The 113,499-nt window shown below is 71.3% G+C and carries 104 protein-coding genes (2 of these 104 running past the window's edge); 64 read left to right on the forward strand and 40 right to left on the reverse strand.

The genetic code is table 11. The features are described from left to right. The 4 genes from uvrA to PSH03_RS02835 form a co-directional block, all read left to right on the forward strand. Window positions 1-2,694, forward strand: the 3' portion of a protein-coding gene (gene uvrA, locus PSH03_RS02820; RefSeq protein ID WP_238688158.1) for an excinuclease ABC subunit UvrA. Its footprint begins 249 nt before the window's first position; the window shows 2,694 of its 2,943 coding nt (coding positions 250-2,943); its start codon lies off the left edge, out of view; it ends in the stop codon at window positions 2,692-2,694. 161 nt (window positions 2,695-2,855) lie between these two features. Next, window positions 2,856-3,347: a Rieske (2Fe-2S) protein gene (locus PSH03_RS02825; RefSeq protein WP_238688159.1), complete on the forward strand. Its 492-nt coding sequence runs from the start codon at window positions 2,856-2,858 to the stop codon at window positions 3,345-3,347. Between the two features lie 184 nt (window positions 3,348-3,531). Then, complete coding sequence (uvrC, locus tag PSH03_RS02830; protein ID WP_238688160.1) at window positions 3,532-5,520, forward strand: excinuclease ABC subunit UvrC; 1,989 nt, start codon at window positions 3,532-3,534, stop codon at window positions 5,518-5,520. An 864-nt stretch (window positions 5,521-6,384) separates the two neighbouring features. Next, window positions 6,385-7,044, forward strand: a complete 660-nt coding sequence (locus PSH03_RS02835; RefSeq protein WP_238688161.1) for a C39 family peptidase — start codon at window positions 6,385-6,387, stop codon at window positions 7,042-7,044. Between the two features lie 58 nt (window positions 7,045-7,102). Here the strand turns inward: PSH03_RS02835 and recQ are convergent, their stop codons facing one another. Together recQ and PSH03_RS02845 are read right to left on the reverse strand one after the other, a co-directional pair. Beyond that, the gene (gene recQ / locus PSH03_RS02840) at window positions 7,103-8,947 is read right to left on the reverse strand and encodes a DNA helicase RecQ (protein ID WP_238688162.1); all 1,845 of its coding nucleotides are present in this window, start codon (window positions 8,945-8,947) and stop codon (window positions 7,103-7,105) included. A gap of 76 nt (window positions 8,948-9,023) precedes the next feature. Continuing rightward, window positions 9,024-9,368 (reverse strand): hypothetical protein, encoded by a 345-nt coding sequence (locus PSH03_RS02845; RefSeq protein WP_210785007.1) that lies wholly within the window; start codon window positions 9,366-9,368, stop codon window positions 9,024-9,026. A gap of 282 nt (window positions 9,369-9,650) precedes the next feature. On the opposite strand from PSH03_RS02845, the gene rapZ reads away from it, so the two are divergent. The 8 genes from rapZ to PSH03_RS02885 all read left to right on the forward strand — a co-directional run bounded on the left by rapZ (window position 9,651) and on the right by PSH03_RS02885 (window position 16,754). Next, complete coding sequence (rapZ, locus tag PSH03_RS02850) at window positions 9,651-10,523, forward strand: RNase adapter RapZ (protein ID WP_210785016.1); 873 nt, start codon at window positions 9,651-9,653, stop codon at window positions 10,521-10,523. Next, window positions 10,520-11,620: a gluconeogenesis factor YvcK family protein gene (locus tag PSH03_RS02855; protein WP_238688163.1), complete on the forward strand. Its 1,101-nt coding sequence runs from the start codon at window positions 10,520-10,522 to the stop codon at window positions 11,618-11,620. The genes rapZ and PSH03_RS02855 overlap by 4 nt, the downstream gene beginning before the upstream one ends. Before the next feature lie 54 nt (window positions 11,621-11,674). Then, complete coding sequence (gene whiA, locus PSH03_RS02860; RefSeq protein ID WP_210785006.1) at window positions 11,675-12,655, forward strand: DNA-binding protein WhiA; 981 nt, start codon at window positions 11,675-11,677, stop codon at window positions 12,653-12,655. 267 nt (window positions 12,656-12,922) lie between these two features. After that, on the forward strand, window positions 12,923-13,927 hold the full coding sequence (gap, locus tag PSH03_RS02865) for a type I glyceraldehyde-3-phosphate dehydrogenase (RefSeq protein ID WP_124853956.1): 1,005 nt from the start codon (window positions 12,923-12,925) through the stop codon (window positions 13,925-13,927). Then, entirely contained in the window at window positions 13,924-15,123 is a 1,200-nt protein-coding gene (locus PSH03_RS02870) for a phosphoglycerate kinase (protein ID WP_238688164.1), read from the forward strand. Before gap ends, PSH03_RS02870 begins: the two co-directional genes overlap by 4 nt. Beyond that, window positions 15,124-15,915: a triose-phosphate isomerase gene (gene tpiA / locus PSH03_RS02875; RefSeq protein WP_210785004.1), complete on the forward strand. Its 792-nt coding sequence runs from the start codon at window positions 15,124-15,126 to the stop codon at window positions 15,913-15,915. It abuts the gene before it with no gap. A 96-nt stretch (window positions 15,916-16,011) separates the two neighbouring features. Continuing rightward, window positions 16,012-16,272, forward strand: coding sequence for a preprotein translocase subunit SecG (gene secG, locus PSH03_RS02880; RefSeq protein WP_030337344.1), 261 nt, complete (start codon window positions 16,012-16,014; stop codon window positions 16,270-16,272). A 140-nt stretch (window positions 16,273-16,412) separates the two neighbouring features. After that, window positions 16,413-16,754 (forward strand): RNA polymerase-binding protein RbpA, encoded by a 342-nt coding sequence (locus PSH03_RS02885; RefSeq protein WP_210785003.1) that lies wholly within the window; start codon window positions 16,413-16,415, stop codon window positions 16,752-16,754. A gap of 17 nt (window positions 16,755-16,771) precedes the next feature. Here the strand turns inward: PSH03_RS02885 and pgl are convergent, their stop codons facing one another. From pgl to tkt, 6 genes are all read right to left on the reverse strand, one after another. Next, window positions 16,772-17,542, reverse strand: a complete 771-nt coding sequence (gene pgl / locus PSH03_RS02890; protein WP_210785002.1) for a 6-phosphogluconolactonase — start codon at window positions 17,540-17,542, stop codon at window positions 16,772-16,774. 144 nt (window positions 17,543-17,686) lie between these two features. Next, the gene (locus tag PSH03_RS02895) at window positions 17,687-18,703 is read right to left on the reverse strand and encodes a glucose-6-phosphate dehydrogenase assembly protein OpcA (RefSeq protein ID WP_238688165.1); all 1,017 of its coding nucleotides are present in this window, start codon (window positions 18,701-18,703) and stop codon (window positions 17,687-17,689) included. After that, entirely contained in the window at window positions 18,700-20,253 is a 1,554-nt protein-coding gene (gene zwf, locus PSH03_RS02900; protein ID WP_238688166.1) for a glucose-6-phosphate dehydrogenase, read from the reverse strand. The genes PSH03_RS02895 and zwf overlap by 4 nt, the downstream gene beginning before the upstream one ends. A 2-nt stretch (window positions 20,254-20,255) precedes the next feature. After that, window positions 20,256-21,905 (reverse strand): phosphoglucose isomerase-related protein, encoded by a 1,650-nt coding sequence (locus PSH03_RS02905; RefSeq protein WP_210784999.1) that lies wholly within the window; start codon window positions 21,903-21,905, stop codon window positions 20,256-20,258. 64 nt (window positions 21,906-21,969) lie between these two features. Next, window positions 21,970-23,148: a transaldolase gene (gene tal, locus PSH03_RS02910; protein WP_210784998.1), complete on the reverse strand. Its 1,179-nt coding sequence runs from the start codon at window positions 23,146-23,148 to the stop codon at window positions 21,970-21,972. Between the two features lie 15 nt (window positions 23,149-23,163). Beyond that, the gene (tkt, locus tag PSH03_RS02915) at window positions 23,164-25,302 is read right to left on the reverse strand and encodes a transketolase (RefSeq protein WP_238688167.1); all 2,139 of its coding nucleotides are present in this window, start codon (window positions 25,300-25,302) and stop codon (window positions 23,164-23,166) included. Window positions 25,303-25,569: 267 nt separating this feature from the next. Between tkt and PSH03_RS02920 the strand changes: the two genes are divergently transcribed. From PSH03_RS02920 to PSH03_RS02930, 3 genes are all read left to right on the forward strand, one after another. After that, a complete protein-coding gene (locus PSH03_RS02920; RefSeq protein ID WP_112677042.1) occupies window positions 25,570-26,523 on the forward strand; it encodes a heme o synthase in 954 nt (317 codons plus the stop codon). A 391-nt stretch (window positions 26,524-26,914) separates the two neighbouring features. Next, on the forward strand, window positions 26,915-27,250 hold the full coding sequence (locus PSH03_RS02925) for a hypothetical protein (protein ID WP_210784996.1): 336 nt from the start codon (window positions 26,915-26,917) through the stop codon (window positions 27,248-27,250). 13 nt (window positions 27,251-27,263) lie between these two features. Further along, window positions 27,264-28,184 (forward strand): ATP-grasp domain-containing protein, encoded by a 921-nt coding sequence (locus PSH03_RS02930; protein WP_238688168.1) that lies wholly within the window; start codon window positions 27,264-27,266, stop codon window positions 28,182-28,184. A gap of 141 nt (window positions 28,185-28,325) precedes the next feature. Here the strand turns inward: PSH03_RS02930 and PSH03_RS02935 are convergent, their stop codons facing one another. Further along, on the reverse strand, window positions 28,326-29,291 hold the full coding sequence (locus PSH03_RS02935; RefSeq protein ID WP_238688169.1) for a COX15/CtaA family protein: 966 nt from the start codon (window positions 29,289-29,291) through the stop codon (window positions 28,326-28,328). Window positions 29,292-29,389: 98 nt separating this feature from the next. On the opposite strand from PSH03_RS02935, the gene PSH03_RS02940 reads away from it, so the two are divergent. The 13 genes from PSH03_RS02940 (at window position 29,390) to PSH03_RS03000 (ending at window position 39,541) form a co-directional block, all read left to right on the forward strand. Continuing rightward, entirely contained in the window at window positions 29,390-30,190 is an 801-nt protein-coding gene (locus PSH03_RS02940) for a helix-turn-helix transcriptional regulator (protein ID WP_372494700.1), read from the forward strand. Continuing rightward, window positions 30,187-31,617 (forward strand): Fe-S cluster assembly protein SufB, encoded by a 1,431-nt coding sequence (sufB, locus tag PSH03_RS02945; protein WP_238688170.1) that lies wholly within the window; start codon window positions 30,187-30,189, stop codon window positions 31,615-31,617. The genes PSH03_RS02940 and sufB overlap by 4 nt, the downstream gene beginning before the upstream one ends. Window positions 31,618-31,705: 88 nt before the next feature. After that, a complete protein-coding gene (gene sufD / locus PSH03_RS02950) occupies window positions 31,706-32,863 on the forward strand; it encodes a Fe-S cluster assembly protein SufD (RefSeq protein ID WP_238688171.1) in 1,158 nt (385 codons plus the stop codon). Beyond that, window positions 32,863-33,189, forward strand: a complete 327-nt coding sequence (locus tag PSH03_RS02955; protein WP_091403693.1) for a non-heme iron oxygenase ferredoxin subunit — start codon at window positions 32,863-32,865, stop codon at window positions 33,187-33,189. The genes sufD and PSH03_RS02955 overlap by 1 nt, the downstream gene beginning before the upstream one ends. Continuing rightward, window positions 33,189-33,962 (forward strand): Fe-S cluster assembly ATPase SufC, encoded by a 774-nt coding sequence (gene sufC, locus PSH03_RS02960; RefSeq protein ID WP_210784991.1) that lies wholly within the window; start codon window positions 33,189-33,191, stop codon window positions 33,960-33,962. The genes PSH03_RS02955 and sufC overlap by 1 nt, the downstream gene beginning before the upstream one ends. A gap of 20 nt (window positions 33,963-33,982) precedes the next feature. Then, window positions 33,983-35,287: a cysteine desulfurase gene (locus PSH03_RS02965; protein WP_238688172.1), complete on the forward strand. Its 1,305-nt coding sequence runs from the start codon at window positions 33,983-33,985 to the stop codon at window positions 35,285-35,287. After that, window positions 35,287-35,760 carry a Fe-S cluster assembly sulfur transfer protein SufU gene (gene sufU / locus PSH03_RS02970; RefSeq protein WP_091403700.1) on the forward strand — a complete coding sequence of 158 codons (474 nt, stop codon included), beginning with the start codon at window positions 35,287-35,289 and terminating at the stop codon, window positions 35,758-35,760. The genes PSH03_RS02965 and sufU overlap by 1 nt, the downstream gene beginning before the upstream one ends. A gap of 67 nt (window positions 35,761-35,827) precedes the next feature. Next, window positions 35,828-36,274 carry a metal-sulfur cluster assembly factor gene (locus tag PSH03_RS02975; protein ID WP_124821554.1) on the forward strand — a complete coding sequence of 149 codons (447 nt, stop codon included), beginning with the start codon at window positions 35,828-35,830 and terminating at the stop codon, window positions 36,272-36,274. 184 nt (window positions 36,275-36,458) lie between these two features. Next, window positions 36,459-37,049 (forward strand): TIGR03086 family metal-binding protein, encoded by a 591-nt coding sequence (locus PSH03_RS02980; protein WP_238688173.1) that lies wholly within the window; start codon window positions 36,459-36,461, stop codon window positions 37,047-37,049. 258 nt (window positions 37,050-37,307) lie between these two features. After that, window positions 37,308-37,940, forward strand: coding sequence for a LysE family transporter (locus PSH03_RS02985; protein ID WP_238688174.1), 633 nt, complete (start codon window positions 37,308-37,310; stop codon window positions 37,938-37,940). A gap of 134 nt (window positions 37,941-38,074) precedes the next feature. After that, on the forward strand, window positions 38,075-38,722 hold the full coding sequence (locus PSH03_RS02990; RefSeq protein WP_210784987.1) for an acVLRF1 family peptidyl-tRNA hydrolase: 648 nt from the start codon (window positions 38,075-38,077) through the stop codon (window positions 38,720-38,722). Window positions 38,723-38,817: 95 nt separating this feature from the next. Further along, window positions 38,818-39,117 carry a muconolactone Delta-isomerase family protein gene (locus tag PSH03_RS02995; RefSeq protein ID WP_210784986.1) on the forward strand — a complete coding sequence of 100 codons (300 nt, stop codon included), beginning with the start codon at window positions 38,818-38,820 and terminating at the stop codon, window positions 39,115-39,117. Between the two features lie 64 nt (window positions 39,118-39,181). Next, window positions 39,182-39,541, forward strand: a complete 360-nt coding sequence (locus tag PSH03_RS03000; RefSeq protein ID WP_210784985.1) for a YybH family protein — start codon at window positions 39,182-39,184, stop codon at window positions 39,539-39,541. A gap of 67 nt (window positions 39,542-39,608) precedes the next feature. Here the strand turns inward: PSH03_RS03000 and ypfJ are convergent, their stop codons facing one another. Beyond that, window positions 39,609-40,532: a KPN_02809 family neutral zinc metallopeptidase gene (gene ypfJ, locus PSH03_RS03005; RefSeq protein WP_238688175.1), complete on the reverse strand. Its 924-nt coding sequence runs from the start codon at window positions 40,530-40,532 to the stop codon at window positions 39,609-39,611. Window positions 40,533-40,795: 263 nt separating this feature from the next. Here ypfJ and PSH03_RS03010 point away from each other — a divergent pair, with 263 nt between their 5' ends. Further along, a complete protein-coding gene (locus PSH03_RS03010) occupies window positions 40,796-42,400 on the forward strand; it encodes an ABC-F family ATP-binding cassette domain-containing protein (RefSeq protein ID WP_210784983.1) in 1,605 nt (534 codons plus the stop codon). Window positions 42,401-42,528: 128 nt separating this feature from the next. Here PSH03_RS03010 and PSH03_RS03015 read toward each other — a convergent pair whose 3' ends face one another. Further along, the gene (locus PSH03_RS03015) at window positions 42,529-43,056 is read right to left on the reverse strand and encodes a cadmium resistance transporter (RefSeq protein ID WP_238688176.1); all 528 of its coding nucleotides are present in this window, start codon (window positions 43,054-43,056) and stop codon (window positions 42,529-42,531) included. Between the two features lie 216 nt (window positions 43,057-43,272). Here PSH03_RS03015 and PSH03_RS03020 point away from each other — a divergent pair, with 216 nt between their 5' ends. From PSH03_RS03020 to PSH03_RS03030, 3 genes are all read left to right on the forward strand, one after another. Then, window positions 43,273-43,500, forward strand: a complete 228-nt coding sequence (locus PSH03_RS03020) for a helix-turn-helix domain-containing protein (protein WP_007462679.1) — start codon at window positions 43,273-43,275, stop codon at window positions 43,498-43,500. Between the two features lie 46 nt (window positions 43,501-43,546). After that, on the forward strand, window positions 43,547-44,314 hold the full coding sequence (locus PSH03_RS03025) for an enoyl-CoA hydratase/isomerase family protein (protein WP_210784981.1): 768 nt from the start codon (window positions 43,547-43,549) through the stop codon (window positions 44,312-44,314). Window positions 44,315-44,428: 114 nt separating this feature from the next. Beyond that, a complete protein-coding gene (locus PSH03_RS03030) occupies window positions 44,429-46,405 on the forward strand; it encodes an ABC transporter ATP-binding protein (RefSeq protein ID WP_238688433.1) in 1,977 nt (658 codons plus the stop codon). Between the two features lie 12 nt (window positions 46,406-46,417). On the opposite strand, the gene mug is transcribed toward PSH03_RS03030, so the two are convergent. From mug to PSH03_RS03060, 6 genes are all read right to left on the reverse strand, one after another. Continuing rightward, window positions 46,418-47,020: a G/U mismatch-specific DNA glycosylase gene (gene mug, locus PSH03_RS03035; protein WP_372494701.1), complete on the reverse strand. Its 603-nt coding sequence runs from the start codon at window positions 47,018-47,020 to the stop codon at window positions 46,418-46,420. Further along, window positions 47,017-47,778 (reverse strand): SDR family oxidoreductase, encoded by a 762-nt coding sequence (locus PSH03_RS03040; protein ID WP_238688177.1) that lies wholly within the window; start codon window positions 47,776-47,778, stop codon window positions 47,017-47,019. The genes mug and PSH03_RS03040 overlap by 4 nt, the downstream gene beginning before the upstream one ends. Then, on the reverse strand, window positions 47,763-48,308 hold the full coding sequence (locus tag PSH03_RS03045) for an SCO6045 C-terminal-like domain-containing protein (RefSeq protein ID WP_238688178.1): 546 nt from the start codon (window positions 48,306-48,308) through the stop codon (window positions 47,763-47,765). The genes PSH03_RS03040 and PSH03_RS03045 overlap by 16 nt, the downstream gene beginning before the upstream one ends. Further along, on the reverse strand, window positions 48,305-49,123 hold the full coding sequence (locus PSH03_RS03050) for an MbnB/TglH/ChrH family RiPP precursor modification enzyme (RefSeq protein WP_210784978.1): 819 nt from the start codon (window positions 49,121-49,123) through the stop codon (window positions 48,305-48,307). Before PSH03_RS03050 ends, PSH03_RS03045 begins: the two co-directional genes overlap by 4 nt. Further along, a complete protein-coding gene (locus tag PSH03_RS03055; protein ID WP_238688179.1) occupies window positions 49,120-50,040 on the reverse strand; it encodes a TIGR04222 domain-containing membrane protein in 921 nt (306 codons plus the stop codon). Before PSH03_RS03055 ends, PSH03_RS03050 begins: the two co-directional genes overlap by 4 nt. 80 nt (window positions 50,041-50,120) lie before the next feature. Continuing rightward, window positions 50,121-50,693, reverse strand: coding sequence for a TetR/AcrR family transcriptional regulator (locus PSH03_RS03060; RefSeq protein ID WP_091403732.1), 573 nt, complete (start codon window positions 50,691-50,693; stop codon window positions 50,121-50,123). Window positions 50,694-50,770: 77 nt separating this feature from the next. On the opposite strand from PSH03_RS03060, the gene PSH03_RS03065 reads away from it, so the two are divergent. From PSH03_RS03065 to PSH03_RS03075, 3 genes are all read left to right on the forward strand, one after another. Further along, window positions 50,771-51,631 carry a carbon-nitrogen hydrolase family protein gene (locus tag PSH03_RS03065; RefSeq protein WP_238688180.1) on the forward strand — a complete coding sequence of 287 codons (861 nt, stop codon included), beginning with the start codon at window positions 50,771-50,773 and terminating at the stop codon, window positions 51,629-51,631. Window positions 51,632-51,696: 65 nt separating this feature from the next. After that, a complete protein-coding gene (locus PSH03_RS03070; protein WP_091403736.1) occupies window positions 51,697-52,341 on the forward strand; it encodes an HAD family hydrolase in 645 nt (214 codons plus the stop codon). Window positions 52,342-52,551: 210 nt separating this feature from the next. Continuing rightward, window positions 52,552-53,481 (forward strand): serine protein kinase RIO, encoded by a 930-nt coding sequence (locus PSH03_RS03075; RefSeq protein ID WP_238688181.1) that lies wholly within the window; start codon window positions 52,552-52,554, stop codon window positions 53,479-53,481. A gap of 44 nt (window positions 53,482-53,525) precedes the next feature. Here PSH03_RS03075 and PSH03_RS03080 read toward each other — a convergent pair whose 3' ends face one another. Next, the gene (locus PSH03_RS03080) at window positions 53,526-53,774 is read right to left on the reverse strand and encodes a DUF2630 family protein (protein ID WP_238688182.1); all 249 of its coding nucleotides are present in this window, start codon (window positions 53,772-53,774) and stop codon (window positions 53,526-53,528) included. A gap of 445 nt (window positions 53,775-54,219) precedes the next feature. On the opposite strand from PSH03_RS03080, the gene PSH03_RS03085 reads away from it, so the two are divergent. The 9 genes from PSH03_RS03085 (at window position 54,220) to PSH03_RS03125 (ending at window position 63,928) form a co-directional block, all read left to right on the forward strand. Then, the gene (locus PSH03_RS03085) at window positions 54,220-55,557 is read left to right on the forward strand and encodes a cytochrome P450 (RefSeq protein WP_238688434.1); all 1,338 of its coding nucleotides are present in this window, start codon (window positions 54,220-54,222) and stop codon (window positions 55,555-55,557) included. After that, window positions 55,554-56,471: a terpene synthase family protein gene (locus tag PSH03_RS03090; protein ID WP_238688183.1), complete on the forward strand. Its 918-nt coding sequence runs from the start codon at window positions 55,554-55,556 to the stop codon at window positions 56,469-56,471. The genes PSH03_RS03085 and PSH03_RS03090 overlap by 4 nt, the downstream gene beginning before the upstream one ends. After that, window positions 56,464-58,065, forward strand: coding sequence for a prenyltransferase/squalene oxidase repeat-containing protein (locus PSH03_RS03095; RefSeq protein WP_238688184.1), 1,602 nt, complete (start codon window positions 56,464-56,466; stop codon window positions 58,063-58,065). Before PSH03_RS03090 ends, PSH03_RS03095 begins: the two co-directional genes overlap by 8 nt. A gap of 123 nt (window positions 58,066-58,188) precedes the next feature. Next, window positions 58,189-60,747 carry a sensor histidine kinase gene (locus tag PSH03_RS03100; RefSeq protein ID WP_238688185.1) on the forward strand — a complete coding sequence of 853 codons (2,559 nt, stop codon included), beginning with the start codon at window positions 58,189-58,191 and terminating at the stop codon, window positions 60,745-60,747. Window positions 60,748-60,838: 91 nt separating this feature from the next. After that, on the forward strand, window positions 60,839-61,261 hold the full coding sequence (locus PSH03_RS03105) for a roadblock/LC7 domain-containing protein (protein WP_091403761.1): 423 nt from the start codon (window positions 60,839-60,841) through the stop codon (window positions 61,259-61,261). Between the two features lie 5 nt (window positions 61,262-61,266). After that, the gene (locus tag PSH03_RS03110) at window positions 61,267-61,653 is read left to right on the forward strand and encodes a DUF742 domain-containing protein (protein WP_203125011.1); all 387 of its coding nucleotides are present in this window, start codon (window positions 61,267-61,269) and stop codon (window positions 61,651-61,653) included. After that, a complete protein-coding gene (locus PSH03_RS03115) occupies window positions 61,634-62,245 on the forward strand; it encodes a GTP-binding protein (protein ID WP_112588672.1) in 612 nt (203 codons plus the stop codon). Before PSH03_RS03110 ends, PSH03_RS03115 begins: the two co-directional genes overlap by 20 nt. A gap of 85 nt (window positions 62,246-62,330) precedes the next feature. Then, window positions 62,331-62,666 carry a YciI family protein gene (locus tag PSH03_RS03120; protein WP_238688186.1) on the forward strand — a complete coding sequence of 112 codons (336 nt, stop codon included), beginning with the start codon at window positions 62,331-62,333 and terminating at the stop codon, window positions 62,664-62,666. Between the two features lie 5 nt (window positions 62,667-62,671). Continuing rightward, complete coding sequence (locus tag PSH03_RS03125; protein WP_255749992.1) at window positions 62,672-63,928, forward strand: RNA polymerase sigma factor; 1,257 nt, start codon at window positions 62,672-62,674, stop codon at window positions 63,926-63,928. 11 nt (window positions 63,929-63,939) lie between these two features. Here PSH03_RS03125 and PSH03_RS03130 read toward each other — a convergent pair whose 3' ends face one another. Beyond that, entirely contained in the window at window positions 63,940-64,128 is a 189-nt protein-coding gene (locus PSH03_RS03130) for a DUF397 domain-containing protein (protein ID WP_238688187.1), read from the reverse strand. Next, window positions 64,119-64,886, reverse strand: coding sequence for a DUF5753 domain-containing protein (locus PSH03_RS03135; RefSeq protein ID WP_238688188.1), 768 nt, complete (start codon window positions 64,884-64,886; stop codon window positions 64,119-64,121). The genes PSH03_RS03130 and PSH03_RS03135 overlap by 10 nt, the downstream gene beginning before the upstream one ends. A gap of 80 nt (window positions 64,887-64,966) precedes the next feature. Here PSH03_RS03135 and PSH03_RS03140 point away from each other — a divergent pair, with 80 nt between their 5' ends. After that, on the forward strand, window positions 64,967-65,164 hold the full coding sequence (locus PSH03_RS03140; RefSeq protein WP_238688189.1) for a hypothetical protein: 198 nt from the start codon (window positions 64,967-64,969) through the stop codon (window positions 65,162-65,164). A gap of 312 nt (window positions 65,165-65,476) precedes the next feature. On the opposite strand, the gene PSH03_RS03145 is transcribed toward PSH03_RS03140, so the two are convergent. Further along, on the reverse strand, window positions 65,477-68,329 hold the full coding sequence (locus tag PSH03_RS03145; RefSeq protein ID WP_238688190.1) for an aconitate hydratase: 2,853 nt from the start codon (window positions 68,327-68,329) through the stop codon (window positions 65,477-65,479). Between the two features lie 213 nt (window positions 68,330-68,542). On the opposite strand from PSH03_RS03145, the gene PSH03_RS03150 reads away from it, so the two are divergent. Beyond that, window positions 68,543-69,280, forward strand: a complete 738-nt coding sequence (locus PSH03_RS03150) for a DedA family protein (RefSeq protein WP_238688191.1) — start codon at window positions 68,543-68,545, stop codon at window positions 69,278-69,280. Between the two features lie 70 nt (window positions 69,281-69,350). Here the strand turns inward: PSH03_RS03150 and PSH03_RS03155 are convergent, their stop codons facing one another. After that, window positions 69,351-70,013, reverse strand: coding sequence for a C39 family peptidase (locus PSH03_RS03155; protein ID WP_238688192.1), 663 nt, complete (start codon window positions 70,011-70,013; stop codon window positions 69,351-69,353). A 584-nt stretch (window positions 70,014-70,597) separates the two neighbouring features. Between PSH03_RS03155 and PSH03_RS03160 the strand changes: the two genes are divergently transcribed. The 3 genes from PSH03_RS03160 to PSH03_RS03170 are packed head-to-tail and all read left to right on the forward strand — an operon-like array spanning window position 70,598 to window position 73,248. Beyond that, window positions 70,598-71,818: a macrolide family glycosyltransferase gene (locus PSH03_RS03160; RefSeq protein WP_238688193.1), complete on the forward strand. Its 1,221-nt coding sequence runs from the start codon at window positions 70,598-70,600 to the stop codon at window positions 71,816-71,818. A gap of 3 nt (window positions 71,819-71,821) precedes the next feature. Next, a complete protein-coding gene (locus PSH03_RS03165; RefSeq protein WP_238688194.1) occupies window positions 71,822-72,307 on the forward strand; it encodes a hypothetical protein in 486 nt (161 codons plus the stop codon). Then, window positions 72,304-73,248 (forward strand): hypothetical protein, encoded by a 945-nt coding sequence (locus PSH03_RS03170; protein WP_238688195.1) that lies wholly within the window; start codon window positions 72,304-72,306, stop codon window positions 73,246-73,248. The genes PSH03_RS03165 and PSH03_RS03170 overlap by 4 nt, the downstream gene beginning before the upstream one ends. Window positions 73,249-73,252: 4 nt before the next feature. Here the strand turns inward: PSH03_RS03170 and PSH03_RS03175 are convergent, their stop codons facing one another. The 3 genes from PSH03_RS03175 to PSH03_RS03185 all read right to left on the reverse strand — a co-directional run bounded on the left by PSH03_RS03175 (window position 73,253) and on the right by PSH03_RS03185 (window position 75,486). Further along, entirely contained in the window at window positions 73,253-74,368 is a 1,116-nt protein-coding gene (locus tag PSH03_RS03175; RefSeq protein ID WP_238688196.1) for an FUSC family protein, read from the reverse strand. 141 nt (window positions 74,369-74,509) lie between these two features. Then, the gene (locus tag PSH03_RS03180) at window positions 74,510-75,232 is read right to left on the reverse strand and encodes an alpha/beta hydrolase (protein ID WP_238688197.1); all 723 of its coding nucleotides are present in this window, start codon (window positions 75,230-75,232) and stop codon (window positions 74,510-74,512) included. A gap of 65 nt (window positions 75,233-75,297) precedes the next feature. Continuing rightward, on the reverse strand, window positions 75,298-75,486 hold the full coding sequence (locus tag PSH03_RS03185) for a hypothetical protein (RefSeq protein WP_210786436.1): 189 nt from the start codon (window positions 75,484-75,486) through the stop codon (window positions 75,298-75,300). A 19-nt stretch (window positions 75,487-75,505) separates the two neighbouring features. Here PSH03_RS03185 and PSH03_RS03190 point away from each other — a divergent pair, with 19 nt between their 5' ends. The 5 genes from PSH03_RS03190 to pulA all read left to right on the forward strand — a co-directional run bounded on the left by PSH03_RS03190 (window position 75,506) and on the right by pulA (window position 84,081). Further along, window positions 75,506-76,366 (forward strand): hypothetical protein, encoded by an 861-nt coding sequence (locus tag PSH03_RS03190; protein WP_238688198.1) that lies wholly within the window; start codon window positions 75,506-75,508, stop codon window positions 76,364-76,366. Window positions 76,367-76,403: 37 nt separating this feature from the next. Continuing rightward, window positions 76,404-76,793: a DUF6841 family protein gene (locus PSH03_RS03195; protein WP_210786428.1), complete on the forward strand. Its 390-nt coding sequence runs from the start codon at window positions 76,404-76,406 to the stop codon at window positions 76,791-76,793. Between the two features lie 97 nt (window positions 76,794-76,890). Then, window positions 76,891-77,565 (forward strand): cellulose binding domain-containing protein, encoded by a 675-nt coding sequence (locus tag PSH03_RS03200; protein WP_210786427.1) that lies wholly within the window; start codon window positions 76,891-76,893, stop codon window positions 77,563-77,565. A 226-nt stretch (window positions 77,566-77,791) separates the two neighbouring features. Continuing rightward, entirely contained in the window at window positions 77,792-78,475 is a 684-nt protein-coding gene (locus PSH03_RS03205) for a cellulose binding domain-containing protein (RefSeq protein ID WP_238688199.1), read from the forward strand. A gap of 110 nt (window positions 78,476-78,585) precedes the next feature. Continuing rightward, window positions 78,586-84,081 (forward strand): pullulanase-type alpha-1,6-glucosidase, encoded by a 5,496-nt coding sequence (gene pulA, locus PSH03_RS03210; RefSeq protein ID WP_238688200.1) that lies wholly within the window; start codon window positions 78,586-78,588, stop codon window positions 84,079-84,081. Window positions 84,082-84,149: 68 nt separating this feature from the next. On the opposite strand, the gene PSH03_RS03215 is transcribed toward pulA, so the two are convergent. The 3 genes from PSH03_RS03215 to PSH03_RS03225 form a co-directional block, all read right to left on the reverse strand. Continuing rightward, window positions 84,150-85,781: a hypothetical protein gene (locus PSH03_RS03215; RefSeq protein ID WP_238688201.1), complete on the reverse strand. Its 1,632-nt coding sequence runs from the start codon at window positions 85,779-85,781 to the stop codon at window positions 84,150-84,152. 294 nt (window positions 85,782-86,075) lie between these two features. Beyond that, window positions 86,076-87,944, reverse strand: a complete 1,869-nt coding sequence (locus PSH03_RS03220) for a right-handed parallel beta-helix repeat-containing protein (RefSeq protein ID WP_238688202.1) — start codon at window positions 87,942-87,944, stop codon at window positions 86,076-86,078. Between the two features lie 344 nt (window positions 87,945-88,288). Continuing rightward, window positions 88,289-89,770, reverse strand: a complete 1,482-nt coding sequence (locus tag PSH03_RS03225) for an aminopeptidase P family protein (RefSeq protein ID WP_210786422.1) — start codon at window positions 89,768-89,770, stop codon at window positions 88,289-88,291. A gap of 132 nt (window positions 89,771-89,902) precedes the next feature. On the opposite strand from PSH03_RS03225, the gene asnB reads away from it, so the two are divergent. After that, window positions 89,903-91,864 carry an asparagine synthase (glutamine-hydrolyzing) gene (asnB, locus tag PSH03_RS03230; RefSeq protein ID WP_091405235.1) on the forward strand — a complete coding sequence of 654 codons (1,962 nt, stop codon included), beginning with the start codon at window positions 89,903-89,905 and terminating at the stop codon, window positions 91,862-91,864. A 118-nt stretch (window positions 91,865-91,982) separates the two neighbouring features. On the opposite strand, the gene PSH03_RS03235 is transcribed toward asnB, so the two are convergent. After that, window positions 91,983-93,071, reverse strand: a complete 1,089-nt coding sequence (locus PSH03_RS03235; protein ID WP_210786435.1) for a lytic polysaccharide monooxygenase — start codon at window positions 93,069-93,071, stop codon at window positions 91,983-91,985. A 370-nt stretch (window positions 93,072-93,441) separates the two neighbouring features. Between PSH03_RS03235 and PSH03_RS03240 the strand changes: the two genes are divergently transcribed. The 3 genes from PSH03_RS03240 to PSH03_RS03250 all read left to right on the forward strand — a co-directional run bounded on the left by PSH03_RS03240 (window position 93,442) and on the right by PSH03_RS03250 (window position 97,704). Next, the gene (locus tag PSH03_RS03240; RefSeq protein ID WP_238688203.1) at window positions 93,442-94,593 is read left to right on the forward strand and encodes an XdhC family protein; all 1,152 of its coding nucleotides are present in this window, start codon (window positions 93,442-93,444) and stop codon (window positions 94,591-94,593) included. Between the two features lie 114 nt (window positions 94,594-94,707). Continuing rightward, a complete protein-coding gene (locus tag PSH03_RS03245) occupies window positions 94,708-95,643 on the forward strand; it encodes a carbohydrate kinase family protein (RefSeq protein ID WP_238688204.1) in 936 nt (311 codons plus the stop codon). Window positions 95,644-95,877: 234 nt separating this feature from the next. Beyond that, window positions 95,878-97,704 carry an alpha-galactosidase gene (locus PSH03_RS03250; RefSeq protein WP_238688205.1) on the forward strand — a complete coding sequence of 609 codons (1,827 nt, stop codon included), beginning with the start codon at window positions 95,878-95,880 and terminating at the stop codon, window positions 97,702-97,704. Between the two features lie 14 nt (window positions 97,705-97,718). Here PSH03_RS03250 and PSH03_RS03255 read toward each other — a convergent pair whose 3' ends face one another. Continuing rightward, window positions 97,719-98,549 (reverse strand): MBL fold metallo-hydrolase, encoded by an 831-nt coding sequence (locus PSH03_RS03255; protein ID WP_210786377.1) that lies wholly within the window; start codon window positions 98,547-98,549, stop codon window positions 97,719-97,721. Further along, entirely contained in the window at window positions 98,546-98,950 is a 405-nt protein-coding gene (locus PSH03_RS03260; RefSeq protein ID WP_210786378.1) for a thioesterase family protein, read from the reverse strand. Before PSH03_RS03260 ends, PSH03_RS03255 begins: the two co-directional genes overlap by 4 nt. 127 nt (window positions 98,951-99,077) lie before the next feature. On the opposite strand from PSH03_RS03260, the gene PSH03_RS03265 reads away from it, so the two are divergent. Continuing rightward, the gene (locus PSH03_RS03265) at window positions 99,078-100,172 is read left to right on the forward strand and encodes a phosphatase PAP2 family protein (protein WP_282102933.1); all 1,095 of its coding nucleotides are present in this window, start codon (window positions 99,078-99,080) and stop codon (window positions 100,170-100,172) included. 47 nt (window positions 100,173-100,219) lie between these two features. Here the strand turns inward: PSH03_RS03265 and PSH03_RS03270 are convergent, their stop codons facing one another. The 3 genes from PSH03_RS03270 to PSH03_RS03280 form a co-directional block, all read right to left on the reverse strand. Further along, window positions 100,220-101,716 carry a PH domain-containing protein gene (locus PSH03_RS03270; protein WP_238688206.1) on the reverse strand — a complete coding sequence of 499 codons (1,497 nt, stop codon included), beginning with the start codon at window positions 101,714-101,716 and terminating at the stop codon, window positions 100,220-100,222. A 43-nt stretch (window positions 101,717-101,759) separates the two neighbouring features. Continuing rightward, window positions 101,760-102,293, reverse strand: coding sequence for a PH domain-containing protein (locus PSH03_RS03275; RefSeq protein WP_210786396.1), 534 nt, complete (start codon window positions 102,291-102,293; stop codon window positions 101,760-101,762). A 242-nt stretch (window positions 102,294-102,535) separates the two neighbouring features. Further along, window positions 102,536-102,766 carry a hypothetical protein gene (locus tag PSH03_RS03280; RefSeq protein ID WP_210786379.1) on the reverse strand — a complete coding sequence of 77 codons (231 nt, stop codon included), beginning with the start codon at window positions 102,764-102,766 and terminating at the stop codon, window positions 102,536-102,538. A 241-nt stretch (window positions 102,767-103,007) separates the two neighbouring features. Between PSH03_RS03280 and PSH03_RS03285 the strand changes: the two genes are divergently transcribed. The 3 genes from PSH03_RS03285 to PSH03_RS03295 are packed head-to-tail and all read left to right on the forward strand — an operon-like array spanning window position 103,008 to window position 106,032. Then, window positions 103,008-104,105 (forward strand): AAA family ATPase, encoded by a 1,098-nt coding sequence (locus PSH03_RS03285; RefSeq protein ID WP_210786380.1) that lies wholly within the window; start codon window positions 103,008-103,010, stop codon window positions 104,103-104,105. After that, on the forward strand, window positions 104,084-105,085 hold the full coding sequence (locus PSH03_RS03290) for a DUF58 domain-containing protein (protein WP_210786397.1): 1,002 nt from the start codon (window positions 104,084-104,086) through the stop codon (window positions 105,083-105,085). Before PSH03_RS03285 ends, PSH03_RS03290 begins: the two co-directional genes overlap by 22 nt. Continuing rightward, window positions 105,082-106,032, forward strand: coding sequence for a VWA domain-containing protein (locus tag PSH03_RS03295; protein WP_112619645.1), 951 nt, complete (start codon window positions 105,082-105,084; stop codon window positions 106,030-106,032). Before PSH03_RS03290 ends, PSH03_RS03295 begins: the two co-directional genes overlap by 4 nt. Before the next feature lie 7 nt (window positions 106,033-106,039). Here the strand turns inward: PSH03_RS03295 and PSH03_RS03300 are convergent, their stop codons facing one another. Then, window positions 106,040-106,912, reverse strand: a complete 873-nt coding sequence (locus PSH03_RS03300) for a LysR family transcriptional regulator (RefSeq protein WP_210786381.1) — start codon at window positions 106,910-106,912, stop codon at window positions 106,040-106,042. Between the two features lie 73 nt (window positions 106,913-106,985). On the opposite strand from PSH03_RS03300, the gene PSH03_RS03305 reads away from it, so the two are divergent. Further along, window positions 106,986-108,257 carry an MFS transporter gene (locus tag PSH03_RS03305; protein ID WP_238688207.1) on the forward strand — a complete coding sequence of 424 codons (1,272 nt, stop codon included), beginning with the start codon at window positions 106,986-106,988 and terminating at the stop codon, window positions 108,255-108,257. A gap of 110 nt (window positions 108,258-108,367) precedes the next feature. Here PSH03_RS03305 and PSH03_RS03310 read toward each other — a convergent pair whose 3' ends face one another. From PSH03_RS03310 to PSH03_RS03330, 5 genes are all read right to left on the reverse strand, one after another. Further along, window positions 108,368-108,583 carry a hypothetical protein gene (locus PSH03_RS03310; protein ID WP_196925116.1) on the reverse strand — a complete coding sequence of 72 codons (216 nt, stop codon included), beginning with the start codon at window positions 108,581-108,583 and terminating at the stop codon, window positions 108,368-108,370. A 62-nt stretch (window positions 108,584-108,645) separates the two neighbouring features. Beyond that, entirely contained in the window at window positions 108,646-109,911 is a 1,266-nt protein-coding gene (locus PSH03_RS03315; RefSeq protein WP_238688208.1) for an acyltransferase family protein, read from the reverse strand. After that, window positions 109,908-110,813 (reverse strand): alpha/beta hydrolase, encoded by a 906-nt coding sequence (locus PSH03_RS03320; RefSeq protein WP_238688209.1) that lies wholly within the window; start codon window positions 110,811-110,813, stop codon window positions 109,908-109,910. The genes PSH03_RS03315 and PSH03_RS03320 overlap by 4 nt, the downstream gene beginning before the upstream one ends. 99 nt (window positions 110,814-110,912) lie before the next feature. Further along, a complete protein-coding gene (locus PSH03_RS03325) occupies window positions 110,913-111,575 on the reverse strand; it encodes a response regulator (RefSeq protein ID WP_196924346.1) in 663 nt (220 codons plus the stop codon). Continuing rightward, window positions 111,572-112,801, reverse strand: a complete 1,230-nt coding sequence (locus PSH03_RS03330) for a sensor histidine kinase (protein WP_238688210.1) — start codon at window positions 112,799-112,801, stop codon at window positions 111,572-111,574. Before PSH03_RS03330 ends, PSH03_RS03325 begins: the two co-directional genes overlap by 4 nt. A gap of 155 nt (window positions 112,802-112,956) precedes the next feature. Between PSH03_RS03330 and fabG the strand changes: the two genes are divergently transcribed. After that, window positions 112,957-113,499: the 5' portion of a 3-oxoacyl-ACP reductase FabG gene (gene fabG, locus PSH03_RS03335; protein ID WP_238688211.1), read on the forward strand. Its footprint extends 162 nt past the window's final position; the window shows 543 of its 705 coding nt (coding positions 1-543); it begins with the start codon at window positions 112,957-112,959; its stop codon lies beyond the right edge, outside the window.

Below are 113,499 nucleotides of genomic sequence, written 5' to 3' on the forward strand. Positions count from 1 at the left end.
GTCTCGATCGACCAGAAATCCACCTCGCGTAACCCGCGCTCGACGGTCGGCACCATCACCGAGGTCTACGACTACCTGCGTCTGCTCTACGCCCGCATCGGTGAGCCGCACTGCCCGGTCTGTGGTGAGCGCATCTCCCGGCAGAGCCCGCAACAGATCGTCGACCGGGTCCTCGCCATGGCCGAGGGCACCAAGTTCATGGTGCTCGCCCCGGTGATCCGTGGCCGCAAGGGCGAATATGTCGACCTCTTCGCCGAGCTGCAGGCCAAGGGCTATGCCCGGGCCCGGGTCGACGGCGTGGTTCACCCGCTGACCGAGCCGCCGAAGCTCAAGAAGCAGGAGAAGCACACCATCGAGGTGGTGATCGACCGGCTCACCGTCAAGCCGAGCGCCAAGCAGCGCCTCACCGACTCGGTCGAGGCCGCCCTGGGGCTGTCCAGCGGCCTGGTCCTGCTCGACTTCGTCGACCTTCCCGAGGACGACCCGGACCGCGAGCGCCGCTACTCCGAGCACCTGGCCTGCCCCAACGACCACCCGCTCGCCATCGAGGATCTCGAGCCTCGGGTCTTCTCCTTCAACGCGCCCTACGGCGCCTGCCCGGAGTGCACCGGCCTGGGCACCAAGAAGGAGGTCGACCCGGAGCTGCTGGTCCCCGACCCGGAGCGCAGCCTGCGTGAGGGCGCCATCCAGCCCTGGTCCACCGGGCACAACCTGGAATACTTCCTGCGCCTGCTGGAGGCGCTCGGCGAGGCCCAGCACTTCGACATCGACACGCCGTGGCGGGCGTTGCCGGCGCGGGCGCAGAAGACGATCCTGCACGGCTCCGACGACCAGGTGCACGTGCGCTACCGCAACAAGTACGGCCGTGAGCGCTCCTACTACACCGGCTTCGAGGGCGTGGTGCAGTGGATCGAGCGCCGGCACTCCGACACCGAGTCCGAGTGGTCCCGCGACAAGTACGAGGGCTACATGCGCGACGTGCCGTGTGCGGCATGCGGCGGTGCCCGGCTCAAGCCCGAGGTGCTCGCGGTCACGCTGGCCGGCAAGAGCATCGCCGAGGTCTGCAACCTGTCAGTGGGGGAGTGCGCCGACCTGCTCGCCGGCATCGAGCTGACCGACCGGCAGAAAATGATCGCCGAGCGGGTCCTCAAGGAGATCAACGCCCGGCTGCGGTTCCTGCTCGACGTCGGCCTGGACTACCTCTCCCTGGACCGCCCGGCCGGCACGCTCTCCGGCGGTGAGGCACAGCGCATCCGGCTGGCCACCCAGATCGGCTCCGGCCTGGTGGGCGTGCTCTATGTGCTCGACGAGCCGTCGATCGGGTTGCACCAGCGCGACAACCACCGGCTCATCGAGACCCTGATCCGGCTGCGCGGGCTCGGCAACACGCTGATCGTGGTGGAGCACGACGAGGACACCATCCGCACCGCCGACTGGATCGTCGACATCGGGCCCGGCGCGGGTGAGCACGGCGGCAAGATCGTGCACAGCGGCTCGGTGCCGGCGTTGCTGAAGAACAAGGAGTCGATCACCGGGGCGTACCTGTCCGGTCGGCGGTCGATCCCGACGCCGACGGGCCGCCGCCCGCAGGACCCGGCCCGCGAGCTGGTGGTGCACGGCGCGCGGGAGCACAACCTGCGCAACCTGACCGTCTCGTTCCCGCTGGGCCAGCTGATCGCGGTCACCGGGGTCAGCGGCTCGGGCAAGTCGACGCTGGTCAACGACATCCTGTACGCGGTGCTGGCCAACCAGATCAACGGCGCCCGGCTGGTGCCCGGCCGGCACACCCGGGTCTCCGGGCTGGAGCACGTGGACAAGGTCGTCGGCGTGGACCAGTCGCCGATCGGCCGCACGCCGCGCTCCAACCCGGCCACCTACACCGGCGTCTGGGATCACGTCCGCAAGCTCTTCGCCGAGACCACCGAGGCGAAGGTGCGCGGGTACGGTCCGGGCCGGTTCTCCTTCAACGTCAAGGGCGGGCGCTGCGAGGCGTGCTCGGGTGACGGCACCATCAAGATCGAGATGAACTTCCTCCCTGACGTGTACGTCCCCTGCGAGGTCTGCAAGGGCGCCCGGTACAACCGGGAAACCCTGGAGGTGCACTACAAGGGCAAGACCGTCTCGGACGTGCTGGAGATGCCGATCGAGGAGGCCGCCGAGTTCTTCTCCGCCATCCCGGCCATCCACCGGCACCTGAAGACCCTTGTCGACGTCGGCCTGGGCTACGTCCGCCTCGGCCAGCCCGCGCCGACCCTCTCCGGCGGTGAGGCGCAGCGGGTCAAGCTCGCCTCCGAGCTGCAGAAGCGCTCCACCGGGCGGACGGTCTACGTGCTCGACGAGCCGACCACCGGTCTGCACTTCGAGGACATCCGCAAGCTCCTGATGGTGCTGGAAGGGCTTGTCGACAAGGGCAACACGGTGATCACGATCGAGCACAACCTCGACGTGATCAAGACCGCGGACTGGCTGATCGACATGGGTCCCGAGGGTGGCCACCGTGGCGGCACAGTGCTCGCCACCGGCACCCCCGAGGAGGTCGCCGAGGTGGCCGACAGCCACACCGGCGAGTTCCTGCGCCAGGTGCTCAAGCTCGACGGCAAGGCCAAGGGTGCGGCTGCCGCCACCACCCGGGCCGCCAAGGCCAACGGCGTGACCAAGGCGCGGGCCAGCCGTAAGGTGCCGGCCGCGCGTTGACCAATCTGTGCGTGTTCGCGGGGGCGGGGCGGGTCGGTTGACGACCCGCCCCGCCCCATTTGCCGGGTCGGACGAGTACGCGATGAACCATCCGGCACAGTTGCCCGTGTGGAGAAGTGTGGCCGGCTTTCGACCGGCAGCGGGCTAGAGAGAGGCGAGGCATGAGTGACGATCAGGCGCTGACCGGTTCGGGTACGCAGACACGTCGTACCCTGCTCACCGGCGTCGGGGCGGTCGGCGCGGCCGTCGTGCTGGCTGCCTGCGGCAGCGACGACGGCGGCAACGGCAGCGGCAGTGACGCACCCACCAGTGGTGGCCCCGCCGTACCCAGCACCGGTGACGCCGGCGGCGGCGACCGGCAGAACGCGCAGTCGTTGGCCACCACCGCCGACATCCCGGTCGGAGGCGGCAAGGTCCTCGCCGCCGAAGGTGTGGTCATCACCCAGCCCGCGGCGGGCCAGTTCAAGGGCTTCAGCCCGATCTGTACGCACCAGAACTGCCCGGTGACGAACGTCGACGGCGGCACCATCAACTGCACCTGCCACGGCAGCAAGTTCTCGATCGAGGACGGCTCGGTGAAGGCCGGCCCGGCCACCAAGCCGCTGCCGCCCAAGAACATCAAGGTCACCGGCGATCAGATCTCGCTGGCCTGATCCGACGCGGGGCCGGCGGGCCGGCCCGGCCGCACGCTGACCGGTCGGTCGGCCCGGCGTCGCAGGGTCGACCCGCGTTTCGGGAAGCCGGGGTGTCAGCGGGGTGTCGACACCCCGGCTTTCGGGACGCCGAGTGGATCACGCCTGCGGTGGGCTGTCGGTGCTGCGGACTAGGCTTGTCGGCGTGGCTGACCCCTCGACCTACCGCCCCGCACCCGGCACCATCCCGGAGCTACCGGGGGTCTACCGCTTTCGCGACGGCACCGGCCGGGTGATCTACGTCGGCAAGGCGCGAAATCTGCGCAGCCGGCTCAACTCCTACTTCGGCGACGTCTGGAACCTGCACGAGCGCACCCGGCAGATGGTCACCACCGCCGAGTCGGTGGACTGGATCACCGTTGGCACCGAGGTCGAGGCGCTCCAGCAGGAGTTCACCTGGATCAAGCAGTACGACCCGCGGTTCAACGTCCGCTACCGCGACGACAAGTCGTACCCCTATCTCGCCGTCACCCTCGACGAGGAGTACCCCCGGCTGCAGGTGATGCGCGGCGCCAAGCGCAAGGGTGTGCGTTACTTCGGTCCCTACTCGCATGCCTGGGCCATCCGGGAGACCCTCGACCTGCTGCTGCGGGTCTTCCCCGCGCGGACGTGCTCCGCCGGGGTGTTCAAGCGGGCCGGCCAGGTCGGTCGTCCCTGCCTGCTGGGCTACATCGGCAAGTGCTCGGCGCCGTGCGTCGGCACCGTCTCCGCCGAGGAACACCGGGCCATCGTCGACGGGTTCTGCGACTTCATGGCCGGGCGCACCGACACCATGGTCCGCAAGATCGAACGCGAGATGACCGAGGCGAGCGAGCAGCTGGAGTTCGAGCGGGCCGCCCGGCTGCGCGACGACGTGGCCGCCCTGCGCCGGGCCATGGAGAAGCAGACAGTGGTGCTCGGCGACGGCACCGACGCGGACGTCGTCGCGTTCGCCGACGACCCGCTCGAGGCGGCTGTGCAGGTCTTCCACGTCCGCGACGGCCGGGTCCGCGGCCAGCGCGGTTGGGTGGTGGAGAAGACCGAGGATCTGACCACCGGGGACCTGGTGCACCACTTCTGCACCCAGGTGTACGGCGGCGAGCACGGCGAGGCCGACGTGCCTCGGGAACTGCTGGTCCCCGAGTTGCCCGCGGACGCCGACGCGCTGGCCGAGTGGCTCTCCGACCATCGGGGCAGTCGGGTGTCGCTGCGAGTGCCGCAGCGCGGCGACAAACGCTCACTGATGGAGACGGTGGAACGCAACGCCAAGGACGCGCTGGCCCGGCACAAGCTCAAGCGCTCCGGTGACCTGACCACCCGGGGCAAGGCACTGGACGAGATCAGCGAGGCGCTGGGCATGAGCACGTCGCCGCTGCGCATCGAGTGTTTCGACATCTCCCAGATCCAGGGCACCGACGTGGTCGCCAGCATGGTGGTCTTCGAGGACGGGTTGCCGCGCAAGAGCGAGTACCGGCGGTTCATCGTCCGCGGCGCCACCGACGACCTCTCCGCGATGTCCGAGGTGCTGCGTCGGCGCTTCGCCCGCTACCTGGACGCAAGGGCCGAGACGGGCGAGGTGGGCGTGGAGTCGGCCGACGACTCGGCCGCCCCCCAGGACGCGCTCGAGTCCCAGGTCGGCGTCCTGATCGATCCGACCACCGGCCGGCCCCGAAAATTCGCGTACCCGCCGCAGCTGGTGGTCGTCGACGGCGGCGCCCCACAGGTCGCGGCCGCCGCGCAGGCACTCGCCGACCTGGGCATCGACGACGTGGCCCTGTGCGGACTGGCCAAGCGGCTGGAGGAGGTGTGGCTCCCGGACGACGAGTTCCCGGTCATCCTCCCGCGCACCTCCGAGGGGCTCTACCTGCTGCAACGGGTGCGTGACGAGGCGCACCGGTTCGCCATCACCTTCCATCGGCAGCGCCGCTCCAAGCGGATGACCGAGTCGGCACTTGACCACGTGCCCGGCCTGGGCGAGGTGCGTCGCAAGGCGCTGCTGCGGCACTTCGGCTCGCTCAAGCGACTCTCGGCCGCGACGGCTGAAGAGATCACCGAGGTGCCTGGGGTGGGGCGGCGTACCGCCGAGGCGATCCTGGTCGCCCTGGACAAGGACACGAAGGCCGGCGACGGCGCCGAGGTGAAGCCCAGCACCTGAGCACTGTCGTCGCTCGCCCGGCCGGAGGCGCAGCCGACCCGCCCACGCTGACTGTTTTCGCCCGCCCCTTCGTCGGCGGTCGCGCCCCCATGATCGTGCTCGATCCTGGATGTAGTGGCCTCGTGGCGCAGGGAGGGGACTGTTTCCTGGATCGAGCACATCTAGCGGCGGTCCGCGCCGGGCTCTGCCCCCGCCTCCGACCGGGTCCGGGGCGGACGAACGGCGCAGACCGGCATGATCCACTCGGCTTTTATGAAGTCGGTGCATCCCCGCCGCCGGGACACCGCGACTTTCAGGAACCCGAGTGGATCACGCCGTCATGGCCTCCGTGTCGGGTTCGCCCCGGCCGCTGGGTGGGTGGTTTGTCGGGTTTGCCCTTGGGTGTCGGGTGGTCCGGGCCACCCCGGCGGCGGAATCGGCGGCCGGGCCGGGTCGTTATACCTGGCAGACCACCGCAACAGTCCAGGTCATGGCGGGCCGACCCCCGCCGGGAACACCCGCCAGGCCGCCCCGGTTACATCCCCCGGACGCCCGAGCAGCACAACGGCCGGGCACGGCAGCCGCCGGGAACACCGGCCGGGCAGCCCCGGTTACATCCCCGAACCGCCGAGCACCACAACGGCCAGGCAGCCGCGGGGAACACCCGCCCGGCAGCCCTGGTTACATCCCCCGCACGGCCGAGCAGCACAACGGCCGACCCCGGGTAGGCGGAATGATTCGCCACCGGCACCCGTTGCACCCTGTCCCGACGCCGACCCCCTCGTCGCGGGTCACCGGGCAGAACCCCTTCGCACTTCCCCCGCACGCACTGATTCCCCGTTGAGTGCCGTGCGGGCACCCCCGACGCCAGAGGAGCACGCCATCATGCGTACCGATCTGATCCGTAAGACCGCCCTGACCGCTGCTGGCCTCGCGTTCACCGGCGGCGCCATCGCCGGACCGGTGACCGCCGCGTACGCCGCGTCGGATGCCAAGCCGGCCACCCAGACGCAGAGCGACCGTAAGCCCGCCGGTGAGCGTCAGCTCGGTGTGCGCTACGAGGCCCAGCCGAACTTCTACTACTGCGGCCCGGCCGCCACGCGTAACGCCCTGTCCGTGCAGGGCAAGGAGATCAGCGTGGACGCCATGGCCAAGGAGATGGGCACCACCGAGGCCGGCACCAACTCCATCAACGACATCACCCCGGTGCTGAACAAGGAGACCGGTAAGAACGACGCCTACCGGTCCGTGGAAATCAGCACCCCGGATGCCGACGCCAAGCAGACCGACCGGCTGCGCGCCGACATCGTCAAGACCGTTGACGACGGCCGGGCCGTGGTCGCCAACATCGCCGGCACCAGCGTCGACACCGACGGCGGCGTGCACTCCTTCGAGGGCGGGCACTACATCAGCGTCGTGGGTTACCGCGACGGCGGGAACGTGGTGAAGATCGCCGACTCCGCCGATGCGAACACCGCCTCCTACGAGGTCACCGTCGAGCACCTCGCCGACTGGATCGCCACCCGCGGCTACGCCACCAGCTGACCCAGCACAACACCGGAGGGCCGGACCCCACCACGGGGCCCGGCCCTTCGGCATGACCTCAGTCTGTGGCGAGGACGGTCAGGATCTGCTCGCCGTACTTGGCGAGTTTGTTCTCGCCGACTCCGCTGACCCGGGACAGGTCGGCCAGCGTGCTGGGCGCGTCGCTGGCGATCTGTCGCAGCGTGGCGTCGTGGAAGATGACGTACGCCGGGACGCCCTGCTCCTTGGCGCTGGTCGCGCGCCAGGCTCGCAGCCGCTCGAACAGCGACGCGGCGGCCGGGGTCAGCTCGGCCACCACGGTGGACGCGCCGCGCGGCTTCGACGAGCGGCTCGATGCCGGCTTCTCCGGCTCGCGGCGCATGGTGACCGTACGGCGGCGGGCGAGGACGTCGGCGCTCGCCTCGGTCAGCGCCAGCGTGCCGTAGTCGCCCTCCACGGCGAGGAGCCCTTCGGCGAGCAGTTGCCGGACGACGCCCCGCCACTCGGCCTCGCTGTGCTCGGAGCCGATGCCGAAGACGGTCAGCGAGTCGTGACCGTACTGGCTGATCTTGTCGGTTTGCTTGCCGAGCAGGATGTCGATGCAGTGCCCGGCGCCGAAGCGTTGGTTGCGTTCGCGGTCGAGGCGGAAGACGGCGGAGAGCAATTTCTGGGCGGCGACGGTGCCGTCCCAGGACTCCGGTGGGGTGAGGCAGGTGTCGCAGTTGCCGCAGGCGGCCGTCGTCGTCTCGCCGAAGTATTCGAGCAGTTGGACCCGCCGGCAGCGCACCGTCTCGCAGAGGGCGAGCATCGCGTCCAGGTGCGCGGCCAGGTTGCGGCGGTGGGCGAGGTCGCCGTCGGACGTCTCGATCATCTTGCGTTGCTGGACCACGTCCTGAAGCCCGTACGCCAGCCAGGCGGTGGACGGCAGGCCGTCACGGCCGGCGCGGCCGGTCTCCTGGTAGTAACCCTCGACGGACTTGGGCAGGTCGAGGTGGGCGACGAACCGCACGTCGGGCTTGTCGATGCCCATGCCGAAGGCGATGGTGGCCACCATGACCAGGCCGTCTTCGCGCAGGAAACGCTGCTGGTTGCGAGCGCGGGTGCCCGCGTCCAGCCCCGCGTGGTAGGGCAGCGCGGCGACCCCGTTGGCGGTGAGGAACTCCGCCGTCTTGTCGACCGAGGCCCGGGACAGGCAGTAGACGATGCCGGCGTCGCCGGGGTGCTCGTCGCGCAGCAGGGTCAGCAACTGCTTGCGGGGTTCCCGCTTGGGCACGATCCGGTACTGGATGTTGGGCCGGTCGAAGCTGGCCACGAAGTGCCGGGCGTCGTCGAGGTTGAGCCGGGTCGCGATCTCGGTGCGGGTGGCGCTGGTCGCGGTGGCGGTCAGGGCGATGCGGGGCACCTGCGGCCAGCGTTCGTGCAGCATCGAGAGCGCGAGGTAGTCGGGGCGGAAGTCGTGCCCCCACTGGGAAACACAGTGCGCCTCGTCGATCGCGAACAGGGAGATGCGGCCGCGGTCGAGCAGGGCGAGGGTGGATCGGACGCCGAGCGCCTCCGGGGCCAGGTAGAGCAGGTCCAGCTCGCCGGCGACGAAGGCGGCCTCCACCCGCCGCCGGGCGTCCAGGGTCTGGGTCGAGTTGAGGAACCCGGCGCGGACGCCGACCGCGGTGAGGGCGTCGACCTGGTCCTGCATGAGCGCGATCAGTGGGGACACGACGACGGCGACGCCGTCACGGACCAGGGCCGGGATCTGGTAGCACAGGGACTTACCGCCACCGGTGGGCATCAACACCAGCGCGTCGCCGCCGGCGACCACATGGTTGATCACGTCCTGCTGGAAACCACGGAACGCGTCGTAGCCGAAGACCCGGCCCAGCACGTCCAGGGCGTCGGATGCGGTGCGCAGGTCGGTGGGAGAAGCCATCCGGGGAGTCTACGAGCCGACGCCGACAGCGCCCGCCCGGCGCACCCGGGTCGGGTGGGCCGGACGGGCGAGGCGGTCAGCCGGGCTGGCTGGGCCGGTTGGCCAGGCCGCGCGGCGGCGCCTTCATCCCGACCACGATGTCGACGATCTCGATGTAGCGGGCCTTGTTGCCCATGCGGAAGGCGGTGGCCGCCGCGTTGATCTCCTCGAGGGTGTCGGCCTCGACCATGGTGACCTGGTCGTACTTGCCGTTCACCCCGGTGCAGACGACGTGGGTGAGCTGCTTGGCGAAGCGGCCCAGGTCGCGGGCGTGCTCGGCGGAGATCTCGTGGATGCCCTCGCGGCCGAGGGCGAAGTACTCGGGGCTGATTCGCATGAACAGGAAGCCGACGTACTTGTTCTTGTCCGCCAGGTCGTGCATCGCACCCTCCAGATGTCGGTCTGACCTGCGACGATCACGTTGAGCGTATTGACAACTACTGATCGTCATCAAGCGTGTGCGCTGTCGGGAGGGCGACCCTCGAAATGGCCCGCGGCCGCCGCCCGGCCACGGGTGCCTGGCGGAGACCCGGCGGCGGGATAGAGTCGCTGATTGACCAATCGCGGCCGACGGCGGCCGCGGCGCCACGGCTTGGGGGTACGGGTGAGCGAGGCGCGCACAGCCGGTGACCGGATCGACGGCCCGGATGCCGATGACGAGCAGATGGCGGCTGAGTCGGAGACCACACTGGTGGTGGTCACCGGCCTCTCCGGGGGTGGGCGCAGCACTGTGGCCCGGGCGTTGGAGAACGTCGGCTACTACGTCGTGGACAACCTGCCGCAGGCCCTGATGCTGGACATGGCCGAGCTGGCCTTCAAGGCGGGCGGCGCGGCCCGGCGTACCGCAATGGTGCTGGACGTGCGGTCGCGGGCCTTCTCCACCGACCTGGCCGGGGCGATCCGGGAGCTCAAGGAGCGCGGCTTCTCGCCCCGGGTGGTCTTCGTCGACGCCGACGACGAGGTGCTGATCCGGCGGTTCGAGAGCGTTCGGCGCTCGCATCCGTTGCAGGGTGACGGGCGGCTTGCCGACGGCATCGCCGTGGAGCGCGGCCTGCTGGAGGAGGCCCGTGACCAGGCCGACGTGATCATCGACACCAGCCACCTGAACGTCAACCAGCTCCGGCGCCGCATCGAGGAGTTGTTCGGCGGCGAGGACGCCCGCCGGCTGCGGCTCACCGTGTTGTCGTTCGGCTTCAAGTACGGCCTGCCACCGGACGCCGATTTCGTGTTGGACGCCCGTTTCCTGCCCAACCCGTACTGGGTGCCGGAGCTGCGTGAGCACACCGGGCGGGAGGAGGCGGTCAGCGCGTACGTGCTGGGCCAGGAGGGCGCGGACGCCTTCGTCGCCTCGTACGCCGACCTGGTCAACGCCACCACGACCGGCTTCGAGCGGGAGGGCAAGCGGTACCTCACCGTCGCCGTGGGCTGCACCGGCGGCAAGCACCGCAGCGTCGCCATCGCCGAGGAGTTGGCCAGCCGACTGCGTCACTCCGGGTTGGCGGCGAACGCCCAGCACCGCGACCTGGGGCGGGAATGACGGCCCTGCGGGTGGTGGCGTTCGGCGGCGGGCACGGCCTGTCCGCCTCGTTGCGTGCGCTGCGCCACTGCGCTCCCGAACTCGACCTCGACATCACCGCGGTGGTCACGGTGGGTGACGACGGTGGTTCCAGTGGTCGGCTGCGGGCCGAGCGGGGTGGCCTGCCGCCGGGAGATCTGCGCCAGGCGCTGGTGGCGTTGGCGGGGGACCACCCGGCCACCCGGCGCAGCGCCGGGTTGTTCCAGCACCGCTTCACCGCCGTACCGGTGGGCGTACCCGGGCCCGGCGCGACGGGCCCGGGCCCGTCGGCGGGCGGCGACCCGGGCGGCGACCCGGACCGGGACGGCGCGGCTCCGCGCGGCACGGACACGACCCCGCGCGGCACCGACGGGGCGTCGGCCGGGACCGACGGTCTGACCGGGCACGCCGTGGGCAACCTGGTGCTCTGTGGCCTCATGGAGCTGCTCGGCGACCCGGTGGCAGCGCTTGAGCACGCCGGCGCGATGCTCGGCGCGGTGGGCCGGGTGTTGCCGATGTCCCGCCAACCGGTCGGCATCGAGGCGCGGGTACGCGGTGCCGACCCGGCCGCCCCGGACGAGGTGCGCACGGTCAGTGGCCAGCACCAGGTGGCCGTAACCACCGGGCGGGTCGAGTCGTTGCGCCTCACCCCGAGCGCCCCAGCGGCGTGCGCCGAGGCCATCGAGGCGATCCGGGCGGCCGATTGGTTGATCTTCGGGCCGGGCAGCTGGTACACGAGTGTGCTTCCGCACCTGCTGGTGCCGCAGTTGGCCGACGCGATCGTGTCCACCTCGGCCCGGCGGCTGGTCACGCTGAACCTCGCCGCGGAGAAGGAGACCCTCGGGCTGTCCGTCGCCGATCATCTCGCGGCGCTGCACTGGTACCTGCCCGAACTCAAGGTCGATCTTGTGCTCGCCGATGCCAAGGCGGTGGGTGACCCCGAACCGGTCGAACGTGCGGCAGAATCGCTGGGTGCCCGCCTGGTCCTCGCCCCCGTCGCCGTTGTCGACGGGACTCCCCGCCATGATCCGGCTGCCCTGGGCGCCGCGCTGGTGCCTGTCCTGGGCGCCGATCGTTAGACACGTACGTAATCTCCGGCGACACGCCGGAACAGGTCCGTGAGGGGACGCACAATGGCGATGACGGCCGCGGTCAAGGACGAGCTGAGTCGGGTCGACGTGCCCAAACCCTGCTGTCGGCGGGCGGAGATGGCCGCGCTGCTGCGCTTCGCCGGCGGGCTGCACATCGTTTCCGGCCGCGTGGTGGTGGAGGCTGAACTGGACACCGGGGCGGTGGCCCGCCGGCTGCGCCGGGAGGTCGCCGAGGTCTACGGCTACCCCAGCGAGATCCACGTGCTGGCCTCCGGTGGGCTGCGCAAGGGCAGCCACTTCATCGTTCGGGTGGTCAAGGACGGCGAGGCCCTGGCGCGGCAGACCGGCCTGCTCGACGTGCGGGGTCGCCCGGTGCGTGGGCTGCCCCCGCACGTGGTGGCGGCAAACGTCTGCTGCGCGGTCTCCGCGTGGCGTGGCGCGTTCATGGCCCACGGTTCGCTCACCGAGCCGGGCCGCTCCAGCGCGCTGGAGATCACCTGCCCGGGGCCGGAGTCGGCGTTGGCGCTGGTCGGCGCGGCCCGCCGGATCGGCATCACAGCGAAGAACCGCGAGGTACGCGGGGTGGACCGGGTGGTCGTCAAGGACGGTGACGCGATCGCCGCGCTGCTCACCCGGATCGGCGCGCACTCCAGCGTGTTGGCCTGGGAGGAGCGCCGGGTACGCCGTGAGGTGCGGGCCACCGCCAACCGGCTCGCCAACTTCGACGACGCCAACCTGCGCCGTTCGGCGCGGGCGGCGGTCGCCGCGGCCGCCCGGGTCACCCGTGCGCTGGAGATCCTCGCCGACGAGGCGCCCAACCACCTGACCGACGCCGGTCGGCTGCGCCTGGAGCACCGCCAGGCGTCGCTGGAGGAGTTGGGGGCCCTGGCCGACCCCCCGCTGACCAAGGACGCCATCGCGGGGCGGATCCGCCGGCTCCTGGCGCTGGCCGACAAGCGGGCCCGCGACCTTGGCATCCCGGATACGGAAGCTGCCGTCACGCCCGACATGCTCGTGGTCTGATAGGACGGTGGGGCCGCACGGTGCGCCCGGGAGCACGACCCGGCGCAGCGTGGTCTCGCACGCTCGGATAGGGTCGCTGCGTACGGCAAGGGGGCCGACACCGGCACTCCTCGTCGTGCCCCACCGCCTCGGGCGGTCAGGTCCTCAGACCGCGCGGCGGGGTGGCCGAGATGAACCGTCGACGGCCGGCTCCAACGGTCGGCGCACACCATTCCCGCCGGCCCGTTGTCTGAAGCCGGCGGACCAGAACGCGAGGAGATGGGACCTGTGACCATCCGGGTTGGCATCAACGGCTTTGGCCGAATCGGCCGTAACTTCTTCCGGGCAGTGCTGGCGTCTGACGCCGACATCGAGGTCGTGGCGGTGAACGACCTGACCGACAACGCCACGCTCGCCCACCTGCTCAAGTACGACAGCATCCTCGGTCGCCTGCCGTACGAGGTCAAGGCCACCGCCGACGAGATCACCGTCGGTGGCAAGACCATCAAGGCGTACGCCGAGAAGGACCCGTCGAAGCTGCCGTGGGGCGAGGTCGGCGCGGACGTCGTCATCGAGTCGACCGGCTTCTTCACCGACGCCACCAAGGCCAAGGCGCACGTCGACGGCGGGGCCAAGAAGGTCATCATCTCCGCCCCGGCGAAGAACGAGGACGTCACCGTCGTCATGGGTGTCAACCACGACACCTACGACCCGGCGAAGCACACCATCATCTCCAACGCCTCGTGCACCACCAACTGCCTCGCGCCGATGGCGAAGGTCCTGCACGACACGTTCGGCATCCAGCACGGTCTGATGACGACGATCCACGCGTACACCCAGGACCAGAACCTCCAGGACGCGCCGCACTCGGACCTGCGTCGCGCCCGGGCCGCCGCGCTGAACATCGTGCCGACCTCGACCGGCGCCGCCAAGGCGATCGGCCTGGTCCTGCCGGACCTCAAGGGCAAGCTCGACGGGTACGCCCTGCGGGTGCCGATCCCGACCGGCTCGGTCACCGACCTCACCGTCAACGTCGGTCGCGAGACCACCGTGGACGAGGTCAACGCCGCGCTGAAGGCCGCCGCGGACGGCCCGCTCAAGGGCATCCTGGTCTACAACGAGGACCCGATCGTCTCCACCGACATCGTGACCGACCCGGCGTCGTGCATCTTCGACGCGCCGCTGACCAAGGTCGTCGGCAACCAGGTCAAGGTCGTCGGCTGGTACGACAACGAGTGGGGCTACTCCAACCGGCTCGTCGACCTCGTCAAGCTGGTCGGTTCGTCGCTGTGAGCATCCGGACCCTCGACGACCTGCTCGCCGAGGGGGTGTCGGGTCGGCGCGTGCTGGTGCGCGCCGACCTGAACGTCCCGCTCGACAAGCAGACCGGTGCCATCACCGATGATGGGCGCATCCGCGCGGTGCTGCCGACTCTCGGTGCGCTGGTCGAGGCCGGCGCGAAGGTGGTCGTCTGCTCGCACCTGGGCCGCCCGAAGGGCGCTCCGGACCCGCAGTTCAGCCTGGGCCCGGTCGCCGGGCGGCTCGGTGAGCTGCTCGGCGCACCGGTGCACTTCGCCACCGACACCGTCGGTGATTCGGCCCGTTCCACCGTCGCCGGCTTGGCCGACGGCCAGGTCGCCCTTCTGGAGAACCTGCGTTTCAACGCCGGTGAGACCAGCAAGGACGCGGCCGAGCGGGGTGCCTTCGCCGACCAGCTCGCCGCGTTCGGCGACGCGTACGTGGACGACGCGTTCGGTGCCGTGCACCGCAAGCACGCCAGTGTCTTCGACGTGCCGGCCCGGTTGCCGCACGTCGCGGGCCGGCTCGTGCTGCGTGAGGTCGAGGTGCTCTCCAAGCTCACCGGTGACCCGGAGCGCCCGTACGTGGTGGTGCTCGGTGGGTCGAAGGTGTCCGACAAGCTCGCCGTGATCGAGGCTCTGCTGCCCACTGTCGACCGGCTGCTCATCGGTGGCGGGATGTGCTTCACCTTCCTCAAGGCCCAGGGCCTGGAGGTGGGCACCTCGCTGCTGGAGAAGGACATGGTCGACACCTGCCGCAACCTGCTGGAGCGATCCGGCGGCAAGATCATGCTGCCGGTCGACGTGGTGGTCGCGGACGCGTTCGCTCCGGACGCGGCGCACGACACGGTGCGGGTCGACGGCATCCCGAGTCACCGGCTCGGCCTGGATGTCGGCCCGGAGACGGTGGCGGGCTTCAGCGCCGCGCTGTCCCAGGCGAAGACGATCTTCTGGAACGGCCCGATGGGCGTGTTCGAGATGCCGGCCTTCGCGGCGGGCACCCGGGGGATCGCCGAGGCGATCACCAAGGCCGACGCGTTCAGCGTCGTCGGCGGCGGTGACTCCGCAGCGGCCGTCCGTGCCCTGGGGCTGGACGAGTCGTCCTTCGGGCACATCTCCACCGGTGGTGGCGCCTCCCTGGAATACCTCGAGGGCAAGACCCTCCCCGGCATCGCGGCCCTGGAGAACTGAATGTCGAGCACCACCCGCCGGCCACTGATGGCCGGCAACTGGAAGATGAACCTCAACCACCTCGAGGCCAACCTGCTGGTGCAGAAGCTGGCGGCCAGCCTCACCGAGAAGCAGCTCACCGCCGTCGAGACGGTCGTGCTGCCGCCCTTCACCGACCTGCGCACCGTGCAGACCGCTGTGGACGGGGACAAGCTGCTCATCGGCTACGGCGCACAGGACCTGTCCCCGCACGCGTCGGGCGCGTACACCGGGGACATCTCCGGGCCGATGCTGGCCAAGCTCGGCTGCACGTACGTGGTGGTCGGGCACTCCGAGCGGCGGGCCTACCACAACGAGGACGACGCACTGGTCAACGCCAAGGTCAAGGCGGCGCTGACGCACGGCCTGACGCCGATCCTGTGCGTGGGGGAGGGGCTGGACGTCCGTGAGCAGGGCACCCACGTGGCGCACTGCTCCGACCAGCTCGACGGGGGCCTCGCCGGGCTCACCCCCGAGCAGGTGCGGCAGGTCGTGATCGCGTACGAGCCGGTCTGGGCGATCGGCACGGGCAAGACGGCGACCCCGGACGACGCCCAGGAGGTCTGCGGGGCGGTGCGTCAGCGACTGGCGGAACGCTTCGACCAGGAGACCGCCGACCAGGTTCGGGTCCTCTACGGCGGTTCGGTCAAGGCGTCCAACATCGCCTCGATCATGGCGCAATCGGACGTGGACGGGGGCCTGGTGGGGGGCGCCAGCCTGGACGCCGAGGAATTCGCTCAGATCTGCCGGTTCCCGGAGCACCTCGCCCGCTGATCGCTCGGTATCCTTGACACCGCCCGTCCGCCGGTCGGTGCCGCCGTGCCCGATCAGACCGGGCGAGGATCGCTACGAGAGGAACTGACCCCAGCCATGCCGATCTGGTTCGCATACACGTTGATCGTGTTGCTGGTCATCACGAGCATTCTGCTCACCCTGCTGATCCTGCTGCACCGCGGCAAGGGCGGCGGTCTGTCGAGCATGTTCGGCGGTGGCGTCAGCTCCAGCCTCGCCGGCTCCTCGGTCGCGGAGAAGAACCTGGACCGCTACACCGTCCTGGTGAGCGTCGTCTGGTTCGCCGCCATCGTCGGCCTCGGGCTCTGGCTGCGCCTCCAAATGAACAGCGGTGCCTGAGCAGGCTCAGTAAGTCGTACAATCTGCGCGCGGTTCGTCACTCGACGGGCCGCGCGCAGGCTTTTCTCCGCTGCACCGCGTCGCCCGCCGCTCCACCCCCGAAGACGGCGGGTCCCCTCCGACGACAGGAGCGAGCAGCCGTGCCGAATGGCAACGTTATCCGGGGAGCCCGGGTCGGGTCCGCACCGATGCGCCCGGACGGGCGGCACCAACCCGCCCCCCGACAGGACGTCAGCTACTGGTGCCGTAACGACCACCGGGTCGACATCCGGATCGCCGCGGACGTCGAACCGCCACCCCTGTGGGACTGCCCCCGCTGTGGCCTACCCGCCGGTCGGGACGCCCAGAACCCGCCGGGTCGGGTCCGCGCCGAGCCGTACAAGAGCCACCTGGCGTACGTGAAGGAGCGGCGCACCGCCGAGGAGGGGGAGGCCCTGCTCGCCGAGGCGCTCGCCGCACTACGCCGTCGACGCGGCGAGTAGCGGGCTCCTCCCCGCGCTCAGCGCAGGCTGCGCAGTCGGACGGGTACGTCGGCTGCGGCCGCCCGGTCCAGCAGCCAGCGGGTGCGGTGCACGCCGTGCACGCCGGCCGCCGGCAACTGCACCGGGCCGGCGCCGGCCAACGCCATACCCACCGCGCGAGCCTTGTCGGCGCCGGCGGCCACCAGCCAGACCTCCTCGGCGGTGTTGATCGCCGGCAGGGTGAGGGTGGTCCGCGTCGGCGGCGGCTTGGGGCTGCCCCGCACCGCGCTCACCGGCCGGGTCTCGTAGCCCACCGGGTGCTCGGGGAAGACCGAGGCCACGTGGCCGTCCTCGCCGACGCCCAGCATCAGCACGTCGAAGTGCGGCAGGGTGGCGTGCCCGGGCCGGGCGGCGCGGGCCAGCTCCTCCGCGTACGCGGCAGCCGCCGCCTCGGGGTCGTTGCCGGCCGGGCCGTCCGAGGCCGGCATGGCGTGCACCCGGGCCGGATCCAGTGGCACCACGTCCAGCAGGGCGGCGCGGGCCTGCGTCTCGTTGCGGTCCGGATCACCGGCGGGCAGGAACCGTTCGTCGCCCCACCACACGTCGACCCGGGACCAGTCCACCGCGTCGCGGGCCGGCAGCGTCGCCACCGCCCGGTACACGGCCGCGGCGACCCGACCTCCGGTGAGCACCACCGAGGCTTCGCCCCGGTCGGCCTGGGCGTCGAGCAGCTTCACCAGCAACCGGGCCGCCACAGCCTGCGCCAGCAGGTCGGCGTCGGCGTGGACGGCGACACTCGCCTCACTCATGGTTGCGCCTTCGTTTCCCGACCGCGAGGCGGTCGCTGTCGTGCCCGGGGCGGTGTGCCCGAGGTGGTTGGGGCGAAAGCCCCGGAGATTGCGGGGCAGGGCCGGTGCGTACCAGCCCTGCCCGACGATGTGCCCCGGCTGGGCTCAGCCCTCGCCGCTCGTGCCGACGTGCGCGGTGACCCCGGCCTCGGCGCGCTGCGCGGTGGCCGGATCCTTCCAGACGTGGACCCGCTGCGGGGGGCGCTGCTCCAGCCCTCGCAGCCCGACCGTCGCGCCCAGCGCCTCCGCGTACACCTGGTCGGCGTCCAGCCGGCGCAGCTCCTCGGCCAGCTCGTCGCCGAGCGGGCGGCGCACCAGCGGCAGGGCCCGGTCGTCCTGGCCCGTCCGCCGGAACACGGCCATGCTGTCCTCGCGGGTCAGCGTCAACTGGTCGCCGTTGGCGCAGCTGAGCTGCACCTCCCGCATCCGAGGGAACTCGTCGCTGTCCACCCGGCGTGGGGTGATGCCGAGCCGGCTGGACAGCCAACCGGCCATCAGCGCCGCCGTCGGGTCGGTGGGAGGCGCGACGATGGTCGCCTCGGTGACCTGGGCGCTGGTGGTGTCGAACGCCCCGGCGACCAGGGTGCGCCACGGGGTGATCCGGGTCCACGCCAGGTCGGTGTCGCCCGGGGCGTAGTCCCGGGCACGCTGCCGCAGCGCCTCCACCGGGTCGGTGGCCTGCGCGGAGTCGGTGATCCTCCGGTCGGCGACCACCCCGAGGAAGTCGGTGGCGATCTCCGCCGGTGGCTCGCCGTGCCACCAGGTGACAACCGGTACGTCGGGAACGAGCAACGGCATCACTACCGACTCGGCGTGCAGGGACAACCGGCCGTACATCCGGGTGACCACCGCCTCGCAGGGGCCGAGCCGGCCACCGACCACGATCTCCGCGTCCAGTCGGTTGCGGTCCCGCTCGATCTCCGAGCGGACCACCACCAGGAGGCGGCACGGGTGCGCGGCGGCGGCGATCGTCGCCGCGGCCTCCGCCTCCCGGACCCGCTTCTCGTCCACGACCACGATGAGGGTGAGCGCCATGCCGCTGGCCACCCCGCCGGCGCTGCGCCGCTCGGCGGCGAGCGCCTTGACCACCTCGTTGCCGGTGGTGTCCCACAGCCCGATCATGCTCGTCTCCAGGCGCGGCCCTCGCGGGCCAGCATCTCGTCGGAGGCCCGGGGGCCCCACTCGCCGGCCCGGTACGGCTCCGGGGTGGTGCCCTCCCAGGCGTGCTCCAGGGGGTCGATCACCTGCCAGCTCTGCTCGACCTCGGCCGCGTCCGGGAACAGGGTGCGGTCACCGATCAGCACGTCCAGCACCAGACGCTCGTACGCCTCGGGGCTGGACTCGGTGAACGCCTCGCCGTACTGGAAGTCCATGGCGATGTCGCGGACCTCCATTGTCGTACCCGGCACCTTCGAGCCGAACTTGAGCACCACGCCCTCGTCCGGCTGCACCCGGATGACCAGCTGGTTGTTGCCCAGCGACTCCATGTCGGCGTCGTTGAACGGCAGGTGCGGCGCCTTCTTGAACATGATGGCGACCTCGGTGACCCGCCGGGGCAGCCGCTTGCCGGCCCGGATGTAGAACGGCACCTCCGCCCAGCGGCGGTTCTGGATGCCCAACCGCACCGCCACGTACGTCTCGGTGGTGGAGCCGCCGGGGACGTCGCGCTCATCCAGGTAACCGACAGCGCGTTCGCCGCCGACCCAGCCCGGCAGGTACTGACCGCGGACGGTGTCCCGGGCGACGTCCTTGGGCAGTGTGATGGCCTTGAGCACCTTCAGCTTCTCGGTCCGGATCTCGTCGGCGTCGAAGCTGGTCGGCTCCTCCATCGCCACCAGGGCGAGGAGTTGGAGAAGATGGTTCTGCAGCACGTCGCGGGCGGTGCCGACGGTGTCGTAGAAGCCGGCGCGGGTGCCGATGCCGACGTCCTCCGCCATGGTGATCTGCACCGAGTCGACGTACTTGGAGTTCCACAGCGGCTCGAACAGATTGTTGGCGAACCGCAGGGCGAGGATGTTCTGAACCGTCTCCTTGCCCAGGTAGTGGTCGATCCGGAAGACGTCCTGTCGGGTGAACACGTCGTCGACGAGGTCGTTGAGCGCCTTCGCCGAGGGCAGGTCGTTACCGAACGGCTTCTCCACAACGACCCGGCGCCAACCGCCGGACTTGTCGTTGTCGGCCATTCCGGTGCGGGCCAACTGCTTGAGCACGACGGGGAACGCGGCCGGTGGGATGGAGAAGTAGAACGCCGCGTTGCCGGCGATGCCGTGGGTCTGACGCAGATCGTCAAGCGTCGAGGCGAGCTGGTCGAAGGCGTCGTCGTCGTCGAACGACCCGCCGACGAACTTGATGTTGCCGGCCAGCCGCGCCCACACCTCGTCCCGCCACGGGGTGCGAGCGTGCTTGCGGGCAGCCTCGCAGGCCAACGTCTCGAAGTCGCCGTCACCCCAGTCGCGGCGCGCGAAACCGAGCACCACGAAGCCCGGCGGCAACAGCCCCCGGTTGGCCAGGTCGTAGACCGCGGGGAGCAGCTTCTTGCGGGCCAGGTCGCCGGTCACCCCGAAGATCACCAGAGCGCAGGGCTCCGGGATCCGGGGCAACCGGCGGTCCTGCGGGTCGCGCAGCGGGTTCACCGAACCGCCTCCTCGCTCCGCCTCAGTCACGTCGTCCATCCTCACGCCCGCAGATCACCGGCCGCGTCCAGTAGTTGGGCGACACCGGCGGCCCGGTCGGTCAGGTGCAACCGCAGCAGCGGGCGCTCCCGACCGGCGAGGGCCTGCCGGTCACCGGCGGCCTGCGCCGCCTGCAACTCACCGAAGCTGTACGGCTTGCCCGGCACCGCCAGGTCCTCGGCGACCCCGCCGGTCACCTGGAGGTAGCTGCCCACCTGCGGGCCGCCCTTGTGGTACTGGCCCGTCGAGTGCAGGAAGCGCGGCCCCCAGCCGAAGGTGACCGGCCGGCCGCCCGCCTGCGCCAGCAGCGACCGCAGCCGGGCCGCGTCGGCGTCGGCGAACCGGTCGAGGTACGCCATCACCGCCAGGTAACCGTCGTCGCCCAGCCCGTCGAGCAGCCAGCGCAGCACACCGGCCAGGTTTCCGGGGGCGCCCTGCGGGGCGTACACCTCGATCGCGCCCTCGGTGAACGACGGCGTCTCCGCCGGCAGGCCCGAGGCCAGGATCTTGTTGGTGTTCTCCTTGGACTCGGTGACGTTCGGCTGGTTGAACGGGTCGATGCCGAGCACCACGCCGGCCACCGCGGTGGCGTACTCCCAGGCCAGGAACTGCGCGCCCAGCGGGCCGTTGACGGCCACGTCCGGGTTGGCCCCGCCGCCCGGCATGTCACCGGGGGCCAGCGCGCCGCCGTAGCTGACGGTCAGCACGTCCGCGCCGGTGGCGCCGGGGCTCTGCGGAGACTCCACTACCACCGGGAGGATGCCCACCCCGGCCTTGCCGGTCGACTCGGCGATCAGCTGCTCGGCCCAGTCGCCGAGCCCGTCGATGCCGGTGCCGTCGGAGACCAGGGCGACCTTGTCGCGGGCCAGCGTGGCCGCGGCGCCCAGGGCGGCGCCCAGCGCCAACGCCGGGTTGTTCTGGTCCGCGCCGAGCGACGTGGCCAGCGCGTCGGCCTGGTCGAGCAGCTCCCCGACCTCGACCCCGGCCAGCGCCGAGGGCACCAGACCGAACGCGGTCAGCGCCGAGTACCGGCCGCCGACGTTCGGGTCGGCGAGCACCGTGAACGCGCCCATCTCGGCCGCGGTGGCCTCCAGCGGCGAACCCGGGTCGGTGACGATGACGAAGTGCCGGCCGGCCTCCGCCTCGGTCATCCCGGCGTCCAGGAACGCCTGCCAGTACGCGCGCCGGTGGCTGTCGGTCTCCACCGTCGACCCGGACTTGCTGGCCACCACCACGACGGTGCGCTCCAGCCGGTCACCGAGCGCCGCCCGGACCTGGCCCGGGTCGGTGGTGTCCAGCACCGTCAACGGGCGACCCAGCGTCCGGGTGATCACCTCGGGTGCGAGCGACGAGCCGCCCATGCCGGCGAGTACCACGTGATCCAGGTCGGCCAGCTCCGCGGTCAGCTCGGCCAACTGGACGAGCAGTTCGCGGCTGCGCCGGTGGGTGTCCACCCAGCCGAGCCGGATCTTCGCCTCGGCCTCGGCGTCCGGACCCCACAGGCTCGCGTCCTTGCCCGCCAGCTTGCCCGGGACGCCGGCCTTGACCAGCGCGTCCCGGGTCGAGGCGGGCGCGGCCTTGTCGACCGCGTCCGCGCCGTACACGGCGAGCCCGGCGGCTGCCTCCACCGGCCCAGCGAGAAGGTCGCTCATGCCGTCACTCCGCTTCGCTGCGTGCCGTCATGAGGCCCCTTGGCACTGAGGCTGATTCGCTCGCTCATGCGTTACCACCGGCCTGCTCGGCGGCCTTGGCGTTGCCCTTGGCCGCCTTGTTCGGGGCACCCTTGCCCTTGGCCGCCGCCTCCAGGGACTTGCGGACCCCGTCGAGCAGCTCCTGCCAGCTGGCCTCGAACTTCTCCACGCCCTCGCGCTCCAGGGTGACGATCACGTCGTCCATGTCCACCCCGACCGACTCCAGGTCGGCGAAGACCTTCCGGGCCGCGTCGTAGGCGCCGGTGATGGTGTCGCCGCGGGTCTCGCCGTGATCGGCGTACGCGTGGATGACCGACTCCGGCATGGTGTTGACAGTGCCGGGCGCGATCAGCTCCTCGACGTAGATGACGTCCCGGTAGTCCGGGTTCTTCGTCGAGGTGGACGCCCACAGCGGCCGCTGCGGGTGCGCGCCGGCCGCGGCGAGCGCCTTCCAGCGGTCGGAGGAGAAAACCTCGGTGTAGCGCTCGTACGCCAGCTGCGCGTTGGCGATGGCGGCCTTGCCCTTGAGGGCCTTCGCCTGGTCGGAGCCGACCTTCTCCAGCCTCTTGTCGACCTCGGAGTCGACCCGGGAGACGAAGAACGACGCCACCGAGCCGATCTTGGACAGGTCGTGGCCGTTCGTCTTGGCCTGCTCCAGACCGGCGAGGAACGCCTCCATGACCGCCGAGTAGCGGTCCAGACCGAAGATCAGCGTGACGTTGACGCTGATCCCCTCGGCCAGGGTGGCGGTGATCGCCGGGAGGCCGGCCTCGGTGGCCGGGATCTTGATGTAGAGGTTGGGGCGGTCCACCAGCCACCACAGGGCCTTGGCCTCGGCCACCGTCCGGTCGCTCTCGTGGGCCAGCCGGGGGTCCACCTCGATGGAGACCCGGCCGTCGACACCGTCGCTGCCGTCGTACGACGGGCGCATCACGTCGCAGGCCCACCGCACGTCGTACGTGGTGAGCATGCGCACCGACTCCTCGACCTCGACGCCACGGGTGGCGAGGTCGTGCAGCTGCCAGTTGTACTCGTCGGCGTCGCTCAGCGCCTTGGCGAAGATCGTGGGGTTGGTGGTGACACCGGCCACGTGCTTCTCGCGGCGCAGCTGGTCCAGCCCGCCGGAGCTCAAACGCACCCGGGAAAGATCGTCGAGCCAGACCGCCACGCCCGCGGCGGTGAGCTCATTCAGCTTGTCCGTCATGCCATCCACGCTCCCTCAGTTGCCGGTCGTGAAACCGGTGATGTCGCCCACCCGGGCCAGCGAGGCGTGTGCTGCCGCCACGATCCGGTCGGGGGTGAACCCGAACTGCTCGAAGAGCACGGTGTGCGGGGCGCTCGCTCCGTAGTGCTCCAGGCTCACGCTCTCGCCCAGGTCACCGACGACTCCGCGCCAGGACATCGCGATGCCCGCCTCCACGCTCACCCGTGCCTTTACCCCGCGCGGGAGCACCGACTCCCGGTACGCCTCGTCCTGCTCGTAGAACCACTCCTGGCAGGGCATCGAGACGACCCGGGTCGGGGTGCCGTCGGCCTCCAGCCGCTCCCGGGCGGTCAGGCAGAGCTGCACCTCGGAACCGGTGCCGACGATGATCACCTGAGGCTTGCCGTTGGACGCCTCGGCCAGCACGTACCCGCCCTTGGCCACGCCCTCCGCGCTGCCCAGGACGTCGCGGTCCATGGTCGGCAGCGGTTGACGGCTCAGCGCCAGGGCGGTCGGCCGGTCGGTGTGCTCCAGCGCCTGCCGCCAGGCCCAGGCGGTCTCGTTGGCGTCCGCCGGACGGACCACGTCCAGGCCCGGGATGGCGCGCAGCGCGGTCAGGTGCTCCACCGGCTGGTGGGTCGGGCCGTCCTCGCCGAGGCCGATCGAGTCGTGCGTCCAGACGTAGGTCACCGGCAGCTTCATCAGCGCGGCCAGCCGCACTGACGGACGCATGTAGTCGCTGAAGACCAGGAACGTGCCGCCGTACGGGCGGGTGCCACCGTGCAGGGCGATGCCGTTGAGGATCGCGCCCATGGCGTGCTCACGGATGCCGAAGTGCAGCGTGCGGCCGTACTCGTGGCCGGGGAAGTCCTTGGTGGCGTGCGCGGCCGGGATGAACGACGGCTCGCCCTTCATCGTGGTGTTGTTGCTCTCGGCCAGGTCGGCCGAGCCGCCCCACAGCTCCGGCAGCACCGGCGCGAGCGCCTCCAGCACCTTGCCCGAGGCGGCTCGGGTGGCCACCCCCTTGGCGTCCGCGGGGAAGACCGGCAACGCGTCGGTCCAGCCGTCGGGGAGTACGTGACCAGCCAGCCGCTCGTAGAGCGCGGTGCGCTCCGGGTTGGCCTTCTTCCAGGCGTCGAACGCGGTGGTCCACTCCTGCTGGGCGTCGGAGCCGCGGCCCATCACCGTGCGGGCGTGGCTGAGCACCTCCTCGTCGACCTGGAAGGTCTGCTCCGGGTCGAAGTCGAGGATCCGCTTGGTGGCCTTCACCTCGTCGGCGCCGAGCGCCGAGCCGTGGATCTTGCCGGTGTTCTGCTTGTTGGGCGCGGGCCAGCCGATGATGGTGCGCAGCGCGATGAACGAGGGGCGGCCGGTCTCCGCCTTGGCGGCCACCAGCGCGGCGTACAGCGCCTCGGCGTCCTCGTGGTAGTCGCCCTGGTCGGCGTCGCCGCTGCGCCAGTCGACGGTCTGCACGTGCCAGCCGTACGCCTCGTAGCGGGCGGCCACGTCCTCGCTCTTGGCGATCCGGGTGTCGTCCTCGATGGAGATCTCGTTGTCGTCGTAGATCACCGTGAGGTTGCCCAGTTGCTGGTGCCCGGCGAGGGCGCTGGCCTCGTGGCTGATGCCCTCCTCGATGTCGCCGTCGGAGACGATGCACCAGATGTCGTGGTCGAAGACGGACGCGCCGAGCTCGGCCTCGGGGTCGAACAGGCCGCGCTCGCGGCGGGCCGCCATGGCCATGCCGACCGCGTTGCCCAGACCCTGCCCGAGCGGGCCGGTGGTGGTCTCCACGCCCGGCGTGTGCCCGTGCTCGGGGTGCCCCGGCGTCTGCGAGCCCCACTGCCGCAGCGACTTGAGGTCGTCCAGGCTCAGCGGGTAACCGGAGAGGAACAGCTGGATGTAGAGCGTCAGGCTGGAGTGCCCGGCGGAGAGCACGAACCGGTCGCGGCCGGGCCAGTTCGGGTCGGCCGGGTTGTGCCGCATGACGCGGTTGAAGAGGAGGTACGCCGCGGGCGCGAGGCTCATCGCGGTGCCCGGGTGGCCGTTGCCGGATTTCTCTACGGCGTCCATGGCCAGCACGCGGACGGTATCTACGGCCCGGCGATCGAGGTCGGACCAGTTCAGTGCGGAGTGCTCGGGTCGTTTAACAGCCACGATGGTTGTGCTCCTCGGCAGATGGGCGGAACCCTCACCGATGACCTTATCGAGCGTCCCTAAACGCGCGCCCGGGGATCTGCGCATGGTGTGCGCTACGTGACCATCCGGATGCTCGGTTCAACCCTGTGGTGTGACGGCCCGCACCGTTGTCGGGTCGGCCGGGCAGCCAAAACGACGACGCGTAGTGTGTGGGGCGGTATGCGGACCCGTTGCGGTCCCGGCCGATCCGATCTCCCCGTGCCCGATGCCGGAAGGTGGCAATCCGTGAGCATGATCACCGAGCGCCCCGCGAGCAACCCGGCCGGGCCACACCCGGCGCGGGCGGCCGAGGGCCCGGTGGCCCGGCGGGACGTACGCGCGGTCCTGTCGGCGTACGTGGCGCTCACCAAGCCGCGGATCGTCGAGTTGCTGCTGGTCACCACCATCCCGGCGATGATGCTCGCCGAGGGCGGGCTGCCGTCGCTGTGGCTGATGGCCATCGTCCTGATCGGCGGCTCGCTCGCCGCCGGCGCGGCCAGCGTCCTCAACTGCTACATCGACCGCGACATCGACCAGCTGATGCGGCGGACCAAGCGTCGGCCGCTGCCGGCGCACACCGTGTCGCCGCGAAGCGCGCTGATCTTCGGTCTGGTGCTGGCGGCGGTGTCGGTGGCCCTGATGGCGGCGTTCACCAACCTGCTGGCCGCCGGGCTGACCCTCGCCGCGATCGCCTACTACGACCTCGTCTACACCCTGTGGCTCAAGCGTTCGACCCCGACGAACACCTTCTGGGGCGGCGCCTGCGGGGCGGCGCCGGTGCTGATCGGTTGGGCTGCGGTGACCGGCTCGCTGGCGCCGGCCGCCTGGGGGCTCTTCGCGGTGGTCTTCTTCTGGCAGATGCCGCACTTCTACCCGCTCGCCATGAAGTACAAGGACGACTACGCCCGGGCCGGCATCCCGATGCTGCCTGTGGTGGCCTCGATCCGCCGGGTGAACGCCGAGATTCTGATCTTCGCGTGGCTCACGGTGCTCACCTCCCTGGCCGTCTGGCCGCTGGGGCTCAGCGCGATCTACGGGGTGCCGACCCTGGTGGTGGGTGCCATCTTCGTGGTCGAGGCACACCGGCTCTGCCGGCGCGCCACGCGCGGCGAGGCGGTCAAGCCGATGCGGCTGTTCCACTGGTCGACGACGTACCTGACGATCGTCTTCGTGGCCGTCGCGCTCGACGCGCTGATCTGACCCGTCTCGCACGGCCCGGCTCTGTCCTTCACGTCCGAGGCAGTGGCCTCCGCCTGTCGGCTTCGTTGGCTGTCGGCTCCCACGCGCTCCGCGGCATCCCTGCGCGCCGCGGCTCGGCCGGTCGCCGAATGGCGCCGATGATCTCCTGACTAATCATGGACGTGGATGAGTTGTCCGGGTTTAACGTCACATCAGAGTAACTTTCAGCATGAGTCGGATCGGCTCAACCTGGGGTGGTTCGAGGGCGATTTCCCGACGTGCTTTGAGCGCAAAAGTCGGTAAATAAACGGACAGGAAACCTGTGGTCGTCCTTAAACCTGTAGGTAATTGGCATCACAAAACGTTCATGGTTCTCGCCCGACGGGGTGCGACTCTGCTTAGGCTTCGCGTCATGGCAGATGGTTCCGATACGACGCTGACGGCCGAGCAGACCGCCGACGAGCAGGCGCCCCAAGGCCTGGTCGCGGGCCTCAAGGCGTTCGCGGCCGGACACGGCGGCGCGAAGGCGGTCATCGAGTACGTCGGCAAGCGTGGCGCGCGGATCGTCCTGGTGGGTTCCGACGGCGAGTGGGGCGACCAGTTCGCCGACGACACCGTCACCGCCCGCGAGGCGTGCGCCAAGGCGGGAGTCACCGTCGAGAACGCCTGGGAGCGTGAACTCATGGACCAGATGCGTCCGAGCAACGACCTCTGGCGGTCGATGGCCCGGCGCACGATGGCCCGCTGAACAGACAGCTGAATTGACCACATATCACCAGTCGACCCGGGGGGAACCCCGGGTCGCTCTCGTCACCTGCTCCGACCTGGCCGACCTCGACCCGGACGACCGGCTGGTCCTGGCCCCGCTCGCCGCCCGTGGCGTCGCCGTCCAGACCGTCATCTGGGACGACTCCGACGTCGACTGGTCGTCCTACGACCTGGTCGTGCTCCGCTCACCCTGGGACTACGCGCTGCGCCGCGACGAGTTCGTGTCCTGGGCGGCCACCGTGCCGACGCTGGTCAACCCGGCAGACGTGGTCCGCTGGAACACCGACAAGCGCTATCTCGCCGAGCTGAGCGCCGCCGGAGTGCCGACCGTGCCGACGTCATGGATCGAGCCGGGGGAGAGCTGGCAGCTGCCCGCCGAGACCGGCGAGTACGTGCTCAAGCCCGCGGTCAGCGCCGGCAGCCAGGACACCGGCCGGTACGACCTGGCCGACCCGGAGCACCGGGACCTGGCGGCCGCACACGTTCGCCGGCTCTCCGACGCCGGCCGGGTCACCATGGTCCAGCCGTACCTGCGGGCCGTCGACACCGAGGGCGAGACGGCCCTGCTCTTCCTGGCCGGCCCCGACGGGCTCAGGTTCAGCCACGCGATCCGCAAGGGCCCGATGCTGTCCGGGCCGGACCTCGGCCCGGACGGGCTCTACAAGGCCGAGGAGATCACCGCCCGCACCGCCCGCCCCGAACAGCTGGCGGTGGCCGAGCAGACCCTCGCGACGGTGCCCGGCGGCACCCGACAGCTGCTCTACGCCCGGGTCGACCTGATCCCCGGCCTGGACGGCGAGCCGGTCCTGGTCGAGCTGGAGCTGACCGAGCCGTCGCTCTTCATCGGGTACGCGGACGGCGCCCCCGACCGCCTCGCCACCGCGATCACCACCCACCTGGCCCGCAACGCCTGACCGTGCTGCGGTGCGCCCGCGCCGCCGCCGGCAAGATCGCGCAACATCCTGGTTGTAGTGGCTTCTGGGCGGTCCGTGGCCACTACATCCTGGTTCGAGTGCGATCTTGGTGGCCGTGGGCGGCCAGACCCCGCGGGGCGGTCAGGCGGTGACTGGTACCGGGGCGGCGGCGTCGGTCGGGGTGGCCTGGGGGGCCGGCGCGACCGGGCGGCGTTCCCGGGCGGACCACTGCACCGACAGGGCGGCCAGCAGCACCAGGCAGGAGCCGAGCATGTGTGCGCCGACCAGGAGCGCCGGCACGTGGGTGAAGTACTGCACGAAGCCGATCAGACCCTGACCCAACTCCACGGCGACCAGGATGATCGCGGCGCGGGTGGCTCGCTGCGCACCGACGGCGCGGAACGCGAAGATCAGCGCCACCGAGAGGCCGATCAGCAGGAAGACCCCGTCCGCGTGCACCTGCGAGATGGTCTCCGGGTCGAGCCCGTTGCGGGCGGCGCCGTGGTCGCCGGCGTGCGGGCCGCTGCCGGTGACCCAGGTGCCGACGACCAGCACGGCGACTGTGACGCCGGTGGTGACCCGGGCCAGCGCGCGCAGCGGTGCGGGCACCACGGCCACTGTCGGGCCGTCGGGGTCGCCGATTCGTCGCCACAGGGCGTACGCGGCGGCGATCACGGCCATCGAGGCGAGGAAGTGCAGCCCGACCACCCACGGGTTGAGGTTGGTCAGCACGGTGATGCCGCCGATCACCGCCTGGGCGGGGATGCCCAGGAAGACCGCCACGGCCAGTGCGAGGAGCCCGGGTCGGCGGGGCCGGTGCAGCAGTACGGCCAGCACGGTGGCCAGCGCGATGAGACCCACCGCGAAGGTCAACATGCGGTTGCTGAACTCGATGACCCCGTACACGCCCATCTCCGGCGTGGTGACGTAGGAATCGTCGGTGCACCGGGGCCAGGTGGGGCAGCCGAGGCCCGAGGCGGTCAACCGGACGGCCCCGCCGGTGACGACGATGCCCACGTTCGCGATGATCGAGGCGAGCGCGAGGCGGCGCAGCAGGATGCCGGAGACCGGACGGACGATTCGGTTCACGGCGCAAATCCTACGCACCGTAGTGATCGAGGTTCGTCCGACTCCGTCGGCTCGGTGGTTGGGATCACCGGGGCCCGGGTTTGCGACCCTCCGGGTAATTACGTAACGTTGGCGTTGTGAAAAACGCGGCGGAGCTCTCCGGGCACCAACCGACGGCCGTACCGGCCCTCGGTGCGTCCGCCTCCGCGCCTGCCGTGACCACGTCGGCCGGCCTCGCCGGCCCGGCGGCGGCCGAGGTCTCCACCCGGGATCGGGTCACCCAGTTGCTGCTGGAGCAGGGTGCCACCACCGCCGCGCAGCTTGGCGCGGCGCTCGGGCTCAGCCCGGCGGCGATCCGCCGGCACCTCGACGCGATGCTTGCGGACGGTGACGTGTACGCCCGCGAGCAGCCCGTGCAGGGCAGTCGCGGTCGGGGGCGCCCGGCCAAGGTTTTCCTGTTGACCGAGGCCGCCCGGGTCCGCTGTGGCACACACCACTACGACAACATGGCCACCGCCGCGCTGCGCTGGATCGCCCGCAGTGGCGGTTCGGACGCGGTCGAGGCGTTCGCCACCGAGCAGGTGTCGGCTCTCGAGTCCCGTTGTCGGACGGCCATGGAGGACGCTGGCGACGAGCCTCTCGCCCGAGCCGAGGCACTCGCCGCAGCGCTCACCGGCGAGGGTTACGCTGCCAGTGCGACCACGATCGCCTCCGGCGGCCAGCTCTGTCAGCACCACTGCCCGGTGGCGCACGTGGCCGCCGAGTTTCCTCAGCTGTGCGAGGCCGAGACCGCGGTCATCTCCCGTCTGGTCGGCACCCACGTGCAGCGTCTGGCCACCATCGCGCACGGCGACGGGGTGTGCACCACGCACATCCCGACCCAGCCGGGCCGCGCTCAATCAGGTAATCCCGTAACCACTGTGAGGACAGATAGATGACCGAGCAGATCGTCCAGCCCCTGACCCAGGAAGAGCAGCTCGCCGCCCTGGGCCGGTACGAGTACGGCTGGTCCGACCCGGACGCCGCCGGGGCGGTCGCCCAGCGCGGCATCAACGAGGCGGTGGTGCGGGACATCTCGGCCAAGAAGAGCGAGCCGGCGTGGATGCTCGACCTGCGGCTGAAGGGCCTGCGGCTGTTCGGCCGTAAGCCGATGCCGGCCTGGGGCGCGGACCTCACCGGGATCGACTTCGACAACATCAAGTACTTCGTGCGGTCGACCGAGAAGCAGGCCACCAGCTGGGAGGACCTGCCCGAGGACATCAAGAACACCTACGACCGGCTGGGCATCCCGGAGGCGGAGAAGCAGCGGCTGGTCGCCGGTGTCGCGGCGCAGTACGAGTCGGAGGTCGTCTACCACAAGATCCGCGAGGACCTTGAGGAGCAGGGCGTTCTCTTCCTGGACACCGACACGGCGCTGCGCGAGCACGAGGACGTCTTCAAGGAGTACTTCGGCACGGTGATCCCGGTCGGCGACAACAAGTTCGCCGCCCTGAACACCTCGGTGTGGTCCGGTGGCTCGTTCATCTACGTGCCGAAGGGCGTGCAGGTCGAGATCCCGTTGCAGGCCTACTTCCGGATCAACACCGAGAACATGGGCCAGTTCGAGCGGACGCTGATCATCGTCGACGAGGGTGCGTACGTGCACTACGTCGAGGGCTGCACCGCGCCGCTCTACTCCTCCGACTCGCTGCACAGCGCGGTCGTGGAGATCATCGTCAAGAAGAACGCGCGCTGCCGCTACACGACCATCCAGAACTGGTCGAACAACGTCTACAACCTGGTCACCAAGCGCGCCGTCTGCCACGAGGGCGCGACCATGGAGTGGGTCGACGGCAACATCGGCTCCAAGGTGACCATGAAGTACCCGGCGGTCTACATGACCGGCGAGCACGCCAAGGGCGAGGTGCTCTCGGTGGCGATGGCCGGTGAGGGTCAGCACCAGGACGCCGGCGCCAAGATGGTGCACGCCGCGCCGCACACCTCCTCGACCATCGTGTCGAAGTCGATCGCCCGTGGCGGCGGCCGCACCTCGTACCGGGGTCTGGTGCAGGTGCTGGAGGGTTCGCACCACAGCCGGAGCACTGTCAAGTGCGACGCGCTGCTGGTCGACGCCATCTCCCGCTCGGACACCTACCCGTACGTCGACATCCGTGAGGACGACGTGTCGATGGGTCACGAGGCGACCGTCTCCAAGATCAGCGACGACCAGCTCTTCTACCTGATGAGCCGGGGCCTGAGCGAGGACGAGGCGATGGCCATGATCGTGCGCGGCTTCATCGAGCCGATCGCCAAGGAGCTCCCGATGGAGTACGCCCTGGAGCTCAACCGTCTGATCGAGCTTCAGATGGAGGGCGCGGTCGGCTGACGCCGCCGCTCCCCGTGGCGGGCCGGAACCTCGGCCCGTCACACCTGGCCCCAACTCGTCGTCACGGAACAGACAGACCAAGGAAGAAATGACTACCCAGGCTTCCGCGCCGCCGCCCAGCACCAAGTCGCAGGCGCTGCGCTCGTACGACGTCGCCGACTTCCCGGCCCTCACCGGCCTGGAGGAGGAGTGGCGTTTCACCCCGCTCAAGCGCCTCCGCGGCCTGACCAGCGAGTCGTCGGACGAGGCGCCGGCCGCGACCGGCGCGGTCCGACACGAGTACGGTGACCTGCCCGAGGGCGTCGCCATCACCCGGGTCGGCCGTGACGACGAGCGGGTCGGCAGCGTGCTGATCCCGGTCGACCGGGTCAGCGCGCTGGCCTACGGTGCCGCCGCCGACGCCCTGCTGCTGCGGGTGGGCCCCGACGTGGTGCTGGGTGAGGCGGTGCGGCTGCGGGTGGTCGGCGAGGGCGTCGAGCAGCCGGCGTTCGGTCACACCTTCGTCGAGGTGGGCCGGTTCGCCGAGGCGACAGTGGTGCTGGAGCACGTCGGGTCGGCCATTCTGGCCGACAACGTCGAGGTCGCCGTGGCCGACGGCGCGAAGCTGACGCTGGTCACGGTCGCCGACTGGGCCGACGACGCGGTCCAGGCCCAGCACCTGAAGATCAAGCTGGGCCGGGACGCCAGGGTCATCCACATCCAGGTGTCCCTGGGTGGCGACCTGGTCCGGCAGTTCACCAGCGTGGAATACACCGGGCGCGGTGGCGAGGCCGAGCTGTACGGCGTCTACTTCGCCGACTCCGGCCAGCACCTGGAGCACCGGCAGCTGGTCGACCACAGCGTCCCGGACTGCCGCAGCTACGTCGGCTACCGGGGCGCTCTGCAGGGCGAGAGCGCGCACACCGTCTGGGTGGGCGACGTGCTCATCCGGGCCGAGGCGACCGGCACCGACACGTACGAGATCAACCGGAACCTGCTGCTCACCGACGGCGCGCGGGCGGACTCCGTACCCAATCTGGAGATCGAGACCGGCGAGATCTCCGGCGCCGGCCACGCCAGCGCGACCGGCCGCTTCGATGACGAGCAGTTGTTCTACCTGATGGCCCGGGGCATTCCGGAGAGTGAGGCCCGCCGGTTGGTGGTGCGTGGTTTCTTCGCCGAGCTGATCAACAAGATCCCGGTGGAGTCGCTGCGTGAGAGCCTCGGCGACGCGATCGAGGCCCGGCTGACCAAGGCGGGCGCTTGATGATCCGCATCTGCTCCACCGAGGACGTGCCGAAGGGCACCGCGATCAGCGCGGACGTCGACGGCACGCCGATCGCCCTGGTGCACGGCGAGGACGGCGGCTTCTACGCCGCGTACGACGAGTGCTCGCACGCCTCGGTCGCGCTCTCCGAGGGTGAGGTCGATGGCTGCACGCTCGAGTGTTGGCTGCACGGCTCGCGCTTCGACCTGCGCACCGGCGAGCCGACCGGCCTGCCCGCCACCGAACCCGTCCCCGTCTACCCCGTCGAAGTCCGCGACGGCGACATCTACCTCAGCCTGACGCCGAGTAATGGAGTGACCCGATAATGAGCACCCTGGAGATCCGCGACCTGAAGGTGTCGGTCAAGCTGCCCGAGGGTGAGCTCAAGCCGATCCTGGCCGGCGTCGACCTGACCGTGAAGTCGGGCGAGACCCACGCGATCATGGGCCCGAACGGTTCCGGCAAGTCCACCCTGGCGTACTCGATCGCCGGTCACCCCAAGTACGAGATCACCGGCGGCACGGTGACCCTCGACGGCCAGGACGTGCTGGCCATGACGGTCGACGAGCGCGCCCGCGCCGGCCTCTTCCTGGCCATGCAGTACCCGGTCGAGGTGCCCGGCGTCTCGGTGGCGAACTTCCTGCGGACCGCGAAGACCGCCATCGACGGCGAGGCGCCGAAGCTCCGTACCTGGGGCGGCGAGCTGCGCGGTGCGATGGAGCGCCTCCAGATGGACCCGGCGTTCGCCCAGCGCAACGTCAACGAGGGCTTCTCCGGTGGTGAGAAGAAGCGGCACGAGATCGTCCAGCTGGAGCTGCTCAAGCCGAAGATCGCGATCCTCGACGAGACCGACTCCGGTCTCGACGTGGACGCGCTGCGCGTGGTCAGCGAGGGCGTCAACCGGGTGCGCGACAACGGTGACACCGGCGTGCTGCTGATCACCCACTACACCCGGATCCTGCGCTACATCAAGCCGGACTTCGTGCACGTATTCGTGGCCGGCCGGATCGTCGAGCAGGGCGGCTCGGAGCTGGCCGACAAGCTCGAGGCCGAGGGCTACGAGCGGTACGCCGCCGGGGCCGGCACGGCCAAGGCCTGAGCGGGAGAGGCGCTGCCGAGATGACCAGCATCGCGATCCCCTCGGGGATGCCGCAGTACGACGACGTGCCGCGTTTCGACGTGGCCCGGGTGCGCGCCGACTTCCCGATCCTCGGTCGGGACATCAACGGGCACCCGCTGGTCTACCTCGACAGCGCCAACACCTCGCACAAACCCCGCCAGGTGCTCGACGTGCTCGACGAGCACTACGCGCGGCACAACGCCAACGTGTCGCGCTCGGTGCACACCCTGGGCACCGAGGCCACCGAGGCGTACGAGGGGGCGCGGGCGAAGATCGCCGCGTTCATCAACGCGCCGAGCACCGACGAGGTGGTGTTCACGAAGAACTCCACCGAGGCGATCAACATCGTGGCGTACGCCTTCTCGAACGCCTCGCTGCGTCCGGACGCCGACAGTCGTTTCCGGCTCGGTCCGGGCGACGAGGTGGTGATCTCCGAGATGGAGCACCATTCGAACATCGTCCCGTGGCAGTTGCTCTGTGAGCGGACCGGCGCGACCCTGCGCTGGTTCCCGGTCACCGACCAGGGGCGGCTGGACGAGTCGGGCCTGGAGGATCTGGTCACCGAACGGACGAAGATCGTCTCGTTGGTGCACGTGTCCAACATCCTCGGCACTGTCAACGCCACCTCCCGGATCACCGCGCGGGTTCGCGAGGTGGGTGCGCTGCTGCTGCTGGACTGCTCGCAGTCGGTGCCGCACCTGCCCATCGACGTGGTCGACCTGGATGCCGACTACATCGTCTTCACCGGCCACAAGATGTGCGGTCCGACCGGCATCGGTGTGCTGTGGGGTCGGGGTGAGCTGCTGGCGGCCATGCCGCCGGTCTTCGGCGGCGGCTCGATGATCGAGACGGTCACCATGGCCCGCTCGACGTTCGCCGCGCCGCCGGCCCGCTTCGAGGCGGGCACCCCGCCGATCGCCGAGGCGGTCGCGCTCGGTGCGGCGGTCGACTACCTGACCGGCATCGGGATGCAGGCCATCCAGTGGCACGAGAAGGAGCTGACGGCGTACGCGCTGGACGCTCTCGGCTCGGTGCCGGACCTGCGGATCTTCGGTCCGACAGTGCCGGTGGGTCGGGGCGGCACCATCTCGTTCGCACTCGGTGACGTGCACCCGCACGACGTGGGTCAGGTGCTCGACTCGCTCGGCGTGCAGGTGCGGGTTGGTCACCACTGTGCCAAGCCGGTGTGCAGCCGGTTCGGCGTTCCGGCCATGACCCGGGCGTCGTTCTACCTCTACACCACCACCGAGGAGATCGACGCTCTGGTGGCCGGTCTGAAGCAGGTGCGGAAGGTGTTCGACTGATGCAGCTTGACCAGCTCTACCAGGAGATCATCCTGGACCACTACAAGCGCCCGCACGGGCGTGGCCTGCGCGACGCCGACGACCCGGGTGACCAGGTCGCGGAGGCGCACCACGTCAACCCCACCTGCGGTGACGAGGTCACCGTCCGGGTGGCCACCGACGGCACGGTGCTGCACGACATCTCGTACGACGGGATGGGCTGCTCGATCAGCCAGGCATCGGCGAGTGTGTTGCACGAGTTGCTGCGTGGTCGGGGCGCCGGGGAAGCATTCGAGGTGCACGAGGCGTTCGTGGAGTTGATGTCCGGACGTGGCCAGGTCACGCCGGACGAGGACGTGCTCGGTGACGGGGTTGCTTTCGCGGGTGTGGCCCGTTACCCCGCCCGGGTCAAGTGCGCGCTGCTGCCGTGGATGGCGTTCAAGGACGCCGCGGCACGCGCCGGTGTGGGTGTGAGCCCGGAGGTGAAGGCGTGAGCGAGCGTCAGCGAGCGAATGTGACAGTGGTGCCTTGTGGCATCACGCAGCGAAGCGGAGGGACGGCATGAGCGAGAACACCGCTACTGAGGCGACGCCGGAGGCCGGTGACACCACAGTGGTGCCGCAGACCGACGCCGCGACGACCGATGGCACCGGTGACGCCGCCGCTCCCGCGGGCGGCGTCAGCAAGGCCATGATCGCCGACATCGAGGAGGCGATGAAGGACGTCGTCGACCCGGAGCTCGGCATCAACGTGGTCGACCTGGGCCTCGTGTACGGCGTCCACGTCGACGACGAGAACGTCGCCACCCTGGACATGACGCTCACCTCGGCGGCCTGCCCGCTGACCGACGTCATCGAGGACCAGACCCGGCAGGCGCTGACCACTGGCCCCGGCGGCGGCCTGGTCAACGACATCCGGATCAACTGGGTGTGGCTCCCGCCGTGGGGCCCGGACAAGATCACTGACGAGGGTCGGGACCAGCTCCGCTCCCTCGGCTTCAACGTCTGACCCGATCACTTCGTCGAGCGCGGTTACCCGTCTGGGTACCGCGCTCGACGCGTTTCCAGTCCAGCCCGAAAGTAGTGGAACGGATCGTTCCGGTCTGCTAGACTGAACTCATCAAACGGAGCGGAATATTCCGCTCCGTAAGCGGGTGGGAAGCTCGCTGGAAGCCGGCAGAGAGGGCAGGACGATGAGCGAGACGGCGGCGGGGCAGTGGCGGACCGTGCTGGAAGAGGCGCACGAGGCGCTTCGGACGGCAGTCGAGGGGGTTCCGGTCGACGCCTGGGAACGGCCCACCCCGTGCGAGCGGTGGAACGTCACCCAGGTGCTCCAGCACGCGGTCGGCGACCAACTCGCCTTCGCGGCGGCGATCGACGGCGGGCCAGGGCCCGCGGAGGACCCGTTCGCGCCCTCCGGTCGGATTGACGGCGACAAGCTCGCCGGCCTGCGCGCCGCCCTCGACGCGTCCGCTCGGGCCTGGAACGGTGTCGCCGACGACGACCCGGAGGTGCCCACGCCGCTGCCCCAGGGCAAGCTGCCGGCCGAGGTCGGCGCCGTGGCGTGCGCCCTCGATGCCGCAGTGCACGCCTGGGACATCGCGGTGGCCACCGGCCAGCCGTCCCCACTCACCGCCGACCTGGCCCGACCTCTGCTGGCGGTGGCCCGGCAGATCGTCGAGCCGCTGCGGGCCTACGGCGCGTACGCCCCGGCGATCGACAGCGCTCCGGAGGCCGACGAGGTCGCCGCCCTGCTCTCCTACCTCGGTCGCGACCCCCGCTGACCCGGAGTGCGTCACTGATCTGCCCTGAACACTCCAAGATCACGCTCAATCAGGTTGTAGTGGCCTCGACGACACACCGAGGCCACTACAACCTGATTGGCGCGGGGCGCGGGGAAAATCGGTGGCGGGGCGCGGGTCCGGCGCGGAGGATGCGCGTGTGATTGAGGCGTACCCGTTGCAGGTTCCTGTCCGTGCGGCCACTGCCGTGCGTCGACAGCGCACCAGGCCCCGGCCCGCCTCGATCCCGCGCCCGCCGTCGTGAGCGGGGCGTTCCTCGCCGGTCTCGTGGCCGGCTACGGCGTCGCCATTCCCGTCGGCGCGATCGCGATCCTCATCCTGGGGCTCAGCGCCCGTACCTCGTTCCGGGTTGGTGCGGCCGCGGCGCTCGCCGTGGCGACGGCCGACGGGCTCTACGCGCTGGTGGCAGTGCTCGGCGGCGCCGGCCTGGCCGGAATCATCGCGCCGGTCGCCGGGCCACTGCGAGTGGTCGCCGCCGTGGTCCTGCTCGGTCTCGCCGGGCACGGCCTGTGGCGGACGTGGTCCGCGCACCGCTCACAGCGACAGCCGACGGCACGCGACGGTGGGGGCATGAGCACTCCGGGGCGGGCCTACGCGGCGCTGCTCGGGTTGACCCTGCTGAACCCGATGACGGTGCTCTACTTCACCGCCCTGGTGCTCGGCCGCCGGGACACTGCCGACTCGGGCACGGTCCCGGCGGCGCTCTTCGTGGCCGGGGTGTTCCTGGCGTCGGCGAGCTGGCAACTGGTCGTCGCCGGCGGTGGCACCGTGGTCGGCCGGGCGCTGACCGGGCCGCGCGGCAGACTGGTCACCGGCCTGGTCTCCAGCGCGCTGATCGCCGCGCTGGCGGTGGCCGCGCTACTGCCAGGCTGAACGGTCACGGCAACCATCCGACGGCTCAGCCACCCGACCGAGGCCCGACCGCGCCGGGTCGGCGGCGTGGCCCGGCCGGGCCCGCGAACCCGCCCGGGGGCCCGGGTGGGTCCGCTGTGCCGTACGGTCGGGCGATGACCAGTCGACCCGCAGCCGGCGGAGGCCGGTGGGTCGAGGTCGACCCGGCCCGCGTCGGCCGGTGGGTCGAGGGCTTCGCCGACCGGCACGGCCCGCCCACCACCAGCGCCCAGGAGTACGGCCTGCTGCTCGCCGCCCCGGACGGGGCAACCGCCGAGCTGTACGCCCCACCGGGTGCGCCGGCGGGCGTGGATGTGGCCGGGTTCGTGGCCTCCGCCGTGATGCCCCGCCGGATCGGCCTGCTGCTGGCCCGCAAGGGCGCCGTGGCGCTCGGGGTGGCCGAGGGCGCCGACCTCGTCGTCTCCAAGGTGGACACCCGGTACGTGCAGGGGCGCACCGCTGCGGGGGGATGGTCGCAGCACCGGTTCGCCCGCCGGCGTGACAACCAGGCGAAGGCGGCGCTGGGTGACGCGGCGGACCTGGCCGTACGGCTGCTGTTGCCGGAGGCGTCGAGGCTGGCGGCCCTCGTCTGCGGCGGTGACCGGCGGGCGGTGGACGGGGTGCTGGCCGACCGGCGGTTGGCCCCGCTGGTGCCGTTGCGGGCGGAGCGGCTGCTCGACGTGCCGGAGCCCCGGCACGCGGTGCTGGTCGCGGCGGTGGGTGCGGCCCGGGCGGTACGGATCCGGGTGCGCGACCCCGACTGACCTCGGCCTGCGCTGGCGGCGTGGGAGGGGAGACGATCGCCACCCGAAACGGGGTTCCTGGCGTGCTGCCCGGCCGGCCGCCGGAGGATGGGCGCGTGGAGTTTCTGGTTGACATGGTGACGACGGTGCCGCGGGGAACGTCGGAGGACGGGGTCGCCGACATGCGCGCGCGAGAGGCGGCGCGTTCGGCCGAGCTGACGGCCCAGGGCAGCCTTCTGCGGCTGTGGCGGCCGCCGCTGGCGCCGGGGGAGTGGCGTACGTGGGGGCTGTTCCAGGCCGCCGACGCCGACGAGCTGGAGGCCGTGCTCGCGTCGATGCCGCTGCGCGCCTGGCGGCGCGAGACCGTCACGCCGTTGACGCCGCACCCGAACGACCCGGGTCAGCCGCCTCGATGAGCCCGCGAGGGCATGCCGGCTCGACAGCACGCCATGGGACACGTCCGTCAGCAGGGAGATCAACATGTCCGAGGCGCAGATTCTGCGTACCGTCCTCGACCGGTGGAAGTCGGCTGTCGACGCCCACGAGCCCGATCGGGTCGCTGCGTGCTTCACCGACGACGCGATCTTTCAGGGGTTGCAGCCGTACACGGTCGGTCGGGCCGGCGTCGCCGCGTACTACGCCGGACAGCCGCTCGGCCTGACCGCCGCGTACGACATCCGGGAGATCCGCCGTCTCGCCGACGACGTGGTCCTCGGCTACCTGGACGTGGAGTTCGGCTTCACCGACCGGCCGGCCCTGACCGTCAACCTCGGCGTGCTCCTGCGGCGGGTCGACGACGACTGGCTCATCGGCCACTACCAGGTCTCGCGGCTCACCTGACCCGCGAGCGTCGGCAGGAATGACGCGTGGCAGGGCCCGAGGGACCTGCCACGTCACGGAGCGGATGTCAGAGCTGGTCGGTGCCGAAGGTGTCGCAGGTCTTCGGGTCGCCGCGGTCGTAGCCCTGGGTGAACCAGCGCTTGCGCTGCTCGGACGTGCCGTGGGTGAACTGGTCGGGGTTGACCTGCCCGCCGGAGCGCTCCTGGATGCTGTCGTCGCCGATCGCCTCGGCGGCCTGCACGGCCTCGCTGATGTCGGTCTGGGTGATGGACGTGAACAGCGGTTCCTGGCCGGTCTTGTCCTTGCTCTCGGTGGCGTGCCTGGCCCAGGCGCCGGCGTAGCAGTCGGCCTGCAACTCCAGCCGTACGGAGGCGGAGCGGGGGCCGCTCTGGTCGCCCTGGCCGGCCTTCGCGTTGGTGCCGAGCAGGTTCTGGACGTGGTGGCCGTACTCGTGGGCGAGCACGTACGGCTGGGCGAACTCGCCCTTGGCGCCGAACCGGGAGGCCAACTCGTCGTAGAAGCTCAGGTCGATGTACACCTGCTTGTCCGCGGGGCAGTAGAACGGGCCGACGCCCGAGTCGGCCTGCCCGCAACCGGTGTTAACGGCGGCCTGGAAGAAGTTGGTGTCGGTCGCCTCGTACTTTTCGTTGCCCAACTCCGGGTACGCCTTCTGCCAGTAGGCCTGGATGCTGTTGACGTAGAGCGCGTTACGGCAGCGCGCGTCGTCGAGCCGGTCGGGGTTGTCGCGGGAGCACAGCTGTTCCAGGTCGGTGCCGCCGGCCTGACCGCCGCCCTCGTCGCCGTTGGTCATGGCGTTGAGGCCGAAGCCGCCGCCGAGCAGCGCGATGAGCACGGCCACCACGATGCCGATGATGCCGCCTCGACCGCCGCCTCCGGGGATCGGGATGCCGAAGCCGCCGCCGGATCCGCCACCGCGGCCCACGTCGTTGACCTGGGAGGTGTCGATTTCGGCCCGCTCGTTGAGTTCCATGGTGACCCCGATCGCCGTATGCCGGTGAATGTCTTTTGTGTGTCGTTTCGTCCATCGAGTGCCGGACGGGGTCCGGACAGGCGTTCCGATACCCGATGATCTTGATCGGTAATCCGGGCAGGACGTCCGGCGGCGCCCGGTACACTTGTCGGGTGCTGCGCTGCGAAGGCTGAACCGCCCCGCGCCGTCGGGCCCCTTGAGCCCGCCGGCGGTTTCGCGTGCCCCGAGTCAGCCTTCCGAACCCCGAGAGCGAGCCCGCAAACATGATCACTGCCACCGGCCTGGAACTGCGTGCCGGTTCCCGGATCCTGCTGTCCGACACCACCCTGCGCGTGCAGCCCGGTGATCGGATCGGCCTGGTCGGCCGCAACGGCGCCGGCAAGACCACCACGCTCAAGGTGCTCGCCGGCGAGGGGCAGCCGTACGGCGGCCAGATCGACCAGCGCAGTGCCATCGGCTACCTGCCGCAGGACCCGCGCACGGGTGACCTGGAGGTCACCGGCCGCGACCGGGTGCTCTCCGCGCGCGGCCTGGACGTGCTGATGGCGCAGATGCAGGAGGTCGAGGCCCGCCTCGCCGAGGACGCCAACGACAAGCTGGTCCGTCGGTACGGCGCACTGGAGGACCAGTTCGCCGCCCTCGGCGGGTACGCGGCCGAGGCTGAGGCCGCGCGGATCTGCGCCAACCTCGGCCTACCGGACCGGGCGCTCGCGCAGACCATCGGCACCCTCTCCGGTGGTCAGCGTCGCCGCATCGAGCTGGCCCGGATCCTGTTCCGCGACGCGGGCGAGAACGGTGGCGGCATCCTGCTGCTCGACGAGCCCACCAACCACCTCGACGCCGACTCGATCACCTGGTTGCGGGGCTTCCTCGCCAACCACAAGGGCGGCCTGATCGTGATCTCCCACGACGGCGCGCTGTTGGAGTCGGTGGTCAACAAGGTCTGGTTCCTCGACGCCACCCGGTCGGTCATCGACGTGTACAACCTGGGCTGGAAGGCGTACCTGGAGGCGCGCGAGACCGACGAGCGACGTCGCCGCCGGGAGCGGGCCAACGCGGAGAAGAAGGCCGGCGCGCTGATGGCGCAGGCCGACAAGATGCGGGCCAAGGCCACCAAGACCGTTGCCGCGCAGAACATGGCCCGCCGCGCCGAGAAGCTGATCTCCGGCTTGGAGGAGGTGCGGGTCTCCGACCGGGTGGCCAAGGTGCGTTTCCCCAGTCCCGCGCCGTGCGGCAAGACCCCGCTCACGGCGACCGGCCTCTCCAAGTCGTACGGATCGCTGGAGATCTTCACCGACGTCAACGTGGCGGTGGACCGGGGCTCCCGAGTGGCCATCCTCGGGCTCAACGGCGCCGGCAAGACGACCCTGCTGCGGATGCTCGGCGGGCTGCTCAGCCCGGACACCGGCGAGGTGCACGCGGGGCACGGCCTGCGGCTGGGCTACTACGCCCAGGAGCACGAGACGCTGGACGTGGAGCGCACGGTGCTGGAGAACATGCGCGCCGCCGCCGTCGAGCAGTCCGACACCGACCTGCGCAAGATCCTTGGCGCGTTCCTGTTCTCCGGTGACGACGTGAACAAGCCGGCCGGCGTGCTGTCCGGCGGCGAGAAGACCCGGCTGGCCCTGTCCACTCTGGTCTGTTCCGGCGCCAACGTGCTGTTGCTCGACGAGCCGACGAACAACCTCGACCCGGTCAGCCGGGAGCAGGTGCTCGACGCCATCGCCAACTATCCCGGCGCGATCGTCCTGGTCACCCACGACCCGGGTGCGGTGCTGGCGCTCAAGCCGGACCGCGCCATCCTGCTGCCCGACGGCGACGAGGACGCGTGGAGCGACGACCTTCTCGAACTGGTGGAGCTGGCCTGACCCAGGAGGCTCGGTCGGCTCTCAGTCGAGCAGGTCGGCCAGTCGGCCGAGCACGCCGGAGCTGACCAGGATCACCAGCCCGATGGCGATGAAGATCGTCGGCACCAGCCAGGCGGGCGGGGTCCACGTCAGCGCACCCCACCCGGCGACCCGGCGCGCTCGACCAGCCGGACCACTCTCCGGTGCCCGCCCAGCCAGGCCCCGGCCACGCACCAGAGCGCGATCAGCAGCACGAAGACCAGCAGGAACACGGCACTGTCGGCCACACCGAGGGCCCGGAAGACGGGTACGTAGACCGCGACATTGTCAGCGCCGTTCGCGATCGTCACCCCGGCCACGCCGAGCGCTCCGGTGACGACCGGCGGTGCCTCGTCGTCGCCCGAACTGCGCAGCGCGCGTACACCGAGCGCGATCGGAAGCAGGCCGAGCAGCCCCGTCCACGGGTCGGGCACCACCAGGAGTCCACCCGCGATCACCGCGCTGGCCAACGCGAGCGCACCGATGCCGACGTATTGTCCGGCGACAATCTCCCAGGTGCGGGGTTGGCCGGTGGTGCGGGCCGCGACGAAGAACAGCGTCAGAATGACGATGTCGTCGATGTCGGTGGCGGCGAAGACCACGGCCGCTGCGCCGGCGGTGCTCAACAGGTCGATCACGACCGAAGGCTACGGGCCGCCGGCAGCCGCGAGCTCCCGGCAGTGGTACGCGCGGACGCCGCGGCGGGCCGGATCGCCAGGATCACTCTATCGGGAAGCTGACATTGCATAGCGTGTCGGTTGGCGAAGAGTTGATATCTGGCGCATGATCGTTCGAGGCGGTCTAATAGGTGGGACCGTATCCGAACCGCACAGTCTGGGACGTGAGGACACAGCATGGCAGCCACTGGCACAGCCACCAGCACTGAGAAGGGTCGCCGGATCGTCGGAGCCGAGCGTCAGACGCTCGCCAAGGACCTGGTAAAGCGGTACACCTCGGGGGAGAGCATCCGCGCGTTGGCGGCCTCGACCGGCCGTTCCTACGGGTTCATCCACCGAGTGCTCACCGAGTCCGGCGTGCAGCTGCGTCAGCGCGGTGGCGCCCGGCGCCGCAAGAAGGCGTGACCCGCCCCTCAGCGTCGTCCACCAGCGCCGCGCCCCGGGACGTCCGGTGACCGCCGAGGCGACCGGGGTTCGGCTGACTTGCGACGGGCCGGTCGCCACGGTGACGTTGTGCCGGCCCGACGTGCTCAATGCCCAGACGCCCGCGATGTGGCGAGCGATGAGCGATTTCTCCCGTGACCTGCCCGGCGACGTGCGGGTGGTGGTGGTCCGTGGCGAGGGTCGCGCGTTCTCGGCCGGCCTCGATCTCGCGGTGGCGGGCGCCTCCGGCCCGGGGTCGTTCGCTGAGCTGGCCACGCTGCCCGAGCAGGAGTGCGCCGAGCGCATCGCGGAGTTCCAGGGCGGTTTCACCTGGCTGCACCGGCCGGATGTCGTCTCCGTCGCGGCCGTGCAGGGTCACGCGATCGGTGCCGGCTTCCAGCTCGCGCTCGCCTGTGACCTGCGAGTGCTGTCCGCGGACGCGAAGCTGTCGATGGCCGAGGTGACCCTCGGTCTGGTGCCCGACCTGGCCGGCACGAAACGCCTCGTCGAGTTGGTCGGCTATTCGCGGGCGTTGGAGATCTGTGCGACAGGCCGCCGGTTGGACGCCGCCGAGGCGGATCGGATCGGGCTGGCCACCCTTGTCGTACCCCCGGCCGAGCTGGACGGCGCGGTGCGGGACCTGACCGCCGGCCTGCTCTCCGGGGCCCGCGACGCGGTGGTGGAGATCAAAGCGCTGCTCGCCGGTGCCGCCGGCCGGTCGCACGCCGACCAGCAGCGCGCCGAGCGGGAGGCGCAGACCCGTCGGCTGCGTGACCTCGCCGGCAGGGGAGAATAGGTAAGGACCGCACGGGGAGATCCGGGTTACGAGCGGGGTTGTCACACTCGTCGGGAGAATTGACCTGACGATGCGGTCTGCCCGGCAACCCGGAGGTGAGCGATGTCCAACCCGATGTCCGGCGGTGGCATGGCCGGGTGGAGCATGCTCCGGTCGATGCGCAACCGCGACGAGGTCTCCACCCACCGGCTCAAGCGCGGGGTAGCCCGCCGCATCGTCGCCTTCGCCCACCCCTACCGGCGCGACATCATCGTCTTCCTGGCCACCGTGGTGTTGGCCGCCGTCATCGGCGTGGCCACCCCGGTGCTCGCCGGTGACGTGATCAACGCGATCAACCGGGGCGGCACCGAGGCCGGGCGGCTCGTGGTGCGGCTGGCCCTGTTCATCGCCGCGCTGGCGGTCGCCGACGCGCTGCTGTCGCTGGCCCAACGGTGGTATTCCGCCCGCATCGGCGAAGGCATCATCTTCAACCTGCGCACCCGGGTCTACGACCACGTGCAGCGGATGCCGTTGCAGTTCTTCACCCGTACCCAGACCGGCGCCCTGGTCAGCAGGCTCAACAACGACGTGCTCGGCGCCCAGCGGGCGTTCACCTCCACCCTGTCCGGTGTGGTCAGCAACGTCATCCAGCTGGTGCTCACCGCAGCGGTGATGTTCACCCTCTCCTGGCAGATCACCGCGCTGTCACTGGTGCTGCTGCCGATCTTCATCATTCCGGCCCGCCGGGTCGGCCGACGGCTGGCGGACATCACCCGCGAGGCGTACAACCTCGACGCCAAGATGAACGCGACAATGACCGAGCGGTTCGGGGTGGCCGGCGCGCTGCTGGTGAAGCTCTTCGGCCAGCCCGAGATCGAGGCCCGCAGGTTCGGCGACCGGGCCGAGCGGGTCCGCGACATCGGCATCCAGTCCGCCATGTATTCCCGCACGTTCTTCGTGGCGATGCTGCTGGTCGCCTCACTGGCGCAGGCGCTGACCTACGGTCTCGGTGGCTGGCTCGCGGTGACCGGCGGCGTCAGCGCCGGCACCGTGGTGACGCTCGCGCTGCTGCTCACCCGCCTGTACGGGCCGCTCACCGCGCTCTCCAACGTCCGGGTGGACGTGATGAGCGCGCTGGTGTCCTTCGACCGGGTCTTCGAGGTGCTCGACCTCAAGCCGGGCATCGTGGAGAAGCCCGATGCGGTGCCGGTGCCGGTGGGCGCCGGCCGGGTCGACTTCCGCGACGTGCGTTTCCGCTACCCGAGCGCCGCCGAGATCTCCCTCGCCTCCCTGGAGGAGGTCGCCACGCTCGACCGGACCGTCAACGAACCGGTGCTCAAGGGGGTCTCGTTCAGCGTCGAGCCGGGGCAGATGGTCGCGTTGGTCGGCCCGTCCGGGGCGGGCAAGTCGACACTGTCGATGCTCATCTCCCGGATCTACGACGTCAGCGACGGGCAGGTGCTCGTCGGCGGGGTGGACGTGCGCGACGCGACGCTCGCCTCCCTGCGCGACGAGATCGGTGTGGTCACTCAGGATTCGCACCTGTTCCACGAGACGATCGCCGAGAATCTTCGCTACGCCAAGCCGGACGCCACCGACGACGAGATCTGGGCCGCCCTGGCCGGGGCGCAGGTTGCCGATCTGGTTCGGGCGCTGCCCGACGGCCTGGACACCACTGTGGGGGAGCGCGGCTACCGGTTCTCCGGCGGCGAGAAGCAGCGCATCGCGATCGCGAGACTGCTGCTCAAGGCCCCGTCGATCGTGATCCTCGACGAGGCGACCGCACACCTGGATTCGGAGAGCGAGGCGGCGGTGCAGCGTGCGCTGTCGGTGGCGCTGGCCGGGCGTACCGCGCTCGTGATCGCGCACCGGCTCTCCACAGTGCGCGACGCCGACCAGATCCTGGTCCTGGACGGTGGGCGGATCGTCGAGCGGGGGCGGCACGAGGAGTTGGTGGCGGTCGGTGGGCTCTACGCCGAGCTGTACCGCACCCAGTTCGCGGTCGCCGACTCGCCCACCCCGTTCGTCGACGCGACCGGTCCCGAGCCGGTGGTCATGCCGCTGGGCACCTACCGCGCCGACGAGGTGCTGCCGCCCGCCGCCGCCAACTGACGGCCGCGTCGATCATAGGGCCGGTAGCTCGGTCGCCGCCCGTAACTCGGCGAACGCCAGGCCCAGGGTGACCGGGGTGAAGTGCGCGTTCAGGCCGCTGGGGTTGGGCAGCACCCACAGCCGGGCGCCGGCCAGCGACTCCGGCTGCGGCCCGAAGGTGGCCTTCGGCCGCTGAAAACCGATCCGGTACGCGGTCACCCCCACCACGGCCACCCAGCGCGGCCGGTACCGCGCCACCTTGTCGGTCAGGATCGCCGCGCCGTCGAGGAGTTCCTCGGTGCTCAGTTCGTCCGCGCGGGCGCTGGCTCGGGCGGCCATGTTGGTGATGCCGAGCCCGAGCGCGGGCAGGTCGTCCTGTTCGCTGGGGTGCAGCAGCCGAGGGGTGAACCCGCCCCGGTGCAGCGCGGGCCAGAACCGGTTGCCGGGTCGCGCGAAGTGCCATCCGGTCGCGGCCGACCACAGGCCCGGGTTGATGCCGACGAAGAGCACCGCCAGCCCCGGCGCGAGCACGTCGGGAATGGTCCGGTCCGCAGCCGCCGCCAGGTCCGCCCGGGACGGCCGGGCCGTCCCGGGCGGTGTCACGTCACGGGCAGCTCGGGCCCCGTCGCGGGTCACAGCCCGCGCAGCGCGCCGCCGTCGACCGGCAGGGTGATCCCGGTGAGGTAGCTCGCGGCGGGGGAGAGCACGAACGCGGCCACCCGGCCGAACTCGGCCGGGTCGCCGAGGCGGCGCAGCGGGATGCCGGCCTCCGCCTCGGCGCGGGCCCGCTCAGGGTCGCCGGTCGCTCCGAACAGCTCCCGGTTGCGATCGGTCATGATCCGGCCAGGCAACAGGCCGACCACCCGGACCCCCCGTGGGCCGTAGTCGTCGGCGATGTCCTTGGCGGCACCGACCAGGCCGGGCCGCAGACCGTTGGAGATGCCGAGACCGGGCACCGGGCCACGCGCCGAGGTGGAGAGCACCAGCCCGATCGCGCCGCCCTCGGGCAGGGCGTTGGCGACCGTGCGGACCGTGCGGATGGTGCCCAGGAAGACGGTCTCGAAGGAGAGCCGCCACTGCTCGTCGGTGACCGCTGCGGCGTTGCCCGGCGGTGGCCCACCGACCGAGATCAGCGCGCCGTCGAGCCGGCCGAAGTGTTCCTGGGCGGCGGCGACGAGCTGCCCCGGGTTCTCCGGGTCGGTCAGGTCCGCGGTCAGCCCGACGGCGTGCTCCGGGCCACCCAGCTGCTTCGCGGCGGCGGCCACCGCGTCCGGGTCGCGGGCCGAGAGCACCACCCGTGCACCGTCGGCGACCAGGCTCTGGGCGGTCGCGTAACCCAGGCCGCGGGAGGCGCCGGTGAGGACGTACACGCGGTCGGTCAGTCCGAGATCCATAACGCCGATCCTGCCGCATCCGGTACGGCGTCGCCAGCAGGGCTGGATGCCCGTGGGGCGGGGCGCAGCAGGCGTACCCGACCGGCGATCTGCACCGCGACGGCGCCGCCGGCGCGGCCCACCGCCGGCGTCCGGCGCGGACGCGGCGCCCGAAGCCCGTCGTAGCGCAGGCGTGCCTCCCGGACGGCCAACTCCTCGGCGGCGGCCGGGGGGAGCGCCTGCTGGGCGTGCAGCGCCCGGGCCAGGTCCCAACCGTCGCGCAGCGATCCGGCGGTGGGTCGCCGGGCGGCCCAGTCGGCGAAGGTGGTCGACCACCTGGCGCCGAGGCCGGCGGCGAGCAGCGGCCAGTGCCGGGCCACCTCGCCGGCCCGTTTGCGCAGCAGGGCCGTGCGGGTGGCGGCCAGCGGTCCCGGCGCGAACCCCGGCGGGGGTGGCCCTCCGGCGACCAGCGCCGCGACCAGTTCGGCCTGCCGTTCGGCGAGCCCGGCACGGGGCGTGGACACGGATTCGCCGTCCGGTGCGCCCGTCATGTCACGGCCGGGAAGCCCGCGGCGGCGGCCAGGGCGTCCAGTTCGGCGCGGAGGTCGGCGGCCGGCGGGTAGTGGCCGTCGCGCTCCAGCAGCAGCGCGGGCGGTCGCCGTCGGGCGCAGAGCGCGCCGACCAGCTCCAACACCGCTGTCGGCACCGGGTCGGTGTGGGTGTCGTGGTAGAAACCGCCGTGCTCGGCGCCGCCGGCCACGTGGGCGTACGCGACCCGTTCCAGCGGCAGGCGGTCCAGCAGATCCAGCGGGTCGGCGCCCCGGTTGCGGGCGTTGGCGTGCACGTTGGCGACGTCCAGCAGCAGCAGTGCCCCGGTCCGGTCGAGGATCTCGGTGAGGAACTCCGCCTCGGTCAACTCGTCGTCGGGCCAGTCGACAAGCGCGGCGATCGGCTCCAGCGCGATCGGCACCGGAAGCTCCGCCTGCGCCCGCGCCACGTTGGCGCAGACCGCGTCGACGGCTTCCCGACTGCGCGGCAGCGGCAGCAGGTGGCCGGCCTCCAGGCCACCGGCCCGGACGAACGCGATGTGCTCGCTGACCAGCGGGGCGTCCAGGCGTTGCGCCACCGCGGCCAGGTGGGCGACCCGGGCCGGGTCGACCGGCTCGGCGCCGCCGAGGGAGAGCCGAACCCCGTGCGGTACGACGGTCACCGCGTGGTCCCGTAGCTGGGTCAGGCCGGGCGGGAGCGGCCCGGAGGCGGGCACCCCCTCGGCCACCACCTCGACGAAACGCAGGCCGGGCAGCTCGGCCACGAAGCCGGCGATCTCCGGACGCCAGCCGATACCGACCCCGGACGGGCCGGTCATCCGCCGCACCCGCCGCCGCCCCCGCACCCGCCGCCTCCACCGCCGCCGTCCCCACCGGAGCTGTCGCCTCCGCCACCGGACGATCCGTCGGACCCGCCCGTCCATCCGCCGTTGCCGGAGAGGGCCTGGCGCTGAATCTCGGCCTGCTCGGCGAAGCCCGGGTCGAGAGCCCAGAGCGAGGCGGTGCCGTACAGGGCCACGCCCATCGCCGCGCCGGCCGCCCCGTAGGTGGCGTAGGCGGGCGCGGAGGCCGGCGCGAGGTGGGTGTGCTCGCCGCGGACGGAACGGAGGGCGGCGCGACCGGCCCGGGTGCGGACGGGTGCCCGGCCCAGCAGCAGGGCGGCGCCGAGGAGCACCGCCAGGGTGAGCAGCAGGTAACCCACCGGGCGACCGCTGAACAGGCCGGAGATCAGCCGGAGCATGCCGAGGCCCAGCAGGGCCAGCAGGAACCGGCTCCAGCGGCGGGCGCGGGCACGCTGCGCGTCGTTCGTCAGCAGTCCACGCTGCTCCAGGCCGTTGCGGATCTGATCCAACGCGGTGCGTACGCGCTCGTCCTGCGGCAGGTCCCGGACCCGGGAGTGCTGGTGGGCGGCCCAGTGGATGGCCTGATCCAGTGGGGTGAGCCCGGTCGGCGCGGCACCGACGGTGGTCAGCCGGCGGTCCGGTCGTACGCCGACCGCGCCGCTGCCGCGCAGCCCGCCCAGCGCCGCGTGTACCGCGAGCTGAGGGCCACCGTTGAGGTACGCGACCTGCTGCGCTCCGAGTGGATCGAGGGTGGGGTGCGCCGGGGCGGTTAGCAGGCGGATCCGGTAGTACGCCGCGATCGCCACCACCAGGATGGCCGCCGCGATGTAGTACCGGAGGAAGGTCGGGCCGGAGATGCCCCAGGTGTCGCCGGACGCGGCGTGGACGTTCATCGACTGCTCCTGTCACCGGAGGGATCGGCGGCCCCATTGTGGAGCAGCCTCGCCACGGGCTTCCGGCCGGTGTGCGCGTGTCAGTGGCGGCGGACCGCCTCCTCGACGAGGTCGAGCACCGGGCCCAGGTCACCGGCCGGTCGGCCCATGGCCAGGTGCAGCACCAGGCCGTCGTAGGCCAGCTCCAGGAACTGGGCCAGCACGTCGATCGGTACGTCCTCGCGCAGCACTCCGGCGTCGCGCTGGCGGGCCAGCCGGTCCCGGGTCGCCTCCGCTATCGCGGCGGACCGCTCCGCCCACCGTCGGGCGAACGCCGGGTCGGTGCGCAGCCGCCGGGAGACCTCCAGTTGGCTGCCCAGCCAGCCGGTGGTGTCCGGCGAGACGGCGCGGGCGAGCAGATCGCGCATCACCTGCACCAGGCCGTTGCGGGCCACCGTCTCGACCATGGCCGCGGCGTCGTCCTCGGCGACGGCGAGGAAGAGCGAGTCCTTGTCGCGGAAGTGGTGGAAGATCGCGCCACGGGACAGTCCGGTGGCCTCCTCGAGGCGGCGTACGGTCGCCCCCTCGTAGCCGAGCCGGGCGAAACACGCCCGGGCCGCGGCGAGGATCTCCTGCCGGCGAGCGTCGAGCTGGTCCTGGCTTACTCTGGGCACACGTCGATCGTTGCAGGTCATCCCGGGGCATGCAAACCGTACGTACGGCTTGGGATGTCGCCGCCTACCATCGCCCGGTGACCCAGCCCCGCACAGTGCCCAGCTCCCCGCTGACAATGGCCACCGTCCAGGCCACCCCCACGCCGGGCGACGTCGCCGGCAACGCGGTCGTCGCCGCCGACCTGGTCCGTCGAGCCGGCGAGCGGGGTGCCCGGGTGGCCGTCCTGCCCGAGTTGTTCCTCTGCGCCTACCACCCGCCGGTTCTCGCCGCCGACCCGGCCGGCACCGACGTCGCGGCCGATCCGGCCGGGATGGTCGCGGATCCCCGGCTCGACCCGCTGCGCGTCGCGGCGCGCGAGGCCGGCGTCACCGCGCTGGTCGGCGCCGCCGTCCGGCACCCGGACGGCCGGCGAACCATCGCGGCGCTGGTGGTCGACCGGACCGGCGAGGTGCGGGTCGGGTACGACAAGCAGCAGTTGTGGGGCGACGAACGGGAGCTGTTCACCCCCGGCGAGCGGGGTGCCACGCTGCTCGTGGACGACTGGCGGCTCGGGCTGGGCATCTGCTACGACGGCTGTTTCCCCGAGCACGGCCGGGCCGCCGCCCTCGACGGCGCACACGCCTACCTGTGCCCCAGCGGTTACCTGGCCGGCTCCGAGCACCGCCGGGATCTCTACTACGCCGCACGTGCCCTGGACAACACGATGTTCGTGGTCTTCGCCAACGCGGTCGGCGGTGTCGACCCGTGGCGGTTCAACGGCGGCGCGGCCATCTACGACCCCGAGGGGCGGGTGCTGGCTCGCGGGGCGGACGACGGCACTGCGGTGCTCGTGGCGACGCTGGATCCCGTCGTGCTCGCGGCCACCCGGACGGCACACTCGATGCTTGTCGATCGGCTGTCGGACCAGGGCGGCCCGCGGCTGTCGATGCCTGGCTGAGCCCTTCGTCAGCTCGATACCCGCCGCATCTGTTGGCGGACACGTCGGTCCCGTAGGGTGCCCGAGTGCCACTGCTCCTGCTGGACCTGGACAACACCCTGCTGGATCGGGCCGGGCCGTTCCGCCGCTGGGGTGAGCGCTTCCTGGACAGCATCGGCGCGCCCCACACCGACATCGACTGGCTGATCTCGATCGACGCCGACGGTCTGACCGACCGCTGGGATCTCGCCGACGCCATCCGGGACCGTTACGAGCTGCGGATTCCCTCGATCGACCTGGTCGAGGAGCTGCACGACGGGGTGGTGGCGCAGACCCGGCTCGACCCGCTGACCGCCTGCGCGCTACGGATCGCCGACGACGCCGGCTGGGTGCCGGTGGTGGTCTGCAACGGCACCGTACGCGTCGAGGACGCCAAGATTCGCCAGACCGGGCTGGACCAGTACGTCGCGGACTGGGTGATCTCCGAAGAGGCCGGCGTCAGCAAACCCAACCCGAGAATCTTCGCGCTCGCCGCCCAGCGGGTCCGGATGCCGCTGCGGGGGGCGTGGGTGATCGGCGACAGCCCGGAGGCGGACATCGGCGGCGCCGCCGCCGTCGGGCTGCCCAGCGTCTGGCTGCACCGGGGGCGCACCTGGTCGGACGTCCGGTTCGCGCCGAGCCGCACGGTGGACGGGTTGATCGCCGCGGTCGCCACCGTGCTGGCCCGCTGAGGGCTCCGCGCTGCCGGCCGTGGGTCGGAGCGGCCGTTCGGGTGGCGGCTCGGTAATTCGGTTGACCGGCGGACGTGGTGGTACGAGCATTGTCCGCGCATGGTGCATCCCGGGCGTGTGCCCGGTCGAGGAGAGGGGGTCGGTCATGGCCGTCTTCGCAGGTCGCTTCCAGCTGCCTATCTCAGCCTCGACCAAGGGAACCTCACCACAGTGCGCGATCATGACCTTCCGGCGCTCGAGCGCCGCCGCGGCAAGAGCCGCTTCGACGACGACGAACCGCAGTTTCTGAAGCGCGGGCGGCCCACCGAGCCGCTCGCAGACCCGGACAGCGAGCCTGACCCGGACACCGGCGAGCGCTGGTCGTCCTGGGACGACGCCGTGCACGGGCCACAGCCGCACCCCGCCTGGCTGGTCACCGAGTTGGCCGCCAAGGACAGCGAGCTGGGTGTGTTGAAGACCGGCAAGGAGGCGGACGTCCACCTGGTCCGTCGGGCCGTGCCGGACACCGACCGGTCCTGCCTGCTCGCTGTGAAACGCTACCGCGATCCCGAGCACCGGTTGTTCCACCGCGATGCCGGCTACCTGGAGGGCCGTCGGGTGCGCCGGTCCCGGGAGAACCGGGCGATGGCCGGCCGGACGGCGTTCGGCCGGCAGATGATCGCCGGGCAGTGGGCGGCGGCCGAGTTCGCCGCGCTCAGCCGGCTCTGGGAGATCGGCGCCGGGCACGACCGGATCGCCGTGCCGTACCCGGTGCAGTTGCGGGGCACCGAGCTGATGCTGGAGTTCGTCGGTGACGCCGAGTCGGGGGAGGCGGCACCCCGGCTGGCCCAACTGCGGCCGGGCCCGACCGAGCTGCGTGACCTGTGGGCCCAACTGGTGGAGGCGCTGCGGGTGCTGGCGCGGGCCGGCTACGCGCACGGCGACCTGTCGCCGTACAACCTGCTCGTGCACCAGGGTCGGCTGGTCGTGATCGACCTGCCGCAGGTGGTCGACGTGGTGGCGAACCCGCAGGGGCCGGAGTTCCTGGCCCGCGATGTGCGGGTGGTCGGCGCCTGGTTCGCGGCCCGGGGTCTCCCCGCCGAGCAGGTGGACCCCGGCATGTTGACCGGAGAGCTGCTGCACGAGGCGGGCCTGCGCTGATCGGAGCGGGTCGGGCGGCCACACCGCCCGACCCGCCACGTCGGCTATTGCAGGTAGCGCTCCACCTCGGGCTTGGGGCGTTCGCCCTGGGCGTCCGGATCGCCGTGGGTCTCCCGGGCGGCCCGTCGGCGGCGCAGCAGGTCCCAGCACTGGTCGAGGGACTCCTCCAGTGCGCGCAGTCGTTCGCTGGTCTCGCCCTCGGTGCCCGACTCGTGGGCCTGGGCGTCGGCACGCAGCCTGTGTTCCTCGTCGACCAGCTCGGAGATCCGGTTCAGGATGGTCTTGTCGTCCATGTCACAGAGCCTGGCACAGGGTGCCGGGCATCGCCCGGATTCGGGGGTACCGGTGCGTCCCACGTCACCGACCCGCACCGGCCAACCCGGGGCCGCCCGTCCGGTGCCGATGCGGCGGTCAGATCGGCGGCACGCGGCCGCTTCGTCCAGCGCGCGTGGTCGTCGGCGCACCCGGCCTGGTGTCGTTCCTGAATATCCACTCAGGATCTGCGTGCGGTGAAAACATCGATGAGTGTGCGTGCGCTTAGATGGAAATTGCGTCGTCCGCAAGTCTGGAGGTGCCCCTCGTTTGGTGAGATGCTTCCGTCGGCCCAGAAGGTGAAAGTTTCATCAACCTGCCCGACCGAAGTGGACCGCTGCGGTCGGCGGGACGACGAGGAGATGTGGTTCGATGTCACAGGTGTCCGAGGCACGCCCCGCCACCGTCAGCACCGAGCCCCGGACAATCCCGTTACGACGCGCTCTGCCGGCACTGGTCCGCGATCCGCTGGGCGCGCTCGTCGACTTCGCGCAGGACGCCGACGGCGACGTCATCCGGCTCAACCTCGGCTCGTTCCGCCCCTATCTGGTCAGCCATCCTGAGCACCTGCAACGCGTCCTGCGGGACAACGTTGCCAACTACACCCGGGACGGCGACGGGTTGCTCTGGCGACCCGTGCGTCGAATCGTGGGTGACGCCATCCTGGTCGCCGAGGGTGAGATCTGGGAGTCCAGCCGAGGCGCGCTGCAACCGTTGTTCACCGCCAAGCGGGCCGAGACGCTCGTCGACAAGATGGCCGAGGCGATCAACGAGGCGGTCGACGAGTGGCTCGAACCGGCCCTCGCCGGTCGCCCGATCGACGGCGGCGCCGAGCTGACCCGGATCGTCCTGCGCACCACAATGCGGGTGCTCTTCGCCGACCGGATCTCGGTCTCCGATGCCCTGCGGGTCAGCGCCGCGCTGGACACCGTCACCACCGCGATGCTCCCCCGGCTGCTGATGCCCGCCGTGCCGTACGGGGTGCCGATGCCCGGCGACCGGCGCTTCCGCGACGCGGTGCGCGCCATCGACGAGGTGGTGCTGCCGATCATCCGGGAGGCCCGGGCCCATCCCACCGACGGCGACGACATCATCTCCACGCTCTGCCGGCCGCGCGCCGACGGCAGCGAACCCGACGAGTACGCGATCCGCGGCGACGTGGTCGCGATGTTCTCCACCGCCACCGAGACCACCATCGCCCTGCTCTCCTGGCTCTGGCCGGTCCTGGCGTCCCGGCCCGACGTGGCCGAGCGGATGACCGACGAGATCGAACGGGTGGTCGGCGTCGAACGGGTCGGCCGCGAGCACCTGCCCCAACTGCGCTACGGCCGGATGGTGCTCGACGAGATGCTGCGGCTCTACCCGGCCGGCTGGATGATCCCGCGCACCGCGGTCGGCGACGACGTGTTGGGCGGGGTGCGGATCAAGGCCGGCGGCACCGTGCTGGTCAGCCCGTACGTCACCCAGCGGATGTCGACGTTCTGGACCGACCCGGCGCTCTTCGACCCGGAGCGGTTCGCGCCGGAGCTGCCCCGGCGCCGCTACCGCTACTCCTACTTCCCGTTCGGCGGAGGCCCGCACCAGTGCCTCGGGCAGTACCTGTTCCTGCTGGAGGCACAGCTCATCGTCAGCACCGTGCTGAGCCGCTACCGCTTCCGGCTGCGCGAACCGGTCGACCTCACCCCTCGGATGGGCGCCTCGCTGCAACCCAAGCAGCGGGCCGAGGTCATCCTCACCCCGGTCGAGCGCCCGGTCGCATCGTGACGGAGACCCCGCGACCGGCGCGAGCCGGTCAGGACGCGGTCGCCGAACAGGGCCGGGTGTGTGCGCTCGCCGTGCGGGGCGTACGCGACCTCCAGGACGTCACCGCCGCTCACCCGGAGCTGTTCGACGCCGCGCCGTTCGACCCGGCGATGCTCAGCTCGGTGGCCACCGCCATCGCCTTCACCGCGCCGTGGCACACCGCCGCGGAACTGCGGATCACCACGCGTACCCTGCTCTGGGTCTTCGCGGCCGACTGGCAGGTCGACTACCTCGCCCGGTCCGTGGACGACGTCCGGCACGTGGTGAACGACTGCCTGGCGGTGGCCGACGGCGCGGTGCCCCCACCGGGGCGACACCTGGCCCGGCTGCTGGCCGACCTGCGCGACGAACTGGCCACCGTGCCGGCGTTCGCCCGGCTGCGCCCGATCTGGCGCGACGAGCTGGCCCGGATGCTCGCCGCCGTGGCGCGGGAGTGGGACTGGAAGCACCTGCCGACCGACCCGACCACCGGCCGGCGCCTGCCGGACCTGAACCGCTACCTGGACAACGCCGACAACCTCGCCTGTTCCTTTGTCAACGTCACCCACTGGATAGCCACCGGCGACGAGAAGACCCTCGCCCAGTTGACCGACCTGCTGGACGCCGGACGTGGCGTGCAGCGGGTGCTGCGGCTGGTCAACGACCTCGCCACGCAGAAGCGCGACGCCGAGTGGGGTGACCTGAACGCCCTCTCGCTGGTCGACGACCCGGCGCAGGTGCACGACCGGTTGGCCGAGCTGACCGCCCGGTCCCGCGGGGACTTGGCCGCCCTCGCCGAGCGGTGCCCCCGCCAGGCGGACTACCTCAACCGGCAGATCTCCTTCACCGGCGGCTTCTACCAACTGTCGGACTTCTGGGGGGCGCGCGATGAGTGAGCGCGCCACCCGGGTGCTCGCCGCCGACCCGGTCGCCGAGGCCGCCCGCGAGTTGATCGCCGGCCTTGGTCTGCGGCCGTGGGGGCAGGTCGCCGCGTCGGTGTACGAGACCGGGCGGCTGGTCGCCGTCGCGCCCTGGCTGACCGGGCACCACCAGCGGATCGCGTTCCTGCTGCGCAGTCAGCGCCCGGACGGGGCGTGGGGCCCACCCGAGGGGTACGCCCTGGTGCCGACGCTGAGCGCCACCGACGCGCTGCTCGCGGCACTGGCCGACGACAGGGCCGGGACGGAACTGCTCGCCCCGGTGGCCCGTGGGCTCGGCGCGCTCGTCGGCACGCTGCTCCCCACCGACGCCCGGACTCTGCCGGACACCCCCGCGCTGGACCTCATCGTTCCGGCGCTGGTCGACACGATCAACGACCGGCTCGCCGGGCTGGAGCGGGCCACCGCCGCCCAACTGCCCCGCCCGCCGTTGCCGCTGCCCACCGGGCTCAAGCGGGACCGGCTGCGCGCGGTGCGGTCCGCTGTGGCCGCCGGAGCGACGCTGCCACCGAAGCTGGCCCACTTCTACGAGATCCTGGACGCGACACCCACCGACGCCGGCCCCACGCTCACCGCGGTGGGCGCCTCACCCGCCGCGACCGCGGCCTGGCTGACCGCGGCCGGCCCGGCCGCCGGCCCCACCGCGCACGCCTTCCTGCTGGCGTTGATCCGCGACGGAGGCGGCCCGGTGCCCTGCCCGGCACCGATCACCGTCTTCGAGCGGGCCTGGGTGCTGAGCGGCCTGCGTCGCGCCGGGATCGCTGTCAACCCGCCGGCCTCCGTCCTGGAGAGCCTGACCGCTGCCACCACCGGCCAGGGAATCGCCACCGGCGACGGACTGCCGACCGACGCCGACACCACATCGGTGTCCCTCGACGCGTTGGCCCGGCTCGACCGTCCGGCGGACCCGGCCAGCCTGTGGGCGTACGAGACGACTGACGGTTTCTGCACCTGGCCGGGGGAGGACGGCTTCTCGGTCACCACAAACGCCCACGTGCTGGACGCCTTCGGTCAGCACCTGATCCGGCACCCGGACGCGGACGGGCGCTATCACCGGGCGGTCGACCGGCTGAGCGCGGTGCTGACCGGGCATCAGCGCGCTGACGGCGCCTGGCAGGACCGGTGGCACGCCTCGCCGTACTACGCCACCGCCTGCTGCGTGCTGGCACTGGCCGAGTTCGGGCGGGGCGCGGCCGCCGCCGAGGCGGTGGATCGGGCGGCCGGTTGGGTGCTGAGCAGCCAGCGCGCGGACGGTTCGTGGGGGCGGTGGGACGGCACCGCCGAGGAGACCGCGTACGCCCTCCAGGTGCTGCTGACGGTGCCGACGACGGTGCCACGGGTCGACGACGCCGTGGCGCGTGGGCACGCCTACCTGCACGAATCCGCCGACCGGGAGCACCCTCCACTGTGGTACGGCAAGGAGCTGTACTGTCCGACCGTCATCGTTCGCGCCACTGTGCTCGCCGCCTGCCGACTGGCCGGCGTTCGTGCCTCGGGCGTGGACCGATCGGTGGTGGATTGCGGTTACCAGTCAACAAAAACAGCAACTTGAGGGGTTGTGTGGACACTGCTAGCGTACGCAGAGCCTCAGCCCGGATGCCCCGCTGTGGTGGGACGTCGCCCCCTCTGATCATTCGTTGATGAGCTGAGTCAACGCCCAGCCTGGGACGGTTCAATGCGTTCTCGCGGTACGAGTATCCGCACCAAGGTTGTCGCCCTGCTGCTCTCCCTGGTCGCGCTCTGGATGTTCGCGGCGTGGGTGACCCTGCGTGACGGGTTCAACCTGCTCGGTGTCCAGTTGCTCAACAGCAAGGTCTACACGCCGAGCGAGCCGCTCTTGCAGGAGCTCCAGGTGGAGCGGCGATTGACCCAGGCGTACCTGAGCAACCCCGAGGCCGCGCAGCGGACGGCGCTCGAGGCCGAGCAGCGCAAGACCGCGCAGTTGGCCGCCGACTTCGCCGCCTCGGTGCGCAACTGGCAGGTCGACGTCGCCGGCAGCTCCGCACTGGACACGCAGCTCGGTATGACGATCGCCCAGGTCAACGGGTTGGAGCGGACCCGCGCGGAAGTGCTGGACCGCAAGATCGACCGGATCGCCGCCGCCGAGGCGTACACCGACACTATCGAGTCGATCTTCCAGATCTACGACGTGACGGGCAGCCTGGACGACAAGCAGATCGCCGGCGAGGCCGCTGCCCTGATCCAGCTCAACCGGATGAAGGAGCTGATCTCCCAGGAGGACGCGCTGCTCAGCGGCCTCTTCGGCAACGGTCGGATGAGCGGCGCCGAATACGCCCGCTACGTCGCGCTGGTGGGCTCGGAGCGGTTCCTCGGTGAGGAGACCCGGGTCCGGCTCGCCGACGCCGACCAGCGCCGTTACCAACAGCTCGTCGAGGGTGAGGCGTTCACCCGGCTGCGCGCCGTGCAGGACAGCATCATCCGCGAGGGCCGGCCGTCGACCCAGCTGCCGGTCGGTGCCGAGCAGTGGCGGGGCACTGTCGAGCCGGCGCTGGCCGAGGTGAACGACGTCGTGACCGCCGGCGGTGAGGGCATCGTGGACCGGGCCACCGGCGTCGCCGTGATGGTCGTCGTCCGGCTGGTGCTCGCCACCGGCCTCGGCCTGCTCGCCGTCATCGCCTCGGTCGTCGTCTCCATCACCACGGCCCGGACCCTCCTGCGCCAGCTCGAGCGGCTGCGGCAGGCCGCCTGGCAGCTCGCCGACGAACGGCTGCCCCGCGTGGTTGAGCGGCTCGGCCGAGGCGAGGAGGTCGATGTCGCCACCGAGGCACCCCCGCTGGAGTTCGGCACCGACGAGATCGGCCAGGTCGGCAAGGCGTTCAACGCGGTCCAGGAGACCGCGCTGCGCACCGCCGTCGAGCAGGCCGACCTGCGTCGCAACGTCCGCGAGGTCTTCCTGAGCCTGGCCCGACGCACGCAGGCACTCGTCCACCGCCAGCTCACCCTGCTCGACGCGATGGAGCGCCGCGAGCACGACGCGGAGGAACTGGAGGACCTGTTCCGGGTCGACCACCTGGCCACCCGGATGCGGCGCAACGCGGAAAACCTGATCGTGCTCTCCGGCTCCACCCCCGGTCGGGCCTGGCGGCGCAACGTCCCGGTGGTCGACGTGGTGCGCGGCGCCGTGGCCGAGGTGGAGGACTACACCCGGGTCAACGTGCTTCCGCTCGGGCCGGTCTCGCTCGCCGGCCGCGCGGTCGGCGACGTCATCCACCTGCTCGCCGAGCTGATCGAGAACGGCCTGTCGTTCTCCCCGCCACACACGACAGTCGAGGTCCGCGGCCAACTGGTCTCCAACGGGTTCGCCATCGAGATCGAGGACCGGGGCCTCGGCATGAGCGAGGAGGACCTGGCCGCGGCGAACCACCGGATCGTCGACCAGTCCGAGCTGAACCTCGCCAACGCCGCCCGCCTCGGGCTCTACGTGGTGAGCCGGCTGACCGAACGGCACGGCGTGCGGGTACGGCTCAAGGAATCCGCGTACGGCGGCACCACAGCGGTCGTGCTGATCCCGCTGGAGCTGGTCACCGAGGCCGGCGCCTCCCCGGAGGACTCCGGCTCGTTCCGGACCGGCTCGGCCATCGCGATGCCGTCGGCGCCCGCGAAGGACAGCGGCCGTCCGGCGACCCTCACACCGGTCGCGCTCGCCACACCGACGACCACCGCTTCGGAGGCGGCGGTGACCTCGGTGGCGCCGATGCCGGCCGACACCACAGCGCCGGCGACGGACGAGGAGGCCGAGGCGGACACCGTTCTCCCCACCCGACAGCGGACCACCCCGGCAACCGGCACCCCCGACCTGCCCACCCGCGCCCGGCGCGGGCCGGCTCAACCAGCCCTGGAAGCCCCGACCGTGCCCACCGGCCTGCCCGCCGTCGACCGCACCCGCCCGGAGACCCCCGACGGAGAGCCGGCCCCGGCCGGCGACGGTGGCCCGGCGCCCGCCCGCGCCGAGGCGGAGCGGACCGACTCCGGCCTGCCCGTCCGGGTCCGACAGGCGAACATCGTTCCCGAGTTGCGAGACGACCCGGCGGTGTCCGAAACCGACGACGAGGATGTGGTGCGCCCACCGGAGCAGGTTCGCCGGATGATGAGCTCCTACCAGACCGGCACCCGGCGTGGGCGGACCGACGCGGCTCGGCTGCTCGGCGGCGCCTCCGGCGCCCCGGCGGCGACGCCGTCCGAGCCGACCGACGAGGATCCACAAGCGACCTGACCGAGCACCGACGACGCGGGTTGCCGCGCGGTGTGACGGTCGAGCCCCAGACGAACAACGGCGCACAGCCGGGCGAGAAGAGGACGACGAAGTGACCCAGAAGACGGCTTCGAGCGCCGACCTGACGTGGTTGCTGGATGACCTGGTGGGCCGGGTGAAGCAGGCCGAACACGCGGTCGCGCTCTCCACCGACGGCCTCTTGATGGCCTCCTCCCAGGGGTTGAGCCGGGACGACGGCGAGCACCTCGCAGCGATGGCGGCCGGCATCCAGAGCCTCGCCCGAGGCGCCGGCAAGCGCTTCGGTGGTGGGCAGGTGCAGCAGACCATCATCGAGATGCAGTCGTCGTTCCTGTTCGTCACCGCGGCCGGCCGCAACGCCTGCCTGGCCGTACTCGCCAGCGAGGACGCCGACGTCGGCCTGATCGCCTACGAGATGGCGATGCTGGTCACCCGCGTCGGCAAGTACGTCGCGTCGCCGTCGCGCGGCACCGATCAGCAGGTCGGCGAGAGGTAGCGGCGATGACGGTCCAGGGGGAGTCCGCAGACCATCAGTGGGTGGATGACCACGCGGGTCCGGTGGTGCGTCCGTACGCGATGACGCGTGGTCGGGCCCGCCCGGTCACCGGCACATTCGACCTGATCTCCCTGGTCACGGCCACCCGAGCCGAGGTCACGCCCGAGGTCGGTCTCGGTCCCGAGCATTTGGCGATCGTCGGGCTGTGCCAACGCATACAGTCCGTCGCCGAGATCGCCGCCCATCTCGACCTGCCGGTGGGCACCATCCGGGTGCTCCTCGGTGATCTGGCGGCCCGCAGCCTGGTGCAGGTCCGCGAGCCGCAGACCACGGCCGGTCTTCCCGACAACAGCATCTTCGAGGCGGTAATCAATGGACTACGGGCACTCTGACCGGCCGGCGGGAGCGACGCCACTGCCCACCGCGATCAAGATCCTGGTCGCGGGCGGCTTCGGCGTGGGCAAGACGACAATGGTTGGCGCGGTCAGCGAAACCCGGCCGTTGCGCACCGAGGAGGTGCTGACGGAGACGGGGGTCGGCATCGACGACCTGTCCGGGGTGGAGGGCAAGACCACCACCACCGTGGCCATGGACTTCGGCCGGATCACCATCAGCGACGACCTGGTGCTGTACCTGTTCGGCACGCCGGGGCAGGACCGGTTCTGGTTCGTCTGGGACGAGCTGGCGTTGGGGGCGATCGGCGCTGTGGTGCTGGCCGACACCCGCCGGCTCGCCGACTGCTTCCCCTCGATCGACTACTTCGAGGGTCGGGGCACACCCTTCGTGGTGGCGGTGAACTGCTTCCAGGACGCCCGGAAGTACCGACTCGACGAGGTGCAGGCCGCGCTGAACCTGGACCCGGGTGTGCCGGTCCTGCTCTGCGACGCCCGGCAGCGTGAGTCCAGCAAGGAGGTGCTCGTCACGCTGATGGAGCACGCCATGAAGACCCGCGAGGCCCGCCGCCGCGCCGCCAGCGGAGACTGACCAGAGTTTTTCGGGGGAGGGTGTCCGGAACGCCGCCCGCCGATCGTCATGCTGGCGACACCCCGAGAAACCAGGGAGCGACCAGATGAAGTACATGATGCTCGTTTGCAGCGACACCGAGCCGGACACCGACCCCACCGAGCTACCCGACATCGAGAAGTGGGTGGCGGAGAACGACTCTCGGGGCCGCCGCCTGACCGGCAACGTCTTCGCGTCGCCCAGCGCGGCCACCACCGTCCGTGTTCGCGACGGTGAGCTGCTCGTGTCCGAGGGGCCGTTCGCGGAGACCGCCGAGGTGATCGTGGGCTTCGACCTGCTCGACTGCGCCGACCTGGACGAGGCGATCGAGGTGGCCCGCACCCACCCGATGGCCCGCAACGGGCGACTGGAACTGCGTCCGTTCGCGGACCTGTCCGACTGACGAGGTTGTCCACCCCGCAGCGCCGGCCGGTGCGCAACCCGGCGCCGGCCGGCGCGGCGGCGGCGGCCGTCGCGGCCGCCAGCGTCGAGGCGTACCCCCGGATCGTCGCGACCCTGATCCGGGTGACCGGGGACTGGGCGTTGGCCGAGGACTGCGCCCAGGAGTCGTTGACCGTCGCGCTGGAGCGTTGGCCCACCGACGGTGTGCCGGCAAACCCGGGCGGCTGGCTCATGACGGTGGCGCGCAACCGGGCGATTGACGTGCTGCGCCGGGCCACAGTGGAGCGGCGCAAGCTGCACGACCTGGCGTTGCTCACGCCAGACGAGGCGCAGCCCGAGCCCGAAATGGGGCAGGACGTGGTGGACGACCGGCTGCGTCTCATCTTCACCTGCTGCCATCCGGCGCTCGCGATCGAGGCCCGGGTGGCGTTGACGCTGCGAACGGTCTGCGGCGTGCCGACCGCTGACATCGCGCGCCTGCTGCTGGTCAGCGAGTCGACGATGACCCGTCGGTTGACCCGGGCGCGCACCCGCATCTCCGAGGCCGGCATCCCGTATCGGGTGCCGAGCGGGCCGGCGCTGGCCGAGCGGGTGCCCGGCGTCCTCGCCGTGCTGTACCTGCTGTTCACCCGGGGCTACGTCGCCGACGGCGAGCCGGCCTTTGCCGACGAGGCGGTCCGGCTGGTCCGGCTGCTCGACCGGCTGATGCCCGACCAGTCCGAGGTCGCGGCGTTGCTCGCGCTGGTGCTGTTCCAACACTCCCGTCGGGACGCCCGCCGCGACGCCGCCGGCAACCTGCTCACCCTGGAGCGGCAGGACCGCGACAGGTGGGACCGTGCCGCCATCGCCGAGGCCCTGGTCGCCCTCGATCGGGTACGCCACGACGGGCCGTACGCGTGGCAGGCCAGGATCGCCGCCTGTCACGCCACCGCGGCCTCGGCCGACGACACCGACTGGTCGACGATCGCGGGAGCCTACGACGCGCTCGCCGACCTCCGCCCCTCGCCGGTGATCGCGCTCAACCGCGCGGTCGCGCACGGCTACGCGTACGGGCCGGCTGCCGGGTTGGTTCTGCTCGACTCGGCGCGCGCCGGCGGCGGGCTGGACGGCTATCCGCTCGCCGTGGCGGTGCAGGCCGACCTGGTGGCCCGGCAGGGCGACCGGCGGCGTGCGGCAGGACTCTTCCGGGAGGCGGCGGCAGCTGTGGGCTCAACCGCCGAGCGTCGTGCGCTGCTCGACCGGGCCGACGAACTCGCCCGGTAGGGCAGTGGGGGTCAGCCGCGCTTGGCCAACACCAGGAACCGGGTCCAGGCCGCCGGGTCGAAGGCGAGCGCCGGACCGGCCGGGTCCTTCGAGTCACGTACGCCGATGACACCCGCGAGGTTGTCGGCCACCTCGACGCAGTCGCCGCCGTTGTTGCCACTCTTGCTGCTCTTGCGCCACCGAGCGCCGGTCAGGTCCATGATGCTGCCGCTTCCCTGATGAGATTGAGGGACTGCGCCCGCGACAGGGCGCCGTCGCGAATGCGTTCCCACCGTCGGTCGAATGTAGCAACGTCGGCAACCTTGTCGATGAGTTGCGCCTGCGCCTGGCTGTCGACGTGTGCGACCCGCGCCCCGTCCGGCATCTCGGCCACTGTGAACGGGCCACCGAGGCCTGGATACATGCCGACGTCGGCGGGTACGACGAACAGCGACACGTTCGGCAGCGCGGCCTGCTCGGCCAGCCGCTCGCACTGCTCCCGCATCATGGCCCGGTCGCCGTCGAGGGTGCGCCGCAGGACTCCCTCGTCGAGGACCGCGACGAGCAGCGGCGGGCGTTCCCGGCGCAGGATGGCCTGCCGGCTCAGCCGCGCCTCGGCGAGGTCGTCGGCCTCGGCCGGTGTCAGCGCCTCACCGACAAGCGTCGCCAGCGCGTACGCCTTGGTCTGAAGGAGACCCGGTATCCACGCGAGCTGAAACGACCGCAGCGACAGTGCCTCGCGCTCGATCTCGGCCCAGGGCCGGAACCAGGCCGGCGTCCGGCGCTTCAGCGCGTCCGGCCACAGCTCGTCGACGTTCCGGCCGAGCAGCTCGGCGACCCGCGCGCGGTGACGCGTCTGCGGAATTCGTCCCGTGCTCGCCCACTTGGCGGCCGTCTTCGGATCGACACCAATCTGCGCAGCGAGACTGTCCGCCGTGTGGCCCCTCTCGGCCATCGCCGCCTGTACTGCTCGATTCATCCCCAGACCCTCCAGAACGTTCCAGACGTCGGAAGGAAATACTTCTACGCGGTGTGATCGGTAGGGACTGGCCCTGCCCGGTGCTGCGAGCGACCCCGACGGACGCGGCCCGTCGCGCGACACTGATCCCCGAGTTCTCCCGGATCACCCGCCGGGCGATCCGCGACCTGCGCGGCCAGCCCGGCGGACCCGACCCGGTCGCCATCGTCCGCCGTTTCCTCTGGTTCCTGCCCCTCACCGACGAGGAAGCACGGGCGGTCGCACTGCGGCTGCGCTGAGCTGGGGCCTGCGCTGCTGACCCGCCCCTCGCACCATCCGGCCCGGCGGTGCAGGTGCTCCTCGTGTCCTTTGCTCTGCACCCGCCCACGCGCCAGTTACGGGCCGTTCGTGGTGCGCGGGCGGGTGCAGAGCAAAGGACGCAACCTGAACCGGGCGGCGGGCCCGGCTGCCCACCGAAGGCGGCGACAACCCGTGCGACCCGGCGCCACGACCGGGCCGATGGAGGCCACTGCCGAGTCGAGAGCGAGGAGAAACGAAAGGGCCGCACCCCGCAAGCGCGGAAAGCGGCCCTTTCGCCGGACGTCGGTACGTCAGTTGGCGATCATGCGGCGCAGCACGTACTGCAGGATGCCGCCGTGCCGGTAGTAGTCCGCCTCACCGGGGGTGTCGATCCGCACCACGGCGTCGAACTCCACGCCGGTGTCGGTGCTGACCTGCACGGTGCGCGGGGTCTCACCGTCGTTCAGGGCGGTCACCCCGGTGATGGTGAACGTCTCGGTGCCGGTCAGGCCGAGCGACTCGGCGGTGACGTCCACCGGGAACTGCAGCGGCAGCACGCCCATCCCGATCAGGTTCGAGCGGTGGATCCGCTCGTACGACTCGGCGATGACCGCCCGGACGCCCAGCAGCATCGTGCCCTTGGCCGCCCAGTCCCGCGACGAGCCCGAGCCGTACTCCTTGCCCGCCAGCACGACCAGCGGGATGCCGGCCTCCTGGTAGGCCACCGAGGCGTCGTAGATCGAGGTCTGCTCGCCGGTGAGGTGGTTGACGGTGAAGCCGCCCTCCACCCCGGGCACCAGCTGGTTGCGCAGCCGGATGTTGGCGAAGGTGCCCCGGATCATCACCTCGTGGTTACCCCGACGGGAACCGTACGAGTTGAACTCGTGGCGCGGCACGCCGTGCTCGGCCAGGTACGAGCCGGCCGGGGAGTCCGCCTTGATCGCGCCGGCCGGCGAGATGTGGTCGGTGGTCACCGAGTCACCCAGCTTGGCCAGCACCCGGGCAGCGGATATGTCGACGACCGGGCTCGGCTCCTGCTGCATGCCCTCGAAGTACGGGGGCTTGCGCACGTAGGTGGAGTCGTTCTCCCAGGCGAAGGTGTCGCCGGTCGGGGTCGGCAGCGACTGCCACCGCTCGTCGCCGGCGAAGACGTCGGCGTACGCGGCGCTGAAACCGGTGGCGCCGATCGCCTGGGCGATGACGTCCTGGATCTCGGCGCTGTTCGGCCAGATCTCGCGCAGGTAGACCGGGTTGCCCTCGGTGTCCTCACCGATCGGCTCGTTGGCCAGGTCGATGTCCATGGTGCCGGCCAGGGCGTAGGCGACCACCAGCGGCGGCGACGCCAGGTAGTTCATCTTGACGTCCGGGTTGATCCGGCCCTCGAAGTTCCGGTTGCCCGAGAGCACCGAGACCACCGACAGGTCGTGCTCGTTGACCGCGGCGGACACCTCCTCGGGCAGCGGGCCCGAGTTGCCGATGCAGGTGGTGCAGCCGTAGCCGACCAGGTTGAAGCCGAGCTTGTTCAGGTACGGGGTGAGGCCGGCCCGCTCGTAGTAGTCCATGACGACCTTCGACCCGGGCGCCAGGGTGGTCTTCACCCACGGCTTGCGGGTCAGGCCCTTCTCCACGGCGTTGCGGGCCAGCAGCGCGGCACCGATCATCACCTGCGGGTTGGACGTGTTGGTGCAGGAGGTGATCGCGGCGATCACCACGGCGCCGTGGTCCAGCTCGTACTCGACGCCGTCCGCGCCGGTGACCCGAACCGGGTTGCTGGCCCGGCCACCCGCGCCGACCGCAGCGGTCTCCAGGTCACGAGGCTCGTCGGCCGGGTCGCTGAACTCGTTGGCCGGCGGGTCGCTGGCCGGGAAGGACTCGGCGCTGGCCTCGTCGGCCGGGCCGTTGGCGCCACGCGGCAGCTCCTCGCGGGGGACACCCGGCTTGAGGTCGCGCTCACCGACGGAGTCGTCGGCCACGTAGTCGGTCAACGCGGAGCGGAACAACGTCTTCGCGGCACCCAGCGGCACCCGGTCCTGCGGGCGCTTCGGGCCGGCGAGCGACGGCTCGATGGAGCCGAGGTCCAGCTCCAGGCGCTCGGAGTAGTCCGGCTCGGCGTCCGGGTCGTGCCAGAGGCCCTGCTCCTTGGCGTACGCCTCGACGAGCGCGACCTGCGCCGCATCACGGCCGGTCAACTCCAGGTAGCGGATCGTCTCCGCGTCGATCGGGAAGATCGCCACGGTGGAGCCGTACTCCGGGGACATGTTGCCGATGGTGGCCCGGTTGGCCAGCGGCACCGCGCCCACGCCGGGGCCGTAGAACTCGACGAACTTGCCGACCACACCGTGCTTGCGCAGCATCTCGGTGATGGTCAGCACCAGGTCGGTGGCGGTCGTGCCGGCCGGCATCTCACCGGAGAGCTTGAAGCCCACCACCCGGGGGATCAGCATGCTGACCGGCTGGCCGAGCATCGCGGCCTCGGCCTCGATGCCGCCGACGCCCCAGCCCAGCACGCCCAGGCCGTTGACCATGGTGGTGTGCGAGTCGGTGCCGACCACCGTGTCCGGGTACGCCTGGCCGCCCCGCTCCATGATGGTGCGGGCCAGGTACTCGATGTTGACCTGGTGCACGATGCCGGTGCCCGGCGGGACGACCTTGAACTCGTTGAACGCGGTCTGGCCCCAGCGCAGGAACTGGTAGCGCTCCTTGTTGCGCTCGTACTCCAGCTCGACGTTGCGGGCGAACGCGTCCTCGCGGCCGAACAGGTCGGCGATGACCGAGTGGTCGATGACCAACTCGGCCGGGGCGAGGGGGTTGACCTTGCTGGCGTCGCCGCCCAGGTCACGCACTGCCTCGCGCATGGTGGCCAGGTCGACCACGCAGGGCACGCCGGTGAAGTCCTGCATCAGGACCCGCGCCGGGGTGAACTGGATCTCCACGCTCGGGGCGGCGGTGGAGTCCCACCCGCCGAGCTGGCGGATGTGGTCGGCGGTGATGTTCGCGCCGTCCTCTGTCCGCAGCAGGTTCTCCAGCAGGATCTTCAGGCTGTACGGCAACCGCGCGTGGCCGTCCACCTTGTCGATCTTGAAAATCTCGTAGCTCGCGTCTCCGACGCGTAGCTGGGTCTTCGCACCGAAGGTGTCGAGGCTCGCCACGTCGTACTCCTTCACACCAGCGACCGTGAGTAGTCCTGAGCAGTCTGTCGCACCGGTCGGGGTGCCGCCGAGGTTAGGTGACACTTACCGCCCGATTCCGCTTCCAACAAAACCGTACGTCCGTCTTGCTATATGCGCAACCCGGCGTCACGGGTCGGGTGACCCACGACCACGCCGCGCCGTCGGATCGGCGGGGTAGGGTCGGGGCCGATTCGGAAGGGGTGCCGAGTGATCGACGTTCAGCACTGGCTCTCGGCACTGCCTCCGGGCGTGGTCTACCTGCTCGTCGCCAGCGTGATCGGCGTGGAGAGCATGGGCGTCCCGCTGCCCGGCGAGATCGTCCTGGTCAGCTCCGCCCTGCTCGCCGCCACCGGAGTGGTCGAGCCGGAGTGGGTGGCCAGCGCGGCGGCGTTCGGCGCCATCGTCGGCGACTCCGTCGGGTACGCGATTGGCCGACGCGGCGGTCGTCCGCTGCTCGCCCGGCTGGGCAGACGGTTCCCCAAGCACCTCGGCCCGGCACAGCTCGCCCGCGCCGAACAGAGCTTCGCGCGGCACGGCGTCTGGGCGGTCTTCTTCGGTCGGTTCGTGGCACTGCTGCGGATCCTGGCCGGGCCGCTCGCCGGGGCGCTGCACGTGCCGTACCGCCGCTTCCTGGTGGCGAACGCGGCCGGCGGGTTGGTCTGGGCCTTCGGCACGACGTACCTGCTCTACTCCGTCGGCCGGGCGGCCGAACACTGGCTGAAGGACATCTCCTGGGCCGGGTTGGTCCTCGCGGTGCTCGCCGGGCTCGGCAGCACCTGGTGGCTGCGCCGCCGCGCGCACCGCGTCACGTCGGCCGACGGCGCCGCTGACATGACGGCGACCGAGGTGCCTTCCGGCGTGGAGACGGCCCAGGTGGCTTCCGGTGGTCAGTCGGCTGCGGTTGCGCCCGGTGTGGAGTCGGTGCGGGCGGGCAACGAGCACTGACCTGGGCGTGCCGAAGGGCCGGACCCTGGTGGGAGTCCGGCCCTTCGGTCATGTGCTGGGTGTGTGGGGGTCAGCTGGTGGCGTAGCCGCGGGTGGCGATCCAGTCCGCGAGGTGTTCGACGCTGATCTGGTAGGCGGCTTGGTTGGGGTCGGCGGAGTCGGCGATGGTGACGGTGTTGCCGTTGTCGCGGTAGCCGACGACGCTGATGTAGTGCCCGCCTTCGTAGGAGTGGGTGACGCCGTCGGTGTCGGTGCTGGTGCCGGCGATGTTGGCGACCACGGCGCGGCCGTCGTCGACGGTGCGGACGATGTCGGCGCGCAGGGTGTCGGTCTGCTTGGTGTCGGCGTCGGGGGTGCTGATCTCGACGGAGCGGTAGGCGTCGTTCTTACCGGTTTCCTTGTTCAGCACGGGGGTGATGTCGTTGATGGAGTTGGTGCCGGCCTCGGTGGTGCCCATTTCCTTGGCCATGTCGTCGACGTTGATGTTCTTGCCCTGTACGGACAGGGCGTTTCGGGTGGCGGCGGGCCCGCAGTAGTAGAAGTTCGGCTGGGCCTCGTAGCGCACGCCGAGCTCTCGCTCGCCGTGGCCCTTGCGGTCGGTCTGGGTTTGCGCGGCCGGGGTGCTGGTGGTGGGTGCGGCGAACGCGGTGGTGACGGGGCCGGCGATGGCGCCACCGGTGAACGCGAGACCAGCGGCGGTCAGGGCGGTCTTACGGATCAGATCGGTACGCATGATGGCGTGCTCCTCTGCATCGGGGGTGCCCGCACCACACCCGGGGGTGGATGGTGATGCGGGAAAGTTCGTGGCGACGCCGGCGATCCGGGGGGGACCTGCTCGGGCGTTGCGGGGGATGTAACCGGGGCGGCCTGCCGGGTGTTCCCGGGCGGCTGCCGCGCCCCACGACCGGGACAGTCGCGGTGGTCTGCCAGGTATAACGACCCGGCCCGGCCCACGATTCCGCCACGGGGGTGGCCCCGACCACCCGACAGGCGGGGTCAAACCAGACAACCCGCCCAACCGTCCAGCCCTGCCCACCGGACGGAGCCGACACGCGGCCATGCTGTCATGATCCACTCGGTTTCACGGAGGTGTCCCGGTGCCGGGGGATACCCCGACTTCAGGAAAGACGAGTGGATCATGCCTGGTTGCGCTGGTCGGGGATCGAGCACGATCATGCGGAACCGGCCGCTGACGAGTCGAGTACCTGGTCCACGACGCACTGCCATGAGGCAACATCTAGGCTCTGACCGAGAGGGGTGGATCATGGACGCTGCAACGTGCCGGGCTCTGGCTCCTTCCCCGCGCGGGGTTGGCCGATGAGCACGATGGCATTCCTGAACATCGCCATGCACGGGCACATCAACCCGACATTGCCCGTTGTGGGTGAGCTTGTGCGTCGTGGTCACTCCGTCACCTATCACACGACGCCGGCCTACGCCGAGCAGATCGCGGCCACCGGGGCACGGGTTTTCCTCTACCCCGGGGACGACCTACCGCTCTCCGGCCCGCCGACGCCCGTCACGGTGATGGAGCAGCTTGCGCGTACCGCCGTACGCGTGCTGCCCGCCGTCCTCACCGACCTGCGGGGCGTCCGGCCCGATCTGATCGTGCACGACTCCCTCTGCCCGTGGGGGCCGGTGGCCGCCCGGGAACTCGGCGTGCCGCCGGCATCGTCGTTCACCACGTTCGCCTTCAACCGGCACGTGCCCAGCCCGACCCGTGGCTCCTGGGAACTGCTCAGCGCGGCCGCGGCCCTTCCCCGCTCCACCGTCGGGTACCTGAGATCACGGTGGGAGCTGCGCCGCCGGTACGACACACGCGCCTTGCCCCTGATTGACCTGGCCAACATCCGTCAGCCGCTCAACCTGGTCTACACCTCGCGGGCGTTCCACCCCGAGGCGGACAGTTTCGACCAGTCCTATCAGTTCGTCGGACCCAGCATCGGTGCCCGTCGAGCGGACTCGTCGTTCCCGGCCGATCGATTGCGGGACCCGGTGATGTACGCCTCGATGGGCACGGTGTTCGACGCCCCGCAGTTGCTGCGCACCTTCGCCGATGCGCTGGCCAGGCTGGGTGGCACCCTGGTCATTTCCACCGGACACACCGATCCTGCCGCGCTTGGCCCGCTACCGGGCAACGTGCTCGCCTACCGTTCCGTCCCGCAGTTGGAGGTGCTGGCCCGTGCGGCGCTGTTCATCACCCACGGCGGGGTGAACAGCGTCAACGAGGCCCTGTACGCCGGCACCCCGATGTTGGTGGTCCCGCAGGGCGCCGACCAACTGCTGGTGGCTTCCCGCATCGTCGAGCTCGATGCCGGCCTGTCGATCCGCACCGAGGACGTCACGGTGGAGGCGGTGCGGGCCCTCGCCCAGCGCCTGCTCGACGAGCCTCGATTCCGGGCCGCCGCGAGCACCCTGCAGGTCGCCCAGCGTCAGGCGGGCGGCTATGCGCGTGCCGCCGACGTACTCGAGCACTTCGTGCAGCAGACCGGCTCGGTCACGCAGCCGGGTCTCGCCGATCTGCCACCACAGGGCTGACCGATGTCTTCCGTCGTCGCCATCCTGCTGCTTGTCGCCGGGCTGTCCGAAGCCGCCGGGCGTCTCCTGCCGGTGGTGGCACGCCTGTCCGGCGTGTCGCACGTGAGAGTGGTCAGCCTGTTGCTGGCGGGCGCGATCGTTGACGGCGCGGTGTTCGCGCTCTGGCCGCTGTCCGCGTGGGCCGTTGCCGGTCTGGTGCTGCCCACCGCACCGTCCGACGCACTGATCTGGACACCACGGCTGGCTGCTCCGCTGGTGCTTGCCGGGGTCCTCGCGTTCCCGCTTCTTGGGCCACTGTTGCACCTGTTGCTCATGGTGGGAGTGGGCGCCGGCCTCGCCGGTGCACTCGCCACGGCGGCCGGAGTCGGATGGTGGGAGGCCGCCGGCTGCGTAGCGGTCGCGGGAGTCGGGCTCGGCGTCTCCGTCGAGGCCGTCCGCCGCCTCGTCGTGAAGCTCAACACCAGACGAGCACCGGAGTCAGTCGCGTGATCGGACTGGCGCTCCTGGTGCTGCTCGGAGGGCTGGGACTGGTGCTGATCGCCGAGGCCCTGCTGGCCCGCTACGAGGTGCTGGTCTACGCCGCAGGCTGGCGCACACCCACCATCTCCCGCCCCGAGGGCATGTCCTACGCCCGCGGGGCGGATCCAGACCGCCCTCCGGACGCCTACCTGGTCTATCTCGACGGCATCGGGAAGCGCCGTTTCCACGACACCCGCGATGGTGGCCGACTGGTCAAGGCCCTGATCAATCGAGCGCCGGAGCTGCGGGTGCTGGGCCAGGTGCAGCCCTACTCCCCGCTGGCCGTGCCGCTCGCCGACCGGCCGGTCTGGACCTGGGTGCGCCGCCGCGTCGGGCTGCTGCTGTTCCTGCACAACGTGATGCAGATCTTCGTCGCCGCCGACCGCCGCTACCGCCCCCTCTACAACCGCGCCGTCGGTGCGCAGATCGCCACCGAACTCCAGGTCGCCGGCTACCGGCCGGACAGCGGTATACCCGTGGTACTGCTCAGCTACAGCGGTGGCGCCCAGGTCGCCAGCGGTGCGGTGAACGAACTGTGGTCCGAACTGCGTACCCCGCTCTGGCTGATCACTCTCGGCGGGTTCCACAACGGTGCCAACGACATCACCCACGCCCAGCACCTCTACCAGCTCACCAGTGCCGGCGACTGGATCGAGCGAGTCGGCACCTGGATCTTCCCGCAGCGGTGGCGGCTGTTCCGCTGGAGCGGATGGAACCGGGCCGACCGCGAAGGCAAGATCACCGTGCACCGGCTCGACCCTGCCACGCACATCGGTCCCCGCAGCTACATCGCTCCGGAGGCTCGCCTGCCCGACGGGCGCAGCCACCTCGACCGGACCACCGACACCGTGCTCGCGCTGATCCGGGACCGCCTCAGCCGGACGGCGGAGACCGACGGCCCGCTGCCCTGAACGCTCACACGTCGGCGTTCAAACCGGCCTGCTGGTTCGCCTCCGGCTGAGGGAGCCCGGAGATCTGGAGCAGTTGACTGACGACAACGCGCAGTTGCGAGACGACGACAGCCCCGGAGGACCCGACACCCTCGGCGCATGCCTCGTTGATGTCACTGATCACCTGTAGCGCTCGCTCCCGCGCGCGGTCCGGCTCCCGTCCGGCCAGGAAGTCACGATGCAGGAGCCTGAACGCCTGGCCGAAGTGCTCGATCGCCGTGGAGAGGCCGGCCGGCAGCGTCTCCCGGGCGTGTAGTGCCGACACCGCCCACTGCACCATCTCGCGGCTGCTGGTGTAGGCGAGTTCAAGGTGCTCGGCCGCCCGCGCGTACCGACGCATGATGCCCAGCCGTCTCCGCCGCCAGGGTGAAAGAATTGCGACTTCGCATGCTGCGGCGACCACGTCGGCCGTGTTTCGTCGCTGCGCCTCTGCCGCACGCAGTCGCTGTAGGGCATCCTCGGCCTGCCGCACGTCGTGGTGAGACAGCGCACTGGCGATGGCTGTCATCTCCCGGGCGATGGCATCGACTGTCGGACCAGCGGCGCGGCGCACGATCCGCACCGGATTGAGCGGCAGAATCAGCAAGGCCACCACGATGGCCACCGCCACACCGACCAGCGCATTCGCCGTGCGGGGCACGGCCAGGTCCGGCCGGTCCGGAGACACCGTGCCGAGCAGGACGGCGGTGCTTCCCGCCTGCACCATGACGGCTCCGGTGCCGCGAAAGACGGCTGCCGCCGAGATGGCCAGTGCCACGACCACACCGGTCTGTATCGGTCCCGCCCCGATGAACCGTATGATCCCGTTTCCGACCAGCACTCCCAGGAACACCCCGGCGAGAAGTTCGAGAGTTCGACGGGCCCGATTACCGACGGCCGCCGCGATGGTGCCGACCGCGGCGGCGGGTGCGAACAGCGGCTGCGGATTGTGCAGCACGTCGCTGGCGACGAACCAGGCCAACCCGGCGGCCACCCCCGCCTGCACCGCGAGGATGAGGTAGGTGCGAAGCCGTTCGTAGGCCTCCCGGCCCTCGCGCAGCGCACTCTCCGCCGGTCGGGCACCCCGACGTCTGCTGCGCACCTCTCACCCCCGCCATCGACCGGCTCTCTCACGATCGTCGTACGACGGCGAACGTCGGGTGCGAGAGATCCCCAATCTGATGCGGCACCGACGGAAGCCTGCGCCTCCGCGCGCGGAGGGGTATTCGGCCGGCGCAGTGGGTCAGCCGGCGCCGAGCAACTCCAGGACCGCGTCGCGGGCCGCCAGGACGGCTGCCTCGGATTGCGGGCCGTGGTTGAGAATGTCGAAGGAGTGCTGGCCGTCCGGCACCTCGATCATCCGCATCGGCCAGCCCTGGGCGGTCGCTGCGGGGAGGAACGCGTCGATGCCGGCCAGGACCGGCGGGATGTCCTGGCCGGCGCGGGTCAGCACCAGTGGCACGCCCGTGCCGGAGCTGAGTGCCTCGACTGGCAGGAACCGGGCGTCGACCTCCCAGCCGGGGAACGGGACGAGCAGCGGGTACGTCAGTGCGATCCCGCGTAGCCATGGCGGCGGGACGCGCAGCCAATCGGCCGCGAAGAGGCCACCGCCGGAGAAGAACCACAGCACCACCCGCTCGGGGTCGACTCGCGGATCGGCGCGGACCTGCTCGACCATCGCCGCGATGTCGTCGGCTGCGGCGGGCAGCGCCGACAGGTCGGACACCTGGTAGCTGACCAGCGCGCCGACCACGCCGCTCGCGGCGAGCAGCGCGCCGTAGCCGCGGTAGAGCAACCAGTCGCGGGGGTCGGGCGCGTCGGGTGGCAGCGGAGCGCCGTGCACCACCACGACGGCCGGCGAAGGACCGGTGTGGGTGGGCAGGTGCAGGTCGACGTTGCCGTGTCGCTCGACCGGCGCGGCCGGGGTGGACAGGACGAAGGGCCGTTGTGCGACGGGCGTCGTCATTGCCTCATCGTATCGATCATCAACCTGCCCGGCTGCCCCAACGATGATCTACAGAGGACCGTGGATCAGGTCGGATCGCCGGGTTTCGCGGCGTCGCCGGCCTGGGCGTGCCGCTCCAGCAGCCGCCGCCGGATCTCTTCGGGGGTGTACGCGCGCCGACGCCGTTCGGCCCGCGCGATGACCACACCGGAGGCCGCGACGCCGGCGAGCCCGGCCAGCCCGAGAACCTTCCACCACCGCATTCGTTGCCGCATCGGCCTAGGCTAGTCCCTCATGAGCATCAGCCTGGATGAGGCCGTCGAGTTGACCCGCACCGGTGACGTGTGGGTGTTCCGGGGTCGCAGCGTGCCGGACCGGGCGATCCAGTTCACCACCAACAGCCCGGTGAACCACGTCGGGATGGCGGTGGTGCTGGACGACATGCCGCCGTTGATGTGGCACGCGGAGTTGGGCAGGTCGTTGCCGGACCTGTGGTCGGGCGGCCACCAACGCGGCGTCCAGCTGCACGACCTGCGGGACGCGGTCTGCGTCTGGGCCAATCGGTACGGCCAACGGGCCTGGCTGCGGCAGCTCGACCCGCCGGCCGACGCGGAGATGGAGCGGGCTGTCCTGCGGACGATCGCGCGGTTGGACGGCACGCCGTTCCCGTCGACCGCCCAGTTGGCGTGGCGCTGGGTGCGGGGTCGGGTGCCGGCGCTGCCGCGCCCCGGCCGGCTTCCCGCGCTGCCGCACCTCGGTCGGCTGTCGGCGCTGTCACGCCTCGGCCAGCCGACACCTCGCCCTGACCCAGCCGACCAGGCCGACCGCCCCACCCCGGCCGACCGCCCCACCCCGGCCGACCGCCCCACCCCGGCCGACCGCGCCACCCCGGCCGACCGCCCCACCCCGGCCGACCGCGCCAACCCCTCCGGCCCGGTCAGCTCGGCCCGATCGGCGGGGGAGCGGGACCGGGCGCTGGAGACGGCGTACTGCGCCGAGGTGGTGGCGGTGACCTATGAGGCGATGGGGTTGCTGCCGGCGGGTCGGCGTCCGAACTGGTATGACCCGGGGCGGTTCTGGAGCGGGGACGACCTGGGTCTGGCCGCCGACGCCCGGTTGGGTTCCGAGATCGAGGTTCAGGTACCGCCGCGCTGAGGTTTGACCCGTGCGGTGACCGGCAATTGCTGTGACCGTGAACGCCTCCACGGATCTTGACACGTTGGCCGACTTCTTCGACCGGTACGGCGTGGCGTTGACCTCCGGCGACCTGCCGGCCATCGCCGGCTGCTACGCCCTGCCGGGGCTGGTGGTGGCCGACACCTACAGCTTCTCGTTCACGTCCGCGGCGGCGGTGGCGCTGTCCTTCGTGGGCGCCGCACCCGACTATCAGGACCGGGAGTTGGTGGCGGCCCACGCCCGGATCGACGACGTGCAGCCGGTGTCCGCGCTGTTGACGATGGTGGCGGTGGAGTGGGAGTTCCTGGACAGTCGGGGGCGGCAGGTGCCGGGGGAGCGGTACCGGTACCTGCTGCGCATCTCGGACGACGGACCACTGATCTGCACTGTCGTCCGGACGGGCTGACCGACGGGGGCCGGTCGGCCCGATCCGTACCCGCCCGGTTTCCGGTCCGGGCGGCGCTGGCTACGCTGTCGCGTCGGTGGGGACGAGGGGAGACCTGATGGCGGTGCGGCCGGACGGTGCGGCAGATTCGCGGGCGGCGCGGCTGTTGGTGTCGGTGCCGTGGATCGTGGTGCTGCTCGGTGTGTGCGCGCTGGTGGTGCTCCTGGTGATCGCGCTGTTGTCGTTTCGGACCAGGGAGCGGGACGCGCCGCCGCAGGCTGCGCCTCCGGCGTTCCTGCCGACCGTGCCGGCCGCCGCGTCGGCCACCGGTGGGCCGACTCCGGCCGCTGTGGAGCGACGCTCGGTGTCGCCGCGACCGTCGCGCAGTAGTCGGACGCCGTCACCGCGGGCCAGCGTCACCGGCTCGCCGACTCCCGGGCGGACGGGCGTCCTGATGGCGCCGTCGGCGGACGACACTGTCAGCGCCCGGTACGAGGTCGGTTCGAACGGCTGGGACGGGGAAGCGGCGGTGCTGGCGATCGCCAACGAGTCGAGTCGGTCGATGGACTGGCAGGTGGAGCTGGTGTTCGACGACGACACGTGGACTCTGCGAGTAAGTGATGACTCGGGCGTCTCGGTGCGGGGGCGCGGGCACGGGGAGTTCGTGTTGCGCGGCACCCGTTCGCTGGATGCGGGTGACTCGCGGACGGTGCGGCTGCGCGTCGGCTGGGGTGACTCGGCGCAGCGACCGGCCAAGTGCACTGTCAACGGGGTCGCCTGCCGGATCGGCTGAGCCAGCACTCCGCCGCCAGACCGCCGACCGCCCGCACCGCTAGACCGCCGCACCGCCCGCACCGCTAGACCGCCGCACCGCCCGCACCACTAGACCGCCGCACCGCTAAACCGTTGCACCGCTAGAACGCCGCGCCGCTGGACCGCCGCGCCGCCAAGGCTTTCCGGGTCGGGCCGCCGATCGCTACGCTGCGCGGACGGTCCGCTGAAGGAGGTACATGTCCGGCATGCGCCGTGTTCCGCGCCCGCCACACGGTCCGGTGGCGATCGCCACGTCGCCCTGGATCGTGGTCGGCGCCGGTGTCGTCGTGATGGTGGTCCTGCTCATCGTGGCCCTGGGCGCGTACCGGGGACGTAGCCCTGCGCCGGACGGCGCGCAACCGCCGGCACTGCCGGTGCCGTCCGCAGTGGTGGCGCCGAGCGTGCCCACCCCGGTGCCGTCTCCAGCGCCGGTGCTGCCAGGGGTATCCGGCCGTGCGAGCGGGCTGCCGCCGAGCGCCGCGGCCGGGTCCGGGTCACCGTCGGCCGACCCGACTGGCGGTCCGATCGGGAGGCCGTCGGCGACGCGGTCGCCGAGTCGGGCGGCGCCGGGGCAGCCGGCGATGACCGGGCGGTACCGGGTGGTGCAGAGCTTCGACGGCGGTTTCATCGGCGAGGTGGCGATGGTCAACACGTCCACCCGGAGCCGTGGTTGGACGGTGCGGTTGGAGTTCTCCGGTGGACGGCTGGTGACCGCCTGGGTGGAGGGCGTCCCACAGGGGACGATCCGTCAGTCCGACGACGGCTTCACGTACGTCAGCGGGGTCGACGTGTCGCCCGGCGGTTCGGTGTCGTTTCGGTTCCACATGGAGCGGGCGTTCCACACACCACGGGAGTGCAGTGTGGACGGGTTCCCCTGCAACGGACTCTGAGCGACGCTTCCGCAAGGATGCTGCTGTGTTGCGACCATGTTTGCAAGGTATTGCAGAATGTTTCGGCAAGGGTTAGCGTGCGGCCAATCAGCGACCAGAGGAAGGCGTCGATGAAACCCCCGCCGATACCGCGCACTGCCCTGCTGGCCCTTGCCTCCCTGCTCACCGTCACGCTCGTCGGCGCTCCGGTCGCCGTGAACCCCGCCGCCGCGGGCCCCCGGCCGTCCGACGGCGCCACACTCGCGATCGGCGGCGCGACCCAGTGGCGTGCCGAACCCACCGCCGAGGCGCTGCTGAAGGCCGGCGGCAACTCCGCCCGAGCCGAGCAGTTCTACTTCGTCCTGCCGGACCGGTTCGCCAACGGAGACCCCCGCAACGACCGGGGCGGCCTCACCGGCGACCGGCTGCGGACCGGCCTCGACCCGACCGACAAGGGCTTCTACCACGGCGGCGACCTCAAGGGCGTCATCGACAAGTTGGACTACATCCAGGGGATGGGCACCACCGCCATCTGGCTCGCCCCGATCTTCAAGAACCGGCCGGTGCAGGGTGCCGGCAACGACATCTCGGCCGGCTACCACGGTTACTGGATCACCGACTTCACCCAGGTGGACCCGCACTTCGGCACCATGGAAGAGATGAAGCGACTGGTCAAACTCGCCCACCAGCGCGGCCTCAAGATCTACCTCGACGTGATCGTCAACCACACCGCCGACGTGATCAAGTACGCCGAGGACAAGTACGCGTACGTGGACAAGGCGACAGCGCCGTACACCGACGCGCAGGGCCGGGCGTTCGAGGACCGCAACTACGCCGACGGCTCCCGGGCGTTCCCGCCGGTCGACAAGGAGTCCTTCCCGTACACGCCGACGTTCGCCGAACCGAAGGACGCGAGCGTCAAGGTCCCGGCCTGGCTGAACGACGCCACCTTGTACCACAACCGGGGTGACTCCACCTTCGCCGGCGAGAACAGCGAGTACGGCGACTTCTTCGGCCTCGACGACCTGTGGACCGAGCGTCCCGAGGTGGTCCGGGGCCTGACCAAGGCGTACGGGGACTGGATCGGCGCGACCGGCGTCGACGGCTTCCGACTGGACACCGTGAAGCACGTCAACATGGACTTCTGGCCGCAGTTCAGCCAGGGCATCGAGCGGGCCGCGGAGAAGGCCGGCAAGAAGGACTTCTTCATGTTCGGCGAGGTGTACAGCGCCGACCCGGAGATCAGCTCCAGCTACGTCCGCCAGGGTGGCCTGCCGGCCACCCTCGACTTCGCCTTCCAGGAGGCCGCGCGGGGCTTCACCGCCGGCGCCGGCTCCGCGAAGGCGCTCGCCGACGTGTACGCCCGCGACGACCTCTACGCGGCCCGGGACACCGACGCGGGCCGGTTGACCACCTTCCTCGGCAACCACGACATGGGCCGGATCGGATCGTTCATCGCCGGTGGTGGCAGCGACCCGGCCAGCCACCTGCGTCGTGACCAGCTCGCGCACCAGTTGATGTTCCTGACCCGTGGTCAGCCGGTGGTCTACTCCGGCGACGAACAGGGCTTCACCGGCCCGGGTGGGGACAAGGACGCCCGCCAGGACATGTTCGCGTCGAAGGTTCCCGACTACCTCGACGACGACCTGCTCGGCACCGACCGCACGCACTCCAGCGACCAGTTCGACCCGACCCACCCGCTGTACCGGACCATCGCCGACCTGGGCCGGCTGCGCCAGGCCCATCCGGCGTTGCGCGACGGCGTGCAGGTCACCCGGTACGCGGCCGACGGGCCGGGCGTCTTCGCCGCCTCCCGGATCGCCCCTGCCGACCGCACCGAGTACGTGGTGGCCGTGAACAACGCCGACACCGCGCAGACTGTCACAGTGGACACCTGGTCGGCCGGCGCCACCTTCACCGGCATCTACGGCGGCTCGGGCGACGCGAAGGCCAGCGGTGACGGCGAACTGACCCTGACCGTGGCGCCGCTGTCGGCGGCGGTGTACCGGGCCGGCAAACCCATCGCACCAGCGGCCGACAAGCCGACCATCACCATCACCAGCCCGGTTCCGGACGCGGCGGTCGCCACCCGCGCGGCGGTCACCGCCCGGGTGACCGGCGACCCGCTGGCGACCGTCACCGTCGCGGCGCGGGTGGCCGGCGGCCGGTGGACGCTGCTGGGCAGCGCCGACCACGCCCCGTACACAGTGCAGCACGACCTGACCGGCCTGGCCGGCGGCACCCGTGTCGAGTACAAGGCGGTGGTCCGCGACGGCCGGGGCCGTACCGCCACCGCCCGGTCCACCGCCGCCGTGGGGACCCCGGCGCAGGGCAGCTCCCGGGAATGGGCGGTGGTGCACTACCAGCGCCCGGCCGGGGGGTACGACGACTGGGGGCTGTACGCCTGGGGAGACATCGACCCCGCGTACGTCACCGAGTGGCCGAAGGGGCAGCCGTTCGCCGGGGAGGACTCCTACGGCCGGTTCGCCTGGGTGAAACTCAAGCCGGGCGCGACGTCGGTGAACTTCCTGGTTGTCGACAAGGCTGGCACCAAGGACGTCGCCCAGGACCGCAGCATCGACGTCACCGAGACCGGCGAGATCTGGCTCAAGCAGGGCGACCCGGCGATCTACCCGAGCAGGCAGGCGGCCGTCGGTGAACCGGAGCCGCCGGTCGAGGAGGGCACCGCCGTGCTCCACTACCGGCGGGCCGACGGCAACTACGACGGCTGGGGCCTGCACGTGTGGGACGGTGCGGCCAACCCGACCGAGTGGTCCGCGCCGCTGAAGCCCACAAGGACTGACGCGTTCGGGGCGGTGTTCCGGGTGCCGCTGGCGGCCGGCGCCACCGGCCTGAACTACATCATCCACCAGGGCGACACCAAGGACCTGCCCGACGACCAGCGGCTCGACTTCGCCAGCGCCGGCCGGGAGGTGTGGCTGCTCGCCGCCACGCCGGGGCGCCTGCTGCCGTCGACGGCCACCACCGCCAGCGGAGACACCGACATCGCCAAGCAGAAGGCGCACTGGATCGACCGGTCCACAGTCGCCTGGCAGACCCCGCCGACCGACGGCAAGACGTACGCGCTGGTCACCGCCCCCACCGGCGGGGTCAGCGTGGTCGACGGCGAGCTGACCGGCACGTACACCACGTTGCCGCTGCGGGCGCAGCGCAACGGGCTCACCGAGGCCCAACGCGACAGGTTCCCGCACCTGTGGTCGTACCGTAGCTTCGCCCTGGACCGGGCGGACCTGGCCAAGGTCCCGGCGGCGTTGCGGGGGCAGCTGCTGGTCACCGAGCGCGACGCCGAGGGTGCGCTGCTCGCCGCGACCGGCGTGCAGATCCCCGGCGTGCTCGACGACGTCTACTCCCGGGCGACCGACGCCACCCTCGGGCCCACGTTCGCGGGGCGGACGCCGAGCCTCGCGCTGTGGGCGCCGACCGCCCACAGCGTGCGCCTGCACCTGTTCGACTCGCCCACCGCCGCACCGAAGACGGTGCCGATGCGCCGCGACGACCGCACCGGCGTCTGGTCGGTGCGCGGCGACCACACCTGGACCGGCAAGTTCTACCGGTACGAGGTGCGGGCGTGGCAGCCGGCGGCGCAGAAGGTGGTCACCGCGTCGGTGACCGACCCGTACTCGGTGGCCCTCGCCGCGGACTCCACGCACAGCCAGCTCGTCGACCTGAACGATCCGGCGCTGGCACCCCCCGGGTGGCGCACGCTGCGCAAACCGGCACCGGTGCCGGCCGCGAAGGCGCAGATCACCGAGCTGTCCGTGCGGGACTTCTCCATCGCCGACGACACGGTGTCGGCCGAGCGGCGGGGGACCTTCCTCGCGTTCACCGATCCGAAGACCGCCGGCATGACCCACCTGCGGGCGCTCGGCGACGCCGGGGTCACCCACCTGCACCTGCTGCCGGCATTCGACTTCGCGACGATCCCGGAGAAGCGGGCCGACCAGCGCGAGCCGGCCTGCGACCTGGCGGCGCTGCCGCCGGACTCGGCCGAGCAGCAGAGGTGCGTGGCGGCGGTCGCCGAAACCGACGGCTACAACTGGGGGTACGACCCGCTGCACTACACGGTGCCCGAGGGCGGTTACGCCGTCGACCCGGTCGGCGCGGCGCGGACCACCGAGTTCCGGCGCATGGTCGCCGGGGTGAACGACGCCGGGCTGCGGGTGGTCATGGACGTGGTCTACAACCACACGTCGGCGGCCGGCACCGACGCGAAGTCGGTGCTCGACCAGATCGTGCCCGGCTATTACCACCGGCTGCTGGAGGACGGCACCGTGGCCAACTCCACCTGCTGCGCCAACACCGCCCCGGAGCACGCCATGATGGGCAAACTGGTGGTCGACTCGCTGGTCACCTGGGCCCGGCAGTACAAGGTGGACGGCTTCCGCTTCGACCTGATGGGCCACCACCCGAAGGCGAACATCCTGGCCGTCCGGGCGGCACTGGACCGGCTCACCGTCGCCCGCGACGGCGTCGACGGCAAGGCGATCATGCTCTACGGCGAGGGCTGGAACTTCGGCGAGGTTGCCAACGACGCCCGTTTCGTCCAGGCCACCCAGGCCAACATGGCCGGCACCGGCATCGGCACCTTCAACGACCGGCTGCGCGACGCGGTGCGTGGCGGCGGACCGTTCGACGCCAACCCCCGGGTGCAGGGTTTCGCCTCCGGGCTCTACACCGACCCGAACGGCGACGCGGTCAACGGGTCACCGGCCGAGCAGAAGGCCCGGCTCCTGCACGCCCACGACCTGATCAAGGTGGGGCTCACCGGCAACCTGCGCGGCTACCGGTTCACCGACACCGCCGGGCGTGAGGTCACCGGGGCGCAGGTGGACTACAACGGCTCCCCGGCCGGCTACACCGCCGCGCCGGGCGAGGCCGTCACCTACGCCGACGCGCACGACAACGAGATCCTGTACGACGCGCTGGCGTACAAACTGCCGCAGGCCACGACGGCGGCGGACCGCTCACGGATGCAGGTGCTTGCGCTGGGCACCGTGGTGTTGGGACAGGGCACCGGGTTCGTCACCGCCGGCACCGAGCGGCTGCGGTCGAAGTCGTTGGACCGCAACTCGTACAACTCCGGTGACTGGTTCAACCAGATCCGCTGGGGCTGTGAACGGGGCAACGGGTTCGGCGCCGGTCTGCCGCCCACGCCCGACAACGAGGACAAGTGGTCGTACGCGAAGCCGCTGCTGGCCGACCCGGCGCTGGTGCCGGACTGCGCGGCGATCAACACGACCGACGCCCGGTACGCCGAGTTGCTGCGCATCCGGGCGTCGTCGCCGGTGTTCGGGCTGGCCACCGCCGAGCAGGTACAGCGGAGGGTGGCGTTCCCGCTGTCCGGCGCGCAGGAGACGCCGGGTGTGCTGACCATGACCCTGGACGCCGGTGGGCTGGGCGGGCCGTGGAAGTCGCTGACCGTCGTCTTCAACAGCACCCCGTCGGCGGCCGACCAGACGGTGACCGGACTGCGCGGAGCGGACGTGGCACCGCACCCGGTGCTTGTCGACTCGGCCGACCCGGTGTTGCGTACCGCCTCGTTCGACCCGGCGGCCGGCACGTTCACGGTACCGGCGCGCAGCGTGGCGGTCTTCGTCCAGAAGTGACATGAACCGGCCCCCCTCCGCGTCTCGCGGAAGGGGGCCGGTCCGTTGTGCTGGTGCTACGTGATCGATCAGGCGAAGCAGTTGTCGATCGTGCCGCCCGGGATGGCCAGGCAGTTGGTCGGACGGTTCGCGGTGATGGCGGACTTGTCGTCCACGTTCACGTCTCCGAAGAAGCTGAAGACACCGCCCGGCTCGAAGGTGGAGAAGTTGTGGGCGACCTTCGTCTTCGACAGGTTGACCTCGCCGAAGATGTTGAAGATGCCGCCGCCGACCCCGATCGGGCCCACGGCCCGGTTGCCGACAACCTCGCTGTCGCGCAGCGTGGTGATGCTGCCGGCGTTGAAGAGCCCGCCGCCGAAGAAGCCGGCGGTGTTGTCCTTGATGCTGCTCTTCTCGAAGGTGGCCACGCTGTCGAAGGCGATGGCCACACCGCCACCGACACCGGCGGTGCTGTTGCGCTCCACAGTGACGTGGTGCAGGTTCAGCTGGCTGTCCGCCGCAGCGATACCGCCACCGGCGAGAACCGCGGTGTTCGAGACGAACTTGGTCTCGTACGCCGTGGTGTTGCCCTCGATGTCGAGGTAACCGCCACCGAAGCCGAGCGTCTCGTTGTCGGTGATCTCGGCCTTCTTGAGCTCGACCGTTCCGCCGTTGACGTCGTCGGTGAAGATCTCCGCGGCACCGTTGGAGATACCGCCACCACCGATGACGGCGGTGTTGTCCTTGATCTTCGACTCCTCGACCTTGAGCAGCCCGGCGTTGAAGACGCCGCCACCGAAGAAGAAGGCGGTGTTACGGGTGACGGTGCTGTGCCAGATCTTCGTGGTGCCGAAGTTGGCCACACCACCACCGTTGCCGCCCGACTGGTTCAGGACGACCTCGGACTCCAGGATCTCGGCGGTGCCACCCGGCTGAACCAGGATTCCGGCGCCGTCGTTCTCCTCCGGCTGCTCGACGAGCGGCGTGACGACGCCCGGCGTGGCCTTCGGGGTGACCTTCGGCGCGGCCTTCAGGCCCGCCTTCGGGTTGGCCTGCCGCGCGGTGAGCGCCTGGGCCAACGGGGTGCCCGCCTTCACCTGCGCGGCGAGCGCCTCGGAGTCCGAGTAGGCAGCCCAGACCGCGGCCGGCTCCACGCCGTTCTCCAGTTCGAGGGTCTGCCCGCCCTTGATGGTCAGGCCCTTGATGGTGAGGTGACCACCGGCGCCGACGTTGAGGATGCGGAAGTAGTCCGCCGTGGCTTCCCGAGAGATCGTGGTGTGCTCGCCCTTGAGCGTGATCCGTTCGGTGATGACCGGCAGGCCGTTGCCCTCGTAGTCGTTGCGGGTCAGGTTGTAGGTGCAGCCCTTGGCCAGCTCCAGCACACCGCCGTGCTTGTTGTTGGCGAACACGATCGCCTGAATCAGCTTGTCGGTGTCGCAGGGCACCTCCTTCCCGCGCTCGTGGTCCTTGTCCCGGTCCTTGTCGTCCCGGTTCTTGTCCTTGTCCCAGTCGCGTCCCTCGTCACCCCGCTGGTCGCCGTCCTTGCTGACCTGCGCGGTGTTCCAGTTCAAGCCGACCGCTCCGGCGCTGCCCGCGACGCCCACCGCCGCGAGACTGATCACGCCCGTCAAACCGGCCACGCCACTGGCGAGCCAGAGCTTGCGGCGGCTCTTGGCCGTCGCCCGCCCGGAGGCTTCGTTGTTCGTTAGGTAGTTGGACATCGGAGCTCTCTGCCCTCTCCTCGTACCAGACAGGGTCGCCGCCGTCAGACGGGCGTCCCCTGCTACAAATCGGTTGTAGCTCCCAAAACCACCGTATGAGAAGGTTCCTCGCCTCGCGGGCTTATCCGAGAGAAGCCCACATTCGGTTCATGTTGCCCCCAGCGGGGGCCGGACCGACACAGGGCCACCCAAGCCGGCCTGCACGCTCCTGACCTGCCCAAATGGGTACGCCCCTCCGAGCCGGTCACGGCTCGGAAGGGCGCGCCCTCTTCTATGTGGTTCAGCCCCACCCGATCAGGCGAAGCAGTCCAAAACGTTGAAGCAGTTGGTCGGGCGATTGGCGGTGACGGCGGACTCGTCGTCCAGCGTCACTTGGCCGCCGAGGCTGTTGAAGATGCCCCCCGGCTCAAGGGTGGAGAAGTTGTGCGCCACCTTCGTCCGCTGGAGCGTGACCTCGCTGCCCTCGGTGTTGAGGATGCCGCCGCCACGGCCGAACGGACCGACGGCCCGGTTGCCCACCACCTCGCTGTCGCGCAGCGTGGTGACGCTGTCGTCGTTGAAGAGGCCGGCGCCGGAGAAGCCGGCGGTGTTGTCGTTGATCCTGCTGTTCTCGACCGTCGCGACGCTGTCGAAGGTCACCGCCAGGCCGCCACCATCGCGAGCGGCGCTGTTCTTGACCACCGTGGCGTCCTTGAGGGTGAGCTGGCTGTCCGCCACCGCGACGCCACCACCGTCGAGCACCGCGGTGTTGTCACTGACCGTCGTCTGGTGCAACGTCGTGGTGCCCTCGACATCCAGGACGCCGCCGCCGAAGCCGAGTGTCTCGTTGTCGGTGATCTCGCTCTTGTAGACCCAGACCGAGCCGCCGTCGACGTCCTCGGTGAAGATGTCGGCAGCGCCGTTGGAGATGCCACCGCCGCCGATGATCCCGGTGTTGTCCTTGATCTTCGACTCGTCGACCTGGAGTACGCCGGCGTTGAAGATGCCGCCGCCGAAGAAGAAGGCGGTGTTGTGCGCAACCGTTGTCTTGCTGAGCCTGGTGCTGCCGAAGTTGGCCAGCCCGCCGCCGTTGCCACCGGACTGGTTGTAGAGCAACTCGCTGTCCAGGATCTCCGCGCGACCACCGGGCTGCACCAGCACCCCGGCGCCGTCAGTGAACCCAGGCTGCTCGACCAGCGGCACTACCGCCGTACCGGCACCCACCGGCTTCGCCGCTGCGGCTACCGGCTTGGCGGCTGCCGGCGTGGCGGCGGCGGCCTTGGTGGCCGTCGGCGCGGCCTTGGTCGCTGCCGCCGGGGCCTTGGCTGGTGCTGCTTTGGCGGTGGCCTTGGCGGGCGCTGCCTTGTTTGGCGCCGCCTTGGCGCTGGCCTCGACGGCGGGCTTGGCGACCGGCTTGGCAGCGGTAGCTGCGGGCTTCGTTGCTGCTGCCGCTGCCGGCTTGGCGCCGGGTGTGGTCGCGGCCGCCGGCTTGGCCACTGTCGAGTACGGCGCCCAGACCGTCGCCGGGTCGGCGGTCATCGGGAACTGAAGGGTCTGGCCACCCCTGATGCTCAGGCCCTTGAGAGTGAGGTGCCCGCCCGCGCCGACGTTGAGGATGCGGAAGTAGTCGGCAGTGGCTTCGCGGCCGATGGTGGTGTGCTCACCCTTGAGGGTGATGTGCTCGGTGATCACCGGGAGGCCGTTGCCCTCCTGGTTGCGGGTCAGGGTGTAGGTGCATCCCCTGGCCAGTTCCAGCACGCCGCCGTCCTCGTTGTTGGCGAACGTGATCGCCTGGATCAGCTTGTCGGTGTCGCACGGGACCTGTTTCGTGCGGTCCTTCTCGTCGTGCTTGCCGTCCTTGCGGTCCTTGCCATCCTTGCCGGAGTGGTCGTCGAAGCCGCTCCAGTCGTCGCCGCTCCACTCGTCGTCCTGACCGCCGTCGTCCTTTGCGCCGCCCTTGTCCGCGCCGCCGTCGTCGCTGACGTTCTGTCGGTTGGTCGACGGCTGCGCGTCCGACACCTGGTCGGACTTCGGCTTGTCGTCCCGAGCGGCGACGCCGCCGAGAGCCGCCAGGCCGACCACGCCGGTCAGCCCGGCCACGCCGGCGACCCAGAGCGCCCGCCTTCGCCGTGTTGGCGGAGCTGTCGAGGCCCCGCCGTCGGTACTCGTTACGTCGTTGGACATCAGAGCCTTCCGCCCTTTCCTGCTACCAGACGGGATCGCACCGCCCGAGGCGCCACGACCAGCTACAAATGGGTTGTAGCCTCTGATCCACACCGTATGAGAACCATCTTCGCGATGCGGACTTATCCGAGACAACCACGCATTCGGCGCAGGTCAGGTGAGGGCGGCCAACCGGTCCGGGCCGGTGGAAAGGGTCCGTGCAGCGCAGGTACCGATCGCTGCCGGCCCCCGGGTGGATCACAACAGAAACCCCTGGCCGCCAGCCCTCAAGAAGGGGCGGGCGGGCCAGGGGTGGACGGGCCAGGGGCGGGGGATTGATCCACCAGCCCCTGCAGACAGCCGGCTCAGCCGGGCAGGCGGGGGCCGGCTTCGCGCTGCTCGGCCAGCCAGGTCTCCACCTCGTCGGAGGTGCGGGGCAGCCCAGCCGACAGGTTGACCGCGCCGGTCGCGGTGACCAGCACGTCGTCCTCGATCCGAATGCCCACACCGCGCAGCTCGGCGGGGACCAGCTCGTCCTCCGGCTGGAAGTACAGACCAGGCTCGACGGTGAGCACGTAGCCCTCGCCCAGCGCGCCGTCGCGGTACGTCTCCTTACGGGCGTTGGAGCAGTCGTGCACGTCGATGCCGAGCATGTGGCCGAAGCCGTGCAGCGTCCACCGCCGGTAGACGGTCGACTTCTCGTCCATCGCCTCGTCCACGCTCACCGGCAGCAGACCCAGCTCGGACAGGCCCTCGGCGAGCACCCGCATGCAGGTCAGGTGGACGTCCTTGAACTTCACCCCGGGACGGATGGCCTCGATCCCGGCCTGCTGCGAGGCGTACACGATGTCGTAGACCTGGCGTTGTAGCGCGGTGAACCGGCCACTCACCGGCAGGACCCGGGTGACGTCGGCGGTGTAGAGGTTGCGGCCCTCGACACCCATGTCCATCAGCAGCAGGTCACCCGGTCGGGTGGCGCCGTGGTTGTGCACCCAGTGCAGGATCGTGGCGTGCTCGCCGGCACCGACGATCGAGCCGTACCCGACGTCGTTGCCGTCGTGGCGGGCCCGCAGCGCGAAGACGCCCTCCAGCAGCCGCTCGGAGACCGCCCGGTCGGCCGGCAGGATCCGGGCGACGTCCTCGAAGCCACGTACTGTGGCGTCGATCGCGTCCTGGAGTTGGCCGATCTCCCACTCGTCCTTGACCAGCTTCATCTCCGAGATGGCGATGGCCAGCTCACGGTCCCGGGCCGGCTGGCCCTCGGTGCGGGGCCCGTCGTAGGAGCGGACGGCGGCGTCCACCTGGGCGTCGAAACCGCGCAACACCCGGGTACGCCCCGGAGCCAGGTCGGCGAGCGTCGCCTCCAGACCGGTCAGGTCGGCGGTGGGCAGGCCCAGCTCGGTCGACTTCTCGCCGAGGGTGTGCCGCCGGCCCACCCACAACTCGCCGTTGCGGCTGCGGAAGAACTCGTCGGTCTCCCGGGAGGACCGGGGCCGCATGTACAGCGTCGCGTCGTGCCCCGAGCCGTTCGGGCGCAGCACCAGGACGCTGTCGGCGTCGTGGTCGCCGGTCAGGTAGGCGAAGTCGCTGCCCGGCCGGAACGGGTAGTCGGTGTCGTTGGCCCGGACCTTCTCGGTGCCGGTGGGGATCACCAGCGTCTCGCCGGGGAAGGCCGCCGAGAGGGCCGCCCGCCGCTTGGCGTAGTTGGGCGTCTCCGGGCGGGGCGTCACGGGGAGCGCGGTGTCGCTCCAGCCCTGCCGCATGAAGGACAGGAACGCCTCCGGGAAGTCCGGATCGTGCGATTCCGTACCGTCCGTCGGCGTACCGTCGGTCTGTCCCTCGGTCATTGCGCCGCTCCCTCCGCTTCGTTGCTGGTCCCGACGGTACCGCGCGTCCGGTTGGCGGTAACGCCCCCTGTGAGTCGGGTGGATCGACGGACGGCTGCAAGGGCCGACAGCGCGCGTGGAAAGATGGCCACCATGTGCGGACTTCTGGCCTTCTTCAGCGCGAACGGCAACGCCGCAGCGCATCGCGACCACATCGCCGGAGCGTTGGAATGCCTGCACCACCGCGGCCCCGACGAGACAGGGGTCGAGGTGGTCGGCGACGCCTCCGGCCGGTACGCGGACGGCGTGTTCGCCCACAAGCGGCTGGCCATCATCGACGTCGCGTCGAGCCACGAGCCACTGCCCTACGCGAACGGCCGTTACCTGCTGACCTTCAACGGCGAGATCTACAACTACATCGAGCTGCGCGAGGAGTTGATCAGAAACTTCGGTGCCCAGTTCGCCACCGCCGGTGACGGCGAGGTGATCGTCGCGGGCTACCACTTCTGGGGTGAGCAGGTGCTCACCCGGCTGCGGGGCATGTTCGCCTTCGTCATCTGGGACCGGCAGGAACGCCGGGCGTTCGGTGCCCGCGACTACTTCGGCATCAAGCCGATGCACTACCTGGAGACCGCCGACGGCCTCTACCTGGCCTCGGAGAAGAAGGCGCTGCTGCCGTTCGCGCACAGCAACTACCAGGGCGACGCGGGCGTCGACACGGCGAACCTGAGCCACTACCTGACCCTGCAGTACGTCCCCGAGCCCGGCACCCTGCACAAGGGCATCAGCCGGATCGGCTCCGGGGAGTACCTGAACTGGACGCCGGGCGGGCGGATCGACGTACGCCGGTGGTACCGGCCGGTGTTCCGGCCGGCCCCGGTCGACGACGAGCAGAAGCTCTACCACGAGATCCGCGAGACGCTGCGGGAGAGCGTGCGCATGCACATGCGCTCCGACGTGCCGGTCGGCTCGTTCCTGTCCAGTGGCATCGACTCCACGGCGGTGGTGGCGCTGGCGCGGGAGTTCAACCCGAACATCCTCACCTTCACCGTCGGCTACGACGTGCCGGGTTACTCGGAGATCGACGTCGCCCAGGATTCGGCCCGGCACCTCGACGTCACCACGATCCCCACCAAGATCGGTCCGCAGGACATGATCGACGCGCTGCCGAAGATCGTCTGGCACCTGGACGACCCGGTGGCCGACCCGGCGCTGGTGCCGCTCTACTTCGTGGCCAAGAAGGCCGCCGAGCACGTCACCGTGGTGCTCTCCGGTGAGGGCGCGGACGAGTTCTTCGGCGGTTACACGATCTACCGGGAGCCGCTGTCGCTGGGCACCGTCAACGGTCTGCCCGGCGGTGTGCAGAAGGGGCTGCGCGCGGTCTCCAAGGCGATCCCGCAGGGGGTCAAGGGCAAGAGCTTCCTGGAGCGCGGCACCACCCCGATCGAGGAGCGCTACTACGGCAACGCCCGGATGTTCACCGAGGAGGAGAAGCAGCACCTGATGCGCCGCTACGACCCCTCGGTGCGCTACACGGACGTCACCGCCCCGATCTACGCCGAGTGCACAGAGCTCGACGACGTCACCAAGATGCAGTACGTCGACCTCTACACCTGGCTGCGCGGCGACATCCTGGTCAAGGCAGACCGGATCTCGATGTCGCACTCGCTGGAGGTGCGGGTGCCGTTCCTCGACCGGGAGGTCTTCGACGTCGCGGCGAAGATTCCGGTCGACCTGAAGTTGCCGCCGCGCTCCGACGCCACCAAGTACGCGATGCGTCAGGCGTTGCAGGGTGTCGTGCCGCCGGCCATCGTCAACCGCAAGAAGTTGGGCTTCCCGACCCCCACCCGGGTCTGGCTGCGTGGCGAGATGTACGAGTGGGCACGGCACGTGCTCAGCACCTCGGGCGCGGGTGACCTGCTCGACCTGTCGTACGCGCTGCGCCTGCTCGACGAGCACAAGCGGGAGGAGGCCGACCACTCCCGCAAGGTGTGGACGGTGCTGATCTTCTGCATCTGGCACGCGATCTTCGTGGCGAAGACCCTCGACCCGGGTATCCAGCGCAACCAGTCCGCCCTGCTCACGAAGCCGGTGGTCGGCTCCATGGTCCGCTGACCCCTGCCCCCACCCTGCTGCCTCCTGCCCCACCTGTTGATCAAGAGGTTTGCGTCATCCGGAGCGGTTCCGGTGACGCAAACCTCTTGATCATTTCAGGGTGGTGGTGGGGTGGTGGTCAGCGGCGGGCGCAGGTGACTGTGGGAAGCCCGTTGGTTCCTGTGGAACTCGCCAGGAAGCCGAACGTCGTGGTGCCATTCGGTGCGACTGTGCCGTTGTAGGCGACATTCGTCGCCGTCACCGTCGAGCCGGACGATGTCTGGGTGGCACCCCAGATCTGACTGATCGCCTGCCCGTTGGGCCAGGTCCAGCTCGCTGTCCAACCGGCGAACGGCGTACTGCCGTGGTTCATGATCGTGACCTCGCCCTGGAAACCGCCCTGCCAGGCGCTGGACACCTTGTAGGTGGCCATGCAGTCACCGCCGGACGGCGGCGGGGTGGTCGGGTCGGTCGGCGGATCCGTCGGGTCGGTCGGCGGATCGGTGGGGTCGGTCGGCGGATCGGTCGGCGTACCGCCCGGACCCACACCGGTGACCTGGCCGCTGCCGCCGTCGAAGGTCACGTCGGAGCAGCCGAAGAAGTTCTCCTGCGAGTCCGAGCGGACCCAGCGGGAGTAGATGATGTGCCGGCCACTCTTACCCGACGGCAGGTTGCCGCTGAAGTAGTAGTGCCCGTCGTTGCTGCCGACCGAGCCGCGCTGCGGCGGGTTGGTCACCGTCAGGAACGGCTCCTCCAGGTCACTCCAGGCCAGGGCCCGGGTCGGGCTCCAGCTGTTCTTCGTGACGTAGAAGTAGAACGTGCCCGGGTGGTGCGCCCAGTTGCTGTACTTGAAGTCCAGCCGCGCCCCGGCGGTCAGGTGGGTCAGCGGCCAGTCGGTGCGGGGCAGGTCGTAGCCGCGGAAACCGGTTGCGCCGCCGCTGCACAGTTGCCCGTCCGGGATGAAGCCGGTGGTCCGGCCACCGGCGTCGGAGCGCAGCACGCTGAACCAGTTGTACAGCGAGTTCGCCCCGCTCTGCGCCACGGCCGCGGAGCACGCGGGGTTGTTCGGCCTGATCTCACCGGTCTGGCTGCGGCCGTCCTGCCAACACAGGTAGGTGCGGCTGCCCGGCGTCATCGCCGCGCCGTGCGCGGCGGCCGGCTGAGGATTGGACGCCAGGGCGACAACGCCCAGCGCGAGGGTCATGGCCGCGGTGAGCAAGGCGGCCATACGGGAACGGTTCACGGGTTCTCCTGACTCGCGAGGGGCGCTGGCTGAGCCGCCCCGCCGCAATCGGGTGGGATGTGGCGTGATCGCCCCGCTGTCGTGAGCGGTGCGACGATCACGGCGACGTGCCCCGGCGGAAAACAGCCAGTGGACGTGCGCCGTCGACGGTCCTGTCCGGGACCGGTGCCCTCGCGTCTAACCAACCCGGCAACCGGGGGGCGCCCGCAGCCCTCGCACCGCCCGGTACGCGTCATCCCACCACGCCGCAGCGGCCGAGCGCAATAGTCGTTCCTCGATGCATGAGAAGACCCGCCGATCGCCGTTGAACGCCATATCCTGCGTACGGGGAGCGGGAACGGAGAGGCGGCAGCCGGTGCCGGACGTGTTCGACGAGGTGCACCGCCGGTGCCGCGACCGCGAGCCGGTCGCGCTGGCCACAGTGGTGGCCACCTGGCACTCCGCCCCGCAGCCACCCGGCACCGCCATGGTGGTCGCGACCGACGGCACTGTCATCGGCAGCGTCTCCGGCGGCTGTGTCGAGGCCGATCTCTACGAACGCGCCCGCGGTGTGCTCGACACCGGCCAACCCGAGCTGTGCCGCTACGGGATCAGCGACGACGACGCGTACACAGTGGGCCTGACCTGCGGCGGCATCCTCGACGTGTTCGTGGAGCGCGTCGACGCGAGCACCCTGCCGGCGCTGGACGCGGTCGCCGCCGCCCGCCGCAGCGGCCGACCGGCGGCGATCGTCACCTGCGTCGCCGCCGACGTCGGCACTTCTCCGGGCACCGGGCCGATCGACCCGGCCCGGCGGCTCGGCCGGCGGCTGGTGCTGACCGGCCAACGGTCCGTCGGTTCGCTCGGCGACGACCGGCTCGACGACGCGGCCAGCGCCGACGCCCTCGGGCTGCTCGCCGCCGGGCGCAGCGGCATGCTCCGGTACGGGTACCACGGGCAGCGCCGGGGCGGCGGCGTCAGCCTCTTCGTGACCGCGTACGCCACCCCGCCCCGCATGATCGTCTTCGGGGCGATCGACTTCGCCGCCGCGGTGGCCCGGATCGGCGCGTTCCTCGGCTACCGGGTCACCGTCTGCGACGCCCGGCCGGTCTTCGCCACCGCGCGGCGCTTTCCCGAGGCGGACGAGGTCGTGGTGCAGTGGCCGCACCGCTACCTGCGTACCGAGTTGGCGGCCGATCGGCTCGACGAGCGGACGGTGCTGTGCGTGCTCACCCACGACCCCAGGTTCGACGTGCCGTTGCTGGAGCTTGCGCTGCGCCACCCGCTGGCGTACGTCGGCGCGATGGGTTCACGACGCACCCACGACGAGCGACACAAGCTGCTGAGCGAGGCGGGGCTCAGCCCGGCGCAGCTCGCCCGGCTCGCCTCCCCGATCGGGTTGGATCTCGGTGGTCGCACCCCCGAGGAGACCGCCGTGAGTGTGGCCGCGCAGATCGTCGCGGCCCGGTGGGGCGGCACCGGACGCCCCCTCGCGGTACTCGACGGGCCGATCCACCAGCCGGGGTAGCGCGCACGTCGGTGCGTGGCCTTCGGTGCCCATCGGGCCGTGCGCTGTGCCAGCCTGGTGCCACGGCGACCGGCTCGGCGAGCGGCGGCCGGTGGCGACGACGAGAGGATCGGCATGGGATACGCGGTGGTGCTCGGCGAAGCGCTCGTCGACCTGCTCGACAGCGAACTCGACGGGGAGCGGGTCTATCGGCAGGCCATCGGCGGCGGGCCACTGAACGTCGCCGTCGGGGTGGCCCGACTCGGCGGTGCGGCACAGTTCGTCGGCTCGCTCGGTGACGACGCGCTTGGCGGCCGGATCCGCGCCTTCCTCACCGCTGCCGACGTCGGGGTGGCCGGGGCGATCATGGTCCCGGCGCCGACCACGCTCGCCGTGGTCACGTACGCCGGGCCGGAGCCGGACTTCCGTTTCTACGGCGAGCCGGCCTCCTACGGACTGTTCGGCCCCGACGATCTGGACCTGGCGTTGCTGGAGGGCGCCGACGTGCTCTACTGCGGCTCGATCGTGCTGCTCCGACCCGACACGCTGGCCGCCGCCCGCCGGGCCTGGTCGCTCGCCACCGGCCTGCGGGTCTTCGACCCGAACGTACGCCCCCGGCTGCTGAACGGGCCGGCCGCGCTGGAAGGGCTGCGCGAGGTGGTGGCCGAGTTCGCCGCCGGCGCGCACCTGGTCAAGCTGAGCGCCGCCGACGCGGTGCTGCTCTATCCCGGTGAGCCGGTCGAGGGGGTGGCGGCGTACCTGCGTGAGTTGGGGGCGGCCACTGTGGTGGTGACGCTCGGCGCGGCCGGTGCGGTGTTGGCCGCCGCCGACGCCGACCCGGTCCGGGTGCCGGCCCCCAAGGTCGACGCGATCGACGCCACCGGCGCGGGTGACTCCGTGATGGCAGCGCTGATCGCCGACCTGCTCGTCGACGGCGAGCCGGAGGGCCCGTCGGGCTGGGTCGACCGCGTCGCCTTCGCGCTGCGGGTTGCCGGCCTGGTCTGCGAATCCCCGGGCGGCGCCACCGCCATGCCCACCCGCACCGCCGTCCAAAACCGCTTCAACACCTAACCCCCCGCCCCCGCCCCCGCCCCCGCCCCCGCTCCCCACCCCCGCCCTCGGCGCCGATCTTGCAGTTTCGGTCGACGTTTGGTCCGCTTTGCTCCTCTTTGGCACCGCAGAAAGTGCAAGATCGCGGCGGGGGTGGGGTGGGGTGGGGGTCGCGTGTGGGTTGACCTGGGGGTTTTGTGAGCGTTAACATCGACGATGCACGATGGAAACGTGAGTGCCGTCGGGGAGGCTCTGATGCGGGTGGTTCTGGTACCTCTGGCGTTCCGCCGCGTCGCGGCAGTACTGGTCGTGCTTCTCGTGGCTGCCGGGATGGTCGTCGCCGACCCGCCGCAGCGGGCGATCGCGTGGGACAACGGGGTGGCCGACACCCCGCCGATGGGGTGGAACAGCTACGACTCGTTCAACTGGAGCGTCACCGAGGCCGACGTCCGGGCCAACGCCGACTACATGGGCACCAACCTGCGGCAGTTCGGCTGGGAGTACGTGGTGATCGACTGGGCCTGGTACTACCCCGGTCGGCACAACAACAGCCCCAACCAGGACGCGAACCTGCAACCCCGGCTCCGGATGGACGCCAACGGACGGCTGCTGCCGGACACCACCAGGTTCCCCTCCGCCGCCGGTGAGAACGGGTTCAAGCCGCTCGCCGACTACGTCCACGCGAAGGGGCTGAAGTTCGGCGTCCACCTGATGCGAGGCATTCCCCGCCAGGCGGTCGCCGACAACGTCCCGATCCTCGGCACCACCTGCCGCGCCAACCAGATCAACAACACCACCACCGCGAACTGGCTCAACCTGATGTGGGGCCTGAACATGTCCAACCCCTGCGCCCAGACCTACCTGGACTCGATGTTCCAGTTGCTGGCGTCCTGGGGGGTCGACTACGTGAAGGTGGACGACATCGCCGCCCCGACGTACCGGCAGTCGGAGGTCGAGGGATACCGACTGGCCATCCAGCGCAGCGGCCGCCCGATGGTGCTGAGCCTGTCACCCGGCCCGACCTCGCTGGCCAGCGGCGCACACGTCCAGGCCAACGCGCACATGTGGCGGATCGTCAACGATCTGTGGGACAACTGGTCGTCGGTGGACGCGCTCTTCGACCAACTGCGCAACTGGACCCCGTACCGCGCCACCGGCGCCTGGCCCGACGCCGACATGATCCCCATCGGCCGGCTCTCCAAGTACGGGCCGGTCGGCTCGCCGCGGTACTCCAACCTGACCCCCGACGAGCAGCGCAGCCTGATGTCGCTCTGGGCGATCAACCGGGCGCCGCTGATGTGGGGCGGCAACCTGGTCGAGAACCGCGCCGCGGAGTTGGCGCTGATGACCAACGCCGCGGTCATCGGGGTCAACCAGAACAGCACCAACAACCGTCAGCTCTACGGCGGCAGCCGGCAGGTGTGGATCGCCGACGTGCCGGGCAGCAACGATCGGTACGTCGCCCTGTTCAACCGGGACGGCAGCGCGGCGCAGGTGTCGGTGAACCTCGCCGACCTCGGGATCGGGTCGGCCGCCGTGACCGACCTGTGGTCCGGCGCGGCCCTCGGCACGGTGACCGGCACCCTCACCCGGTCGCTCCCGGCCCACGGAGCCGGGCTGTACCGGCTGACCCCGGACACCACGGTGCCGGTGCCGAGCACGTACACCCTCGCCGCGCGGCACAGCGGCAAGCTGCTGGACGTCTACAACAACGCGACCACCGACGGCGCGGAGATGGTGCAGTGGGCCGCGAACGGTCAGCCCAACCAGCGGTGGCGCTTCCAGGACGCGGGTGGCGGTTACCAGACGGTGGTCAGCGTGCACAGCGGCAAGTGCCTCGACGTGTACGGCGGCGCGACCGCTATCGCCGACGGGGTCCGCGTGATCCAGTGGAGCTGCAACGGCGGCACCAACCAGCAGTGGCGCGTACAGGATCTCGGCTCGGGGTACGTGCAGCTCGTCGCCCGGCACAGCGGCAAGTGCCTGGAGGTGCTCAACGCCGCCACCACCGACGGTGCCCGCCTGGCGCAGTGGACATGTGGCACCGGTACCCACCAGCAGTGGAGGCGTACCCAGGTGTAGCCGCGCTGGGTGGGTCAGGCCGTGCCGGTCAGTTCCAGGTAGCCGCGGTGGGCCGCGACCAGGGCCGGGCGGGCCCCGAAGGGGGCCTCGGCGGCCACCCGCTCCGGCGGGGCGCTGCCGGTGTGCGCGGCCCGGATCAGCCAGGCCAGCTTCGCCAGCTCCGCGTGCTGGGCCCGGACGAAGTCGACGTCCACCAGGTCGCCGTGGCCCGGGATCACCACAGTGCGCGCGGTGGTGAGTCGCAGCAGGTCCGCGACAGCGTCCGGCCACTGCAAGGGGTACGAGTCCTCGAAGGCTGGCGGGCCGCTCTGCTCCACCAGGTCTCCGACCACCAACACGTCGGCGTCCGGCACGTGCACCACCAGGTCGGCCTCGGTGTGCCCCCGCCCCGGGTGGCGCAGCAGCACCCGTCGACCGCCCAGGTCGAGGACAGTCTCGACGTGCACTGTGTGCGTCGGGGCGAGCAGCGGGGTGTCGGCCAGCTCGGCGGCGAGCGCCGGGTGCTCCGTGCGCAACTCCTCGTACGCCTCCCGGCGCAGCCGCTCCGGCTCTTCGCGCAGGGCGGTGGCGGCCAGTTCGTGCGCGTACACCGGGCGGGGTGGGTCGCCGGCCAGGACGGCGTTGCCGAAGCAGTGGTCGTAGTGGTGGTGGGTGTTGACCAGCGTCAACGGACGGTCGGTGACCGCCCGGACTGCCGCGGCCAGCTCGGTGGCCTGGGCGGCCGAGGAGAGCGTGTCCACCAGTAGCGCCTCGTCGTCGCCGACGACCAGTGTGACGTTGACCCGCAGCAGCGGTTCGGCCAGCACGTGCACCCGGTCGGCGACCTCGACGAAACCGCCGTTCACGACGCCCGCCCAGCCCGTTCGACGAAGCGTCCCCGGTCGACCAGGATCCGGTCCACCCGGCCCCGGGCCACCGTCTGGTCGCCGTCGCTGACAGTGACCTCGAACGACAGCCGGCGACCGTCGACGGTCGCCAGCAGCGCCTGCGCGCGGACCGTCCGGCCGACCACTGTCGGCGCGAGGTGCTCCAACTCGACCCGGGTGCCTACTGTCGTCGTACCGGGCGGCATCCCGGTCGCCGTCGCCGCGACGGTGGCCGCCTCAGCCAGCGCCAGCACCCGGGGAGTGCCCAGCACCGGTACGTCCCCGGAACCGACCGCCTGGGCGGTGTCCGCGTCGGTGACGGTCAACTCGACCTGGGCGGTCAGACCCGGCGCGAAGGCCGGCTCGGGCTGCTCCTGCATGGTCGTCAGCCTAGGTGCTCGCCGGACGCGTCGAACACGCGCCCGACGATCCGGGCGCCACCACCCCCGACGGCCAACGGGTGGTCCCCGTCGGTCGATGCCGTACCCGTCGTTAACCTTGACCCCGATGGCCGTCGTGACTGACCCCCAGCCCCCCGCCCGGACCGACCCGCCCGCGTCCCCGGACGGGGGTCGTCGGCGCGTCGTCGCCATGACCGTCTGGGCGGTCGCCTTCGTCGCCGCGTGGCTGGCCATCGGGCTGCCCACCGACCCGGCGTACGCCTTCGTCTGGATCTGGCTGGCGACCATCGCATGGAACAGCGAACGGCCGTGGCGTAGCCACCTGCGCTTCGCCCGGGACTGGGTGCCGGTGGTGCTGCTGTTCGTGATCTACAACCTCTCGCGCGGGTTCGCCGACAACGGGGCCACGCCGCACGCGATGGAGCTGATCGTCGCCGACCAGTTCATGTTCGGCTGGGCCACCGGCGGTGAGGTGCCCACCGTCTGGTTGCAGCAGCACTTCTACCACCCGCAGGTGCACTGGTGGGATGTCGCGGCGAGTTGGGTGTACTTCTCCCACTTCGTGGTGGCGCTTGCCGCCGCCGCGGTGCTCTGGCTGCGCGACCGGCACCGCTGGGCCGCGTACATGAGGCGGTGGGGTTTCCTCTGCGCGGCCGGCCTGGTCACCTACTTCATCTACCCGGCCGCCCCGCCCTGGTGGGCGGCGCAGAACGGCCTGCTCACCGAGGTCGCCCGGATCTCGACCCGGGGTTGGAAGGCGTTCGGCATGCACGGTGCCGGAAACGTCCTCAACGCCGGTCAGATCGCCTCCAACCCGGTCGCCGCGATGCCGTCGCTGCACACCGCGTGGGCGTTGTTCGTGGTGTTGTTCTTCCTGACCGCCACCCGTCGTCGCTGGTGGCCGCTGCTGCTCGCGTACCCGCTGGCGATGACCTTCACCCTGGTCTACTCGGGTGAGCACTACGTGATCGACGTGCTGGTCGGCTGGGCCTACGTGGGTCTGACCTTCCTGGTGGTCGGTCTGGCGGAGCGCGGCTGGACGGCGTGGCGGGCCCGCCACCCGAGCGCCAAGGCGGCACGGCCCACGGAGCAGCCCGCCGACCCCACGGACCCCACCGATCCCCCGCCCGGCCAACCCGAGCCCCCAACGCCACGGGAACCAGACACCACCACCCACCCCGCAGTCCCCGCCGACCACTAACCCCCCGGCCCGGGCCCGGACGGGGTGGGGGTGGGGTGGGGTGGGGGTCAGGGTTGGGTGCGGGCTTGGTGGGCTCTTGTGGTCAGGTCGGCTGCCAGGGCCCAGGCCTCTGCCAGGTCGCGGTCCTGGGCGGTGGCGCCGGAGCCGCCCGCGGTGTCCGCGTGGACGGTGGCCAAGCCGAGACGGCGCTGGATGGGCCCCTGGACCACTCGCACGCTCTGGATCCGGGCGTACGGCACGATCACCAACTGTCGGGTGAGCCGTCCGGACCGGGTGGCGAACACCCGCTCGAACAGGCCCGCGCCGAACGCGGCACGGCCCAGCGGGTGCAGCCAACGGGTCCGGCGCGGCGGCGGGCTCAGCGTGAGCGCGTCGAGGCGTACCCCCGGAAGCACCTCGGCGACGATCATCGTCGCCGTCGGCAGGTCGCCGACCGGCAGCAGCCGGTCGGGCCGGTTGCGGTCGTCGGCCTCCGCGACGGAGTAACCGGCCACCTCCAGCCGCAACCGCAGCCAGCCCTTCATCCGCCACAGCAACGGCCAGGTGGCCCGCACGGTCTGCACCCGCTCCAGCGGCACGGTCTGCGCCCGCGTCTCCAGCAGGCCGTTGTGCACCCGCAGCGTGGCGCCGTCGCGGGCCAGCCGGAAGTTCCAGTCGTCGAGGACCCGGCGGATCGGTTGCAGCAGCACACCCGCCATCGCGGTCAGGGTGCTCGCCACCGCGACGAACGACCACGAACCCGCGGTGAGGAACTGCACCACGACGAAGGCCACACCGAACGGGAGCAGGAACGCCTGCGGGGTGAGCAGTTGGCTGATCAGCAGGTTCTGGTTGCGTACCGCGTGCAGTGGCCGGCCCGGTACGGCCGCCGGTGGCGCCGTCGCACCCGGGGCCACCGGGGCCGCCGCGTCGCCGGGCGCGGGCTGCTGCGCCACCCGCCCGGCCAGCGCCAGCAGACGCTCGCGCAGCAGCGCCGCGTCGGCCACCCCGAGGTACGCCAGTGGCGCCTCGGCCTTGCCTCCGCCGACCACTTCCAGGCGCAGCTCGGCCAGGCCGGTGAGCTGGGCGAGCAGCGGTCGGACCACTTCCACGGCCTGCAACCGTTCCAACGGGATGGCCCGGGTACGCCGCCAGAGCAGCCCCTCGTACACCCGTAGTTCCCGGCCGACGACGTGGTAGCCGGTGTTGTACCAGCTGATCACCGACAGCACTGTCGCGCCGAGCGCCAGCACCGCCACCATGGCGGCGAACCAGCCGAATCCCACGCGCGAGAGCGTCGACCAGGACAGCCCGGCGATCACCACGACCAGGGACTTGGCGCCGTGCAGCACCGGGCTGAGCGGGTGCAGTCGCTGCCGGGGTTCGCCCTCGCCGCCGCCCGGTGGTGCCGGCCACGGCGCGGGCGTGCCGGGCGGCACCGGCCCGTCAGGTGCCGCGCCAGTTGGCACCGGCCCAGGCGGTGCCGCGCCAGCGGGCAGCACCGGCCCCGGTGGCGTCGGGCCGGTGGGCGGCACGGTGCTCGGCTCGGCTGGCCCGTCGCTCATCGGAGCGGCCCTCGGCGCGGTCGGCGGCTGCGCGCGCGGGTGCTCACAGCCCCTCCGCCCGGTCCTCGCCGAGCGCTGTGAGTCGATCGCGCAGCCGGGAAGCCTCCGCCGGACGCAGTCCGGGCACCCGGGCGTCGCTCGCGGCCGCCGCGGTGTGCAACTGCACTGTGGCCAGGTCGAAGGCGCGCTCCAACGGCCCGGCGCTCACGTCGACGAACTGCATCCGCGAGTACGGCACGATGGAGAGTCGACGGACCAGCAACCCGTGCCGGACCAGCAGGTCGTTCTCCCGCTCGGCATACCCCCAGGCCCGGACCGCGCGGACGATCGCGACGGCCCGCCACGCGCCGAACACCAGCACGACGGCCACGGCGAGCCCGAACAACGAGTGACCGCTGAGCGCCCAGCCGACCCCGGTCACCGCCAGCCCGATGGCGACCACGATCGCCAGCCGGATCAGCTCCACCCAGATCAGATCGGTGGAGATCGGCTGCCAGTTGACAGTGTCCGGCCAGGGCTCCAGTGGACCCCGACCACCCGGCGCAGCCGTCAGCAGCGCGCCGGGCTCGGGCGGCAGGAGGCCGGGGGGCGGTAGGTCGGGAGCGCGCTGGTCGGCGGCGGGTGCCGGCCGGTGACCGGGCGGCAGCGCGCCCGGTGGCAGCGGGGCGGGCGTCGAGGCGTCCGGCGCGGTGGGCTCCGGGCCGAGCGTGCCGGGTGCCGGAAACGCGCCGGGCGGCGGGTCGACGCCGGGTGGTGCGGTGGCCGGGGTGGGCGGCCAGGACGGGGAGGTGGGGCCGGGGGAAGCCGGAGGGTCGCCGCTCACAGGTCGAGCGTAGGCGATCCGGGCACCGGAGTGACGGCACGCAGGAAGCCTCGAGCGTCGAGGAAGTCACCGAGGCTGCCCCGGTGCGCGGCGCAGGCCAGCCAGGTCTTGCGCCGATCGGCGTCGTGCAGACGGGGATTGTTCCACTCCAGCACCCAGACGGCGGCGGACCGGCAGCCCCGGGCCGAACAGACCAGGGCCTCGTCGGCGGGGGAGGGGATGCTCATCCCGGCCAGTCTAGGGCGGCGGGACGGAGAGCTTGAGCGCCGGGCGACCACGGGGGGAGTCGCCCGGCGACGGGGTGAATCGTACACGCGGCGGGCCGGTCCGTGCACACCCTCGATGCGTGATTCGGCCGCCGGGGACGGCGCGGTCAAAATCGGCTTCTCCCCACCTCGACACTCAGCAAGGCGTGCGAGTCTTGATACCGCACGAGCCGCGACGACCGACAAACGCTGTGGAGGACCGGTGGCCCAGCCGACCATGCCCGACGCCCCGACGCCGAACGGAGCGGCACCCGCCCCGGTGACCACACCCGCGCAGGACGCCACCCTGCTGGAGAAGGGCCTGTTCGAGATCAAACGTGTGATCGTCGGGCAGGACCGGATGGTGGAGCGGATGTTCGTCGCGCTACTCGCCCGCGGTCACTGCCTGCTCGAAGGCGTGCCCGGGGTGGCCAAGACCCTGGCGGTGGAGACCCTCGCCAAGGTCGTCGGTGGGTCCTTCGCCCGGGTCCAGTTCACCCCGGACCTGGTGCCCGCCGACATCATGGGCACCCGGATCTACCGGCAGTCGAGCGAGAAGTTCGACGTCGAGCTGGGCCCGGTCTTCGTCAACTTCCTGCTCGCCGACGAGATCAACCGGGCGCCGGCGAAGGTGCAGTCCGCGCTGCTGGAGGTCATGAGCGAGCGGCAGGTGTCCATCGGTGGGGAAAGCCACCGGGTGCCGGACCCGTTCCTGGTGATGGCCACCCAGAACCCGATCGAGCAGGAGGGCGTCTACCCGCTGCCGGAGGCGCAGCGGGACCGGTTCCTCATGAAGATCGTGGTGGGCTACCCGACCGACGCCGAGGAACGGGAGATCGTCTACCGGATGGGCGTGACCGCGCCCGAGCCGACCGCGGTGTTCGACACCCCGGAGCTGATCGCCCTGCAACGCAAGGCGGACCAGGTCTTCGTCCACAACGCCCTGGTCGACTACGCGGTGCGGTTGGTGCTGGCCACCCGGGCCCCGGCCGAGCACGGCATGCCCGACGTCGCGCAACTGATCCAGTACGGGGCCAGCCCGCGCGCCTCGCTGGGTCTGGTCCGGGCCACCCGCGCCCTGGCGCTGCTGCGCGGGCGTGACTACGCGCTGCCGCAGGACGTGCAGGACATCGCGCCCGACATCCTTCGGCACCGGTTGGTGCTCAGCTACGACGCGCTCGCCGACGACGTACCCGCCGACCACATCGTGCAGCGGGTGATGTCGACGATCCCGCTCCCGGCGGTCGCTCCCCGGCAGCAGGCCACCCCGCCGTCGATCGCGCCGCCGCCGGGCGCTGGCTGGCCCGGGCAGCGCCCGTGACCTCACCCACCCCTCGTCCGGCTCCCCTCGCCGACCGTAGCGAGGCCGTGCTGTCCCGGCTTCAGCTGCTCGTCACCCGCAAGCTCGACGGTCTGCTCCAGGGCGACTACGCCGGCCTGCTGCCCGGACCGGGCAGTGAGGCGGGAGAGTCCCGGGAGTACCGCCCCGGCGACGACGTGCGCCGGATGGACTGGCCGGTCACGGCCCGGACCACCACACCGCACGTGCGGCGTACGGTCGCCGACCGGGAGTTGGAGACCTGGCTCGCGCTGGACCTCTCCGCCAGCCTGGACTTCGGGACAGGTCAGTGGCTCAAACGGGAGGTGGTGGTGGCCGCCGCGGCCGCCATCACCCACCTGACCGTGCGCGGGGGTAACCGGATCGGCGCCGTGATCGGCACCGGCGGCGGGGCGTCCGCCCCGGCCCGACGCTGGCGGGGCGGACCACCGCCGGCCGGGCCCGGGGTGCTCACCCGGCTGCCGGCGCGCTCCGGGCGCAAGGAGGCGCAGGGCCTGCTGCGTGCCGTCGCCGGCACCGCCATCCAGCCCGGCCGTGGTGATCTGGGCGCCTTGATCGAGATGCTCAACCGTCCGCCCCGCCGTCGCGGGGTGGCAGTGGTGGTCTCGGACTTCCTCGCGCCCGCCGAGCAGTGGGCGCGGCCGATGCGCAAGCTGCGCGTCCGCCACGACGTGCTGGCGATCGAGGTGGTCGACCCGCGTGAGCTGGAGCTGCCTGACGTGGGAGTGTTGCCGGTGGTCGACCCGGAGAGCGGCGAGCTGCACGAGGTGCAGACCGCCGACCCGCGGCTGCGGCAGCGCTACGCCGAGGCCGCCACCGCCCAACGGGCCACCATCGCCGCCGCCCTGCGCGGCGCCGGCGCGGCCCACCTGCGTCTGCGTACCGACCGAGACTGGCTGCTGGACATGGTGCGATTCGTGGCCGCGCAACGGCACGCGCGTACCAGGGGGACGACACGATGATCCGTTTTCTGCAACCGTGGTGGCTGCTGGCTGTGCTGCCGGTCTTCGCCCTCGCCGCGTTCTACGTCTGGCGGCAGTTGCACCGCCGGGCGTACGCGATGCGGTTCACCAATGTGGACCTGCTGCGTACTGTCGCGCCGAAGGGCCTGGGCTGGCGTCGGCACGTCCCGGCGACCGCGTTCCTGCTCTGCCTGCTGGTGCTGGCCACCGCGCTGGCCCGTCCCGCCGTGGACACCAAGGAGCCGCTGGAGCGGGCCACAGTGATGCTCGCCATCGACGTGTCGTTGTCGATGCAGGCCGACGACGTGGCGCCGAACCGGCTGGAGGCGGCCCAGGAGGCGGCCAAGCAGTTCGTCAGTGAGCTGCCGGAGAGCTACAACCTGGGCCTCGTGTCGTTCGCCAAGGCGGCCAACGTGCTGGTGCCGCCGGGCAAGGACCGGGACGCGGTGACCAGTGCCATCGACGGGCTGGTGCTGGCCGAGGCGACAGCGACCGGCGAGGCGGTGTTCACCTGCCTGGAGGCGATCCGGTCGGTGCCGACCGACGGCGCGGCGGGCATTCCGCCGGCACGGATCGTGCTGCTCTCCGACGGTTTCCGGACCTCCGGTCGGGCGGTGGAGGAGGCGGCGGCAGCCGCGCAGGCCGCGAACGTTCCGGTCTCCACCATCGCCTTCGGCACCGACACCGGGCAGGTCGACATCGGCGGGCAGTTGCAGCGGGTGCCGGTGGACCGGATGGCCCTCGCCGAGCTGGCCGAGACCACCGAGGGTTACTTCTACGAGGCGGCCTCGGTGAGCGAGTTGAAGCAGGTCTACCAGGACATGGGCAGCTCGATCGGGTTCCGCACCGAGCCGCGTGAGGTGACCCAGTGGTACGCCGGGGTGGCGTTGCTGCTGGCGCTCTGCGCGGGAGCGTTCAGTCTGCTCTGGTCGTCCCGGATGCTCTGAAGCCGGCTCAGGGTTTCATCAATGGGTCCAGGGCCAGGCGGGCGGGCAGGCTGAGCGCGGCGCGGGCCAGGACGGGTGGCGTGGGCCGGCGGGTAACCAGGTGAAGTATGAGCCGACCCGCCACCGCTACGGCCCCGACCCGTTCCTGCGGTTCGGCGTAGGCGAGGCCCATTCCCCGGGGCAGGACGACCGGGCACCGCAGCAGACGGCCCATTCGTACGGCTGTTTCGGCGGTGGCTGCCGCGCGTGGTCGAGCACCCAGTTCGGAGAGCCGCCGGTGCAGCGCAGCCGTGGACAGGTCGTAGGTGTACGCGATGACGTCGAGTCCGGCGAACGGCCGACGTCCGGCATGGAGCGTCACGTCCGGCGGGGTGAGTACGGCCAGCCTGTCGGCGCCGATGGGCAGCGCGCTCACGGTGCCGGGCAGCCGCATCTGATTGGCGATCGCGACGAAGGCCGCATCCAGTGAGCCCTCGCCGACCCAGTCGACCAGTCGGTCGCCATGGTCGGTGACCTGGTGCACGTTTCTTCCGGCCAGCAACTCCTCCAGCGCCGGAAACAGCCAGGGGGCGAGGCTGCCGAAGGTGCCGATCGTGAGCGTCCCGGTGTGCGCTGCCACCCGGGTGCGATCGAAGATCTCTGCCAGATGGGCGAGGACGTGTGCCGCCTCTGCCGCGAGGGCCCTGCCGGCCGGGGTGGGCCGCGCCCCGGTGGTGTCCCGATCGAAGAGCCGTTCGCCGATCCGCCGTTCCAGCGCCGCCAGCCGGTTGCTGGCGGCCGGCTGGCTGATCAGCAGTTCCCGCCCCGCCGCTCCGAGCGAGCCGTGTCGAGCGAGCGCCTCGACGAGCCGAAGGTCCTCGACCGATGGCGATGAGTTCATAAGCCAAGGTTATGAGCTACTCCGCCGATCCGCGATCTACCCGACGGTGCCAGGCAAGATCAGGATTGGTTCCATGACCGCTCGACGTGACATCGCCGTCATGCTGACGACGACATTCCTGACCTGGATGGGGCAGCGTACGACAGCCCTCGCGCTGCCCCTCGTGGCGCTCGCCGAGACCGACTCCACCTGGGCCACCGGGCTGGTCGGCGGGGCGGTCGGGTTACCCATGCTCACCTCGGCCTGGTGGGCTCGCCGCATCCGGCAGCGGCTCACCACCGGCCGTGCGCTGGCCGGCGTGCTCGCCGTCCAGGTGATCGGGCTGTTGGTAGTGCCTGTCGGCGCCGTGCTCGGCACCGTCGGCCCGATCCACCTGATCGCCGCGGGCCTGATCACCGGCTGTGGCACCGCGCTCAGCGGCCCGGCCCAGCGGGCGTTGCTCGCCGACATCTGCGACGGACTGGGCACCGAACTCGCCGCCCGGATGCTCGCCTGGCAGGACTTCGCCCATCGCGCCACTATGATCCTGGCACCGCCGCTGGCCGGCTGGGCGATCACGCTTGACGGTCCGTTCCGGCTGCTCTGGGCCGAGGCGCTCGGCGTCGGGATTGGTGTGGTCGCGCTGCTGACCGTACGGGGCCGCGCCCCCGTCGCCCCGGGTGGGGCAACGGGCGACGCTCCTGCCCTGCGACACGTCCTGTCCCGACATCCCGATGTGCGTCGCGCTGTGGTCATGGGTGGGGTCGGAGGGCTCGCCTGGTTCGCCTTCACGCTCGGCCTGGCGATCCTCGGCGCCGAGACAGGTCGGCCGGGCCTACTCATCGCGGCCGGTATGACCGGGTACGGTGCGGGCTCCGTCGTCGGCGCACTGCTCGCGCCGATGCTCGTACCCCGGCTGCCGCCACTGGCGACCATCGCCGCCGGTTGGGTCGTTCTCGGTGCGACCTTCATGGTTCTGCCGCTGTTCACCGCGTCGCTGGCGTCGATCGCCTACCTGGCGGCGGTCGGCGGCTTCGCCATGCCTCTCGGTATCGCGGCGGTGAACCGGTTGATCAGTGTCCGCACCGACGGCGCGGAACGACGAGCGGCCTTCGCCGCAGAGAGCTTGGTGCACGACGGGGCTGTGTCGCTCGGCCTGCTCGCCGGCGGAACGATCATCGGCCTGCTCGGCACGGGAACAACGCTGGTCGTCGCTGGCGTCGCGCAGATCGGCGTCGCGCTCCTCGCCGGGCCCTGGCGGATTCCCGCACCGTTACGGGTCAGCCGAGCAGGCGCCCGCGGCGACGGGACACCTCCTGCCACGATTCGCCCCAGGTGGGCAATCGCGCGCAGGAGTCGTGGGTGAGCAGGCGGTCCAGATACTCCCGGCGCTTCGTGTCGGTGACCAACTTCTACGCTTCGATGGCGGTTGCGGCGCACCCACGCCGGCAACCGACAACCTCGGACGAGCGACGGTCAGTGACCGCCACCGGCGAGCACGAAGACGATGGCCACCCAAACGGCGGCGAGGGTGAAGCCCAGCGGGGCGACGTAGCGGCTCATGACGGCTCCGGGTGGCGGCTGGACGGTCCGCGTGCGGGGGCGGACCGCAGGGGGTGGGGACGCGCACACGAAGTCGTGACCGGGCGGCTCCCGGCGACCGCCCGGGATCGGGCGGCGCGGCACACTCACCTCGGCAGTTGCCGACGTGGTGGGGAGCGGAGCGGGGTCAGCTCACCAGACTGAGTCGTGGCTCAGCGGGACTGACCATCGGCCCGGCCACGACTGGGAGGATCGCTATCTCGCACAGCGATCACCTCCTGCAAGTCGGGCGGGCCGGAACGTCGATGATCGTACACCTGCGGTGCCGGCGGAACGCACTCGGCCGACCGGCCGGAGACCCCTCCACCGCCCGGTTGGCGACGCCGCTCGCCACCAGCGCGTACGCCTCGGCGGAACGACATCGGCTGCCCCACCCGCACCACGGTGACCAGCACCACGGCGAGCAGCGGCAGCCAGCAGCAGCGCGCCAGCATCCACCCCGGGCCGTCCGGGGCGGTGTGCAGACCGGGCAGGGCCAGCCCGCTGCGGGCGGTGAGCGCGGTCACCGCCACCAGTACCGGCTGGTGCCACAGGTAGATCCGGACGGCGGACCGGTTCACATCGGTCACCGCTCGGCCCGGCAGCGGCCGGGTCACCAGCCGGTGCAGTGCCGGCCGGGCGAGCAGCCCCAGCCCGACCTGGGTCACCGCCAGCGCCACGACCAGCAGCGACGGCGGGTTCAGGTTGGACACCCCCGCCCCGGGCACGCCGACCGCGCTCGCCGGGTAGCCGAGCGCCAGCAGCGCCGCCAGCGCGACCGCCCCACCGGCCGCCAGTGTGCCGCCCGCCCGCCGCCCGTCCAGCCGCCCGTCGGCGTGCGCCACTCCCAGCAGGTACGGCACCGACCAGGCCGCCAGCACGGTGACCGGGGGCAGGTCGGTGCCGGCCGGCAGCAGACGGACGGCCAGGTCGACAGCGGCCACCACGGCCACCGCCGGCGCACCGCACCGCGCCACCCCCCACCGGCGTACGGCGACGCGCAGCGGGCCGGTCACCGCGACCAGGATCACCAGCGGGAGCAGGAACCACAGCGGGCTGACCGCCAGCCGCAGCGCGACGGCGAGCGTGTCGTCCGAGGTGCCGACGACGGTGGCGGTGAGCAGCACTGCGGCACCAACACCGAGCAGCGCCACAGCGGGCAGCAGCAGCCGGCGCAGCCGACCGGCCAGCCAACCGCACGCACCGCCCGGGTAGCGGGCCAGCGACCGGGCCGAGCCGAACCCGGCGGTGAAGAAGAACAACCCGAGCGTCTGCAACACCCAGGTCACCGGGGCCAGATCGGGCAGGGCGGTCAGCGGACTGGCCTGGTGCAGCCCGCCGTCGCCGGCCAACACCAAACCGGTGACCAACCAGTGCCCCAGCACCACACCGCCGACGGCGTACGCCCGGAGCGCGTCGACGGCACGGTCCCGGCTCATCGGGCCTCCCCGATCCGATCGGTGTCGACGCCGCCCAGCACGACCGCCGCCACCGCGACCAGCGCGGCGCTGCCCGGCGCGAGGTAGCCGTCGTGCCCCGCCACCCCACCCACCGGCAGGGGGCGGGCGCCGAACGCCGGATCGCCGGGTCGCCGGCCGAAACCCAGGCCCGGCAGCCGCACCGGCGGTACCCGACGGATCCAGTCGGTCGGCGCCTCCGCCGCCCAGAACCGCCGCCCGCCGGGCAGGTCGTCGGCGCGCTGCACCCCGGCGCCGACGCCGCCGAGGCTGACCACGTCGGTGACCTGGGCCGGGGCCTGCGCCGCCGCCAGCGACACCACCAACGACCCGTAGCTGTGCCCGACCAGCGTGATCGCCGCCGCTGGACGCCGCCCGGCCAACTCCCTCAGCAGCCTGGCCAGCCCGGCCGCGCCGCGCCGTGCGCTGACGCCACCGGCGGCGGTCAACACCCCGTCGGGCGGGTCGTAGCCGAGCCAGGCCAGCACCGCGACCCGCGCCGTCGGGTCGGTCGCCCGCAGCTCCCGGTAGAGCTGCCCGGCCTGCACCGCCGGCGCCCGCCGGGCCACCCCGCCCAGCCCCCTGTCGAAGTCGGCGAGGGTGCTGCCGACCCCCGGCACCAGCACCGCGATCCGGTCCGCGTCGGCGAGGTCGCCGAACACCTCGACCGCGCGGCCGTCACCACGCCCGTCGAACAGCAGGAACCGGCGTCCGTCGGCCACCCAGTCCGCGTACGGGGGGCCGGCCGCGCGCATCGCCGCCGCCATCACTGGGTACGCCTCGACGAACCCCGCCACAGTGGCCGGCTCGGGTCGGGTCGGCAGGACCAGGTTCACGCCGAGCAGCGCGGCCATCGCCACCCGGCTGGCACCTCGTCGTCGCATCACGTTCTCCCTCCGGAATGTCGTCCGGAGGGAGAGTGCGCCCAGGGGCGGGGCCCGGTCGTCGTCCCGCAGAGCCGTTCCCGGGCTGGCTCCACAGGGCTACTCGCCGGCGGCCACCAGACCCGTCTCGTACGCCAGCACCACTGCCTGGGCCCGGTCACGCAGACCCAGCTTGGCCAGGATCCGCCCGACGTGCGTCTTCACCGTCTGCTCGGCCACCACCAGGTCACCCGCGATCTCCGCGTTGTTGCGACCCCGGGCGATCAACCGCAGCACCTCGGTCTCGCGGGGGGTGAGCCCGGCCAGGTCGGTGGGGCGCGGGCGGCGGCGGTCCGGACGGGCCGCGAACTCGGCGATCAACCGACGAGTGACACCCGGGGCGAGTAGCGCGTCCCCGGCCGCCACCACCCGCACCGCCTGCACCAGGTCGGCCGCCGGGGCGTCCTTGAGCAGGAACCCGCTGGCCCCGGCGCGCAGCGCCTCGTACACGTAGTCGTCCAGGTCGAAGGTGGTGAGGATGAGCACCCTGGGGCGCTGCGCCGACCGGTCACCGAGCAGCTTGCGGGTGGCCTCCAGCCCGTCCATGACCGGCATCCGCACGTCCATCAGCACCACGTCCGGGTCGAGGTGGCGGGCGGCGGCCACCGCCTGCGCGCCGTCGGCGGCGTCCCCCACCACCAGCAGATCCGGTTGGGCGGCGAGCAGCGCGCCGAAACCCTGTCGGACCATCGCCTGGTCGTCGGCGATCAGCACCCGGATCATCGGTCCCCGCCCTCCACCTCGTACGGCAACTCGGCCACCACCGCGTAACCCCCGTCGGGCAGCGGCCCGGCGGTGAACGTACCGCCCAGCGAGGTGGCCCGTTCCCGCATGCCGGTCAGCCCGTGCCCGGAGCCGCCGTCGGGGGTCGGTCGGACGTCGACCGGGGAGTTTTCGACGCGTACCCCCAGACCAGACCGGCCGACGCGGACGGTGACCCGCACCGCGGCGCCGGCCGCGTGGCGGGCCGCGTTGGCCAGGCCCTCCTGCACGATGCGGTACGCGGCCAGCCCGACCGGCGCGGGCACCCGCCCGTCCTCCACCGGCTCGGCGTCCACTGTCACCGGCAGCCCGGCCCGGCGTGCCGCGTCCACCATCGCGCCCAGGTCGGTGAGGTCCGGCTGTGGGGCGGTCTGCGGCCCGGTCGTCTCGCTGCGTAGCACCCCCAACAGCCGCCGCATGTCGGTGAGCGCGTCGCGGGCCGACGCGGCGATGGCGACGAACTCCGCGGCTGCCGGGGCCGGCACGTCCGTCAGCCGGTACGGGGCGGTCTCCGCCTGCACCGCTATCAGCGACATGTGGTGGGCCACCACGTCATGCAGCTCCCGGGCGATCCGGGTGCGCTCCTCCAGCACCGCGCGGCGCTCCTGCTCCCGTTCGCTCAGCTCGGCCTGCGCCGCCAGCGCGTGCCGGGACAGCCGGTTGCGGCGGATCAGGTCGCCGACGATCGCCAGCGCGCCGAGCAGCAGCAGGACGGGGACCCGGTTGTCGGGGTGGACCAGGGTGAGCACCGGCACCGTGCTGATCGTCACCACCCAGGCCAGCACCGGCCGGTCGACCCGTGCGACGACCACCGCCAGCACCGCGATCGACCCGAGCGCCAGCGGCGGGGTCCACGGCCAGGCCTGGTCGGCCGGGGCGTTGAACGTGCAGATCAGCAGGGCCAGCACCGTCAGCCGCCAGGCCAGCAGGGGACGCCGGGGCAGCGCCAGCAGCGGCGCCACAGTCATCGCCGCGAAGAGCATCGCGATCGGTGTCGGCAGCCCCCATTCGCTCTCCACTGTCAGCGTGATCAGGAAGATACCCAGCGCGGCGAGCAGGCCGACCGGCGCGGCGTAGCGGGCCGGCCCCGGCCAACGGGCCAGCAGTGGCCGCTCGGGCCGGGCGTCCGGGCCGAGCACTGTCTGCCGCAGGGCCCTCAGGGCCACCGCGATCGGATGCCGGTTCACCACCCGGAGGCTACGGGCCGACCCCGCCACGAGGCGTGCCACCAGGGGTTGATCCCGGTGTGGTACCCCAGTGTGACGCGACTCCCGTTAGCGCTTACCTGCCGGTAACGCCTAGGCTCCGACGCGTCCGTGCTGACCATTCGCAAGGGGGAACAGTGGCCCGAACCGTGCTGGTGACCGGGGGTAACCGAGGGATCGGCCTGGCCATCGCGCAGGCCTTCGCCAAGCAGGGCGACCGGGTGGCGGTCACCCACCGTAGCGGCGAGGCACCCGACGGGTTGTTCGGCGTCCGCGCCGACGTCACCGACGCCGCCTCGATCGACGCCGCGTTCGTCGCCGTCGAGGCCGAGCTGGGGCCGGTCGAGGTGCTGGTCGCCAACGCCGGCATGACCGCCGACACGCTGCTGCTGCGGATGTCCGAGGAGCAGTTCACCGACGTGGTGGACACCAACCTCACCGGTGCGTTCCGGGTCGCGAAGCGGGCCTCCGGCAAGATGCTCCGCGCCAAGTGGGGCCGCATGATCTTCATCTCCTCGGTGGTCGGCCTCGCCGGCGGCGCCGGGCAGGTCAACTACGCCGCCAGCAAGGCCGGCCTCGTCGGCGTCGCCCGCTCGATCACCCGGGAGCTGGGCAGCCGCAACATCACCGCGAACGTGGTGGCGCCCGGCTTCATCGACACCGACATGACCGCCGGCCTC

Origin of the sequence: Micromonospora salmantinae (assembly GCF_022230905.1) — a bacterium.
Lineage (GTDB): Bacteria > Actinomycetota > Actinomycetes > Mycobacteriales > Micromonosporaceae > Micromonospora > Micromonospora salmantinae.

Bases quoted from the DNA above. Each gene is read 5' to 3' on its own strand.
- PSH03_RS03315 (WP_238688208.1), bottom strand. From the start codon at position 109,911: ATGAGCCGGGACCGTGCCGTCGACGCGCTCCGGGCGTACGCCGTCGGC.
- PSH03_RS03055 (WP_238688179.1), bottom strand. From the start codon at position 50,040: ATGAACGTCCACGCCGCGTCCGGCGACACCTGGGGCATCTCCGGCCCG.
- PSH03_RS03260 (WP_210786378.1), bottom strand. From the start codon at position 98,950: ATGCAGGAGCAGCCCGAGCCGGCCTTCGCGCCGGGTCTGACCGCCCAG.
- PSH03_RS03130 (WP_238688187.1), bottom strand. From the start codon at position 64,128: ATGGACCTGACCGGCGCTCGGTGGCGCAAGAGCAGCAAGAGTGGCAAC.
- secG (WP_030337344.1), top strand. From the start codon at position 16,012: ATGCCGATCTGGTTCGCATACACGTTGATCGTGTTGCTGGTCATCACG.
- tpiA (WP_210785004.1), top strand. From the start codon at position 15,124: ATGTCGAGCACCACCCGCCGGCCACTGATGGCCGGCAACTGGAAGATG.
- pgl (WP_210785002.1), bottom strand. From the start codon at position 17,542: ATGAGTGAGGCGAGTGTCGCCGTCCACGCCGACGCCGACCTGCTGGCG.
- sufU (WP_091403700.1), top strand. From the start codon at position 35,287: ATGCAGCTTGACCAGCTCTACCAGGAGATCATCCTGGACCACTACAAG.
- PSH03_RS03180 (WP_238688197.1), bottom strand. From the start codon at position 75,232: ATGACGACGCCCGTCGCACAACGGCCCTTCGTCCTGTCCACCCCGGCC.
- PSH03_RS03295 (WP_112619645.1), top strand. From the start codon at position 105,082: ATGATCCGTTTTCTGCAACCGTGGTGGCTGCTGGCTGTGCTGCCGGTC.
- PSH03_RS02925 (WP_210784996.1), top strand. From the start codon at position 26,915: ATGGCAGATGGTTCCGATACGACGCTGACGGCCGAGCAGACCGCCGAC.
- zwf (WP_238688166.1), bottom strand. From the start codon at position 20,253: ATGGACGACGTGACTGAGGCGGAGCGAGGAGGCGGTTCGGTGAACCCG.
- PSH03_RS02955 (WP_091403693.1), top strand. From the start codon at position 32,863: ATGATCCGCATCTGCTCCACCGAGGACGTGCCGAAGGGCACCGCGATC.
- PSH03_RS02835 (WP_238688161.1), top strand. From the start codon at position 6,385: ATGCGTACCGATCTGATCCGTAAGACCGCCCTGACCGCTGCTGGCCTC.
- PSH03_RS03325 (WP_196924346.1), bottom strand. From the start codon at position 111,575: ATGATCCGGGTGCTGATCGCCGACGACCAGGCGATGGTCCGACAGGGT.
- PSH03_RS03100 (WP_238688185.1), top strand. From the start codon at position 58,189: ATGCGTTCTCGCGGTACGAGTATCCGCACCAAGGTTGTCGCCCTGCTG.
- PSH03_RS03110 (WP_203125011.1), top strand. From the start codon at position 61,267: ATGACGGTCCAGGGGGAGTCCGCAGACCATCAGTGGGTGGATGACCAC.
- ypfJ (WP_238688175.1), bottom strand. From the start codon at position 40,532: ATGGAACTCAACGAGCGGGCCGAAATCGACACCTCCCAGGTCAACGAC.
- pulA (WP_238688200.1), top strand. From the start codon at position 78,586: ATGAAACCCCCGCCGATACCGCGCACTGCCCTGCTGGCCCTTGCCTCC.
- sufC (WP_210784991.1), top strand. From the start codon at position 33,189: ATGAGCACCCTGGAGATCCGCGACCTGAAGGTGTCGGTCAAGCTGCCC.
- PSH03_RS03190 (WP_238688198.1), top strand. From the start codon at position 75,506: ATGAGCATCAGCCTGGATGAGGCCGTCGAGTTGACCCGCACCGGTGAC.
- PSH03_RS03010 (WP_210784983.1), top strand. From the start codon at position 40,796: ATGATCACTGCCACCGGCCTGGAACTGCGTGCCGGTTCCCGGATCCTG.
- PSH03_RS03265 (WP_282102933.1), top strand. From the start codon at position 99,078: ATGGCCGTCGTGACTGACCCCCAGCCCCCCGCCCGGACCGACCCGCCC.
- PSH03_RS03095 (WP_238688184.1), top strand. From the start codon at position 56,464: ATGAGTGAGCGCGCCACCCGGGTGCTCGCCGCCGACCCGGTCGCCGAG.
- PSH03_RS03115 (WP_112588672.1), top strand. From the start codon at position 61,634: ATGGACTACGGGCACTCTGACCGGCCGGCGGGAGCGACGCCACTGCCC.
- PSH03_RS03300 (WP_210786381.1), bottom strand. From the start codon at position 106,912: ATGAACTCATCGCCATCGGTCGAGGACCTTCGGCTCGTCGAGGCGCTC.
- PSH03_RS03160 (WP_238688193.1), top strand. From the start codon at position 70,598: ATGAGCACGATGGCATTCCTGAACATCGCCATGCACGGGCACATCAAC.
- PSH03_RS03280 (WP_210786379.1), bottom strand. From the start codon at position 102,766: ATGAGCATCCCCTCCCCCGCCGACGAGGCCCTGGTCTGTTCGGCCCGG.
- PSH03_RS02975 (WP_124821554.1), top strand. From the start codon at position 35,828: ATGAGCGAGAACACCGCTACTGAGGCGACGCCGGAGGCCGGTGACACC.
- PSH03_RS03080 (WP_238688182.1), bottom strand. From the start codon at position 53,774: ATGGACGACAAGACCATCCTGAACCGGATCTCCGAGCTGGTCGACGAG.
- PSH03_RS03200 (WP_210786427.1), top strand. From the start codon at position 76,891: ATGGCGGTGCGGCCGGACGGTGCGGCAGATTCGCGGGCGGCGCGGCTG.
- PSH03_RS02825 (WP_238688159.1), top strand. From the start codon at position 2,856: ATGAGTGACGATCAGGCGCTGACCGGTTCGGGTACGCAGACACGTCGT.
- PSH03_RS03250 (WP_238688205.1), top strand. From the start codon at position 95,878: ATGCGGGTGGTTCTGGTACCTCTGGCGTTCCGCCGCGTCGCGGCAGTA.
- PSH03_RS02965 (WP_238688172.1), top strand. From the start codon at position 33,983: ATGACCAGCATCGCGATCCCCTCGGGGATGCCGCAGTACGACGACGTG.
- sufB (WP_238688170.1), top strand. From the start codon at position 30,187: ATGACCGAGCAGATCGTCCAGCCCCTGACCCAGGAAGAGCAGCTCGCC.
- whiA (WP_210785006.1), top strand. From the start codon at position 11,675: ATGGCGATGACGGCCGCGGTCAAGGACGAGCTGAGTCGGGTCGACGTG.
- PSH03_RS03135 (WP_238688188.1), bottom strand. From the start codon at position 64,886: ATGAATCGAGCAGTACAGGCGGCGATGGCCGAGAGGGGCCACACGGCG.
- PSH03_RS03225 (WP_210786422.1), bottom strand. From the start codon at position 89,770: ATGACCGAGGGACAGACCGACGGTACGCCGACGGACGGTACGGAATCG.
- PSH03_RS02895 (WP_238688165.1), bottom strand. From the start codon at position 18,703: ATGATCGGGCTGTGGGACACCACCGGCAACGAGGTGGTCAAGGCGCTC.
- asnB (WP_091405235.1), top strand. From the start codon at position 89,903: ATGTGCGGACTTCTGGCCTTCTTCAGCGCGAACGGCAACGCCGCAGCG.
- PSH03_RS03155 (WP_238688192.1), bottom strand. From the start codon at position 70,013: ATGCGTACCGATCTGATCCGTAAGACCGCCCTGACCGCCGCTGGTCTC.
- PSH03_RS03215 (WP_238688201.1), bottom strand. From the start codon at position 85,781: ATGTCCAACTACCTAACGAACAACGAAGCCTCCGGGCGGGCGACGGCC.
- PSH03_RS03185 (WP_210786436.1), bottom strand. From the start codon at position 75,486: ATGCGGCAACGAATGCGGTGGTGGAAGGTTCTCGGGCTGGCCGGGCTC.
- PSH03_RS03270 (WP_238688206.1), bottom strand. From the start codon at position 101,716: ATGAGCGACGGGCCAGCCGAGCCGAGCACCGTGCCGCCCACCGGCCCG.
- PSH03_RS03220 (WP_238688202.1), bottom strand. From the start codon at position 87,944: ATGTCCAACGACGTAACGAGTACCGACGGCGGGGCCTCGACAGCTCCG.
- PSH03_RS03245 (WP_238688204.1), top strand. From the start codon at position 94,708: ATGGGATACGCGGTGGTGCTCGGCGAAGCGCTCGTCGACCTGCTCGAC.
- PSH03_RS03235 (WP_210786435.1), bottom strand. From the start codon at position 93,071: ATGGCCGCCTTGCTCACCGCGGCCATGACCCTCGCGCTGGGCGTTGTC.
- PSH03_RS03045 (WP_238688178.1), bottom strand. From the start codon at position 48,308: ATGACGGGCGCACCGGACGGCGAATCCGTGTCCACGCCCCGTGCCGGG.
- PSH03_RS03165 (WP_238688194.1), top strand. From the start codon at position 71,822: ATGTCTTCCGTCGTCGCCATCCTGCTGCTTGTCGCCGGGCTGTCCGAA.
- PSH03_RS02980 (WP_238688173.1), top strand. From the start codon at position 36,459: ATGAGCGAGACGGCGGCGGGGCAGTGGCGGACCGTGCTGGAAGAGGCG.
- PSH03_RS03120 (WP_238688186.1), top strand. From the start codon at position 62,331: ATGAAGTACATGATGCTCGTTTGCAGCGACACCGAGCCGGACACCGAC.
- PSH03_RS02855 (WP_238688163.1), top strand. From the start codon at position 10,520: ATGACGGCCCTGCGGGTGGTGGCGTTCGGCGGCGGGCACGGCCTGTCC.
- PSH03_RS02845 (WP_210785007.1), bottom strand. From the start codon at position 9,368: ATGCACGACCTGGCGGACAAGAACAAGTACGTCGGCTTCCTGTTCATG.
- PSH03_RS03040 (WP_238688177.1), bottom strand. From the start codon at position 47,778: ATGGATCTCGGACTGACCGACCGCGTGTACGTCCTCACCGGCGCCTCC.
- PSH03_RS02905 (WP_210784999.1), bottom strand. From the start codon at position 21,905: ATGAGCGACCTTCTCGCTGGGCCGGTGGAGGCAGCCGCCGGGCTCGCC.
- sufD (WP_238688171.1), top strand. From the start codon at position 31,706: ATGACTACCCAGGCTTCCGCGCCGCCGCCCAGCACCAAGTCGCAGGCG.
- rapZ (WP_210785016.1), top strand. From the start codon at position 9,651: ATGGCGGCTGAGTCGGAGACCACACTGGTGGTGGTCACCGGCCTCTCC.
- recQ (WP_238688162.1), bottom strand. From the start codon at position 8,947: ATGGCTTCTCCCACCGACCTGCGCACCGCATCCGACGCCCTGGACGTG.
- PSH03_RS03320 (WP_238688209.1), bottom strand. From the start codon at position 110,813: ATGCGACGACGAGGTGCCAGCCGGGTGGCGATGGCCGCGCTGCTCGGC.
- PSH03_RS03205 (WP_238688199.1), top strand. From the start codon at position 77,792: ATGCGCCGTGTTCCGCGCCCGCCACACGGTCCGGTGGCGATCGCCACG.
- PSH03_RS03050 (WP_210784978.1), bottom strand. From the start codon at position 49,123: ATGACCGGCCCGTCCGGGGTCGGTATCGGCTGGCGTCCGGAGATCGCC.
- PSH03_RS03305 (WP_238688207.1), top strand. From the start codon at position 106,986: ATGACCGCTCGACGTGACATCGCCGTCATGCTGACGACGACATTCCTG.
- PSH03_RS03000 (WP_210784985.1), top strand. From the start codon at position 39,182: ATGTCCGAGGCGCAGATTCTGCGTACCGTCCTCGACCGGTGGAAGTCG.
- PSH03_RS03030 (WP_238688433.1), top strand. From the start codon at position 44,429: ATGTCCGGCGGTGGCATGGCCGGGTGGAGCATGCTCCGGTCGATGCGC.
- PSH03_RS03020 (WP_007462679.1), top strand. From the start codon at position 43,273: ATGGCAGCCACTGGCACAGCCACCAGCACTGAGAAGGGTCGCCGGATC.
- PSH03_RS02990 (WP_210784987.1), top strand. From the start codon at position 38,075: ATGACCAGTCGACCCGCAGCCGGCGGAGGCCGGTGGGTCGAGGTCGAC.
- tal (WP_210784998.1), bottom strand. From the start codon at position 23,148: ATGACGGACAAGCTGAATGAGCTCACCGCCGCGGGCGTGGCGGTCTGG.